At 72.0% G+C, this 103,617-nt stretch carries 91 protein-coding genes and 1 pseudogene (1 of these 92 cut by a window edge); 60 read left to right on the top strand and 32 right to left on the bottom strand.

Annotation, left to right across the window (positions count from 1 at the left end; all coding sequences use genetic code 11):
* Both PV682_RS25665 and PV682_RS25670 read right to left on the bottom strand, forming a co-directional pair.
* Positions 1 to 1,001 carry the 5' portion of an ABC transporter substrate-binding protein gene (locus PV682_RS25665; RefSeq protein WP_319733788.1) on the bottom strand. Its footprint begins 790 nt before the window's first position, so 1,001 of the gene's 1,791 nt are visible here — the first part of the coding sequence; its start codon is at positions 999 to 1,001; its stop codon lies beyond the left edge, outside the window.
* A 232-nt stretch (positions 1,002 to 1,233) separates the two neighbouring features.
* Complete coding sequence (locus tag PV682_RS25670) at positions 1,234 to 1,773, bottom strand: hypothetical protein (protein WP_319733790.1); 540 nt, start codon at positions 1,771 to 1,773, stop codon at positions 1,234 to 1,236.
* A gap of 423 nt (positions 1,774 to 2,196) precedes the next feature.
* Between PV682_RS25670 and PV682_RS25675 the strand changes: the two genes are divergently transcribed.
* The 6 genes from PV682_RS25675 to PV682_RS25700 all read left to right on the top strand — a co-directional run bounded on the left by PV682_RS25675 (position 2,197) and on the right by PV682_RS25700 (position 10,158).
* Positions 2,197 to 2,550, top strand: coding sequence for a helix-turn-helix domain-containing protein (locus PV682_RS25675; protein WP_319733792.1), 354 nt, complete (start codon positions 2,197 to 2,199; stop codon positions 2,548 to 2,550).
* Positions 2,551 to 3,301: 751 nt separating this feature from the next.
* The gene (locus PV682_RS25680) at positions 3,302 to 4,936 is read left to right on the top strand and encodes a peptide ABC transporter substrate-binding protein (RefSeq protein WP_319733794.1); all 1,635 of its coding nucleotides are present in this window, start codon (positions 3,302 to 3,304) and stop codon (positions 4,934 to 4,936) included.
* Between the two features lie 6 nt (positions 4,937 to 4,942).
* Positions 4,943 to 5,866 (top strand): ABC transporter permease, encoded by a 924-nt coding sequence (locus tag PV682_RS25685; RefSeq protein WP_109361288.1) that lies wholly within the window; start codon positions 4,943 to 4,945, stop codon positions 5,864 to 5,866.
* The gene (locus PV682_RS25690) at positions 5,859 to 6,827 is read left to right on the top strand and encodes an ABC transporter permease (protein ID WP_319733797.1); all 969 of its coding nucleotides are present in this window, start codon (positions 5,859 to 5,861) and stop codon (positions 6,825 to 6,827) included. Before PV682_RS25685 ends, PV682_RS25690 begins: the two co-directional genes overlap by 8 nt.
* Positions 6,828 to 8,129: 1,302 nt before the next feature.
* A complete protein-coding gene (locus PV682_RS25695) occupies positions 8,130 to 9,104 on the top strand; it encodes an ABC transporter ATP-binding protein (RefSeq protein ID WP_319733799.1) in 975 nt (324 codons plus the stop codon).
* A complete protein-coding gene (locus PV682_RS25700; protein WP_319733801.1) occupies positions 9,097 to 10,158 on the top strand; it encodes an ABC transporter ATP-binding protein in 1,062 nt (353 codons plus the stop codon). The genes PV682_RS25695 and PV682_RS25700 overlap by 8 nt, the downstream gene beginning before the upstream one ends.
* A 158-nt stretch (positions 10,159 to 10,316) precedes the next feature.
* Here the strand turns inward: PV682_RS25700 and PV682_RS25705 are convergent, their stop codons facing one another.
* Positions 10,317 to 12,455 carry a S9 family peptidase gene (locus PV682_RS25705; RefSeq protein WP_319733803.1) on the bottom strand — a complete coding sequence of 713 codons (2,139 nt, stop codon included), beginning with the start codon at positions 12,453 to 12,455 and terminating at the stop codon, positions 10,317 to 10,319.
* A 184-nt stretch (positions 12,456 to 12,639) separates the two neighbouring features.
* Here PV682_RS25705 and PV682_RS25710 point away from each other — a divergent pair, with 184 nt between their 5' ends.
* From PV682_RS25710 to PV682_RS25745, 8 genes and pseudogenes are all read left to right on the top strand, one after another.
* Complete coding sequence (locus tag PV682_RS25710) at positions 12,640 to 12,834, top strand: hypothetical protein (protein WP_010350549.1); 195 nt, start codon at positions 12,640 to 12,642, stop codon at positions 12,832 to 12,834.
* Between the two features lie 89 nt (positions 12,835 to 12,923).
* Positions 12,924 to 13,799, top strand: coding sequence for an N-acetyl-1-D-myo-inositol-2-amino-2-deoxy-alpha-D-glucopyranoside deacetylase (gene mshB, locus PV682_RS25715; RefSeq protein WP_319733806.1), 876 nt, complete (start codon positions 12,924 to 12,926; stop codon positions 13,797 to 13,799).
* Positions 13,799 to 14,200: a DUF6113 family protein gene (locus tag PV682_RS25720; RefSeq protein ID WP_112476553.1), complete on the top strand. Its 402-nt coding sequence runs from the start codon at positions 13,799 to 13,801 to the stop codon at positions 14,198 to 14,200. The genes mshB and PV682_RS25720 overlap by 1 nt, the downstream gene beginning before the upstream one ends.
* 155 nt (positions 14,201 to 14,355) lie before the next feature.
* On the top strand, positions 14,356 to 16,497 hold the full coding sequence (locus PV682_RS25725) for a hypothetical protein (RefSeq protein ID WP_319733810.1): 2,142 nt from the start codon (positions 14,356 to 14,358) through the stop codon (positions 16,495 to 16,497).
* A gap of 166 nt (positions 16,498 to 16,663) precedes the next feature.
* Positions 16,664 to 17,533: pseudogene (locus PV682_RS25730) on the top strand (ABC transporter ATP-binding protein); the annotation flags it as partial.
* Positions 17,530 to 18,270 (top strand): ABC transporter permease, encoded by a 741-nt coding sequence (locus PV682_RS25735; protein WP_319733814.1) that lies wholly within the window; start codon positions 17,530 to 17,532, stop codon positions 18,268 to 18,270. The pseudogene PV682_RS25730 and the gene PV682_RS25735, both read left to right, overlap by 4 nt.
* Entirely contained in the window at positions 18,267 to 19,409 is a 1,143-nt protein-coding gene (locus PV682_RS25740) for a sensor histidine kinase (protein WP_319733816.1), read from the top strand. Before PV682_RS25735 ends, PV682_RS25740 begins: the two co-directional genes overlap by 4 nt.
* Positions 19,406 to 20,023 carry a response regulator transcription factor gene (locus PV682_RS25745; RefSeq protein ID WP_319733818.1) on the top strand — a complete coding sequence of 206 codons (618 nt, stop codon included), beginning with the start codon at positions 19,406 to 19,408 and terminating at the stop codon, positions 20,021 to 20,023. The genes PV682_RS25740 and PV682_RS25745 overlap by 4 nt, the downstream gene beginning before the upstream one ends.
* Before the next feature lies 1 nt (position 20,024).
* On the opposite strand, the gene PV682_RS25750 is transcribed toward PV682_RS25745, so the two are convergent.
* The 3 genes from PV682_RS25750 to PV682_RS25760 all read right to left on the bottom strand — a co-directional run bounded on the left by PV682_RS25750 (position 20,025) and on the right by PV682_RS25760 (position 22,773).
* The gene (locus PV682_RS25750; protein WP_319733820.1) at positions 20,025 to 20,852 is read right to left on the bottom strand and encodes an isocitrate lyase/PEP mutase family protein; all 828 of its coding nucleotides are present in this window, start codon (positions 20,850 to 20,852) and stop codon (positions 20,025 to 20,027) included.
* An 89-nt stretch (positions 20,853 to 20,941) separates the two neighbouring features.
* A complete protein-coding gene (locus PV682_RS25755) occupies positions 20,942 to 21,739 on the bottom strand; it encodes a transglutaminase-like domain-containing protein (RefSeq protein ID WP_319733822.1) in 798 nt (265 codons plus the stop codon).
* Entirely contained in the window at positions 21,736 to 22,773 is a 1,038-nt protein-coding gene (locus tag PV682_RS25760; protein WP_319733952.1) for a GNAT family N-acetyltransferase, read from the bottom strand. The genes PV682_RS25755 and PV682_RS25760 overlap by 4 nt, the downstream gene beginning before the upstream one ends.
* Positions 22,774 to 22,914: 141 nt before the next feature.
* Between PV682_RS25760 and fdxA the strand changes: the two genes are divergently transcribed.
* Entirely contained in the window at positions 22,915 to 23,232 is a 318-nt protein-coding gene (gene fdxA, locus PV682_RS25765; protein WP_010350536.1) for a ferredoxin, read from the top strand.
* 78 nt (positions 23,233 to 23,310) lie between these two features.
* Positions 23,311 to 24,414 carry a bifunctional succinyldiaminopimelate transaminase/glutamate-prephenate aminotransferase gene (locus tag PV682_RS25770; RefSeq protein ID WP_319733954.1) on the top strand — a complete coding sequence of 368 codons (1,104 nt, stop codon included), beginning with the start codon at positions 23,311 to 23,313 and terminating at the stop codon, positions 24,412 to 24,414.
* Positions 24,415 to 24,468: 54 nt separating this feature from the next.
* Here PV682_RS25770 and PV682_RS25775 read toward each other — a convergent pair whose 3' ends face one another.
* Together PV682_RS25775 and PV682_RS25780 are read right to left on the bottom strand one after the other, a co-directional pair.
* A complete protein-coding gene (locus PV682_RS25775) occupies positions 24,469 to 24,909 on the bottom strand; it encodes an ATP-binding protein (RefSeq protein WP_319733826.1) in 441 nt (146 codons plus the stop codon).
* A gap of 141 nt (positions 24,910 to 25,050) precedes the next feature.
* Positions 25,051 to 26,007: a heavy metal transporter gene (locus PV682_RS25780; RefSeq protein ID WP_319733828.1), complete on the bottom strand. Its 957-nt coding sequence runs from the start codon at positions 26,005 to 26,007 to the stop codon at positions 25,051 to 25,053.
* A gap of 84 nt (positions 26,008 to 26,091) precedes the next feature.
* Here PV682_RS25780 and dapE point away from each other — a divergent pair, with 84 nt between their 5' ends.
* Together dapE and PV682_RS25790 are read left to right on the top strand one after the other, a co-directional pair.
* Positions 26,092 to 27,168, top strand: coding sequence for a succinyl-diaminopimelate desuccinylase (gene dapE, locus PV682_RS25785; RefSeq protein WP_319733830.1), 1,077 nt, complete (start codon positions 26,092 to 26,094; stop codon positions 27,166 to 27,168).
* A gap of 76 nt (positions 27,169 to 27,244) precedes the next feature.
* Positions 27,245 to 27,991 (top strand): LOG family protein, encoded by a 747-nt coding sequence (locus tag PV682_RS25790; protein WP_319733832.1) that lies wholly within the window; start codon positions 27,245 to 27,247, stop codon positions 27,989 to 27,991.
* Positions 27,992 to 28,309: 318 nt separating this feature from the next.
* On the opposite strand, the gene folP is transcribed toward PV682_RS25790, so the two are convergent.
* Positions 28,310 to 29,170 (bottom strand): dihydropteroate synthase, encoded by an 861-nt coding sequence (gene folP, locus PV682_RS25795; RefSeq protein WP_319733834.1) that lies wholly within the window; start codon positions 29,168 to 29,170, stop codon positions 28,310 to 28,312.
* A 121-nt stretch (positions 29,171 to 29,291) separates the two neighbouring features.
* Between folP and PV682_RS25800 the strand changes: the two genes are divergently transcribed.
* Together PV682_RS25800 and PV682_RS25805 are read left to right on the top strand one after the other, a co-directional pair.
* Entirely contained in the window at positions 29,292 to 29,627 is a 336-nt protein-coding gene (locus PV682_RS25800; protein WP_319733956.1) for a DivIVA domain-containing protein, read from the top strand.
* A complete protein-coding gene (locus PV682_RS25805; RefSeq protein WP_319733836.1) occupies positions 29,624 to 30,196 on the top strand; it encodes a DNA-3-methyladenine glycosylase I in 573 nt (190 codons plus the stop codon). The genes PV682_RS25800 and PV682_RS25805 overlap by 4 nt, the downstream gene beginning before the upstream one ends.
* Here the strand turns inward: PV682_RS25805 and chcB are convergent.
* Positions 30,193 to 30,984: a 2-cyclohexenylcarbonyl CoA isomerase gene (gene chcB, locus PV682_RS25810; protein ID WP_319733838.1), complete on the bottom strand. Its 792-nt coding sequence runs from the start codon at positions 30,982 to 30,984 to the stop codon at positions 30,193 to 30,195. The two genes, PV682_RS25805 and chcB, sit on opposite strands and share 4 nt — an antisense overlap.
* Before the next feature lie 357 nt (positions 30,985 to 31,341).
* Here chcB and PV682_RS25815 point away from each other — a divergent pair, with 357 nt between their 5' ends.
* Positions 31,342 to 31,509 (top strand): DUF3117 domain-containing protein, encoded by a 168-nt coding sequence (locus PV682_RS25815; RefSeq protein ID WP_010350523.1) that lies wholly within the window; start codon positions 31,342 to 31,344, stop codon positions 31,507 to 31,509.
* Positions 31,510 to 31,592: 83 nt separating this feature from the next.
* Here the strand turns inward: PV682_RS25815 and PV682_RS25820 are convergent, their stop codons facing one another.
* Entirely contained in the window at positions 31,593 to 32,291 is a 699-nt protein-coding gene (locus PV682_RS25820) for an O-methyltransferase (RefSeq protein WP_319733958.1), read from the bottom strand.
* Between the two features lie 237 nt (positions 32,292 to 32,528).
* Here PV682_RS25820 and sigE point away from each other — a divergent pair, with 237 nt between their 5' ends.
* The 5 genes from sigE to PV682_RS25845 all read left to right on the top strand — a co-directional run bounded on the left by sigE (position 32,529) and on the right by PV682_RS25845 (position 38,096).
* A complete protein-coding gene (gene sigE, locus PV682_RS25825) occupies positions 32,529 to 33,233 on the top strand; it encodes an RNA polymerase sigma factor SigE (protein ID WP_079057115.1) in 705 nt (234 codons plus the stop codon).
* Positions 33,234 to 33,265: 32 nt separating this feature from the next.
* Positions 33,266 to 34,483, top strand: a complete 1,218-nt coding sequence (locus tag PV682_RS25830; RefSeq protein ID WP_319733842.1) for an anti-sigma factor family protein — start codon at positions 33,266 to 33,268, stop codon at positions 34,481 to 34,483.
* Between the two features lie 365 nt (positions 34,484 to 34,848).
* Entirely contained in the window at positions 34,849 to 36,624 is a 1,776-nt protein-coding gene (locus PV682_RS25835; protein ID WP_319733845.1) for a S1C family serine protease, read from the top strand.
* Positions 36,625 to 36,849: 225 nt separating this feature from the next.
* On the top strand, positions 36,850 to 37,314 hold the full coding sequence (locus PV682_RS25840; RefSeq protein WP_319733847.1) for a sec-independent translocase: 465 nt from the start codon (positions 36,850 to 36,852) through the stop codon (positions 37,312 to 37,314).
* A 122-nt stretch (positions 37,315 to 37,436) separates the two neighbouring features.
* On the top strand, positions 37,437 to 38,096 hold the full coding sequence (locus PV682_RS25845; protein WP_319733849.1) for a hypothetical protein: 660 nt from the start codon (positions 37,437 to 37,439) through the stop codon (positions 38,094 to 38,096).
* Positions 38,097 to 38,194: 98 nt separating this feature from the next.
* Here the strand turns inward: PV682_RS25845 and PV682_RS25850 are convergent, their stop codons facing one another.
* From PV682_RS25850 to PV682_RS25860, 3 genes are read right to left on the bottom strand one after another with little or no spacing between them, the layout of a single operon-like run.
* Positions 38,195 to 39,328, bottom strand: coding sequence for an Mrp/NBP35 family ATP-binding protein (locus PV682_RS25850; protein ID WP_319733851.1), 1,134 nt, complete (start codon positions 39,326 to 39,328; stop codon positions 38,195 to 38,197).
* Positions 39,329 to 39,371: 43 nt separating this feature from the next.
* Positions 39,372 to 39,905: a DUF1003 domain-containing protein gene (locus tag PV682_RS25855; RefSeq protein ID WP_319733853.1), complete on the bottom strand. Its 534-nt coding sequence runs from the start codon at positions 39,903 to 39,905 to the stop codon at positions 39,372 to 39,374.
* Positions 39,895 to 41,178: a magnesium transporter MgtE N-terminal domain-containing protein gene (locus PV682_RS25860; RefSeq protein ID WP_055718854.1), complete on the bottom strand. Its 1,284-nt coding sequence runs from the start codon at positions 41,176 to 41,178 to the stop codon at positions 39,895 to 39,897. The genes PV682_RS25855 and PV682_RS25860 overlap by 11 nt, the downstream gene beginning before the upstream one ends.
* Before the next feature lie 177 nt (positions 41,179 to 41,355).
* Here PV682_RS25860 and PV682_RS25865 point away from each other — a divergent pair, with 177 nt between their 5' ends.
* Positions 41,356 to 42,081, top strand: coding sequence for a hypothetical protein (locus tag PV682_RS25865; RefSeq protein WP_055718853.1), 726 nt, complete (start codon positions 41,356 to 41,358; stop codon positions 42,079 to 42,081).
* Here the strand turns inward: PV682_RS25865 and PV682_RS25870 are convergent.
* Positions 42,078 to 42,605, bottom strand: coding sequence for a hypothetical protein (locus PV682_RS25870; RefSeq protein WP_319733856.1), 528 nt, complete (start codon positions 42,603 to 42,605; stop codon positions 42,078 to 42,080). The genes PV682_RS25865 and PV682_RS25870 overlap by 4 nt on opposite strands.
* Before the next feature lie 9 nt (positions 42,606 to 42,614).
* Positions 42,615 to 43,733: a magnesium and cobalt transport protein CorA gene (locus PV682_RS25875; RefSeq protein WP_055718851.1), complete on the bottom strand. Its 1,119-nt coding sequence runs from the start codon at positions 43,731 to 43,733 to the stop codon at positions 42,615 to 42,617.
* 413 nt (positions 43,734 to 44,146) lie between these two features.
* On the opposite strand from PV682_RS25875, the gene PV682_RS25880 reads away from it, so the two are divergent.
* Positions 44,147 to 44,734, top strand: coding sequence for a suppressor of fused domain protein (locus tag PV682_RS25880; protein WP_319733859.1), 588 nt, complete (start codon positions 44,147 to 44,149; stop codon positions 44,732 to 44,734).
* A gap of 24 nt (positions 44,735 to 44,758) precedes the next feature.
* Here PV682_RS25880 and PV682_RS25885 read toward each other — a convergent pair whose 3' ends face one another.
* A complete protein-coding gene (locus tag PV682_RS25885; protein WP_319733861.1) occupies positions 44,759 to 45,997 on the bottom strand; it encodes an MFS transporter in 1,239 nt (412 codons plus the stop codon).
* Between the two features lie 155 nt (positions 45,998 to 46,152).
* Between PV682_RS25885 and PV682_RS25890 the strand changes: the two genes are divergently transcribed.
* The 3 genes from PV682_RS25890 (at position 46,153) to PV682_RS25900 (ending at position 48,612) form a co-directional block, all read left to right on the top strand.
* Entirely contained in the window at positions 46,153 to 46,794 is a 642-nt protein-coding gene (locus tag PV682_RS25890; protein WP_319733863.1) for a DUF6758 family protein, read from the top strand.
* Positions 46,795 to 46,961: 167 nt separating this feature from the next.
* Positions 46,962 to 47,819 carry a PHP domain-containing protein gene (locus PV682_RS25895; RefSeq protein ID WP_319733865.1) on the top strand — a complete coding sequence of 286 codons (858 nt, stop codon included), beginning with the start codon at positions 46,962 to 46,964 and terminating at the stop codon, positions 47,817 to 47,819.
* A gap of 187 nt (positions 47,820 to 48,006) precedes the next feature.
* Entirely contained in the window at positions 48,007 to 48,612 is a 606-nt protein-coding gene (locus PV682_RS25900) for a MarC family protein (protein WP_055720197.1), read from the top strand.
* Between the two features lie 74 nt (positions 48,613 to 48,686).
* On the opposite strand, the gene PV682_RS25905 is transcribed toward PV682_RS25900, so the two are convergent.
* Positions 48,687 to 48,839 carry a hypothetical protein gene (locus tag PV682_RS25905; RefSeq protein ID WP_010350503.1) on the bottom strand — a complete coding sequence of 51 codons (153 nt, stop codon included), beginning with the start codon at positions 48,837 to 48,839 and terminating at the stop codon, positions 48,687 to 48,689.
* Positions 48,840 to 49,022: 183 nt separating this feature from the next.
* Here PV682_RS25905 and PV682_RS25910 point away from each other — a divergent pair, with 183 nt between their 5' ends.
* A complete protein-coding gene (locus tag PV682_RS25910) occupies positions 49,023 to 49,919 on the top strand; it encodes an NYN domain-containing protein (protein WP_319733868.1) in 897 nt (298 codons plus the stop codon).
* A gap of 17 nt (positions 49,920 to 49,936) precedes the next feature.
* On the opposite strand, the gene PV682_RS25915 is transcribed toward PV682_RS25910, so the two are convergent.
* Positions 49,937 to 50,911, bottom strand: a complete 975-nt coding sequence (locus PV682_RS25915) for an alpha/beta fold hydrolase (RefSeq protein ID WP_319733870.1) — start codon at positions 50,909 to 50,911, stop codon at positions 49,937 to 49,939.
* Between the two features lie 121 nt (positions 50,912 to 51,032).
* On the bottom strand, positions 51,033 to 53,837 hold the full coding sequence (locus PV682_RS25920; protein WP_319733872.1) for a DEAD/DEAH box helicase: 2,805 nt from the start codon (positions 53,835 to 53,837) through the stop codon (positions 51,033 to 51,035).
* A gap of 512 nt (positions 53,838 to 54,349) precedes the next feature.
* Here PV682_RS25920 and PV682_RS25925 point away from each other — a divergent pair.
* A complete protein-coding gene (locus tag PV682_RS25925; RefSeq protein ID WP_055721229.1) occupies positions 54,350 to 55,102 on the top strand; it encodes a ferritin-like fold-containing protein in 753 nt (250 codons plus the stop codon).
* 69 nt (positions 55,103 to 55,171) lie between these two features.
* Here the strand turns inward: PV682_RS25925 and PV682_RS25930 are convergent, their stop codons facing one another.
* From PV682_RS25930 to PV682_RS25945, 4 genes are all read right to left on the bottom strand, one after another.
* The gene (locus PV682_RS25930) at positions 55,172 to 55,441 is read right to left on the bottom strand and encodes a hypothetical protein (protein ID WP_319733875.1); all 270 of its coding nucleotides are present in this window, start codon (positions 55,439 to 55,441) and stop codon (positions 55,172 to 55,174) included.
* A 165-nt stretch (positions 55,442 to 55,606) separates the two neighbouring features.
* Complete coding sequence (locus PV682_RS25935; protein ID WP_010350493.1) at positions 55,607 to 55,831, bottom strand: DUF3107 domain-containing protein; 225 nt, start codon at positions 55,829 to 55,831, stop codon at positions 55,607 to 55,609.
* A 178-nt stretch (positions 55,832 to 56,009) separates the two neighbouring features.
* Entirely contained in the window at positions 56,010 to 56,687 is a 678-nt protein-coding gene (locus PV682_RS25940; RefSeq protein ID WP_319733876.1) for a TetR/AcrR family transcriptional regulator, read from the bottom strand.
* A gap of 213 nt (positions 56,688 to 56,900) precedes the next feature.
* Positions 56,901 to 57,131, bottom strand: a complete 231-nt coding sequence (locus PV682_RS25945) for a hypothetical protein (RefSeq protein ID WP_319733878.1) — start codon at positions 57,129 to 57,131, stop codon at positions 56,901 to 56,903.
* A 323-nt stretch (positions 57,132 to 57,454) separates the two neighbouring features.
* On the opposite strand from PV682_RS25945, the gene PV682_RS25950 reads away from it, so the two are divergent.
* The 13 genes from PV682_RS25950 (at position 57,455) to moeZ (ending at position 72,382) form a co-directional block, all read left to right on the top strand.
* A complete protein-coding gene (locus PV682_RS25950; RefSeq protein ID WP_319733880.1) occupies positions 57,455 to 58,426 on the top strand; it encodes an alpha/beta fold hydrolase in 972 nt (323 codons plus the stop codon).
* A gap of 5 nt (positions 58,427 to 58,431) precedes the next feature.
* Positions 58,432 to 59,937: a DUF3152 domain-containing protein gene (locus tag PV682_RS44375; RefSeq protein WP_407705742.1), complete on the top strand. Its 1,506-nt coding sequence runs from the start codon at positions 58,432 to 58,434 to the stop codon at positions 59,935 to 59,937.
* Between the two features lie 57 nt (positions 59,938 to 59,994).
* Positions 59,995 to 60,087: an Ms4533A family Cys-rich leader peptide gene (locus PV682_RS25960; RefSeq protein ID WP_316685627.1), complete on the top strand. Its 93-nt coding sequence runs from the start codon at positions 59,995 to 59,997 to the stop codon at positions 60,085 to 60,087.
* Between the two features lie 255 nt (positions 60,088 to 60,342).
* On the top strand, positions 60,343 to 62,064 hold the full coding sequence (locus PV682_RS25965) for an ABC transporter substrate-binding protein (protein ID WP_319733886.1): 1,722 nt from the start codon (positions 60,343 to 60,345) through the stop codon (positions 62,062 to 62,064).
* Between the two features lie 36 nt (positions 62,065 to 62,100).
* Positions 62,101 to 63,117: an ABC transporter permease gene (locus tag PV682_RS25970; protein ID WP_319733888.1), complete on the top strand. Its 1,017-nt coding sequence runs from the start codon at positions 62,101 to 62,103 to the stop codon at positions 63,115 to 63,117.
* The gene (locus tag PV682_RS25975; protein WP_050372408.1) at positions 63,114 to 64,112 is read left to right on the top strand and encodes an ABC transporter permease; all 999 of its coding nucleotides are present in this window, start codon (positions 63,114 to 63,116) and stop codon (positions 64,110 to 64,112) included. Before PV682_RS25970 ends, PV682_RS25975 begins: the two co-directional genes overlap by 4 nt.
* Entirely contained in the window at positions 64,109 to 65,701 is a 1,593-nt protein-coding gene (locus tag PV682_RS25980) for an ABC transporter ATP-binding protein (RefSeq protein WP_319733892.1), read from the top strand. Before PV682_RS25975 ends, PV682_RS25980 begins: the two co-directional genes overlap by 4 nt.
* 248 nt (positions 65,702 to 65,949) lie before the next feature.
* Entirely contained in the window at positions 65,950 to 67,890 is a 1,941-nt protein-coding gene (locus tag PV682_RS25985) for a glycosyltransferase (protein ID WP_319733894.1), read from the top strand.
* Entirely contained in the window at positions 67,887 to 69,131 is a 1,245-nt protein-coding gene (locus PV682_RS25990; protein WP_319733895.1) for a hypothetical protein, read from the top strand. Before PV682_RS25985 ends, PV682_RS25990 begins: the two co-directional genes overlap by 4 nt.
* Positions 69,125 to 69,406, top strand: coding sequence for a hypothetical protein (locus PV682_RS25995; protein ID WP_319733897.1), 282 nt, complete (start codon positions 69,125 to 69,127; stop codon positions 69,404 to 69,406). Before PV682_RS25990 ends, PV682_RS25995 begins: the two co-directional genes overlap by 7 nt.
* A gap of 52 nt (positions 69,407 to 69,458) precedes the next feature.
* Entirely contained in the window at positions 69,459 to 70,418 is a 960-nt protein-coding gene (locus PV682_RS26000) for an NAD-dependent epimerase/dehydratase family protein (RefSeq protein ID WP_319733899.1), read from the top strand.
* Positions 70,406 to 71,140: a spherulation-specific family 4 protein gene (locus PV682_RS26005; protein ID WP_319733901.1), complete on the top strand. Its 735-nt coding sequence runs from the start codon at positions 70,406 to 70,408 to the stop codon at positions 71,138 to 71,140. Before PV682_RS26000 ends, PV682_RS26005 begins: the two co-directional genes overlap by 13 nt.
* Before the next feature lie 63 nt (positions 71,141 to 71,203).
* Complete coding sequence (moeZ, locus tag PV682_RS26010) at positions 71,204 to 72,382, top strand: adenylyltransferase/sulfurtransferase MoeZ (protein WP_055718174.1); 1,179 nt, start codon at positions 71,204 to 71,206, stop codon at positions 72,380 to 72,382.
* Positions 72,383 to 72,447: 65 nt separating this feature from the next.
* Here moeZ and PV682_RS26015 read toward each other — a convergent pair whose 3' ends face one another.
* From PV682_RS26015 to PV682_RS26025, 3 genes are all read right to left on the bottom strand, one after another.
* Complete coding sequence (locus PV682_RS26015) at positions 72,448 to 73,977, bottom strand: alpha/beta hydrolase (RefSeq protein ID WP_319733904.1); 1,530 nt, start codon at positions 73,975 to 73,977, stop codon at positions 72,448 to 72,450.
* A gap of 116 nt (positions 73,978 to 74,093) precedes the next feature.
* The gene (locus PV682_RS26020) at positions 74,094 to 75,638 is read right to left on the bottom strand and encodes an alpha/beta hydrolase (protein ID WP_319733906.1); all 1,545 of its coding nucleotides are present in this window, start codon (positions 75,636 to 75,638) and stop codon (positions 74,094 to 74,096) included.
* A gap of 625 nt (positions 75,639 to 76,263) precedes the next feature.
* On the bottom strand, positions 76,264 to 78,972 hold the full coding sequence (locus tag PV682_RS26025; RefSeq protein WP_319733908.1) for a lysylphosphatidylglycerol synthase domain-containing protein: 2,709 nt from the start codon (positions 78,970 to 78,972) through the stop codon (positions 76,264 to 76,266).
* A 185-nt stretch (positions 78,973 to 79,157) separates the two neighbouring features.
* Between PV682_RS26025 and PV682_RS26030 the strand changes: the two genes are divergently transcribed.
* From PV682_RS26030 to nudC, 5 genes are all read left to right on the top strand, one after another.
* On the top strand, positions 79,158 to 79,541 hold the full coding sequence (locus PV682_RS26030; protein WP_319733910.1) for an MGMT family protein: 384 nt from the start codon (positions 79,158 to 79,160) through the stop codon (positions 79,539 to 79,541).
* A 257-nt stretch (positions 79,542 to 79,798) separates the two neighbouring features.
* Positions 79,799 to 83,119 carry an ATP-dependent helicase gene (locus tag PV682_RS26035; protein ID WP_319733912.1) on the top strand — a complete coding sequence of 1,107 codons (3,321 nt, stop codon included), beginning with the start codon at positions 79,799 to 79,801 and terminating at the stop codon, positions 83,117 to 83,119.
* A 105-nt stretch (positions 83,120 to 83,224) separates the two neighbouring features.
* Positions 83,225 to 86,704, top strand: coding sequence for a UvrD-helicase domain-containing protein (locus tag PV682_RS26040; protein ID WP_319733914.1), 3,480 nt, complete (start codon positions 83,225 to 83,227; stop codon positions 86,702 to 86,704).
* A 10-nt stretch (positions 86,705 to 86,714) separates the two neighbouring features.
* A complete protein-coding gene (locus tag PV682_RS26045) occupies positions 86,715 to 88,145 on the top strand; it encodes a dipeptidase (protein ID WP_319733916.1) in 1,431 nt (476 codons plus the stop codon).
* A gap of 72 nt (positions 88,146 to 88,217) precedes the next feature.
* On the top strand, positions 88,218 to 89,162 hold the full coding sequence (nudC, locus tag PV682_RS26050; RefSeq protein ID WP_319733918.1) for an NAD(+) diphosphatase: 945 nt from the start codon (positions 88,218 to 88,220) through the stop codon (positions 89,160 to 89,162).
* A 68-nt stretch (positions 89,163 to 89,230) separates the two neighbouring features.
* Here the strand turns inward: nudC and PV682_RS26055 are convergent, their stop codons facing one another.
* Positions 89,231 to 89,473: a mycoredoxin gene (locus PV682_RS26055; protein ID WP_055723826.1), complete on the bottom strand. Its 243-nt coding sequence runs from the start codon at positions 89,471 to 89,473 to the stop codon at positions 89,231 to 89,233.
* 183 nt (positions 89,474 to 89,656) lie between these two features.
* Here PV682_RS26055 and PV682_RS26060 point away from each other — a divergent pair, with 183 nt between their 5' ends.
* From PV682_RS26060 to PV682_RS26075, 4 genes are all read left to right on the top strand, one after another.
* Positions 89,657 to 91,873 (top strand): ATP-dependent DNA helicase UvrD2, encoded by a 2,217-nt coding sequence (locus PV682_RS26060; protein ID WP_319733921.1) that lies wholly within the window; start codon positions 89,657 to 89,659, stop codon positions 91,871 to 91,873.
* A gap of 166 nt (positions 91,874 to 92,039) precedes the next feature.
* Positions 92,040 to 92,357 (top strand): hypothetical protein, encoded by a 318-nt coding sequence (locus tag PV682_RS26065; protein ID WP_112477105.1) that lies wholly within the window; start codon positions 92,040 to 92,042, stop codon positions 92,355 to 92,357.
* A 161-nt stretch (positions 92,358 to 92,518) separates the two neighbouring features.
* Positions 92,519 to 92,887, top strand: a complete 369-nt coding sequence (locus PV682_RS26070) for a WhiB family transcriptional regulator (RefSeq protein ID WP_319733924.1) — start codon at positions 92,519 to 92,521, stop codon at positions 92,885 to 92,887.
* On the top strand, positions 92,884 to 93,207 hold the full coding sequence (locus PV682_RS26075) for a hypothetical protein (RefSeq protein ID WP_319733926.1): 324 nt from the start codon (positions 92,884 to 92,886) through the stop codon (positions 93,205 to 93,207). The genes PV682_RS26070 and PV682_RS26075 overlap by 4 nt, the downstream gene beginning before the upstream one ends.
* A 93-nt stretch (positions 93,208 to 93,300) precedes the next feature.
* Here PV682_RS26075 and PV682_RS26080 read toward each other — a convergent pair whose 3' ends face one another.
* Positions 93,301 to 94,644, bottom strand: a complete 1,344-nt coding sequence (locus PV682_RS26080; RefSeq protein ID WP_319733927.1) for an ABC1 kinase family protein — start codon at positions 94,642 to 94,644, stop codon at positions 93,301 to 93,303.
* On the bottom strand, positions 94,637 to 95,884 hold the full coding sequence (locus PV682_RS26085) for a TOMM precursor leader peptide-binding protein (RefSeq protein WP_319733960.1): 1,248 nt from the start codon (positions 95,882 to 95,884) through the stop codon (positions 94,637 to 94,639). The genes PV682_RS26080 and PV682_RS26085 overlap by 8 nt, the downstream gene beginning before the upstream one ends.
* Before the next feature lie 350 nt (positions 95,885 to 96,234).
* Here PV682_RS26085 and PV682_RS26090 point away from each other — a divergent pair, with 350 nt between their 5' ends.
* From PV682_RS26090 to PV682_RS26105, 4 genes are all read left to right on the top strand, one after another.
* Positions 96,235 to 96,828 carry a M48 metallopeptidase family protein gene (locus PV682_RS26090; protein ID WP_319733929.1) on the top strand — a complete coding sequence of 198 codons (594 nt, stop codon included), beginning with the start codon at positions 96,235 to 96,237 and terminating at the stop codon, positions 96,826 to 96,828.
* A 111-nt stretch (positions 96,829 to 96,939) separates the two neighbouring features.
* Complete coding sequence (locus tag PV682_RS26095; RefSeq protein ID WP_319733931.1) at positions 96,940 to 98,697, top strand: TerD family protein; 1,758 nt, start codon at positions 96,940 to 96,942, stop codon at positions 98,695 to 98,697.
* 7 nt (positions 98,698 to 98,704) lie between these two features.
* Positions 98,705 to 99,382: an AIM24 family protein gene (locus PV682_RS26100; protein ID WP_319733933.1), complete on the top strand. Its 678-nt coding sequence runs from the start codon at positions 98,705 to 98,707 to the stop codon at positions 99,380 to 99,382.
* Between the two features lie 17 nt (positions 99,383 to 99,399).
* On the top strand, positions 99,400 to 100,152 hold the full coding sequence (locus PV682_RS26105; protein ID WP_319733935.1) for an AIM24 family protein: 753 nt from the start codon (positions 99,400 to 99,402) through the stop codon (positions 100,150 to 100,152).
* Between the two features lie 110 nt (positions 100,153 to 100,262).
* On the opposite strand, the gene PV682_RS26110 is transcribed toward PV682_RS26105, so the two are convergent.
* On the bottom strand, positions 100,263 to 100,784 hold the full coding sequence (locus tag PV682_RS26110) for an NUDIX hydrolase (protein ID WP_319733937.1): 522 nt from the start codon (positions 100,782 to 100,784) through the stop codon (positions 100,263 to 100,265).
* Positions 100,781 to 102,187: a zinc-dependent metalloprotease gene (locus PV682_RS26115; RefSeq protein WP_319733940.1), complete on the bottom strand. Its 1,407-nt coding sequence runs from the start codon at positions 102,185 to 102,187 to the stop codon at positions 100,781 to 100,783. Before PV682_RS26115 ends, PV682_RS26110 begins: the two co-directional genes overlap by 4 nt.
* Before the next feature lie 194 nt (positions 102,188 to 102,381).
* On the opposite strand from PV682_RS26115, the gene PV682_RS26120 reads away from it, so the two are divergent.
* On the top strand, positions 102,382 to 103,494 hold the full coding sequence (locus PV682_RS26120; protein ID WP_319733942.1) for an SDR family oxidoreductase: 1,113 nt from the start codon (positions 102,382 to 102,384) through the stop codon (positions 103,492 to 103,494).
* The last annotated feature ends 123 nt before the right edge of the window (positions 103,495 to 103,617 follow it).

Below are 103,617 nucleotides of genomic sequence, written 5' to 3' on the forward strand. Positions count from 1 at the left end.
GGGATGTAGCCCTCGCCTTCCACGGCCTGGCCCTGGAAGACCTTGTCGATCAGCGTGGTGCGGTCCACGGCGCGGAACAGGGCCTGGCGGACGCGCTGGTCGAGGAGGGAGGGGTGGCCGTCGCCGAAGCGGGTGCCGTCCTTCGCGCGGGCGCCGGGGTTGACAGCGAGGGCGTAGAAGCGGCGGCCCGGGGCGTTGTTGACCTTGATGTCCGGCCTGCTCCCGAGCGCTGTCGCCTGGGCCGGGGTGAGGTTGTTGACGAAGGAGACCTCGCCCTTCTGGAGGGCCGCGACCGCCGCGTCACCGTCCTTGTAGTACTTGAGGAGGAGCTCGTCGAACTGGGGGGCGCCCCGCCAGAAGTCCTTGTTGGCCTTGAGGCGGACGTAGCTGTCGGGTTTGTAGTCCGTGATGAGGAACGGTCCGTTGCCGACGATCGGGAACGACTTGTCGTTGTTGAACTTCGAGAAGTCGCCGACCTTCTCCCACACGTGCTTGGGCACGATCGGCATGTCCAGGGCGGTCATCGTCGACTGCGGGCTCTTCAGCCTGACGACCAGCCGCGTCGGCGTCGGGGCCGTCACCTGCGCGAAGTTCGTGACGTAACTCCCGTTCGCGGTGGCCGCCCCCGGGTCCGTCATCATCTTCGTGAACGTCCACGCCGCGTCCTCGGCGGTGACCCGCTCGCCGTCCGACCACTTCGCGTCCGAGCGGATCGTGTACGTCCAGGTCAGCTTGTCGGGGGAGGAGGACCACTTGGTCGCCAGGCCCGGGATCGCGTGCGCGTCGGCGGGGTCGTAGTCCGTCAGGTACTGGTACGTGAGACGCAGGAGGCTGGTGCTCACGAGGCGGTAGGCGAGGAAGGGGCTCAGGGAGTCGACACTCTGGGCGACGGCGATGGTGAGGACTTTCGGCTCGTCCTTCGCGTACGCCTGAGGTAGGGCCGGGAGCAGGAGGGACGACGTGAGGGCGGTGGCCGTCAGGAGGCGCCCGGGTCGGTTCATCGCACATGACCTCGCTTCACACGACTCGCACAGGGACCGGTTGTCGGACGGTGTACCAGGGCGCCGAAGCCGTCGTCAACGATGCGTGCACCCCGTGTGGCCTGCGGAAACGCGGCGTTGATCGGATAGTCGTACGGCATTGGTCGAGACCGGTGAAGCGTGGCTGGTGAAACGGTGACGGCCCGCCGGTGACCTCACCGGCGGGCCGTCTCGTCTCACTGCCTGGTCAGGACTACTTCCACTCCAGGCCCCAGACGTTGCTGTCCTTCTTCACCGGGGCGGTGACCCACTTCGCCCAGACCTTCTTCTCGACGTACTTGCAGCGCGCGTCGTAGTGGTACGCGTACTTCGTCGCGAGGAACTTCTTCGACTCGTGGAACATCGTCATGCGGACCTTGGTCTTGCCCGCCTTGTTCTTCGCCGGGATCGTGTACGACCAACTGCTCGACTTCGTCCAGGTCTTGCCGACCGTGACGCTGAACGAGGCGCTCGCCTTGGCGAAGATGACACCGGCCTCGGTGCCGAGGGTCGCGGTGCCGCTCGCGTTGACGGCGGCCGTCGTCGTCTTGTTGTACGTGAGGGTGCCGCCGAGGTCGTCGTACATCCAGTCGCTGTGCAGGTTCGTGGACTGGCGGACCGTCGACTTGTTCGTGATCGTGTAGCGGGTGCCCGGGTCGGGCGGGCAGGCGGCGGAGGCGGGGCCCGCCGAGACGGCCACGGCGCCGCCGGCGAGGATGGCGGAGGCGAGGACGGAACTGGCGATTTTCCGCACGGAACGGTTCCCTTCGATGAGCGGTTCACCTGCGGCGGTGGTCCGGGTCGCAGGTCCCGGCGCCGTGGCGAGGTGAAGGGTGGCCGCGGGCCGGCCGGGGTGACAACCGGGTTGTGCGGGAGGGGAGTTGGGGGAGGGGTTGACACGGGGGCGGGGATGATCGGCAAAACGCCCATAGCGTCGCCGAGGGTGCCGGTACTGGGTGCTTTGCTGGCGATTCGCCCCTATGTCTGAGCCGAATAATGTGACCTGGTTCACATTCGCGGGGTCTATGCCTTCCTCGGTATGAAACCCCTCCGGAACGATTCCTTCCGGTGAAGCTCAAAAGTTGCCCAAGCGAGGAACCGGCCCCCCTGTCACGGGTGTCCCCTGGGCATCGGCGCTCACCGCTTCGGCGCCGTCACCACGGGGAGATGAAGAAACATGGTCGCACCGACCGAAGAACCGCCTGTCGTCCCGCACGCCTCCCGCGCCGGCTCCGGCTGGGCCTGCCTCGGCACACCGCTCGGCGCCGCGGTCAAGGCCCGCCGCGTAGAACTCGGCCTCACCCAGGAACGCCTCGCCGCCCAGGCCGGCATGAGCCAGGGCGCCCTCTCCCGCCTCGAACGAGGCAAGGCCGTCCCCACCCTCCCGCTCCTCGAACGCCTCGCCTCCGCCATGTCCGCCAACCTCCTCATCGCCCTCTCCCCGACGGGGGCGGTCCAGGTGACGTTCCGGGTACCCGGCACGCAGGCGCGCCGCACGTTGCCGACGGGGCGGCTGGCCGGGGTGCGCTGACCGCTGCGCGGGGCGGGGCGGGTCTCGGCGGTCGCGCAGGGGAGACGGCACGGCGTCGTCGCGCCCGTACTGCGCCTTCCGGGCTGCGGCAGTCGCGTGGGGGAGCCCCCGTGCGGCTGCCACCCCCGCCCCGCCCTCGCGCCCGGGGCGGGCGGCACTCGCCTCGACTGCAACCGGGGGCACCGGCTTCGCGCCTGGGGTGAAGGGCACCCGGGCCCGCTGAAATCGGGGGCGCCGGTTTTGTGCCTGAGGCGGGTGGTACTCGGGCTCGCTGTGGCTGGGGGTACTGGCTTCGTCGCTGTCTCCCCGCCGCCACACCCGGTGTCGCCCCCTCCCGGGCCTGCCGGTTGATGCTGCCCGCTGACGCCGCTCGTTCCCGTTCCCGCCGCACTCCTGGGCCTGACGTCGCCCCTGTGCGTCCTGCAACAGGCGCCGCCCTCACACCGAGCGGAACCCGGCTCCCTCTCCTCGGCCCGCCCGTTCGGGGCGAGGTCTGGTCCCGGAGGCAGTGCGGGGGCGGCACCCCGTGTGGCTGCCGGCGGCTGCCTCGCGCTCGCCTCCGACGCCGCCCGCCCCCGACGTGCCCCGAGCCTCCCCCCGTACCGCGCCCACCCCCCGTACCCCCCCGTCCCGCGAACGGACGCCCTAAATGTGCCGTATGTCCGACCCCTGGCGATAGTGGCCCGTAACGGACAGTGCCCGTCGCCCCCGACAAGGCGCGGACAGACGCAGTGCACAGAGGGAGGCATCCATGCGTGGAGCCACGCACGCCAAGTGGGTCGTAGGGGCGGCGGCGGTCGCCCTGGTGGCGACGGGATGTGGCGGGGACGACGGCGGCAGCGGTGGCGGCGGGGGCGCGGGCGTGCTGACCGCGTCCTGGGGTGATCCGCAGAACCCGCTGGAGCCCGCCAACACCAACGAGGTGCAGGGCGGGAAGGTCCTCGACATGACCTTCCGGGGGCTCAAGCGGTACGACCCCGAGACCGGCAAGGCCAACGACATGCTGGCCGACAAGATCGAGACGACGGACTCGCAGAACTTCACGGTCACCGTCAAGGACGGGTGGACGTTCAGCAACGGCGAGAAGGTCACCGCCAAGTCGTTCGTCGACGCCTGGAACTACGCGGCGAGCCTGAAGAACAACCAGAAGAACGCCTACTTCTTCTCGTACATCGACGGCTTCGCCAAGGCGCACCCCGAGGACGGCAGCGCGCAGACCGCCGACACCCTGTCAGGGCTCAAGGTCACCGGCCCGCTGACCTTCACCATCAAGCTGTCGCAGAAGTTCTCGACGTTCCCGGACACGCTCGGCTACCCCGCGTTCGCCCCGCTCCCGCAGACCTTCTTCACCGACCACGCCGGCTGGCTGAGCAAGCCGGTCGGCAACGGCCCGTACACGATCGACTCGTACACCAAGGGCTCCCAGATGGCCCTGAAGAAGTGGGACGCCTACCCCGGCCCCGACAAGGCCCAGAACGGCGGCGTCACCCTCAAGGTCTACACCGACAACAACACGGCGTACACGGACCTGATGGCCGGCAACCTCGACCTCGTCGACGACGTACCCGCCTCGCAGCTCAAGAACGTCAAGAGCGACCTCGGCGACCGCTACCTGAACACGCCCGCCGGGATCATCCAGACCCTCGCGTTCCCGTTCTACGACAAGAACTGGAACAAGGCGGGCGGCGAGAAACTCCGGCAGGGCCTGTCGATGGCGATCAACCGTGAACAGATCACGGACACGATCTTCCAGAAGACCCGGACCCCCGCCACCGACTGGACCTCACCGGTGCTCGGCGAGACCGGCGGCTACAAGGCGGGCCTGTGCGGCGACGCCTGCGAATACAACCCCACCGAGGCGAAGAAGCTGATCCAGGAGGCCGGCGGCCTGCCGAACGGCCAGGTCAAGATCAGCTACAACGCGGACACCGGCTCCCACAAGCAGTGGGTGGACGCCGTCTGCAACTCCATCAACAACGCGCTCGGCAACGACAAGGCGTGCGTCGGCAACCCCATCGGCACCTTCGCCGACTTCCGCAACCAGATCACCCAGCACAAGATGAGCGGCCCCTTCCGCGCCGGCTGGCAGATGGACTACCCGCTCATCCAGAACTTCCTCCAGCCGCTGTACTACACCGACGCCTCCTCCAACGACGGCCAGTGGTCCAACAAGGACTTCGACAAGCTCGTCGACCAGGCGAACGCCGCGACCGACACCGGCAAGGCCGTCGAGGACTTCCAGAAGGCCGAAGAGGTCCTGCGCGACAACATGGGCGCCATCCCCCTCTGGTACCAGAACGGCAGCGCCGGCTACTCGGAACGCCTCTCCGACGTCAAGCTCAACCCGTTCTCCGTACCGGTCTACAACGAGATCAAGGTCGGCTGACCCGTCATGGGACGCTACGTCGTCCGGCGCCTGCTCCAGATGGTCCCCGTCTTCGTGGGCGCGACCCTGCTGATCTTCCTCATGGTCAACGTGATGGGCGACCCCATCGCTGGCCTGTGCGGCGACCGGCAGTGCGACCCCGCGACCGCGGCCCAGCTCAAGAAGGAGTTCGGCCTCGACAAGCCGGTCTGGCAGCAGTACCTGACCTACATGGGGAACGTCTTCACCGGAGACTTCGGTACGGCGTTCAACGGCCAGAAGGTCACCGAGCTGATGTCGACCGCGTTCCCCGTCACGATCCGCCTCACGATCGTCGCCATCCTCATCGAGATCGTCGCCGGCATCGCGCTCGGCGTCGTCACGGGACTGCGGCGCGGCAAGCCGGTCGACACGGCCGTCCTGCTCGTCACCCTCGTCGTCATCTCCGTCCCCACCTTCGTCACCGGTCTGCTGCTCCAGCTGCTGCTCGGCGTCGAGTGGGGGTGGATCAAACCGTCCGTCTCCACGGACGCGGAGTTCGGCGAACTCTTCGTCCCCGGGCTGGTGCTGGCGTCCGTGTCACTGGCGTACGTCACCCGGCTGACCCGGACGTCCATCGCGGAGAACCGGCGCGCCGACTACGTCCGTACGGCCATCGCCAAGGGGCTGCCCCGGCGGCGGGTCGTCGTCCGGCATCTGCTGCGCAACTCCCTCATCCCCGTCGTCACGTTCATCGGCACGGACGTCGGGGCGCTCATGGGCGGCGCGATCGTCACCGAGCGGATCTTCAACATCCACGGCGTCGGATACCAGCTCTACCAGGGCATCCTGCGCCAGAACACGCAGACCGTCGTCGGGTTCGTGACCGTGCTGGTGCTCGTCTTCCTGGTCGCGAACCTGCTCGTCGACCTCCTGTACGCCGTACTCGACCCGAGGATCCGCTATGCCTGAACCCCAGGAACCCGAGGGGGTGATCGCCGGGACCGGGATGGGTGCGGCGATGGACCTCGCGGTGAGCGAGGGCAGCAGCCTGGAGGGGGCCGGCGGCCCTCAAGGACCTTCCGAGAAACCCCGCTCCCTGTGGTCCGACGCGTGGCGCGACCTGCGCCGCAACCCCGTCTTCCTGCTTTCCGCGCTCGTCATCCTCTTCCTGATCTTCATCTCCCTGTGGCCGTCGGCCATCGCGTCCGGCTCCCCCCTCAAGTGCGACCTCGGCAAGGCCCAGCAGGGCTCCTCCGCCGGGCATCCCTTCGGGTACGACGGACAGGGCTGCGACGTCTACACGCGTACGGTGTACGGCGCGCGTACGTCCGTCGCCGTCGGCGTCCTCGCCACGCTCGGCGTCGCCCTCTTCGGCAGCGTCCTCGGCGGACTCGCCGGGTTCTTCGGCGGCATCTGGGACTCGATCCTCTCCCGCATCACCGACATCTTCTTCGCGATCCCGGTCGTCCTCGGCGGGCTGGTCCTGCTGTCCGTCGTCACCAGCAACACGATCTGGCCGGTCATCGGCTTCATGGTCCTGCTCGGCTGGCCCCAGATCTCCCGCATCGCGCGCGGCTCGGTCATCACGGCCAAACAGAACGACTACGTCCAGGCGGCCCGCGCGCTCGGCGCCTCCAACTCCCGCATGCTGCTGCGCCACATCGCCCCCAACGCGGTCGCCCCGGTGATCGTGGTCGCGACGATCGCCCTCGGCACGTACATCGCCCTGGAAGCGACCCTGTCCTACCTGGGCGTCGGCCTGAAACCCCCCAGCGTCTCCTGGGGCATCGACATCTCCGCCGCCTCCCCCTACGTCCGCAACGCCCCCCACGCCCTCCTGTGGCCCTCCGGCGCCCTCGCCATCACCGTCCTCGCCTTCATCATGCTGGGCGACGCGGTCCGCGACGCCCTCGACCCGAAGCTGAGGTGAGGGGCGGTGAGCTGGGATGGGGCACGGGGCGGTGACACGGCCTGCATTGCGGGGCCGGGGGTTCGTCGCGGGGCTGGGTGGGGCGGTGCTGCGGCCCGCATTGTGGGGCCGGAGGTCCGTCGCGGGGCTGGGTGGGGTGGCTCGGCCGGGTGCGGTGGTGCGGACGATCTGGGAGCGCTGTCCGAGTGGCGTTTGCGCACGCCGGAAGCCCTTTCGGGGGCCGGGCGGGGCGGGGACGCCTACGACGCCGGCGCGGCCTGTGACGTGCGGTTCCGCGTGGCGGGGGTGGGCGGTGACGCCGGGGTTGGGCGGGGTGGCTCGGCTGGGGGTGGCGGTGCGGATGTTCCGGGGACGCTGTCCGAGCGGTGTTTGCGCATGCCGGAAGCTCTTTCGGGGGCCGGGCGGGGCGGCGCTGCGGCCCGCACTCGGGGGCCGGGGGTTCGTCGCGGGGTTGGGTGGGGTGGCTCGGCTGGGGGTGGCGGTGCGGATGCTCCGGGGACGTTGTCCGGCCGGTGTTTGCGCATGCCGGAAGCCTTTTCCGGGGCCGGGTGGGGCGGGGACGCCTACGACGCCGGGGCGGCCTGTGACGTGCGGTTCTGCGTGGCAAGGGCGGGCGGTGACGCCGGGGTTGTGTGCGGGGGTGGCGCGGCCTGTGGCGAGGGGTTTCGCGAGGCCGGGGCGGCGGGGCCCGCCGGGGTGGTTCGCGGGGACGTGTACGGGGGTGGCGCGGCCTGCGTTCGCGGTCGCCGTGCGGTGCGGCTCGGGGGCGGGCGGCTCCGGGGTGGGCGTGGAGGGTCGGGCGCGGCCGGGGTGCCCTACGTCCGGTGGCGCCGGATGCCGGAAGCGCGTACGGGGAGGAGGGTCGGCGGGGTCCGCGTTCGGGGGTGCTGTGCGGCGAGGGCGGGTGGCGACGCCGGGTTTCGGCTGGGCGGCGACGCGTGCGGGGGTGGCGTGGGCCGGGTTCGGGGGTGCTGGGCGGTGCCGGGTGGGGCTGCGGGGGGCGGGGCGGGTGACGCGTACGCGGGTCGCGTTCGCGGAGTGCGTGCGGTGGGGGCGCGGGCGGGCGGGACGGCGCGTACGGGGCTGGGGCGCCGCGAGCCCGGTGGCCGTCGAAGGCCGCGTGCTTGCCCCGGGGCCGGTGCGAGGGGGGCGTGTACCGCTGGTGGTGTCGCCCGGGTTCGGCGGTGCCGCGTGTGCGGCGGCTTCGTACCCCGTTCGCTTCCCGGTGCCGTTTCGTCTGCTCGGTCCCATCCCTTGTCCCTGTTCTGTCCGTTCCCGTCCGGAGTGAGGTGAAGCGGCGTCATGTTGCTCGAAGTGCGTGATCTGCATGTGGAGTTCCGTACGCGGGACGGGGTCGCCAAGGCCGTCAACGGGGTTTCCTACGGGGTCGATGCCGGGGAGACGCTGGCCGTGCTGGGGGAGTCGGGGTCGGGGAAATCCGTCACCGCTCAGGCGATCATGGGGATTCTGGACATGCCGCCGGGACGGATCAGCGGGGGCGAGATCCTGTTCCAGGGGCAGGATCTGCTGACGCTGAAAGAGGAGGAGCGGCGGAAGATCCGGGGCGCGCGGATGGCGATGATCTTCCAGGACGCGCTGTCCTCGCTCAATCCCGTGCTGACCGTGGGGGATCAGCTGGGGGAGATGTTCGAGGTGCACCGGGGAATGTCCCGGAAAGACGCACGCGCCAAGGCGGTCGAGCTCATGGACCGGGTGCGGATTCCGGCCGCCAAGGAACGTGTACGGCAGTATCCCCACCAGTTCTCCGGCGGCATGCGTCAACGCATCATGATCGCCATGGCGATGGCCCTCGAACCCGCCCTGATCATCGCCGACGAACCCACCACCGCCCTCGACGTCACCGTCCAGGCCCAGGTCATGGACCTGCTCGCGGAGTTGCAGCGCGAGTTCAACATGGGCCTCATCCTCATCACCCACGACCTGGGGGTCGTCGCGGACGTCGCCGACCGGATCGCCGTCATGTACGCGGGCCGGATCGTCGAGCAGGCACCGGTGCACGACATCTACAAAGCACCGGCTCATCCCTATACACGCGGACTGCTTGATTCCATCCCCCGTCTTGATCAGAAGGGCCAGGAACTGTACGCGATCAAGGGATTGCCGCCGAACTTGATGAACATCCCTACGGGTTGCGCGTTCAACCCTCGCTGCCCGATGGCTCAGGACATCTGCCGGACGGATGTACCGCCCCTGTACGACGCCGGCGAACACCGCACCAGTGCCTGCCACTTCTGGAGGGAGTGCCTCAATGGTTGATTCAACAGTTGAGCCGATCCTCGAAGTGAGTGGACTGGTCAAGCATTACCCGTTGACTCAAGGAATCCTGTTCAAGAAACAGGTCGGTGCGGTCAAAGCGGTTGATGGTGTTGATTTCACCGTCAACAGTGGAGAGACCCTCGGGATCGTAGGGGAATCGGGCTGCGGCAAATCAACTGTTGCCAAGATGCTGGTCAATCTTGAGCGCCCCACCGAAGGGTCGATCAAGTACAAGGGCGAGGACATCACCCAGCTCTCCGGCAAGGCGCTCAAGTCGGTGCGCAGGAACATCCAGATGGTGTTCCAGGACCCGTACACGTCGCTCAACCCCCGTATGACCGTCGGCGACATCATCGGCGAGCCGTACGAGATCCACCCCGAGGTGGCTCCGAAGGGCGACCGGCGCAGACGGGTCCAGGACCTCCTGGACGTGGTCGGCCTGAACCCGGAGTACATCAACCGCTACCCGCACCAGTTCTCCGGCGGCCAGCGCCAGCGCATCGGCATCGCGAGGGGCCTGGCGCTGCGCCCGGAGGTGATCGTCGCGGACGAACCGGTCTCGGCGCTGGACGTCTCCGTGCAGGCGCAGGTGATCAACCTGCTGGAGCGCCTCCAGAGCGAGTTCGACCTGTCGTACGTGTTCATTGCGCACGACCTGTCGATCGTCCGGCACATCTCGGACCGGGTCGGCGTGATGTACCTGGGCAGGATCGTGGAGATCGGCAGGGACGCGGAGATCTACGACCACCCGACGCACCCGTACACGCAGGCGCTGCTGTCGGCGGTCCCGGTCCCGGACCCGGCGGCGAGGGAGCACAGGGAGCGGATCATCCTCGCGGGAGACGTGCCGTCCCCCACGAACGTTCCGTCGGGCTGCCGCTTCCGCACGCGCTGCTGGAAGGCGCGGGAGAGATGCGCGCTGGAGGTCCCGCTGCTGGCGGTCCCGGCGGAGTTCAGGGATGTCAGCGGCCCGGCGGCACACGACTCGGCCTGCCACTTCGCGGAGGAGAAGCAAGTGGTCCCGCCAGAAGACGATCAAGGAAATGCACCCTGAAATCAACCCAAACGCACAGTAACCGCGTTAACACGCAGGCAACTTTCCCGACCCGGTTCCGATATACGGACGCGCGAGGCTGAACAGCGTACGGCCGTGCGGGTGCCGTAAACGGGCCGGAGCGCGCCATGTCGCTCCGGCCCGTTGCCGTACCCGCCTCAGCCCTGGGCCAACCCCAGCGACCGCCGCAGGAAGTCCAGTTGGAGCCGCAGCAGGTTCTCGGCGACCTCCTCCTGGGGCGTCATGTGGGTCACGCCCGACAGCGGCAGCACCTCGTGCGGGCGCCCGTCGGCGAGGAGGGCGGACGACAGCCGCAGGGAGTGCGCGACGACCACGTTGTCGTCCGCGAGGCCGTGGATGATCATCATCGGCCGGTGGGTGGCAGCCGCGTCGACCAAGCCGGCGTCGTCCACGAGGGAGTTGCGCCGGTAGACGTCGGGCTGCTCGGCGGGGTGGCCGAGGTAGCGCTCCTGGTAGTGGGTGTCGTACAGGCGCAGGTCGGTGACGGGCGCGCCGACGACGGCCGCGTGGAAGACGTCGGGACGGCGCAGGACGGCGAGCGCGGCCAGGTAGCCGCCGAAGGACCAGCCCCGGATGCCGACCCGGCCCAGGTCGAGCGGGAACTCCCCGGCGAGCGCGTGCAGGGCGTCGACCTGGTCCTCCAGGACGACGGCGGCGAGCTCGTCACGGACGGCCTTCTCCCAGGCCGGCGACCGCCCCGGCGTCCCGCGCCCGTCGGCGACGACGACCGCGAACCCCTGGTCGGCGAACCACTGCGAGGTGAGGTGCGGATTGTGCGCGGAGACGACGCGCTGGCCGTGCGGACCGCCGTACGGGTCGAGGAGGACCGGCAGGGGAGTGCCACCGTCGTAGTCCCGGGGCATGAGCACGGCGCACGGAATCCGGCGTGCGCCCCCCTGTGTGAGCCGGACGCGCGGGGACAGACCGGGATCTTCGGCGTACGAGGCGACGGTCGCGACGGGCTTGCCGTCCCGCAGGACGCGCGCGACGGACCCGGGGCGCTCCAGGGTCGCCGAGACGAGGACCGTGACGTCGCCGGAGCGCACCGCCGAGTGGACGCCGGGCTCCTGCGAAAGGCGCTCCACGCCCAGCTCGTTGACGCGGTAGACGTGCACCTCGCCGGTCTCGGGGTCGGCCGCCTCCTCCCCGGCGGAGGCCGATACGAGCACGTCGTCGCCGGAGACGTCCAGGACCGCTCGCACATGCAACTGCGCCGTCGTCAGCGGACGTTCCCCGACGGCCAGCACGCGCGCGCCGCCCTCGTCGGCGATGCGCACGAGCTGTCCGGAAGGGCTCCAGCAGGGCACGCCGGGGAAAAGATCCAGCCAAATCCGATCTTCGTCCGCGTGCACCATCCGGGTCGCCCCGGAGTCGGTGTCGACGGCCAGGTACAGCTGGCTGCGCTGGTCGCGCGCCTGGACGAGCAGCAGCGGCGCACCCGCCGCTGACCAGTGCACACGCGCCAGGTACGGGAAGCGCGCACGGTCCCAGACGATCTCCGTGCGGGACCCGTCGAGGCCCAGCGCGAACAGGCGTACGATCGCGTTCTCGGTGCCCGCCTGGGCGTACGGAATGTGCTGTGGCTCACGTTCCGGATGGGCCGGGTCCGAGATCCACCACCGCTTCACCGGCGTGTCGTCCACGCGCGCCACGAGCAGCCGGTCCGACTCCGGCGACCACCAGAACCCCCGGTGCCGGTCCATCTCCTCGGCGGCGATGAATTCGGCCAATCCGTAGGTGACGGACGCCGATTCGGGTTCGGCGAGCGCGCGATCACCGTCGCCCTCCGCGCCGACGACCCGCAGGGCGCCCCCGGCGACGTACGCGACGTGCCTCCCGTCGGGTGCCGGACGGGGGTCGATCACCGGTCCGGCGACGGGGAGTTCGCGTGCTGTGCCGGCCCGCAGTTCGGCCGTGAAAAGCCGCCCTGACAAGGCGAAAGAGGCCAGCTCGACGGCCGCGTCGGTGGCGTAGCCGACGATGCCGGCGCCGCCCTCGCGGGTGCGTTCGCGGCGGGCGCGCTCCTCGGGCGGCAGGTCCTCGCCGGCGCCCCCGAGAAGGGCGACGGGGTCGGCGGCGAGGCGCTCGGAGCCGTCCGCCGGGTCGAGGACCCACAGGGCGTTCGCGCGGTCCGTGCCGGAGGACGAGCGCAGGAACGCGACACGTTCTCCGCCCGGCGCGGCGCAGAACGAACGCGGCGCGCCGAGGGTGAATCGCTGGGTACGGGCGTGTCGCCGGGGGAAGGAGCCGGCGGGAGAACCGCTCTCGATGGTCATGTCCCGACCCTACGAGGCATGTTGGCCGCGCGCCCCCTTGCGCGTCCGTGCGCCGAAGGATGCGCGCATATCCGTAGCTATGATCACTACCGCTGCGTGGGTATGAACCTGCTGGCTGTTGTATGGATTTACACGTTCTCCCGCTCTGTTCCCCTGGTACCCGGGTTCTTGGAGGTGAGCCGCCGTGGCACTCTCGATATCGGCGGTGGTGCTGCTGGCGATCGTCGTCTTCTTGCTGGTCAAGAAGTCGGGCTTGAAGGGCGGTCACGCCGTCGTGTGCATCCTGCTCGGCTTCTACCTGGCGTCTTCCACGATCGCTCCGACGATCAGCGATCTGACGACGAGTGTGGCGAGCATGATCGGCGACCTCAAGTTCTGATGTTCGCCTGCCCGGATCGGCGCTGATCAGTCCTGTCCGTTTCGAGAGCCTCTGAGGGATCACGTTCCGGTCCCTCGTAGGCTGACCCCATGACGGATCTCCCCTCCCGCCGGCTCCTCCTGGTGCACGCGCACCCGGACGACGAGTCGATCAACAACGGCGCGACGATGGCCCGGTACGCGGCCGACGGCGCGCGCGTGACGCTGGTCACCTGCACGCTGGGGGAGCGCGGCGAGGTCATCCCGCCCGAGCTGGCCCACCTCTCCGGCGCGGCCCTCGGCGCGCACCGCCGCCGGGAGCTGGCCGAGGCGATGCGCGCGCTCGGCGTCGACGACGTACGCCTGCTCGGCGGCGCCGGGCGCTACGGCGACTCCGGGATGATGGGGACCGCCGACAACGGCGACCCCGCGTGCTTCTGGCAGGCGGACGTCGAGACGGCCGCCAGGCAGCTCCTCGACGTCATCCGCGAGGTACGGCCCCAGGTCCTCGTCACGTACGACGAGAACGGCGGCTACGGCCATCCCGACCACATCCAGGCGCACCGCGTCGCCATGCGCGCGGCCGAACTCGCCGACGCCGAGGGCGTACCCGTCGCGAAGGTCTACGTCAACCGCGTCCCGCGCGCGGTCGCCGAGGACGCCTTCGCGCGGCTGGAAGAGGACCTCCCGGCGCTGCCGTTCGACAAGGCGGGCGAGATCGCCGACGTCCCCGGAGTCGTCGCCGACGAACTGATCACCACGGCGATCGACGGCGGACCGTACGCGGACGCAAAGGCGACCGCCATGCGCGCGCACGCGACGCAGCTCGAAGTGGAGCCCGGGGGGCGCTACTTCGTCCTGTCGAACCACCTCGCCCAGCCCCTGTTCACGACGGAGTACTACCAACTCGTGCGCGGAGACAGCGGGGAGCGCGGCGAGAGCGCCGACGCCCGTGAGACCGACCTCTTCGCCGGGCTGGAGGTCTGATGTCGATCGACCTCGCCCAGCCCCTCAAACCCCCGTCGGCGGCCCGCGCCGCGGCCTACGTCGGCCTCCTCCTGCTCGGCGCGGCGACCGGTGCCGCCGGTTCCCTCGTGCAGGCGGGCTGGTTCCCCGGCGGGCTCCTGCTCGCGCTCGCCGGAGCCGCGGGACTCTTCCTCGGCGGCGCGCGGGCGACCGGCACGCGCGCGGGGGCCGTCGCGCCCGCCGCCGGGTGGATGATCGCCGTCGTGCTGTTGACGGCCGGCCGGCCCGAGGGCGACTTCCTGTTCGCGGCGGGCGGCGGCTCGTACCTGTTCCTGCTCGGCGGCATGGCAACGGCTGTGATCTGCGCCACCCTTGGCGCGGGGAGGCAACCGATCGGCGCCGACGCCCGACTTGGGAAGTGACGTACCACTTCGCCGTGGCGTGAGCGTGCGTATCCCGTGTGGGTTTCCCCGGCGCTCGTGGGATCGGTGGCAGAAGTGGCCAGTATGGTGGTGCGCGCCGCCGAGCTGCCCGTGAGGTCGTGGCGGGCGGCGGAGCCAACCTGGAGAAGCCTGCCTTGAGTCGTGAAACTGACACTCCGTCCTCCGGGCCCACCAACGGGCGCGGGGGAGCCGCGTACCCGTCGGGTACCCCGCCGTACGGGACGCCGATGGTGTCCGACGGCGGTGCGGACGCGGGCCGTTCGGCCGCCCAGCCGGAGGAACGCAAGACCGAGACGACGGTGACGACCCGGATCCGCATCAACATCCCCGGGTCCCGGCCCATTCCGCCGGTCGTCGTGCGCAAGCCCGTCGGCGAGGGAGAGGGCGACGAGCCGGCCGCCGAGCCGCAGCCGTCCGTGCCCGCGCAGGCCACCGAGGCGCCCGCGCCCGAGCCCGCCGCCGAGAAGAACGACTGGTTCGCGCCGCGCAGACCGTCAGGCCCGAAGACCAACGGCGCGGGCATGCCCGGCGCTTCGTCCGGTACGAACGGCGGACAGCCGTCCGCGCCGGGTACGGCTCCCGGTACGGCGGGCGCACGACCCGCCGGGAGTGCCATAGGCGGCGCCCGCCCCGGCGGCGTGGTCGGCTCGATGTCCGCCCCCGGCAAGCGCCCCGGCTCCACCAACGGCTCCGGCCTGCCCGGCGGTGCGACCGGCGGCCCCGTCGCGCCCGGCCACGGCGGCGGCACCGGCTCCTTCGACGTGACCGAGGTCCTCGCGGCGACCACCCCGCGCGCGAGCGCGCCGGAGCCGACCCGCGACGACCTGCCGTACTTCGCGGAGCCCGAGAGCAGCACGACGGCCCAGCACGACTTCTCCGACCAGCACAACTTCTCCGCCCCCAACGGCGGTTACCCGGACCCGAACGTGCCCACGGGACCCACCGCGGGCCCCGTGACGGGCGGCGCGGCCGTCCCCCAGGCGGGACCCGGCGCCCCCGGCACGGCCCCGGGACCCGGCGGCCCCGGCCTGATGAACGGCCTGGCCACACCCGGCGCGAAGCCCGGCCCGGGCGCTCCCGGCCTCGGCACCCCCCGCCCCGGCGCTCCCGGCACCGGCCGGCTCCCCGGCGGCGGACTGAGCGACGACACGGCGATCCTGACGCCGCAGAAGCTTGCCCCGAACCCCGGCCAAGGCGGCTTCCGCCCCGGCGGCCCCGGCCCCGAGGGACCCTCCGGGCAGACGCTGACCAGCGGCATCCCGGTCGTCCCCCCGGCGACCCAGAGCGCCCCGCCGAAGCAGACGGCGCCCGCGAAGGGCAAGAAGCAGAAGAAGGGCCGCAGCAAGCTCGGCCTCCTCGTCGGCCTGGTCGTCGTCGGCGGCGCGGGCGTGTACGGCGCCGGCCTGCTGCTGAACCACTCCGACGTCCCCAAGGGCACCACCGTCCTCGGCGTCGACATCGGCGGCTCCACGCGCGACCAGGCCGTCAAGAAGCTCGACGACGCCTTCGGCACGCGTGCGCTGAACGCGAAGCTCCAGCTCAAGGTCGGCGACAAGCAGGTCACGCTCCAACCCGACCAGGCGGGCCTCCAGTTCGACATCCCGGCGACCGTCGACTCCGTCGCCAAGAGCGACTACAACCCGGTCTCCGTGGTCGGCGCGCTCTTCGGGCAGCAGCGGGTCGTCGAGCCCGACATGCCGGTCGACGAGGAGAAGCTCCAGGCGGCCCTGGAGAGCGCGTCCGGCGGCGCGGCGTCCTCGGACGGCACGATCAAGTTCGAGGACGGCAAGGCCGTCGCCGTCTACGGCAAGCCCGGCGAGGGCATCGACACCGCCAAGGCGCTGCCCGCCGTCGAGGAGGCCTACCGCAAGCAGGTCGAGACCGGCGTCGCGGCCCCGGTGACCGTCCCGACGACGACCAAGCAGCCGACGGTCTCCAACGCCGAGGTCGACCGGATGATGAAGGAGTTCGCCGAGCCGGCGATGTCCTCCATCGTCGTGATCCAGACGCCGGGCGGGGCGCAGAGCATCAAGTTCGGCGCCAAGTCCCTGCCGGAGATCATCGGTTTCAAGGCGGTCGACGGCAAGCTCGTCGACACGTACAACCTCGAGGTCCTCAAGGAGAAGTACGGCCAGACCTTCGACGGCGTCAAGGTCACCACGGCCACCGGCAAGCGCGACGTCCTCCCGCAGGACGTGGTGAACGCCCTGCGCAAGGCCCTCGTCGGCAAGACGACCGCGGAGCGCACCGTGGCCATCGAGACCGACCCGAGCTGACCTGCGAGGACATTCGTACCGGGGTGCCGCATGACAGAAGTCATGCGGCATTCCGTACGTTCCACACTGTGCGTGACCAGGTCCGCGAGGCGACCATGGACGCATGACAACGACAGCTTCGGTGGTCGCGTTCGACCAGGTCAGCAAGGTGTACGGCGAGGTACGCGCCGTCGACGCCCTGACCTTGGACCTGCGCCCGGGGGAGACCGTGGCGCTGCTCGGACCCAACGGCGCGGGAAAGTCCACGACTCTGGACCTCCTGCTCGGCCTGAAGACCCCGGACAGCGGCAGCGTCCGCCTGTTCGGCGCCACGCCGCGTGAGGCGATCGTCGCCGGCAAGGTCGGCGCGATGCTCCAGAGCGGCGGCCTGATGGACGAGGTGACGGTCGCCGAACTCGTCCGCCTCGCCTGCGCCCTGCACCCCCGCCCCTACCGCCCGGCCGACGTGATGGCCCGCGCCGGCATCACCGCCATCGCCGACCGCAAGATGAACAAGCTCTCCGGCGGCCAGGCCCAGCGCGTCCGCTTCGCCTTCGCCACGGCCGGCGACAGCGACCTGATCGTCCTGGACGAACCGACGACGGGCATGGACGTCACGACCAGGCAGGGCTTCTGGGCGACCATGCGCGAACAGGCCGACCAGGGCCGCACGGTCCTGTTCGCCACGCACTACCTGGAGGAGGCCGACGCGATCGCCGACCGCGTCCTCGTCCTGCACCGGGGCCGCCTCCTCGCCGACGGCACGGCCGCCGAGATCAAGGCCAAGGCGGGCGCCCGCCGCATCTCCTTCGACCTGGCGGGCGAGATCCCGCAGACCCTGCGCGACCTGCCCTTCCTCACCGCGCTCACCGTGTCCAACAGCGGCTCCGCCGCGGGATCGGGCCGCACGGTCCGCATCCAGTCCACCGACGCCGACGCGACCGTCCACGCCCTGTACGGCACCGGCCTCTACCCCAGGAACCTCGAAGTCACCGGCCTCGGCCTGGAGCAGGCGTTCGTGGCGATCACCGAAGCCGAGGAGGCACGCACCCGATGAGCAGCCTGATCCGGCTCGAACTGTCCCGCGCCCTGCGCAACCGCAAGTTCCTCTTCTTCTCGGTGATCTACCCCGCCGCCCTGTTCCTGCTGATCGCGGGCAGCGCGGACTCCAAGGACAAGATCGACGGCACGGGTCTCACCCTCCCGACCTACATGATGGTCTCCATGGCCTCCTTCGGCGCCCTCACCGCCGCCCTCACCGGCAACAGCGAGCGCATCGCCAAGGAGCGGGAGAACGGCTGGACCCGGCAACTGAGGCTCACCACGCTCCCCGGCCGGGGCTACGTCCTCGCCAAGACCGCCAGCGCGGCCGTCGTGAGCCTCCCCTCGATCGTCGTCGTGTTCGCCGTCGCCGCGCTCGTGAAGGACGTACGGCTCGACGCCTGGCAGTGGATCCTCCTCACCGCCGCGATCTGGGCCGGCAGCCTCGTCTTCGCCGCGCTCGGCGTCGCCCTCGGCTATGTCGCGACCGGCGACGCGGTCCGGCCGATCACGATGATCACCTACTTCGGCCTGTCCATCCTGGGCGGGCTGTGGATGCCGACGACGACGTTCCCCGGCTGGCTCCAGGACATCGCGAAGTGGGTCCCCACGCACGCGTACGCCGCGCTCGGCCGCTCCATCGAACAGAGCGAGATGCCGCACGCGACGGACGTCGTCACCCTCGCCGTGTTCTTCGCCCTCTTCACGGGCGGCGCGGCGTGGCTGTACCGGAAGGACACGCTGAAGGCGTGAGCAGCGTCGGCATCGGGCAGCGCCCGCAGACCAGGAGACAGAAGGCCGTCAAGTTCCTCTGGATGAGCATCTGGCTCGCCTACCTGAGCGCGCCGATCAACGACCTCCTGCACGGCGGCCACGGTCCCGGTGTCCGGATCCTCGGCGCGATCGGCCTGACCGCGTTCGTCGCCTGGTACTTCACCCTGATCTTCCGCACCGGCCGGGGCGAGACCAACGCGCTGGTCCTCGGCTCGCTGGCGGTCCTGGCCACCCAGTCGGCGGTCCTCGCGCTCACGCTGGGCCGGGAGTGGCTCGTCCTGTTCGTGTACGTGTCGATCTCCTCCGGCGCCGCGCTCCCGTTCCGGCTGGCCCGCTGGACCATTCCGGCGGCCTCCGCGCTCCTGACCGGGGTCGCCCTCACGGTCCCCGGCGGAAAGGCCTACCTCGCCGGTCTGCTCTTCCCGGCGCTGCTCGGCGGCTTCTCGATGACCGGCATCCGCCAGCTCATCCGGACCACGGTGGAACTGCGCGAGGCCCGCGCGGCCGTCGCCCACCTCGCCGCCAACGAGGAACGCCTGCGCCTCGCGAGGGACCTGCACGACCTGCTCGGCCACTCCCTCTCCCTGATCACCCTCAAGAGCGAGCTGGCCGGGCGGATGCTGCCCGGGCACCCCGACAAGGCCGCCCAGCAGATCGCCGACATCGAGCAGGTCAGCCGGCAGGCCCTCGTCGACGTCCGGGAGGCCGTCACCGGCTACCGCAGGCCCCGGCTCGCCGCCGAACTCGCGGGCACGCGCGTCGCGTTGACGGCCGCCGGGGTCGAGGTGCGGCTCCCGGCGGACGTCCCGCTCGACGGGGTGTGCGAGGACAGCGAGTCCGCGCTCGCGTGGGCGCTGCGCGAGGCGATCACCAACGTCGTCCGGCACAGCGGGGCGGGCCGGTGCGCCGTCGACCTCGTCCGGCGCCAGACCCTCGACGGGCCCGTCCTCGAACTCGCCGTCGAGGACAACGGCTCCGGCGGCTCCCCGGGCACGCCAGGCAACGGGCTCACGGGGCTCACCGAACGCCTGGAGAAAGCGGGCGGCACCCTGGAGACGACCTGCACGAAACACGGCTTCCGGCTCGTCGCCCGCGTCCCCGTAGGATCCGCCCCATGACCCGCACGATCAAGATTCTCCTCGCCGAGGACCAGTCGATGGTCCGTGAGGCCCTCGCCGCGCTCCTCGGTCTGGAGGACGACATCGAGGTGGTCGCCCAGGCGGCGCGCGGCGACGAGGTCCTGGCGGCGGCCCGCGCGCACCCCGGCCTCGACGTCGCCCTCCTCGACATCGAGATGCCCGGCGCGACCGGCATCGAGGCGGCGGCGCAACTGCGCGGCGAGTTCCCGGAGTTGAAGCTGGTCATCCTCACGACCTTCGGCCGCCCCGGCTACCTGCGCAGCGCGATGGAGGCGGGCGCGGACGCGTTCCTCGTCAAGGACGCCCCCGCGGCCCAGCTCGCGCGGGCCATCCGCACGGTCCTCGCGGGCGAGCGCGTCATCGACCCCACCCTCGCGGCAGCCGCCCTCGCCGACGGCGCCAACCCCCTCACCGACCGCGAACGCGAGGTGCTCCGCGCGGCGGCCGACGGCAGCACGAACGCCGAACTCGCCGCGGAACTGCGCCTGTCCCAAGGGACGGTCCGCAACTACCTCTCGATGGCGATCCAGAAACTGGCGGCACGCAACCGGACGGAGGCGGTGCGGATAGCACGGGAGAAGGGGTGGCTGTGAATCAGCGCAGGTTGCGGTTGAGCAGCTCGATCGACTCCGGTACCCCCACGGCGCCGCCCGCCACAGCCGGGAGCCGCCCCTCCGAACGCTCCAGCTCCGCCAGCGCCCCGTCGATCGCGGCGTGCGCGGCGAACAGGCACGGCGTGCTGTAGATCGCGACGTCCACGCCGAGTTCCGCCAGCTCCGGCAGCGACAGCCGGGGCGAGCGGCCCCCGGCGATCTGGTTGAACAGCAGCGGCTTGTCGCCGACGGACGAACGGATCCGGCGGATCGCGTCGGCGTCCCGCACCCCGTCCACCAGCACGACGTCCGCGCCGGTCGCGGCGAGCGCCTTGGCCCGGACGAGGATCTCCGCCTCGTCGGTGGCGTCGGTACGGGCGACGACCACGAGGTCCGTCCGGCACGCCAGCACCCGCTCCAGCTTGTCGAGGTACTCGTCGAGGGGCAGCACCTGCTTCCCCGCGACATGCCCGCACCGCCGGGGCCGCTTCTGGTCCTCCAGGATCACCCCGGAGGCCCCGGCCCGCTCCAGCCGCCGTACGACCTGGGCGGCGACCTCGGGATCGCCGTGCCCGTCGTCGATGTCCACGAGCAGGTGGTGCCGGGGGAAGGCGGAGCGCAGCCGCTCCGTGAAGGCGACGATGTCCGGCCAGGCGATGAACCCGATGTCCGGCAGCCCGTAGTGGGACGCGGCGAAGCCGAACCCCGAGACGAACAGGCCGTCGTAGCGGGCGGCGGCGATCGACGCGGAGTACATGTCGTACACGCCGATCAGGGGAGTGGTTCCGGGGGCGGTGATCGCTGAGCGCAGCGCACTTCCGTACGGCATCTGGACGGCCTTCCAGCGTTGCTCCGAGTCGTCTGTCGCGCGCCTAACGATCGGTACGATCCGCTGGTCACGAGCGTGGGGCCGCACACTCAGTTCAACAGCGCCCGCGCCCCCAACGCCTCCCCCCGCACCTTCTCCGCCGCCCCCTCGTCGACCGCGCCCACGACCTCCGCGTACCCCTCCAACTCCTCGGCCCCGCCCAGGTAGTCCCCGCGCTGCACCAGCAACTTGCCCCGCTCGTACCGCAGTTGCGCCGGATGCGACGGCAGCAGCAACCCCAGCTCCACCGCCCACAGCGCGTCGGCGCTGCGCTCCAGCTGGCCGCCCGCCCAGGCCCGTACGTTGTTGAGGATGCGCGCTACGACGGCGAGCGGATCGGCGGCGCCCACCTCGCGCGAGGGGGACCGGGGCCCGCCCTCCATGACGCGCCCCCCGTCGAAGGGGTCGGCGACGACCCGCTCGGCGCGGTTGCCGAAGCCCACGACGAAGTGGCCCGGCGCGGCGATGCCGTACACGGGAGCCCCCGCGCGCCGGGCGACCTCGATCCAGACGACCGACAGCAGGATCGGCAACCCCCGCCGGCGTTCCAGGACGTGGGGGAGGAGGGAGGAGTCGAGGCGCTGGTAGTCGGACGCGTCGCCCCGGAAGCCGTACCGCTCGCCCAGCAGCACCCGTACGGCCTCGGCCCATGCGCGGGCGCCGCCGGGACGGTACGGCAACTCCCCGGCGAGCCGGTCGAGTTCGACCTGGAGGGCGTCCAGGTCGGCGGGCCCGAGCGACGGGTCCGCCGCCGCGCCGATCAGGAAGCACAGGGTCGCGAGGTCGGGCCGCTCGGCACGCGCCTCCTCGGCGAAGAGCCGCCGTACCTCGCCGGGCGGATAGCTCACGCCGGCTCCCGGTAGTGGTGGTAGGAGTGATGGACGGCGAACCCGAGCCCCTCGTACAGCGCGAGCGCCCCCGCGTTGTCGGCCTCCACCTGGAGCCAGGCGGCCGACGCCCCCTCCGCCAGCGCCCGCCCCGCGAGCACGGCCATGACATCCGTCCCGAGCCCCTCCCGCCGCCGCCCGGGATCGACCTCCACGGCGGAGAACCCGGCCCACCGCCCGTCGACGACACACCGCCCGATGGCGACGACGCTCTCCCCACCACGTCGCGAGGCACCTCCGGCGGCGCTCCCCGGGACATCCGCCCCGGCACCCCCGACACCGCCCCCCACCGCCGCGAACCACACCGAAGCCCCGCTCCCCAGCACCCGCAACGCCACGTCGCTCACCCCCTTGCGCTGATACCGCCCCAGCCAAGCGGCCCCGGCCTCGCGCGACAGCGTGACCTCCGCCCGCACCTCCCGGTCCGCCAGCGCCGCCAGCCCCCCGACCATCACCCGCGCGGTCACCTCCCGCACCCACCCCCGCGCCTCCAACTCCCCGCACAGCGCGTCCCCGTCCCCGGCCTGGACGTACGCCGGCAGCCCCCGCACCCCGTACCACTCCCGCACCACCCGCAGCGCCTCGTCCAGCGGCAGCCCGGGACTCCCCAGCGGCAGCACGGAGTTGGCCCGGCGGGTGAAGCCGGCGGCGGCCCGCAGCTCCCACTCCCCGAGCGGCGCGCTCTCGACCGGCAGCCAGGAACGCGCGGCGACCCGCGAGAGTTCCTCGTACGAAGCCGCGGGCACCCGGCGCCGGGCGGGAGCCGGGGGGACGACCTTGCCCGCGACGAGGGAGGTTGTGGGGATCCGCACCGCGACGCCGTCCCGGCGAGTGATGACGACCACATCGTCGTCCCATGATGTGAGAACACCCACCGTGTCGGTGAATTTCCCCTCCGTCACGGCGGGGTCGGAAATTCGCCGTACGGAGACGCGTTTGCCCACATCAGCAGCCGTAATGCGAACTTTGAGCCGACCTGCGCCACGGATTTCCACGAGTCCGTCCACCCCTCCTGTTCGGATCATGCCCAAGAACGGAGATACTAGGTGGCGGGCATCGACGACGCCGCGCTCCCGCGCGCCAGGCGGCGGAGCCTGAGGAGGCCCGCCAGCGCCCTATCGAGGAGGAACGACAGCGTGACCTACGTCATCGCGCAGCCTTGTGTCGACGTGAAGGACAAGGCGTGCATCGAGGAGTGCCCGGTCGACTGTATTTACGAGGGCTCACGGTCCTTGTACATCCACCCGGACGAATGCGTCGACTGCGGTGCCTGTGAGCCGGTCTGCCCGGTCGAGGCGATCTTCTACGAGGACGACACTCCGGAGGAGTGGAAGGACTACTACAAGGCGAACGTGGAGTTCTTCGACGAGCTGGGCTCCCCGGGCGGCGCCAGCAAGTTGGGCCTGATCGAGCGGGACCACCCGTTCGTGGCCGCGCTGCCGCCGCAGGCCTGACCCTACGGGCCTCAGCACCGTCGCCTCGGTCCCCTCCAGGGGCCGAGGCGTTTGCCGTACCAGAAAGTGAGCGTCCCGTTGTCTCTCGCCGACCTTCTCCCCACGTTCCCCTGGGACAAGCTGGCCCCCTACAAGCAGACGGCCGCCGCGCACCCCGACGGCATCGTCGACCTCTCCGTGGGCACGCCGGTCGACCCCGTCCCGGAGCTGATCCAGCAGGCCCTGACCGCCGCCGCCGACTCCCCGGGCTACCCCACGGTCTGGGGCACCCCCGCGCTGCGCGACGCGATCACCGCCTGGCTGGAGACCCGCCTCGGCGCACGCGACGTCACCCACCACCACGTCCTGCCGATCGTCGGCTCCAAGGAACTGGTGGCCTGGCTCCCGACCCAGCTCGGCCTGGGCCCCGGCGACAAGGTCGCCTACCCGCGCCTCGCGTACCCCACCTACGAGGTAGGCGCCCGCCTGGCTCGCGCGGACTACGAGGTGTACGACGACCCCACGGCCCTCGACCCCGCGAACCTCAGGCTCCTCTGGCTCAACTCCCCCTCGAACCCGACCGGCAAGGTCCTCACCAAGGAGGAGCTGGCCCGCACGGTCGCCTGGGCCCGCGAGCACGGCGTCCTGGTCTTCTCGGACGAGTGCTACCTCGAACTCGGCTGGGAGGCGGACCCGGTCTCGGTCCTCCACCCGGACGTCAACGGCGGTTCGTACGAGGGCATCGTGTCCGTCCACTCCCTGTCCAAGCGGTCCAACCTGGCGGGCTACCGGGCGGCGTTCCTCGCGGGCGACCCCGCGGTCCTGGGCCCGCTCCTGGAGATCCGCAAGCACGGCGGCATGATGACGTCGGCCCCGACCCAGGCGGCGGTCATCGCGGCGCTGGGCGACGACAAGCACGTACAGGAACAGCGCGAGCGGTACGCGGCGCGGCGTACGGCGCTGCGGGACGCGCTGGTCGCGCACGGCTTCCGCATCGAACACAGCGAGGCGAGCCTCTACCTGTGGGCGACGAGGGACGAGTCGTGCTGGGAAACGGTGGCGCACCTCGCGGAGTTGGGCATCCTGGTGGCGCCGGGTGACTTCTACGGCGAGGCCGGGGCCACCTACGTACGCGTGGCCCTCACCGCGACGGACGAGCGTGTCGAGTCCGCGGTGGCAAGGCTTGTCCGAACGACAGCCTGAAGGACGACGGGGCCCGGAGGTGATCACCCTCCGGGCCCCGCGGCGCGAGAAGTCTCAGCCCCCCAGCGGAAGCCCCTTCAGCGGCAGCGTCTGCGCGCCCTTCGTGAGGGAGTCCGTCGGCAGCCCGCCCTTGGTGGCGGACTTGGCGGTGTCGCCGACGAGGTCGCCCGAGGCGCCCGCCGTGGCCCCCGCGGCCTTGGACGCCGGAGGCGTCACCTTCTTCACGGCCTGGCCCCCGCTCTTGCCGACGGCGGGCACCGCCTGCTCGGTGACCTTCGCCCCGTTCTGGCCGGCGGTCTCCGTCGCCGCCTGCGTCGTGCTGTCGAGCGTGTTGGAGACACCGGCCGTGTCGAGGGAGGTCAGCCCGCCGAGGCCGGAGAGGGGAGCCGCCGGCGCCGCGCTGGCCGTGCCGGCCACACCGACCCCGGCAGCCGCCCCAGCGGCGACGAGCAGCGCGGCACGGGCGATCCGACGGGTCAGGGGAAGGGAGGACATGTCGCTCCTACGAGCTGGTTCGGACTCTGACGCCGTGAGAACAGCCGCAGGCCCCGGGAAGGTTGCGGATCAGCAACGTAAAGACTTGGCAATGCGTCGCATTATCGGGCTGTGAACACCCCGGTCGGCGTACCCCTCGCACTACTGACCGGTGGTGATCCGCACCGACTTCTCCCGGTCGGCGCGCGTCTCGCCGGCCGGCTCCCACCGGCTGTCGCTGTTCCCGGCGACCCAGGTCCGGCCCGCGTAGGTGACGCGCTGGATGTGCAGCGCCGAGGAGTTGGCGACGGCCCAGTGCGCGAGTTGCCACCCCCGCTCGGGCACGGACCGCCCGGCGGAGGCCGTGTCGCCGACGACGGGGAGCGAGACGGTCTGGCCGCCGCTTGTCGCCGTCGGCCCCTCCTCGCGCGTACTCGCCGTGGACGCCGCCGCCGTCCCCTGGACCGCGTCGCGCCCGAAGTCCCGTACGAGCGCGGCCCGTACGGCGCTCTCGCCGGTCGCGGTGACGGTCGCGTCCGGCCGCCCCGTACACGTCAGGGTCGCGGCGGACCGCCCGGTGAGGGCGGCGGCGAGGACGGTCGCGTCGGGCTCGTGCTTGGCGTACGCGTCCGGGTAGCCGCTGCGCTGGACGCGCTGCGCGGCGACCGTGAGGGGGAGGTCCTCGTAGCCGCGGACCTTCTTGAGGTGCTTGTAGAACTCGCCCGCCGAATACGCCGGGTCCTGCACCTGCGCCTCGGTGCCCCAGCCCTGCGAGGGCCGCTGCTGGAAGAGGCCGAGCGAATCCCGGTCGCCGTGCGCGAGGTTGCGCAGCCCGGACTCCTGGAGCGCGGTCGCCAGCGCGATCGTCACCGCCCGCTGCGGCATCCCGAGGTTCGTGCCGACCGCCGTGATCGTCGCCGCGTTGACGGCCTGCTCCGGCGTGAACTCGTAACTCTTCCCGCCCTGCTGGGCGGCGGACACTTTGCAGCCCGGGTCACCGGTCCCGCCGGTGATGTACTGCACCACCACATAGCCCGCGACGGCGAGCAGGACGACGACCGCGGCCAGCGAACGCAGCAGGCGGCCAGGGCGCTTGGAGGAGGGGGACGGGGCTGACACGCGTACAAGGTACTGGAGAGTACGGTCGCGTACGGGCCAGGTGCGAACACTGGTCCGACTCCTTGGCGCGTTAGGGTCGGCACCATGGCCGACACCCCGCTTGACCTCACTCTGGATGCCGCCGCGCTCACCGCGCGTCTCGTCGACTTCCCTTCGGAGAGCGGCACGGAGGAGCCCCTCGCCGACGCGATCGAGGCCGCCCTGCGCACGCTGCCCCACCTGACGGTCGACCGCCACGGCAACAACGTCGTCGCCCGTACGGGGCTGGGGCTGCCGGAGCGCGTCATCCTCGCCGGCCACATCGACACGGTCCCGATCGCCGGCAACGTCCCCTCCCGCCTCGACCCCGACGGGACCCTCTGGGGCTGCGGCACCTGCGACATGAAGTCCGGGGTGGCGGTCCAGCTCCGCATCGCCGCGACGGTGCCGGCGCCCAACCGGGACCTCACCTTCATCTTCTACGACAACGAGGAGGTCGAGGCCAGCCGCAACGGCCTCGGCCACGTCGCCCGCGCCCACCCCGAGTGGCTCGCCGGCGACTTCGCCGTCCTCCTGGAGCCGTCCGACGGCCAGGTCGAGGGCGGCTGCCAGGGCACCTTGCGCGTCCAGCTCCGCACCAAGGGCGAGCGCGCCCACTCCGCCCGCTCCTGGATGGGCGCCAACGCGATCCACGCCGCCGCCCCCATCCTGGCCCGCCTCGCCGCGTACGAACCCCGGCGCCCCGTCATCGACGGGCTCGAGTACCGCGAGGGGCTCAACGCGGTCGGGATCGGCGGGGGAGTGGCCGGGAACGTCATCCCCGACGAGTGCGTGGTGACCGTCAACTTCCGCTACGCGCCCGACCGCAGTGAGGGCGAGGCGATCGCGCACGTCCGCGAGGTCTTCGCGGGCTGCTACGACGACCTCGTGGTCACCGACCACAGCCCCGGCGCCCTCCCCGGCCTCTCCCACCCCGCGGCGGCGGCCTTCGTCGAGGCGGTCGGCGGCACCCCGATGCCGAAGTTCGGCTGGACCGACGTGAGCCGCTTCTCCTCCCTCGGCGTCCCGGCCGTCAACTACGGCCCCGGCAACCCCCTGTTGGCCCACAAGCGCGACGAACGCGTCGACACGGCCGCGATCCTGCACGCCGAGGAACGCCTGCGGACCTGGCTGACACGCTGACGTCCCCCGTCCGTAACCCCCGCGGATCTAGGCTGAGGTACGGAACCACCAGCAAGTGCAAGTGAAGGGAGCGCACATGACGGTCGAGGGAAACCCCCAGCCGGAAGAACAGCGTCTGGGGCCGGTCCTGCGCAGGCGCTCCCAAGTCACGGCGAGCACCACGGACCAGCGCCTCCTCGACGCCGGCGGCCCCTCGGACTGGGTCCACACCGACCCCTGGCGCGTCCTGCGCATCCAGTCCGAGTTCATCGAGGGCTTCGGCACCCTCGCCGAACTCCCGCCCGCGATCAGCGTCTTCGGCTCCGCCCGCACCAAGCCCGACTCCCCCGAGTACGAGGCGGGCGTCCGCCTCGGCCACGCCCTCGTCGACGCGGGCTGGGCGGTCATCACGGGCGGCGGCCCCGGCGCCATGGAAGCCGCCAACAAGGGCGCCTGCGAGGCGGGCGGCATCTCGGTCGGCCTCGGCATCGAGCTGCCCTTCGAACAGGGCCTCAACCCCTACGTCGACATCGGCCTCAACTTCCGCTACTTCTTCGTCCGCAAGATGATGTTCGTCAAGTACGCCCAGGGTTTCGTGGTCCTCCCCGGCGGCCTCGGCACCCTCGACGAACTCTTCGAGGCGCTGACCCTCGTCCAGACCCAGAAGGTCACCCGCTTCCCCATCGTCCTCTTCGGCACGGAGTACTGGGGCGGCCTCATCGACTGGATCAAGAACACCCTCGTCGCGGAGGGCAAGGCGTCCGAGAAGGACCTGCTCCTGTTCCACGTCACGGACGACGTGGACGAGGCGGTCGCGCTGGTGTCGAAGGAAGCGGCTCGCTGAGCCGCCGGCCGGCCCCCGGCTCACAGCGCCGGGGGCCGGCCCAGCCGGGCCATCCGCCACACGGTCCGCCACCGCATGGGACGCCGCTCTGCACACGGAATCCGAGTATGCGGCCTACACGCAGGGCGTCCAAGCAGGCCAACCCGGCCTGGTCGCCAAGGCCTGAACGCTTGCCCGCCGGGCCGCCCAGCACGAACGCATCACCCTGACCGACCGTGACATGGCGACCGCGGTTCTCATCTCGCCAGCGGAACTGGAGGACGTGGAGGACGCGCGGGCCTTGGTGTGCCCGGAGGGCGCACGCTGGAGTAAGAGCCGTTACGCCAGCCCCCGCCGAGCCACCGCCGGTTCCCGGTGACCGGCGATCGACGCCACCATGTCGAGTACCTGCCGCGTCTCCGCGACCTCGTGGACGCGGTACACCTGCGCCCCCAGCCAGGCGGAGACGGCGGTGGTCGCCAGCGTCCCGATCAACCGCTCCTTGACCGGCCGGTCCAGCGTCTCGCCGACGAAGTCCTTGTTGGACAGTGACACGAGTACGGGCCAGCCGGTGGCGGCCATCTCGCCGAGGCGCCGCGTCGCCTCCAGGCTGTGCCGCGTGTTCTTGCCGAAGTCGTGCCCGGGGTCGATGAGGATCGACTCGCGGGGGACGCCCAAGGATGCGGCGCGTTCCGCGAGGCCGAGGGTGACGTCCAGGATGTCGGTCATGACGTCGTCGTAGGCGACCCGGTGCGGACGGGTACGCGGCTCCGAGCGCCCCGCGTGCGTGCAGACCAGCCCGGCGCCGTACCGCGCCGCGACCTCCGCCAGACCCGGGTCGACGCCTCCCCACGCGTCGTTCAGGAGGTCCGCGCCGGCCTCGCAGACGGCCTCGCCGACGGACGCGCGCCACGTGTCGACGCTGATGATCACATCGGGGAACCGGCGGCGGACCTCCGCGACGAAACCGACCGTCCGGCGGGCCTCCTCCTCGGCGGTGACCTCCTCGCCGGGGCCGGCTTTGACGCCGCCGATGTCGACGATCGCGGCACCCTCGGAGACGGCCTGCGCCACGCGCGCGAGCGCGGGCTCGTCGGCGAAGGTGGCGCCCTGGTCGTAGAAGGAGTCGGGCGTCCGGTTGACGATCGCCATGATCACCGGTTCGTGCGGACCGAATTCACGCCTGCCCAGCCTGAGCATCCCCTGTGACCTCTCCTAGTGCATGCGGGACATCCGCCGCCTGAGACCCTAACTGTCCGACTCGCATGGCACGATCAGGGGCAAGACACGTCCGACGTTCGAGCGGGGCCCGCCGATGGTTATGTTCTTGTTCCTGGTCATCGCGCTCGCCGTGGTGGTCGCCGCGGTGACGCTCGCCGTGGTGGGCGGCGGCGAGGGTACGGGCCCGCTGCCGGAGGAGTCGCCGCAGCGGCTGCACGACCCGCTGCCGTGGGACCGCCCGGTCACGCGCGCGGACGTCGACAGCCTCCGCTTCCCGCTGGCCGCGCGCGGCTACCGCATGTCGGACGTCGACGACGCGCTCGGCAGACTCGCCGCGGAACTCGCGGAGCGCGACGTGCGGATCGCCGACCTGGAGGCCGCGCTGACGGCCCCGCGCGTGTCGGTGGAGAAGACCGCACCGGAGGACGACCGGTGACCGACGCCCTCGCCGGTCCGGACGGCGTCCTGCGCTGCCCCTGGGCCCTGTCCACGCCGGACTACGTGACGTACCACGACGACGAGTGGGGCCGCCCCGTCCACGGCGACGACGCCCTCTTCGAGCGCCTCAGCCTGGAGGCGTTCCAGTCGGGCCTCTCCTGGATCACGATCCTGCGCCGCCGCCCCACCTTCCGTACGGCGTTCAGCGACTTCCGGATCGTCAAGGTGGCCGCGTTCACCGACGCCGACCGTACGCGCCTGCTGGCCGACCCCGGGATCATCCGCAACCGCGCGAAGGTCGACGCGACGCTGGCCAACGCGCGCGTGCTGGCCGACTGGACACCGGGTGAGCTGGACGAGCTGATCTGGTCCCACGCCCCGAAGAAGCCCCGCACAGCGCCCAGGACCCTCGCCGACGTACCCGCCGTGACGGACGAGTCGAAGGCGCTGGCCAAGGAGCTGAAGAAGCGGGGCCTGAGGTTCGTGGGACCGACGACGGCGTACGCGCTCATGCAGGCGTGCGGGCTGGTCGACGACCACCTGAAGGACTGCGGCGCGCGCGGCTAGCGCCCCACGTACTTCGGCTTCTCCTTGTTGACGAACGCCGTCACCGCGATCCGGTGGTCCTCCGCCGCGCCCGCGCGGGACTGCAACTCGTCCTCCTTGTCGAGCGTCTCCGTCAACGAGTGCGTCAACCCGAACGCGACCGACTCCTTGAGCGCGGCGTACGCGACGGTCGGCCCCTCGGCGAGCGCGCGGGCCACCTTCAGCGCCTCCTCCCGCAGGGAGGCCGCCGGGACGACACGGTTCGCGATGCCCCAGTCCAGCGCGTCCTGCGCGGTGATGCTGCGCGGGAACAGCAGCAGGTCGGTCGCCCGGGACGGGCCCACCACACGCGGGAGGGTCCACGAGATCCCGGAGTCGGCGGTGAGCGCGACACCGGCGAAGGACGTGTTGAACGAGGCCGTGTCGGCGACGATCCGGTAATCCGCGGCGAGCGCGAACCCGAACCCGGCCCCCGCGGCGACCCCGTTGACGGCGGCGACGACCGGCTTCGCGGCACCCGTCAGCGCGCGCGTGATGGGGTTGTAGTGCTCCCCGACGGTGCTCATCACGGCGTCCGAGCCCTCGGCCAGCAGCCCGATGTGCTCCTTGAGGTCCTGGCCCACGCAGAACGCCCGCTCCCCGGCGGCGGTCAGCAGGATCGCGCGTACGGCGGGGTCGCCGGCGGCGGACTCGGCGGCCTCCCGCAGCGCGACCTTCGTCGCGACGTTCAGCGCGTTCATCGCCTCCGGACGGTTCAAGGTGATGACCGCGAGCCCGTCGGTCACCTCGTACAGCACGCTGTCGGCCATGGAGTGTCCCCTCCGCATCGAAAAGTAACGTCGCCGGCACACAGCATGGCGGAGTTCGACGTCCGAGGACCGGACGGAGCGTGTGACCTGCGTCAAAGAATGCGGCCCCGTTCTCGGACGGCCTAACGGGGTGAGGCGGAGCAGTATCGCAGTCACACCGCCGAATTGGGTGGTTTTGCTCGCGCGCGTTGCCCAAGCGATGCCGTCCGAAGTTGGTCATCGGGTCCTGAGATGCGGGATAATGGCTTGGAAGCAATGTGTTCGATGCCGGTGTCGCGTGTCCCACGCAGGACCGCGCGTGCCCTCCCAGGGGCCGTCGGCTTTGACGGTGAGCTGGTTTCAGGAAGGGGAACGAGCATGGCGGCCATGAAGCCGCGGACGGGCGACGGCCCGCTTGAGGTGACCAAAGAGGGGCGGGGCATCGTCATGCGCGTTCCGCTCGAAGGCGGCGGGCGGCTCGTCGTCGAGCTGACCCCAGACGAGGCCACGGCGCTCGGCGAGGCCCTCAACAAGGTCGTCAGCTGACGCAAGAAAGTGCCCCTTACGACAGTCCCGGCATCGCGTGCGGCGCCGGGGCTGTCGTTTTCACCGACCAGGTACGTCGCCGCTCAGCGCTTGACCGCGCACAGCAGCCCGTCCCCCACCGGCAGCAGCGACGGCACCAGCTCGGTGCTCTCGCGGACCGTACGCAGCAGCTCGCGCACGCGCACGACCTCCGTCGGCTGGGGCCCGGAGTCGACGGTACGGCCGTTGGCGAAGACGCCCTCGAAGACCACCAGCCCGCCCGGCCGCAGCAGGCGCAACGATTCAGCTAGGTAGTCCAGCAGTTCGAGCCGGTCGCCGTCGCAGAAGACGAGGTCGTAGCCGGAGTCGGCGAGCCGCGGCAGGACGTCCAGCGCGCGCCCGGGGATGAACCGCGCCCGGTTGCTGGCGAACCCGCACGCGCGAAACGCCTGCCGGGCGAACTGCTGGTGCTCCGGCTCGGGGTCGACGGTCGTCAGGACGCCGTCCGTACGCATGCCGTGCAGGAGATGGAGACCGGAGACGCCGGTGCCGGTGCCGATCTCGGCGACCGCCTTCGCGTCGACCGTCGCGGCCAGCAACCGCAGCGCGGCGCCCGTGCTGGGCGACACCGAGCGCAGCCCTGCCTCACGGGCCCGGTCGCGGGCCCAGCGCAGCGCGTCGTCCTCGGCGGCGTAGGCGTCGGCGAACGCCCAGCTTGCCTGCCGGTTGCCGGTAATGACCCTCTCCTGTTCCCCATGATGTGCCTCGGCGTGACTGTATCCGTTGCGGGCGGGAACCCGCAGATGGGACCGCGCGTTTGAAGGGGTGGGAACGGTGATGGGGGGACACAGTTGGATCACGGAGACGGGTGGCGCGGCAAGTCCGGGCGGACGCAGCCGTATGAGCCGTATCAGCCCAGATCAAATTCAGGTAAAACCGCTTATCCGGAGCTAACGGGCGAGGTGGCTATGGTAGGGGCTCCACTGGACACCACCAGAGCCGACAGGGGAGGTGCGGCCCAGTCTGTGGATCGGGGAGGAGTGCTCCGGCGCTTTCTCGGATCGGCGGGCAGGCCGAAATCCGTGAACGACACCGCTGACCGCAACCACGCCGGCGACTACGCCCAGACCGCGACCTTCTCCACCGACGCGGACGGGCAGGCGTGGACTCCGCCCACGTGGGAGGAGATCGTCAGCACGCACAGCGGACGCGTCTACCGCCTGGCCTACCGCCTGACGGGCAACCAGCACGACGCCGAGGACCTCACGCAGGAGGTCTTCGTCCGCGTCTTCCGCTCCCTGTCGACCTACACGCCGGGCACCTTCGAGGGCTGGCTGCACCGCATCACCACCAACCTCTTCCTCGACATGGTCCGCCGCAAGCAGCGCATCCGCTTCGACTCCCTCGGGGAGGACGCGGCGGAGCGCCTCGCCAGCAAGGAGCCGACCCCGCAGCAGCTCTTCAACGACGCCCACTTCGACGCGGACGTCCAGCAGGCGCTGGACACCCTCGCGCCCGAGTTCCGCGCGGCCGTCGTGCTGTGCGACATCGAGGGGCTGTCGTACGAGGAGATCGCGGCGACCCTCGGCGTCAAGCTCGGGACCGTCCGCTCCCGCATCCACCGGGGCCGCTCCCAGCTCCGCAAGGCCCTCGCGCACCGCTCGCCGCAGGCGCGCGAGGCCGAGCGGCGGCGGACGTTCATGGCCCGCGTCCCCGTCCTGGGGGGAGGGGGCGCGACCGCGTGAGTGGACTCGGTGGCTCCAGGCCCAAACCTTCCGTGAACCACGCGGAACAGCATCTCGGTGACCGGCTCTCCGCCCTGGTGGACGGAGAGCTGGGCCATGACGCGCGCGAGCGCGTCCTCGCGCATGTCGCGACCTGCGCGCAGTGCAAGGCGGAGGTCGACGCGCAGCGCCGGCTCAAGGGTGTCTTCTCCGAAGTGGCTCCTCCGACGCCGTCCGAGAGTTTCCTCGCGCGGCTCCAGGGGCTGCCCGGGGGTGATGACTCCGCCGGCGGAAGTCCCCTCGGCGCCGGGCTCCTCGGCGGTGAGCGGGGAGCCAGATTCGGGTCCAGAGGCTTCGCGGGGCTCGGCGGGGGCTCCGGTGCCCTCGGTGGCGGCAGGGGTTCCGGCGGGTTCGGCGGATCCTCGGGCGCCGGGGTCTTCGGGGGCTCCGGGGCGCTCGGTCGAGGTGGGGTCCTCGGGGGTCCCGTCTTCGGGGCGCGGGCCGGGGAGCCGTTCGAGTTCGGGTATCTGCCGGACGACGGGCACGGGGGGCGCGGCGAGGGCACTGGCGCTGACGCGGGGGCCGGGGAGGTTGCCGGTTCCGTACGGGATGCTGCGGCTTCGGCGCGGGGTGCCGGGGATGCTTCCGGGCCGGGGAGGGCGTCCGGTGACGCCGCTGCGGCGGTGCGGATCTCCGGGGATGCCGCCGCCTCTGTGCGGGCCTCCGGTGGTGCCGTTTCCCTCTCCGCCGGTGACACCGCCGCCGCGTTCTCCGCTTCCGTCGCCGAGAAGGGGTTCCGGGTCCATTCCGTCGGGCGGCACGAGGAGCGGTCGCGGAGTCTGCGGTTCGCGTTCGTCGCCGCCGGGGCCGTGTCGCTCGCCGCCATCGCGCTGGGCGGGGTGACCGGTTCGGCGCCGATCGACCAGACGACCGAGGCGCGGGGCGGGGCGGGGAGCAATGTGACGCCGTCCAGGGCTGCCGGGGCGGCCGTTCCCGAGGGTTCCCCTCGCCGCCGGTCGGCCGGGCCGCTTCTCTCGCAGGGGGGCCAGGGTGTTCTGCGGGACACGCCCGCCGCGCCCACCGAGGTGACCGCGCCGCTGCTGCCGGGGATTCCCACGCCGGTGTCCGCGCGCCACGAAGAGACGCTGCGGGCGTTGACCGCGCCGGTCGTCGCCGGGGCGGCTGCGATGTCGCCGCTGATACGCCCACTGTCCGCGTCCTGGCCCACCACCCCGGGGCTGCTGTCCCCCGGCACCACGGTCATGCCCTAGCCCCGACGTGCCTTCGAGGGCGATCAGGGTGGTCCCGGGTGAGTCGGTGCGGCCGGTTCGGACGTACGGGAAGCCGGGAAAGCCCGGGGGAGTGTCCGGCCGGCCGGACGCGACGACGAGGTCCGGGCCGACCTGGTTGAATCCCAGCGAGAACCCGTGTCCATGCCATCCCGGCCGGACGCGCAGACAACGTCCGACCAGCCGCCCCACGCGTCCGGCTCCGGTCGGCTGGTGGGGAGAGCATGGACGGGAAGCCGAGTGAACGCCGGGCTGGGGAGCCTGTCGAAGGGGCGGCGGCTTTTGGAGAGACGGGAGTTGAGGGGCCCGGCGGGCCGGGAGGCGCTGTGAGGGCCGGGGAGTCGGGGGTGGCGCGAGAGGTGGTGCCCGGCGGAGCGGTCGGCGGAGAAGGGGAGGCCCGGCTTGGCGGCGATTCCGAGGTGCCGTCCGTCGATGGGGGCCGTGGTGAGGCTCCCGGCCGTTCGGGGCTCGGCGTGCGGGAGCCCGGCGAGGTCGGGCACGGCGGCGACTTCGAGCTTGCTCAGCCTGAGGAGGGGCACGGTGATTACCCGTTGCGGGAGCCCGAGCGGGGGAAGCGGCCGGTGGTGTCGTTGCTGAAGGGGCAGAGCGGCGAACCGGAAACCGAGGCCACGCCGGACGCCCGCGCAGCCTCCGTACCCGAAGCGGTCCTCACGGCAGCGCCGGACGCCCCCGTGGCCGTCGCCCAGGAGCCCACCCTCGAAGCCACGCCGGACGCGCCTGTCACCCCCGTACCCGAGCCGTCCCTCGAAGCCGCGCCCGGCGTCCAAGGCACCCCCGTACCCGAGCCGTCCCCCGATGCCGCGCCCGGCGTCCAAGACGCCCCCCAGCCCCTCCACGCCCCCGACGCCTACAGCACGCCCCCTTACGGCCGGCCCGGCCCCTGGGCTCCCGCTCCTCCTGTGCAGCATCCCGGGGGCGCGCAGGGTGATCCCTGGGCGCGGTACGACCCCTGGGCCGCCTCGCCGCTTCAGCAGACCGGGGAGGGGGTGCCGAGTGAGCGGCAGCGGAAGAGGGAGTGGCGGAAGGGGATTGTCGCCGGGGCGCTGTTGCTGGCGCTGGTGTCCGGCGGGGTCGGCGGGGTTGTCGGGGTGCAGTTGGAGCGGCACGGGATCGGGGGGATCGAGTTGCCGCAGGCCCCGCCGGAGCCCGGCGCGCGGGACGCCGGCAGTGTCGCCGGGATCGCCGCGCGGGCGTTGCCGAGTGTGGTGACGTTGCATGTGAAGGGGGGTTCGGAGTCCGGGACGGGGACCGGGTTCGTACTGGATGATCTCGGGCACATCCTGACCAATAATCATGTGGTGCAGCCCGCGGGGAGCGGCGGCGACATAACCGTTGTCTTCAACAGCGGGCAGGCGGTGAAGGGGGAGATCGTCGGACGGGACGCCGGATACGATCTCGCTGTCGTGAGAGTCAAAGGCGTACGGAATCTGACGCCCCTCCCGCTCGGTAATTCCGACGGAGTGAAAGTCGGCGATCCCGTCGTCGCCATCGGCGCACCCTTCGACCTCTCCGGCACCGTCACCTCCGGCATCATCAGTGCGACGGAACGGCCGATCACCGCAGGTGGGGACGGGAGCGACGTGTCGTACGTGGACGCGTTGCAGACGGACGCGCCGATAAATCCGGGGAATTCCGGAGGGCCTCTGCTGGATGCGCGAGGGCGGGTCATCGGGATCAATTCGGCGATTCGGTCGGCGGGGGGTTCGGATACCGGTACGGGACAGTCGGGTTCCGTCGGACTCGGATTCGCCATTCCCGTCAACCAGGGAAAACGCATCGCCGAGGAACTCATCAACAACGGCCGGGCGACGCATCCGATCATCGGCATCATCCTGGACACCGCGTACACGGGCGACGGCGCGCGCGTACGGACGGACAGCGGTGAGGCCGGTCCGCCGGTGACCGTCGGCGGCCCCGGGGCCCTCGCCGGGATCGAACCCGGGGACGTCATCACGGAGGTCGACGGCAAGCCCGTGCACTCCGGCGACGAGCTGATCGTCAAGGTCAGGGCGCACCGGCCCGGCGACGAACTGCGGCTGACCGTCGTGCGCGGAGGCAAGACGATGAGCCTGTCGCTGGTGCTGGGGAGTGCCGGCGGGTGAGAAAAGGGTGCGTGCGGGAACTGACGGAAACCTCACAGGGGACCGCCGTACGCCCTTCCCGCCAGGCAAACATCCCGGAAAACGTCCCGGCCGAGGCGGTTCGGAATGCTCCGGGCGGTACCGGTTCGCCAGGTGTGACAGGTACCGTGGACGCGGCCCGGGCCACGGAAGAACCCGCAGGCACCGCGGAGGGCCACCGGCCGCGGACATCGCAAGGAGCTTCAGGTGTTCAATGACATAGGACCGCTTGAGCTGGTGACCCTCGCAGTCCTGGCCGTGCTCATCTTCGGTCCGGACAAGCTCCCCAAGGTCATCCAGGACGTGACGCGGACGATCCGCAAGATCCGCGAGTTCTCGGAGAGCGCCAAGCAGGACATCCGTACGGAGCTGGGCCCCGAGTTCAAGGACTTCGAGTTCGAGGACCTCAACCCCAAGACGTTCATCCGCAAGCAGCTGGACAACGACGACCTGGGGCTGAAGGAGATCCGCAACGGGTTCGACCTGAAGAAGGAGATGGCGGAGGTCGCCGACGCGGTCCACACGACGGCCGAGTCCGCGTCGACGCCGCTGCCCCCCGGCAAGGTCGACATGAGCAAGCCGGACACCGCCACGCCGGACGCGCCCAGGGCCGACCTCACGAAGAAGCCGGACACCGACGAGCGGCCCCCCTTCGACTACGACGCCACCTGAGCCGTACGCCCGGGCACTCACCCGGGTGGATATGCTGCCGAGTTGTTGTGCGGACCTGACGTGTGCGCCCGAAGGGGGGCGGGCCGTACGGGTCCGCCGAGAGCGAGGAGGCGTCCGGGCACATGGAGACGACGAGTCGAGCGGTCGCGCAGGCGCCGGTCGCGGAGGGCGGACAACCCGCCCCCGCCGCCCGGCGCGCCGTGGACGGCTTCCTGGAGGCGCCCTTCCCCTGGTACGGCCTCGACGAGGCGTACACGGGGCGCCGGTGGCTGATGCAGGTCGGGACGGCCGCGGACGGCGCGGTCGAGCACGGGTCCATCGGACACGGCGACGAGCCGTCCGTCCGGCACGAGACCGCCGGTGAGGACCGGGGGAAGTTCGCGGTCGTCGTCACGGTCGCCGCGAACCCGTCCCGGCGCAGCGCCGACGGCACGGGCCTCCTGGAGGCCACGTCGGTCTCCTCCGCCGCCTGGCTCGCCGGCGTCGGCCTGCTGTCCTTCACCTGGCCCGGCCAGATGGACCACAGCCTGCGCGACGACTGGCTGGAGCAGCAGACGGAGACGGCCTGGGTCCTCGCCGACGACCTCTCCGGCGAGGACTGGTCCACCCTCACCCTCCCCGTGGACGGGGTGCCCACCCCGTTCCACTACCGCGAGTCGGAGTTCGGCTGGGTCCTCGCCGGGTCCACCCAGCAGGGGGTGCACCTCGGGGCGTACGGGCGGGGGATGAGCGCGTACGGGCTCGGGTTCTCGATCATCAAGGACGTCGGCGAGTACGCCTAGTCGCCGTGGGGCGCTGGGGGTTGTGCGCGAGTGCCGGTTCGAGGTGGCTGGTCGCGCAGTTCCCCGCGCCCCTGAAAGATTCGCTCCCGTGGAGCCGACTAGAACTTGTTTCGTGGTGTGATCCCGAGGGACAAGCCCGAAAGGCCCCTCTGCCTGCCCCCCAGCTTCCCCGCGATCCCCCGCAGCGCGGTGCCCGCCGGGCTGTCCGGGTCGGTCAGGACGACCGGCTTGCCCTCGTCGCCGCCCTCGCGGAGGCGGACGTCGATCGGGATGGAGCCGAGGACGGGGACCGTCGCGCCGGTCGTGCGGGTCAGGCCGTCCGCGACCAGCTGGCCGCCGCCCGTGCCGAAGATGTCGACCATCTCGTCGCAGTGCGGGCAGGGCAGGCCGGACATGTTCTCGACGACGCCGACGATCTTCTGGTGGGTCTGTACGGCGATGGCGCCCGCGCGCTCGGCGACCTCGGCGGCGGCCTGCTGAGGCGTCGTCACGACCAGGATCTCGGCGTTGGGGACGAGCTGGGCGACGGAGATGGCGATGTCGCCGGTGCCCGGCGGCAGGTCGAGGAGGAGGACGTCCAGGTCACCCCAGTACACGTCCGCCAGGAACTGCTGGAGCGCCCGGTGCAGCATCGGCCCCCGCCACACGACGGGCGCGTTGCCCGGCGTGAACATGCCGATGGAGATGACCTTCACGCCGTGCGCGGAGGGCGGCATGATCATGTTCTCGACCTGGGTGGGCAGCCCGTCCGCGCCGAGCATGCGGGGCACGGAGTGGCCGTAGATGTCCGCGTCGACGACCCCGACCTTCAGCCCGTCGGCGGCCATCGCGGCGGCGAGGTTGACCGTCACCGAGGACTTGCCGACGCCGCCCTTGCCGGAGGCGACCGCGTACACGCGCGTCAGGGAGCCCGGTTTCGCGAACGGCACCTCCCGCTCGGTCTGCCCGCCGCGCAGCGCCGTCGCCAGCTCCTTGCGCTGCTCGTCGCTCATCACGTCGAGCGTGACGTCGACCCGGGTGACGCCCTCGACCGCCGCGACCGCGTCCGTCACGCGCTGCGTGATCGTGTCGCGCATCGGGCAGCCGGAGACGGTCAGGTAGACGGCCACCGCGACCGCGCCGTCCGCGCCGATCTCCACCGATTTGACCATCCCCAGCTCGGTGATGGGCCGGTTGATCTCGGGGTCGTTCACCGTCGCCAGTGCCTCGCGCACCGCGTCTTCGCTAGCCATACCAACGATGGTACGGCGCCGCACAGGCCGCCCCGCACGCCCCTCAACGGTCGTCTACGTCACGCGCGGGTGACCGTTCCGCCGGGAATACGCCCTGTGCGTCCAGCTCCTTGACGAGGTCCTGGAGCTCCGACCTGATCCAGTCCCGGGTCGCGACCTCCCCGAGCCCGATCCGCAGCGCGGCGATCTCCCGGGTCAGGTACTCGGTGTCCGCGATCGACCGCTCGTTCTGCTTGCGGTCGAGTTCGAGGTCGACCCGCGCGCGGTCGTCCTGCCGGTTCTGCGCGAGCAGGATCAGCGGAGCGGCGTACGACGCCTGCAACGACAGCATCAGCGTCAGGAAGATGAACGGATAGTTGTCGAACCGCAGGTCCTTGGGCGCGAAGATGTTCCACAGCACCCACAGGACGATGACGACGGTCATCCAGACGATGAACCGCCCGGTCCCCAGGAACCGCGCGATCCGCTCCGACAGCCGCCCGAACGCCTCCGGGTCCCACTCCGGCAGGAACCGCCGCCGCTGCGGGCGGGGCTGGTCGAGGCGCACCCTCGGCCTGGTCGTCTTCTCAGGCGCCATCGCTGACCGCCCCCTCCCCGGAGTCGAACTCCGTCTCCCGCCAGTCCTCGGGCAGCATGTGGTCCAGCACGTCGTCCACGGTCACCGCGCCGAGCAGCGACCCCGACTCGTCGACGACGGGCGCCGCGACCATGTCGTACGTCGCGAAGAACCCGGCGACGACCGGCAGCGCGGCGTCCGGGTCCAGGGGCCGCAGGTCGTCGTCGATGATCGAGCCGACCAGCGTGTACGGGGGGTCGCGCAGCAGGCGCTGGAAGTGGACCGTGCCCAGGTACTTGCCGGTCGGCGTCTCGTCGGGCGGGCGGCAGACGTACACCTGCGCGGCAAGCGCGGGGGAGAGGTCCGGTTCGCGGATGCGGGCCAGCGCGTCGGCGACGGTCGCGTCCGGCCGCAGGACGATCGGCTCGGTCGTCATCAGGCCGCCCGCCGTGTGCTCCTCGTACGTCAGCAGGCGCCGCATGTCCGCCGCGTCGTCCGGCTCCATCAGCGACAGCAGCCGCTCCTGGTCCGCCTCCGGCAGCTCCGCGAGGAGGTCCGCCGCGTCGTCCGGGTCCATCGCCTCCAGGACGTCCGCCGCGCGCTCCTCCTTCAGTTTCCCGAGGATCTCGATCTGGTCGTCCTCCGGCAGCTCTTCGAGGACGTCCGCGAGGCGGTCGTCGTCGAGGGCCGCCGCGACCTCGCCGCGCCGCTTCGCGGAGAGGTGGTGCAGGACGTTCGCCAGGTCCGCCGGGCGCAGCTGCTCGAACGTCGCGAGGAGGTTCTCGGCGCCCTGCCCCTCCTCCTCCAGCGAGAGGCCGTCGATCGCCGCCCACTCGACGGTCACCGCCTCGCCCTTCGCCCGGCGGAACGCGCTCGCGGGCTTCCCCTTGCGCAGGAAGACGCGGCTCACCTCCCACTCGCGGCGGGACGGCAGCTGGTGCACCGACAGGTCGAGGACGGTCGCCTCCTCGCCGGTCTCCGCGAGCGTGACCCGGCGGTCGAGGAGCTCGCCGAAGACGAGGCGCTCGGTGGGGCGCTGCTCGAAGCGGCGGACGTTCAGGACGCCGGTCGTCAGGACCTGGCCCGACTGCACGCCGGTCACCCTCGTCATCGGCAGGAAGATACGGCGGCGCGTCGACAGCTCCACGACCAGGCCCAGCAGCCTCGGCGCCCTGCGGTTCGTGCGCAGCATCACGACCAGGTCGCGGACGCGGCCGACCTGGTCGCCGTTCGGGTCGAAGACGGCGACACCGGAGAGGTGCGAGACGAAGATCCGGGGGGCGCCGGCTGCCATGACTGGGGTTCCTTCACTTGGTCCGGAATGTCGGCTCGGGAGGGCTTAAGGCTAGCCCGTCCCGATCGGATACGCGCTGGTGAGGGGTACGGAAGGACCGCGTCCGCCGGGTCTTCGCGACCCCGGTACGCTGCCGTACGCCGTCCCACGCGTCCCCTTCGAAAGCGAGCGTCTTTCGTGACCGCAACCTCTTCGGCCCGTACCCGCACCGCGCTGCTCGGGGCGGTGTGCGCGATCGCCCTCGGCGTGAGCGGGTGCGGCGGCGAGGATCCCGACGCGGGGACCAACGGGGTCGGCAAGCTCGGCGCGGACAAGATCCAGGACCGGGCCAAGGCGGCGGCGTCCGGGGTCGACGCGGTGCGGCTCGCCGGGACCGTCGTGACCAGTGGGCGGACGTACCGTCTCGACATGCGGCTGAAGAAGGACGGGGGCACGGGGTCCGTCTCCGCCGAGGGGACGACCTTCCAGCTCCTGCGCGTCGGCGACGCGCTGTTCCTCAAGGCCGACGCCGAGTTCTGGAAGCGGGACGGCGACGCGACGGCAGCGGCCGGCAAGCTGGACGGCAAGTACGTGAAGGTCCCGGCCGGGGACCCCTCGTACACGAAATTCAGCGGCTTCACGGACAAGAACCTCCTCCTCGACGGGCTGCTCACCCTGCACGGCTCCCTCTCCAAGGACGGCCACCACGAACAAGCGGGTACCCGCACGATCAGAATCACGGGCGACAAGGGCTCGGGCGGCACGCTCGACGTCTCCCTGACCGGCGAGCCGTACCCCCTGCTGCTCCAACGGGCGGGCAGCGCCGGTTCGCTGGCGTTCTCGGCATGGGGGCAGGACTTCACCCTCGCCGAGCCGTCCGAGGACGAAACAGTGGACTACGGGAAGCAACTACCGGCTTCTTAGCGGGGGTTGTTCCGCTTCCGCTTCCTGAACAGCAGCTTCGGTACGCCCGCCGGGACCGGCTGTCGCGTCGTCGCCGGGGTCGGGACCGGGCTCGCCGCCAGGTCGCCCTCCGGCATCGGGAGGGTCTCGCCCGTCGGTTCCAGGCGGAGCAGCCTGCACTCCCTCGCCCAGCGGTCCACCATGGCCTCGCCGTCCGGGGCGTTGAGGCGTTTGGTCTTCAACTCCGCCACCGCCGCGGCGTATTCGTCCGTGCCCGGCTCCACGCGGGCGACCCTCGCCGTCCACGTCACCAGGCGGCCCCCCTTGTCCTTGCTGCGGACCGTCACCTCCGCCGTGCCCCCGGCCTCCAGCCCTGTCAGGGGCTGTTCGCCGGGGCCGTCGCCCAGGACGTGGGCCGCGCCCTCGTGCCAGGCGTGCCAGAGCGGGCGGGCGGGAGCGCCCTGGCCCTCGACCCAGATGAGACCCGACTTCTTCGTGGCCTCTTCGACGAGGGCCCGCTCCAAGCGCTCCAGGGGGGACGTCATGACGTCACCTTAGAGCCAGCCGTTGCGTTTGAGGGTGCGGTGGATGCCGAAGCACATGGTCACGATGACCGCCATGACCATGGGGTAGCCGTACTTCCAGCGCAGTTCCGGCATGTGGTCGAAGTTCATGCCGTAGACGCCGCAGACCATGGTGGGGACGGCGATGATCGCGGCCCAGGAGGTGATCTTGCGCATGTCCTCGTTCTGGGCGACGGACGCCTGCGCGAGGTTGGCCTGGAGGATGGAGTTCAACAGCTCGTCGAAGCCGAGGACTTGCTCCTGGACGCGGGCCAAGTGGTCGGCGACGTCACGGAAGTACTTCTGGATGTCGGGGTCGATCAACCGCATCGGGCGCTCGCTCAGCAGCTGCATCGGACGCAGCAGCGGAGACACCGCCCGCTTGAACTCCAGCACCTCGCGCTTGAGTTGGTAGATCCGGCTCGGGTCGGTCCCGCGCGGCGAGCCGTTGCGGCCCGGCGAGAAGACGTCCGTCTCGACCTCGTCGATGTCGTCCTGGACGGCGTCGGCGACGGCGACGTACCCGTCGACGACGTGGTCGGCGATGGCGTGCAGGACGGCCGAGGGCCCCTTCGCGAGCAGCTCCGGGTCGTCCTGGAGCCGGTGGCGCAGGGCGCGCAGGGAACCCTGCCCGCCGTGCCGGACGGTGATGACGAAGTCCTTGCCGGTGAAGCACATGACCTCGCCGGTCTCCACGACCTCGCTGTTCGCGTCGAGCTGCTCGTGCTCGACGTAGTGGATCGTCTTGAAGACGGTGAACAGGGAGTCGTCGTACCGCTCCAGCTTCGGCCGCTGATGCGCCTGGACCGCGTCCTCGACGGCGAGCGGGTGGAGCCCGAACTCCCCGGCGATACCCGAGAATTCGGCCTCGGTCGGCTCGTGCAGCCCGATCCACACGAACCCGCCGTCGCGCCGCACCTCACGCATCGCCTCGTGCGGGGTGAGGGACCGGTCGTACGGGACGCGCGCGCCGTCGCGGTAGACCGCGCAGTCGACGACGGCGGACGGCGTCGCGGGGTCGCGGGTCGTGTCGTACGGGCCGGTCAGGGGGGCGGCCTTGCGGTCCTTGCGCAGGGACGTCGCGGCGCGCAGGTTGTGGATCATGGACATGGCAGGGCTCCTTCGCATCGGTGACGCATTCGGTGACGAATGGCCACACCGACGGGTGGAACTGCCCGGAATGAGGACGTCCTGAGCGTGGAATGTTTGGCACGTCCACAAAGCGGGGAGCACCGCACCGTCGCGGTGGCTTGCTAACGAAGTGCTCTTCCGCAGAAGGCGAGAGAAAGAAAAGAAGGACGCTGTCGCGTCAGCGGCGGGAAGAGCGAGTGGTACTGCACGGGTGACTTCGATCCATGACAGCCCCACCTCCTCCGGCCGGTCCCTCGTAAGGGAGATCCAGGTCGTCCGGGCTCGATACGCGTGCTTCTGCAAGCTGCCCAGAACGACTCGGCAAGACTATCAGCAGACAGAAGTGTCAAGGTGCTGCTTTGCCCCGTACTGACGAGTTCTATGCTCGCGACATGGTTGATGTTCTCCCTCTGGTCGAGGCCCGGTTGCGTACCGCGCTGGGCGAGCCGGACGCGCGCGCGGCGGTCACCTTCCTCGGCACCGACCGCGTCGAGGTCCTCCGCTTCCGCCAGGAGGACGGCATCGTCCGCTACGCCACGCTCGGCATGTCCGCCGGCCCCATGACCGACCCCACGAGCATGCTCGCCGACCCCCTCAAGGGCCCCCGCGCGGAGCTGGTCCTCTCGGTGCGCGGAGGGCTCGCCGACACCGACAAGGTGCTCCGCCCGCTCGCCGTCCTCGCCGCGTCCCCGCAGGTCGAGGGCGTCGTCGTCGCCCCCGGCGCCTCGCTGGACGTCGGCGAGCCCCTGTGGCCGGACGCCCCCTTCACCTCCGTACTCGTCGCCGAACCCGGCGGTCTCGTCGAGGACCTCGAACTCGACGCCCCGCTCGACCCCGTGCACTTCCTCCCCCTCCTGCCGATGACCCCCAACGAGGCCGCGTGGAAACGCGTGCACGGCGCGCAGGCGCTCCAGGAACGGTGGCTGACGAACGGGACGGACCTCCGGGACCCGGCCCGGAGATCCGTCCCGCTGGACTGACGTGGTACGTGATTCAACTCACCGTCAGTTCGCGAAGACCGTGACGGAGTCCTGCGTCGCGTGCGCGGTCTCCTGCTCCTCCGCGTCGTGCGTGAGCGCCTTCCGCCGTACGACCACGACCCCCGCCCCGATCACGGCCGTCACCGCCGCCACCACGAACGGCATGTGGATGTCCGACCACTCCTCGATCTTCGGCGCGAAGTACGGCGCCGCCGCTGCCGCGAACCAGCGGACGAAGTTGTAGCCCGCGCTCGCCACCGGGCGCGGCGCGTCCGAGACGCCGAGCGCCAGCTCCGTGTAGACGGTGTTGTTGACGCCGATGAACGCGCCGGACAGGACGGTGCAGACGATCGCGGTGACGTGGTCGCCGTACCCGAGGACCAGGACGTCCGCCGCGAGCAGCACCAGCGAACCGCCGAGCACCTTCAGCGAGCCGTACCGGGCCTGGAGGCGCGGGGCGACGACGACCGAGAACAGGGCCAGCAGCAGGCCCCAGGCGAAGAACACGGCACCCGACTTGTACGGCGTCATGTCGAGGACGAACGGCGTGAAGGCCAGGACCGTGAAGAACGTGTAGTTGTAGAAGAACGCCGAGACCGCCGCCGAGGCGAGGCCGCCGTGGCCGAGCGCCTTCAGGGGGTCCAGGACCGAGGTCTTCGTCGCCGGCTTCGGCTGCTCCTTCAGGAACACCGAGACGCACAGGAAGCCGACGGCCATCAGGAACGCCGTGCCGAAGAAGGGGTAGCGCCAGCTCGCGTCGCCCAGGAGCGCGCCGAGCAGCGGGCCGCAGGCCATGCCGAGGCCGAGCGCCGACTCGTACAGCAGGATCGCCGCCGCGCTGCCGCCCGCCGCCGCGCCGACGATGACCGCGAGGGCCGTCGAGACGAACAGGGCGTTGCCCAGGCCCCAGCCCGCGCGGAAGCCGACCAGTTCGGCGACCGATCCCGAGGTGCCGGCCAGCGCCGCGAACAGGACGACCAGGGCGAGGCCGAGCAGCAGCGTCTTCTTGCCGCCGATCCGGCTGGAGACGAAGCCGGTGATCAGCATCGCGAACGCCGTGATCAGGAAGTACGACGTGAACAGGAGGGAGACCTGACTCGGCGTCGCCTCCAGGCCCTTGGCGATCGACGGGAGGATCGGGTCGACCAGTCCGATGCCCATGAACGCGACGACCGAGGCGCCCGCCGTCGCCCACACGGCCTTCGGCTGCTTCAGGAGGCCGCCCGCGCCCGCGTCGAACGGGTCTGTGCTGTCGTCCTTCATCTCCTGTGTCCCTCCCGGCGTGGATGGTTGGTGTTTACACATAGTAAGTTAGGTCGACTAATTAATGCAAGCTACATCTACTTGGGCGGGCCCGGGTTCCCGGATGGGTGATCGCCGCTTGACGGGGACCGGTGAGGGTAGGACCGTTGGGCCCTATGAGGGGCGAACCCAGTTGCCCGAAGTGTGGTGGCCGGGTCAGGGCTCCCGGTCTCTTCGCCGATTCCTGGCAGTGCGCTGACCATGGCACGGTGCATCCGGTCCAGCCTGTGATCCCGCCCAGCGTCGAGGCGCTCGGCGTGGTGGTGCACCGCACCCAGGTGCCCGTGTGGATGCCGTGGCCGCTGCCCGTGGGGTGGCTGTTCACGGGGGTCGCGTGCGCCGGCGACGACCGCAGCGGGGGGCGCGCCACGGCCGTCGCCTGCACGGGGCCCGGGCCCCTCGGCGGGCTCGGCGAGCTGATCCTCGTCGCGGAGGAGCTGGGGGTGGGGCTGGGGGCGCGCTACGCCGGCATCGACGGGCCCGACCCCGGTCCGCGCCTGGACGTCGAGAAACCACCGCAGGCCAAGGTCCTCGCCGCGGGGCGGCCCACGCCGTTGTGGCATGTCACCGGGGCGCCGGACGACCGGGCCGTGTTCGCGGGGGAGGCGCTGGGGATGTGGCTCTGGGCCGTGGTGTGGCCCGAGCAGTCGGGGATGCTGATGTACGACGAGCTGGTGCTGACGGATCTGCGGGATGCGGGGGCGGAGGTGGAGATGGTGCCTTGCGGGGCGCTGTCGCCGCGGTTGTTGGGGCCGTGAGGGGGGTGGGGGCGGGGTGGTGTGTGTACGCGGTGGTTGTGGGTCGGAGGAGCCTGTGTGAGGGTCGGTAAGGGGTGCCCTCCGAGTTGAGGTGTGACAATCGCACTCTTCGGGACGGTTATTCTTAGGTCACCCTCGTCCCGTCAGTCACCCGTCTGGAGTCGTCCGTGCGCATCGACCTGCACTGCCACTCCACCGCCTCCGACGGTACGGACACCCCCGCCGAGCTGGTCCGCAACGCCGCTGCCGCCGGGCTCGACGTCGTCGCCCTCACCGATCACGACACGACCCGCGGGTACGCCGAGGCCGTCGCCGCGCTCCCCGAGGGGCTGACCCTCGTCACCGGCGCCGAGCTGTCCTGCCGTATCGACGGCGTCTCCCTGCACATGCTCGCCTACCTCTTCGACCCCGAGGAGCCCGCGCTCCTCGCCGAGCGCGAACTGGTCCGCGACGACCGGGTGCCCCGCGCGAAGGCCATGGTCACGCGGCTGCGGGAACTCGGCGTCGACGTCACCTGGGAGCAGGTCGCCCGCATCGCCGGGGACGGGTCCGTCGGGCGTCCCCACGTCGCCGCCGCCCTCGTCGAGGCCGGCGTCGTGGCCTCCGTCGACGACGCCTTCACCGAGCAGTGGCTCTCCGACGGGGGCCGCGCGCATGTCGCCAAGCACGAGACCGACCCCTTCGAGGCGATCCGGTTGGTGAAGGCGGCCGGCGGGGTGACGGTCTTCGCCCATCCCGGCGCCAGCAAGCGGGGGCTCACCGTCCCGGACACCGCCATCGCCGAGATGGCCTCCGCCGGGCTCGACGGCATCGAGGTCGACCACATGGACCACGACGCCGAGACCCGGGTACGGCTGCGGGGGCTCGCCCGCGAACTGGGGCTCCTCGTGACCGGTTCCAGCGACTACCACGGCAGCCGCAAGACGTGCGTGCTGGGGGAGTACACGACCGACCCCGAGGTGTACGGGGAGATCACGCGGCGGGCGTGGGGGGCATTTCCGGTGCCGGGGGCCGGGGGAGCCTGAGGTCGACCGGGGTTCGGTCTCGCCGGGCGGGGGCTGATTCCGCCGGGGCGGCGGGGTCGGGGCTGCGGCTCGGGCCGGCTGGTCCGTGGGTTCGGGGCGCTCGGGGTCCGTCGTCGGCGCGTTGCCGTCGCCCTCCCCTTCTGTCCTCCCTCCTCTTTCCGTCAACTCTCTCAAGGCTGCTCCATCCATGTTCGACGTCGCTGTCTTCGGCTCTCTCTTCCTCACCCTTTTTGTCATCATGGATCCCCCCGGGATCACGCCGATCTTCCTCGCGCTCACCTCCGGCCGGGCCGCGAAGGTGCAGAAGCGGATGGCGTTCCAGGCCGTGTGTGTCGCCGGTGGGGTGATCACGGTGTTCGGCCTGCTGGGCCACCAGATACTTGACTATCTGCATGTCTCGGTGCCCGCATTGATGATCGCGGGCGGTCTGTTGCTTCTGTTGATCGCGCTGGATCTGTTGACGGGCAAGAGCGACGAACCGAAGCAGACCAAGGACGTCAATGTGGCCCTCGTCCCGCTGGGCATGCCGCTGCTGGCCGGCCCGGGGGCGATCGTGTCGGTCATCCTCGCCGTGCAGAAGGCGGACAGCGTCGCGACGCAGGTGTCCGTGTGGTGCGCGATCCTCGCGATCCACGCCGTGCTGTGGCTGGTGATGAGGTACTCGCTGCTCATCATCAGGTTGATCAAGGATGGAGGCGTCGTGCTGGTGACGCGCCTCGCCGGGATGATGCTGTCGGCGATCGCGGTGCAGCAGATCATCAATGGAGTGGTACAGGTGGTCAATGCATCGTGAAGTTGGTGCATACACAGAGCCCCCGTACGGTGTCGGCACCGTACGGGGGCTCTGAAGTGTGGTGTGCTCGCGCGTTACGACGCCGAGCGGTCTGCCGGGCGGATCCAGAGCCGCTGCCCGATGGCGGCGGCGTCCTGCACGATCCGGTTGACGGAGGCGGCGTCCACGACAGTGCAGTCCACGGGCGTGCCGTCGACGTCGTCGAGTCGCAGAATTTCGAAGCGCATGGCTTCTCCCTTCGTCGGTTGTCCTCCTGAGGAGAATCGCTGTTACGTATGGAGTCAACGGGACTCGTGTTACGAACATTCCCTACGCTAAGGAAATTTTTCGAACAACTAACTACCAAGCAGTAGGGAAGACTGAACGGGATCGGTTGTGTTCGCTGCGTGACCGGCGGGACAATGGGGAGGATGAGTGACGACCTCGGGCCCCTCGTGGACCGCCTCGACCGTACGAACGACCTGCTCAGACGGGTGCTCGCCGAAGTTGCGAAGACGCCCTCCACACACGCGATCTTCGTCGACGCGGGGTATCTCTACGCCGCGGCGGGCCGCCTGATCGCCGGCACGGAAGACCGCAGGTCCTTCGACCTCGACGCGGAGGGCCTCCTGGAGGCGCTCATCGACCGCGCGCGCCAGGTCTTCGCGGACAGCCGACTCCTCAGGGTCTACTGGTACGACGGCGCCAGACGCCGCATCCACACCGCCGAACAGCAGTCGATCGCGGAGCTTCCCGACGTCAAGGTTCGCTTGGGCAACCTCAACGCGAACAATCAACAGAAGGGCGTCGATTCATTGATCCGTACAGATCTCGAATCCCTCGCCCGGCACCGCGCGATCAGCGACGCGGTCCTCCTCGGGGGCGACGAGGACCTCGTCTCGGCGGTCGAGGCCGCGCAGGGCTACGGCGCGCGCGTGCACCTGTGGGGGATCGAGGCGCCGGAGGGCCGCAACCAGGCGGAGCCGCTGCTGTGGGAGGTCGACAGCCAGCGCACCCTGGACCTCGAATTCTTCAAACCGTACGTGTCGCGGCGCACCGCCGTCTCGTACGAGGGGCCGGCGGCGAACCGGCCCACGCGCGAGGACGTCCGGTTCGTGGGGGCGCAGATCGCGGCGAAGTGGCTCGTGGAGCGCGGGCGGGAGAGCCTCGCCGAACTCCTGCCGGGGCACCCGTACCTGCCGGGGTCCGTCGACCAGGATCTACTGGTCGAGGCGGAGGGGATCCTCCAGTACTCGCTGCGCGGGCAGGCGGATCTGCGGCGGGCGCTGCGGGACGGGTTCTGGGAGCACGTCCAGACGCAGTACTGATTCCTCGGCGGCCAGGGTTAGTTGGGCTCGCGCGCGAGGTCGTCCGCTCGTTCGTCCGCCGGTCCGGTCGTCCGCCGGTCCGCGCGCTCGTCCGTCTGCCCGTCCGTCCGCGGCTCGGTCTGCGTGTCCGTCTGTGTGGCCGTCTGCGTGTCCCAGAAATCCGCCAGCGCCTGGGCGGTTGAGGCCGGCTGGTCCATGTTCGGCGAGTGGTCCGCGCCCTCGATCACCGTCCGGCGCGCGGAGAGCCGTACCGCCATCTCGTCCAGCAGAGGCACCGGCCACGTGTCGTCGGTCGAACCCGACAGGACGTGGAACGGCAGGGGCAGTGCGGCGAGTTCGTCCACGCGGTCCGGTTCCGTGCACAACTGGCGTCCCGTGGCGCGGAGTTGGGCGGGCCGGTGTCCGGTCCAGCGGTTCCTCATCGACTCCGGTGTGCCGAAGCCCTTCGCCGGTCCGCCGACGTCCTCCGGCGGCCCCATCGCCACGATCACCTCCCACACCTCCGCCATGCTCATCACGGCCAGCGCCTCGTGCAGCATCGCGACGCGCTGCTTCTGCGAGTCGGAGATCTCCGCCGGGCCCGACGACATCAACGTCAGGCTGCGGAACGGGACTCGGTCGAGCAACACCGCCGCCCGCGCGACCTGCCCGCCCATCGAGTGCCCCAACAAGTGCACCGGCCCGCCGAGGAACCGCGCCTGCGCAAGGACGTCCCTCGCCAACTCGCCCTGCGCGTACGGAGCTTCGTCCGCCTCGGGCCCGTACGACTGATACTGCCCCCGGCCGTCCACAGCGACCGTCCGATACCCCCGTGCCGCCAACGGCCCCTGGAGGAAGTGGAAGTCCTCCTTGCTGCCGGTGAACCCGGGAAGCAGCAGGGCGACACCCCGGTAGGGCACGCTCGCGCGCGCGGGCGTGTCGATCGCCGCGAAGTCGCCGCGCGGGGTGCGGAGCGTGAGGGGGCGGGCTGCGGGGGGCAGGGGGAAGGTCACTCGGGGAGGGTATCCGGGGGGTCAGGGCCGCGGGGGCGCGGGGTGAGGGCCGGGGGAGCTTCGGAAACGCCGACGGCCCGGCCCCGTGAGAGGGGGCCGGGCCGTCGGCGTTCGTCGCTGCTCAGCCGTCCGTCGGCTCCACGGCGGCGGCCTTCCGCGTGCGGCGCGGCTTCACGACCGGCTCCTCCGTCGCCTGCGCCGGGATCTCGGCGGCGGTGGCCGCCTTCCGGGTCGTACGGCGGCGCGGCTTGGCCTCCTCGGCGGCCTCGACCGGCGCGGCCGGGGCCTCGGAGGGGGCGGCCGTCTTGCGGGTCCGACGCGGCTTGGGAGCCTCGGCGACACCCTCAGCCGCGTCGACAGCGGCCTCGGCGGCCTTCGTCGCGGCCGTCTTGCGCGTACGACGGGGCTTGGCCTCGACGGCGTCGTCCGCAGCCGTCTCCACGGCGGCGGCGGTCTTCCGCGTACGGCGCGGCTTGGCTGCTGCCTCGACGACAGCCTCAGCGGCCTCCACAGCGGCCTCGGCGGCCTTGGCGGCGGCGGTCTTGCGGGTCCGACGCGGCTTCGCCTCGACGGCCTCGGCTGTGTCGACGGCGGCTTCGGCGGCCTTCGCGGCGGCCGTCTTGCGAGTCCGGCGCGGCGCGGCTTCGGCGACCTCGGCGGGGGCCTCGGCAACGGGCACGGCTTCGGCGGCCTTGGCCGCAGCCGTCTTCCGGGTCCGACGGGGCTTGGCCTCGACGGTGTCGACGACAGCCTCAGCGGCCTCCACAGCGGCCTCGGCGGCCTTGGCGGCGGCGGTCTTGCGGGTCCGACGCGGCGTGGGAGCCTCGACAGCGCCCTCAGCGGCCTCCACAGCGGCCTCGGCAGCCTTGGCGGCGGCCGTCTTGCGCGTACGGCGCGGCGCGGCCTCAGCGGCGGCCTCAGCGACCGGCGCGGCCTCGGCGGTCTTGCGCGTACGACGGGGCTTGGCCTCGACCGCGTCGACCACCGCTTCAGCGGCCTCCACCGGAGCGGCGGCGGTCTTCCGCGTACGGCGCGGCTTGGCTGCTGCCTCGACGACACCCTCAGCGGCCTCCACGACGGCCTCGGCGGCCTTGGTGGCGGCCGTCTTGCGCGTACGGCGCGGCTTCGCCTCGACGGCCTCCACGACAGCGGCGGCCTCAGCCGCCACCTCGGCGACCACAGGAGCCTCGACAGTCTGCGTCGACTCCTTACGCGTGCGCGTACGGCGACGCGGTGCCGCCTCGGCCGTCTCCACGGCGACCTCGGCAGCGGCCGGCGCCGACGGCGTCGTACCAGCGGCCGACTCGGTCTCCACCACGGACGCGACGGGCGCCTGGCCCTGCTCGTCACCCCTGCGCGTGCGCGTACGGCGACGCGGCTTGCCCTCGGCGGTGTCGACAGCGGCCTCGGCAGCCGGCGTCTCCTCGACGGGCGGCGTCACCGGCGTCGTGACGGCCGACTCCTCCTGCGCCCCACCGCGCGTACGGCGCCGACGGCGCGGCGTACGCGCGGCCGGGGCGGTCTCCTCGACGGCGGACGGCTGCTGCTGCACGGCAGGCGCGGCGCCCTGCTCCAACGGCGAGCCGTTGCGCGTACGGCGACGGCGGCGCGGCGTACGGGACGGGCGCTCGGAACCGGCCTCGGCGGGCGCGGACTCGCCCCGGCCGCCACGGCGGTCACGGTCATCGGAGCCACGACGGCGGTCCCGGTCGCCACGGCCACGACCGCGGCCACCCGGCTCGCCCAGGTCCTCCAGCTCCTCCGCGTCGAGACCCGCGCGCGTGCGCTCGGAACGCGGCAGGACACCCTTCGTGCCCGCCGGGATGTTCAGGTCCTCGAAGAGGTGCGGGGACGTGGAGTACGTCTCCGGCGGGTCGTTGAAGTCGAGCTCCAGCGCCTTGTTGATGAGCTGCCAGCGCGGGATGTCGTCCCAGTCGACGAGGGTGATCGCCGTACCCGACGCGCCCGCGCGACCGGTGCGGCCGATGCGGTGCAGGTACGTCTTCTCGTCCTCGGGGGACTGGTAGTTGATGACGTGGGTGACGTTCTCGACGTCGATCCCGCGCGCGGCGACGTCGGTGCACACCAGCACGTCGACCTTGCCGTTGCGGAACGCGCGCAGCGCCTGCTCGCGCGCGCCCTGGCCGAGGTCGCCGTGGACCGCGCCGGAGGCGAACCCGCGGCGCTCCAGCTGCTCGGCGATGTCGGCGGCCGTGCGCTTGGTGCGGCAGAAGACCATCGCGAGCGCGCGGCCCTCGGCCTGGAGGATGCGGGCGACCATCTCGGGCTTGTCCATCGAGTGCGCGCGGTAGACGTGCTGCGCGATGTTCGCGACGGTCGCGCCCTCGTCGTCCGGCGCGGTCGCGCGGATGTGCGTCGGCTGCGACATGTACCGGCGCGCGAGGCCGATGACGGCGCCCGGCATGGTGGCCGAGAACAGCATCGTCTGACGCCGCGCCGGCAGCATGTCCATGATCTTCTCGACGTCGGGCAGGAAGCCCAGGTCGAGCATCTCGTCGGCCTCGTCGAGGACCAGGCACCGGACGTGCTTGAGGTCGAGCTTCTTCTGGCCCGCGAGGTCGAGCAGGCGCCCGGGGGTGCCGACGACGACGTCGACGCCCTTCCTGAGGGCCTCGACCTGCGGTTCGTACGCGCGACCGCCGTAGATCGCCGTCACGCGTACGTTGCGGACCTTGCCGGCCGTCAGCAGGTCGTTGGTCACCTGCGTGCACAGCTCGCGCGTGGGGACGACGACGAGGGCCTGCGGAGCGTCTGTGAGCGCCTCAGGGGCGGCGCGGCCGGCCTCGACGTCCGCGGGGACGGTGACGCGCTCCAGGAGCGGCAGACCGAAGCCCAGCGTCTTTCCGGTGCCCGTCTTGGCCTGGCCGATGATGTCCGTGCCGCTGAGGGCGACGGGGAGGGTCATCTCCTGGATGGGGAAGGGGTTGATGATGCCGACGGCTTCGAGGGCCTCGGCGGTCTCGGAAAGGATTCCGAGATCTCTGAACGTCGTAGTCAGGGTGCTGCCTCTTCTGTGTACGCGGTGCGAGGCGAGCGCGGGGGTCTTTGACGGACCGTGCCGGGGGACGTCGGCGGCCTTACGGACCAGCCGTAGGGCACGGGACCTCTGCCGACGCTCTAGCGCTCGTACCGCTGAGGGTCCCTCCGGACGCCGTACGCGATGTGCCGTACGGACCAGGAGGGCTGTCGGGTCGGAGCCGATCGGGCCAGCGACCGGGCATCCTCATACATGGGCCTGCGAAGTACACGAGGTACCAGCAGGCGCATTACCACCATACCCCGGAATCGTGCACATGTGATGGCCGATTCGGTCACGTCATCGTTCTCACAGGATCCGGCCGGGGTTCGGCCCCCGCGACCGTACGGCTGCGACCCCGCTCGGCGGCGGGGCTCACGGCCTCTCGTCGGCGGACTATTGTGCGTTTCATGACGACGTCTGACCACGCCAACGAGTCCGCCGAAACCCCCGAGCACACCGGCATCGCCGCCCAGGACTGGGACCGGGCGGCGACCGAGCCGCAGTACCGGGCCGCCGTCGTGGACCTCCTCGGTGCGCTGGCCTACGGCGAGCTCGCGGCGTTCGAACGGCTCGCGGAGGACGCGAAGCTGGCGCCCACCCTCGCGGACAAGGCCGAGCTGGCGAAGATGGCGTCCGCCGAGTTCCACCACTTCGAGCGGCTGCGGGACCGGATCACCGAGATCGGCGCGGAGCCCACCGAGGCCATGGAGCCGTTCGTCGCGGCCCTCGACGGCTTCCACCGCCAGACGGCGCCCTCCGACTGGCTGGAGGGGCTCGTGAAGGCGTACGTCGGTGACTCCATCGCCAGCGACTTCTACCGGGAGGTCGCCGCGCGGCTCGACTCCGACACGCGCGCGCTGGTGCTCGCCGTCCTCGACGACACCGGTCACGCCGGGTTCGCCGTCGAGCGCGTGCGCGCGGCCATCGACGCCGACCCGCGCGTGGGCGGGCGGCTTGCACTGTGGGCGCGGCGGCTGATGGGGGAGGCGCTGTCGCAGTCCCAGCGGGTGGTCGCCGAGCGGGACGCGCTGTCGACCATGCTGGTCGGCGGGGTGGCCGACGGGTTCGACCTCGCGGAGGTGGGGCGGATGTTCTCGCGGATCACCGAGGCGCACACGAAGCGGATGGCGGCGCTGGGGCTGGCTGCTTGACAGCGGCGGCCTGAAAGGGCGTCAGGGGCGCGGGGAGTCGTCCGCGCCCGCCCGGGTGTCCCGGCCCCGTCACGCCGGGATCGATCGCTCCCGCAGGCGCCCCGCCGACGGGCGCAGCAGCAGCGACAGGGACGCCGTCGCCACCACCACCGCGCCCAGCAGGCTCGGCAGCAGGCCCGAGGCGAACGCCGTGTGCGTGACGAAGTCGCCGAACAGGGCTCCGGCCGTGCCGGTCGTCAGGACCAGGGAGGCGGCCGGGAGACGGTGCGGGAGGCGGCGGACCGCTGCCCACGCGAGCACCAGACCGAGCAGCGCGGAGGCGAGCGCTTCGAAGATCATGTGGGTCCCTCCCGTACGGCCGTCCGGTGCACCAAGGTCGTAGCCGTCATACCCGTGACCTGCGGAATGCAATCCTCCCCTGTGCGGGAGATGTGCTCCGTCCGTGAAGAAACGATCAAGGGCCCGGCGACTGTGACAGTCGCCGGGCCCTCGTGTGCCTGTGCCTTACGCGCCGAAGCCCACCTTGCGCGGAGCCGGCTCGCCGAGCTCCACGTAGGCCAGACGGTCCGCCGGGACCAGGACCTTGCGCCCGTGGTCGTCCACGAGGCTGAGCAGCGACGACTGGCCCGCCAGTGCCTCGGCCACCGCCCGCTCGACCTCCTCCGCGCTCTGACCGCTCTCCAGAACGATCTCGCGGGGCGCGTGCTGCACGCCGATCTTGACCTCCACGGCTATGTCCCTCCGACGGTCAGTGAGTGCGCGGGCGTCCGCGCCGTACGCTGCACACATTAGCCCGGCGGGGCGACGGACACGGCGCGGGCCACCCACGCCAGGAGCGAACACCGTCCGGGAACAAAAACGCGAACTGTGGCGTCGGTGGGCTGCCGTGGCGCCGGTGACGTCCGCGTCAGGCGCCGTTCTGGTCCGCCCCGTGCTGTTCGGCTCCGTGCTGTTCCGCCCCGTGCAGTGGGAACCCGGCGATGCCGCGCCAGGCGAGTGAGGCCAGCAGCTGGACGGCCTGGTCGCGCGGGACGCTGCGGTCGCTGTGCAGCCACGAGCGGGCGACGACCTGGGCGAGCCCGCCGAGCCCGGAGGCCAGCAGCATCGACTCCGCGCGCGAGAGGCCCGTGTCCTCGGCGATGACGTCGCAGATCGCCTCGGCGCACTCGTTCGTCACCTTGTCGACGCGCTCGCGCACGGCCGGCTCGTTCGTCAGGTCCGACTCGAAGACCAGCCGGAAGGCGCCGCCCTCGTCCTCCACGTACGCGAAGTACGCGTCCATCGTCGCGCGCACGCGCTGCTTGTTGTCGGTCGTCGACGCCAGTGCCGTGCGCACCGCCTGGATCAGTGCCTCGCAGTGCTGGTCGAGGAGCGCCAGGTACAGGTCGAGCTTGCCCGGAAAGTGCTGGTAGAGCACCGGCTTGCTGACACCCGCGCGTTCGGCGATGTCGTCCATGGCGGCCGAGTGGTAGCCCTGTGCCACGAACACTTCCTGGGCGGCGCCCAGCAACTGGTTCCGCCGGGCACGGCGCGGCAAGCGCGTGCCTCGCGGGCGCGTAGCCTCAGTCTGCTCGATGGCTGTCACGCCGCCTCCCAAAGTCGTCCACATGCGGTGTGCTGTGCTGGCCGCGCCGCCATCGTACTTTTCGGTAACCGTGGTGTGCGCGGTGCGAGCGCAGAATTTCACGGACCGGGGCGGCGGGAAAAGCCGCACAGAAGTGACGCGAGGGGTTTCGGCCCGGCACGTTCCGGGCATACGAGGCGCTCTCGACGGCCCTCCCGGAGGCGGCCGGCCGGATCAGCGGTAGTCGTCCTCGTCCTGTGCGACCACTCGGGACTGCTCCAGCAGGTCCCCCTCGGCGGCGCGGGTCGGGTCCGCGTCCTCCAGGGAGTCGTCCTGGTGCGGGGTCAGCTCCGCGCGCTGTTCGGCGGCGTCGTTCTCGGGGGCCTCGACGTCGGTCTGTCCGTCGCGCTGTGCGTCGTGCTCGAAGGTGTCGGGATCCGTGGGGTCGACGGGTTCGGTGGCCATGACGGGTCTCCCTTCCGCTGGGGTTCGCGTCCACCGGGGGCCGGTGTGGAGCCGAGGGGTTCCGGGCGGTGCCGATGGGGTCCGGCTGATGCCGATGGGTCCGGGTGGTGCCGAATGGGTCCGGGTGGTGCGGAGTCGCTTTCGAGCCTAGGAGACGTCCCGCGCGGGTGCCATGTCGCGTCAGCCCGCGCGTGTGCGCGGGACGTCCACCGACCGATCGTGTTCCCGTGTGATCGGTTCCGTTCTCCTCTTGTGCGTTCTGTCACGCCTTCTGTGGCGGCGATCGCATGTAAGGGGGTGTGATCGTCTCGTAACATTGCCGCATGTCTTCGACCGAGGTGCCAACTCCGCCGCCCGTCAACGTCTTTCCCAAGGCGTTGCCCGTCCGGGTCGCGGAAGGCGAGCGCCTGAGGTCGGTGCGGCTGCCGGGGGCGACGCTCACAGTCCGTTCCCGGCCCCCCGCGCGCGAGGGGCTGCCTCCGGCGCTGTACGTCCACGGCCTGGGCGGTTCCTCGCAGAACTGGTCGGAGCTGATGCGGTGCCTGGAAGGTGACGTCGACAGCGAGGCCGTCGACCTGCCGGGCTTCGGTGACTCCCCGCCGCCGGACGACAGCAACTACTCGGTCTCCTCGCACGCGCGCGCGGTCATCCACCTCCTCGACTCCTCGGGGCGCGGCCCGGTCCACCTGTTCGGCAACTCCCTGGGCGGCGCGGTCTCCACGCGCGTCGCGGCCGTCCGCCCCGACCTGGTCCGCACGCTCACCCTGGTCGCGCCGGCCCTCCCCGAGATCCGCGTCCAGCGCACCGCCCTCCCGACGGGACTGCTCGCCGTTCCCGGTGTGACCGCCCTGTTCACCCGCCTCAGCCGCGACTGGACGCCGGAAGACCGCGTCCGGGGCGTCACGGCGCTCTGCTACGGCGACCCCGCGCGCGTGACGCCGGAGGGCTTCCAGGCCGCCGTCGAGGAGATGGAGCGGCGGCTGCGGCTGCCGTACTTCTGGGACGCGATGACGCGCTCCGCGCGCGGGCTCGTCAACTCCTACACCCTCGGCGGCCAGCACAACATGTGGCGCCAGGCCGCCCGCGTCCTCGCCCCCACGCTGCTGGTCTACGGTGCCCGCGACCAGCTCGTCGGCTACCGCATGGCCCGCAAGGCCGAGCGCACCTTCCGCGACTCCCGGCTGCTGTCCCTGCCCGACGCCGGGCACGTCGCGATGATGGAGTACCCGGAGGCTGTCGCCGCCGCCTTCAGAGACCTCCTCGCCCAGACCGCCGACGCCGACACCGGGAGCTGAGGCGCGTGGGACGGCACAGCCGACGGGGACCCGCGCCGAAACCGGCGAAGAAGGGGACCGGGGCCACGCAGGGCGGGGCTCCCGTCGAGGGCGCTGCTTCCTCGCGGGGCGGATTCCCCTCGCCTGGCGGTTCCGGCGAGCGGCCTCCGCTGCCCACGCGCAACTCCGAGGCGTCCTGGCACGAGAGCGGGGCGCCCTCCGTGGGGCCCTATCGCGGGAACGGCGCGCCCCAGGGGGGTGTTCCTCAGGGGACGCCTCCTTATGGGTTTCCCCCGCTCGACGGGGCGCCCGCGCGCGGGTACCCCTCGGTGCGCGGGGGGCATCCCGAGCAGCGGGAGGCCGGGGGCGGCTGGGGTGCGCTGGGGGAGGGCGGCGTGGGGCGGCCGTCCGTCGTGCCGAGGCCGCGGGTGGGAGGTGGACCGCGGCAGGAGTATGTGGACGCGTTCGGGGACGGGGCTGGTCAGGTGGACGGCGGCGGTCGTGCCGTCAATGCGGTCAACGCAGTCAATACCGTCAATGTGGTCAACGGGTCCGGTCGTGCGGACACGGCTGTCCATGCTGCCCATGCCGTCCATATGGACGTCGAACTCATTGACCAACTTGATCGACGTGACCATGTTGATCGAGGTATCGACCATCCATCGACACCTCTCAACCCCGTCGACCCGGTCAACCCCGACGTTGACGCCGAAGCCCCGGCCCCGGCGAAGAGCGCCAAGGGCCGCGCCTTCACCGGCATCGCCGCGGCGGCCGTCACCACCGTCCTCGCCGTGGTCGTCGCCGGGCAGGTCGCCGACGACGGCGGCGACGACACGGCGGCCCGCACCGAGTCGCAGAGCGAACGGTCCACGCAGACGGGCGGCGCGGTCGGCGTCCTCCCGAGCCCGTCCGCGCCGGCGGGCGTGAAGCCGCTGTCGTACGACGAGAAGATGGCCGTGAAGTACCCGCTGGCCGCGGACCTCAAGGGGTCGGGGAAGTTCGACGCGGTGCCGGGCGTCGACAAGGCGCCGGGGAAGGGCCGGAAGTACACGTACCGGGTCGACGTCGAGCAGGGGATAGGGCTGGACGGCGGACTGTTCGCGCAGGCCGTGCAGAAGACCCTGAACGACAACCGGAGTTGGGCGCACAACGGGGCCCGGACCTTCGAGCGGATCTACAGCGGACGGCCGGATTTCGTCATCACGCTCGCGAGTCCCGGCACCACCGCGTTCTGGTGCGACAAGTCCGGCCTGGACACCACGCAGGACAACGTGTCCTGCAACTCCACCGCCACCGAGCGCGTGATGATCAACGCGTACCGCTGGGCGCAGGGTTCGCCGACGTACGGCGACCAGATGTACCTGTACCGGCAGATGCTGATCAACCACGAGGTGGGGCACCGGCTCGGGTACGGACATGAGACGTGCGACAAGGAGGGCGACCTGGCTCCCGTCATGCAGCAGCAGACGAAGTTCCTGGTCTTCAAGGGGATCCGCTGCCGGCCCAACCCCTGGGCGTACCCGGGCAGTTGACAAACGGCTCATAAGTCACGTTGACATGCGCACCGATTTTCGTTCATATTTCTGCCCATGTGGTCTAGTCATGCCGTCGCCAGCGCAGCCATCGAGCTCGCGCTCATCGGCGTGACCGCGCTCTGTGTAGCCGACATCCACTGTTGCTGACGCCCCGCCCTCATGCGTGCGCGCGTCGGATCCCCAGCCTTATGTCGTGACCAGGGTCACTTTTCTTCGACTCTCCGCCGCCGGGGCAGACGCCTGTCCGCGATCGTCTCACTCCTCGTCAATCTGTCTCGAATACCGGGACGACTGTCGAGATGGGGTGCGATCCGGTCAAGTCAGTCCACTGAATCAACCTCACAGTCAACACAATCAGCCCGGTCAACCCGACCGGTCCGGTCAATCGAGAGGCCCCCACCGATGCGTCAACCGTCCGTCATAGCCCGCCGCGTGGCCGCGGCGTCCGTCAGCCTGGTCGTGGCAGCGGGTGTCGCCGCCTGCGGGCCGGATGACAACGACGCCAAGGGCTCCTCCGGCGCCGACGCCACGCCCCACAAGGGCGGCACCCTCTCGGTGCTCAACGCCAACCCCCAGAAGAACCTGGACCCGGCGCGCCTCTACACCTCCGGCGGCGGCAACGTGCCGTCCCTCCTCTTCCGCACGCTCACAACCCGCAACCGTGAGAACGGCGCCGAGGGCACGAAGGTCGTCCCCGACCTCGCCACCGACACCGGCCGCCCCAACAAGGACGCGACCGTGTGGACGTACACCCTCAAGGAGGGACTCAAGTACGAGGACGGGACCGCGATCACGACCGCCGACATCAAGTACGGCATCGAGCGCTCCTTCGCGCCCGAGCTGTCCGGCGGCGCCCCCTATCTGCGGGACTGGCTGGTCGGCGCCGCCGACTACCAGGGCCCCTACAAGGACCCCAAGGGCCTCGCGGCGATCGAGACGCCGGACGCGCGGACCATCGTCTTCCACCTGAACAAGCCCGAGGGCGAGTTCCCCTTCCTGGCGACGCAGACGCAGTTCGCGCCGGTCCCCAAGGCCAAGGACACCGGCACCAAGTACATCGAGCACCCCGTCTCGTCCGGCCCCTACAAGGTCGTCACGAACGAGAACAACGGCGAGCACGTCGTCCTGGACCGCAACCCCAACTGGTCGGCCGCGACGGACGCCGAGCGCAAGGCGTACCCGGACAAGATCGACGTACGCTCCGGCCTCGACTCCGCGGTGATCAACCAGCGGCTGTCCGCGTCCCAAGGGGCGGACGCCGCCGCGGTCACCACGGACACCAACCTCGGCCCGGCCGAGCTGGCGAAGGTGACCGGCGACAAGAACCTCGCCGCGCGCGTGGGCACCGGTCACTTCGGCTACACGAACTACATCGCCTTCAACCCGAAGGTGAAGCCGTTCGACGACCCGAAGGTGCGCCAGGCGATCTCCTACGCCGTCGACCGCTCCTCCGTGGTCAACGCGGCCGGCGGCTCCGCGCTCGCCGAGCCCGCCACCACCTACCTGCCGAACCAGAAGTCCTTCGGCTACACCCCGTACGACCTCTTCCCGGCCGGGGCGACGGGCAACGCCGCCAAGGCGAAGGAACTGCTGAAGGAGGCGGGCCACCCGAACGGGCTGACCGTCACGCTGACGCACTCCAACGACAAGAACTTCGAGACCAGCCCCGAGATCGCGACCGCGATCCAGGACGCGCTCAAGAAGGCCGGCATCACCGTCAAGCTCCAGGGGCTCGAGGACAACGACTACTCCGACACGGTCCAGAGCGTGAAGACCGAGCCGGGCTTCTTCCTCGCCCACTGGGGTGCCGACTGGCCCTCCGGCGGTCCCTTCCTCGCTCCGATCTTCGACGGCCGCCAGATCGTGAAGGACGGCGCGAACTTCAACTCCGCCCAGCTGAACGACAAGTCGGTCAACGACGAGATCGACGCGATCAACAAGCTGACCGACCTGGACGCCGCCGCCAAGCGCTGGGGCGCCCTCGACAAGAAGATCGGCGAGCAGGCGCTGACCGTCCCGCTGTTCCACCCCGTCTACAAGCGGCTCTACGGCAAGGACATCAGGAACGTCGTGATCAGTGACTGGACGGGTGTCCTGGACATCTCGCAGGTCGCGGTCAAGTAGTCGATACACACACTCAATGACGATCAAGCAATCAACATGAGTCAGGCACTCCACGCCACCCAGGCCCCCGGGACGGACACCGCCGCCCCGGGGGTTTCGGGTGCCCGTCAGTTCTGGCGGCGGCTGCGCGCGCAGCGTGCCGCCATGGTCGCGGCGTCCGTCGTCGCCCTGCTGGTCCTGGTCGCGCTCGCCGCGCCCCTCCTCACCGCCCTGGAGGGCCAGGACCCCACCACCTACCACCCCGACCTGGTCGACTCGGCGCGCGGCGGCGTGCCCATCGGCTCCTTCGGCGGCGTCAGCGCCGACCACTGGTTCGGCGTCGAACCGCAGACCGGCCGCGACCTGTTCGCCCGCCTCGTCTACGGCGCCCGCGTCTCCCTCGGCGTCGCGCTCGCGGCGACCGTCGTCCAGGTCGTCCTCGGTGTCGTCGTCGGCGTCACGGCCGCACTCGGCAACCGATGGGTTGATCAACTGTTGAGCCGGATCACGGACATCATCGTCGCGATGCCGCTGATCATCATGGCGCTGGCGCTGCTGGCCGTCGTCCCCGAAAGCTTCCCGCGCCCGGTGCTCGTCTCGCTCGTCATCGGGTTCGTCGCCTGGGGCACGATCGGGAAGATCGCCCGCGCGCAGACGCTCAGCCTGAAGGAGCGCGACTACGTCGCCGCCGCCCGGCTCAGCGGCTGGAGCACCTGGCGCATCGCGCACCGCGAACTCCTCCCCGGGCTCGCCGCGCCGGTCATCACGTACGCCGCGCTGATGGCGCCCGCCAACATCGCCATCGAGGCCGCCCTGTCGTTCCTCGGCGTCGGCGTCAAGCCGCCCACCCCCTCCTGGGGACAGATGCTCACCTCCGCCAACGTCTGGTACCAGACCGCCCCGCAGTACCTGCTGCTGCCCGCGGGCGCCCTGTTCGTCACGGTGCTGGTCCTCATGGTCCTCGCCGACGGCGTCCGCACCGCCCTCGACCCGCGCGCGGCATCGCGCCTGCGCGTCGGGACGGGCCGCAAGCAGGAGGCGAAGGCCGAGAGTGCCGAGGGGGCCGCGCAGTGAACGGTCTCATCGGATTCCTCCTGCGCCGCGCGGTCGGCGTCGTCCTCACGCTGATCGCCCTCTCGGCGGTCATCTACGTGGTCTTCTACGTCACCCCCGGCAACGTCGCCCAGATCACCTGCGGCCCGCGCTGCTCGCCGGAACAGGTCCGCCAGGTCGCCGAGCAGCTCAAGCTCGACGACCCGCTGTACCTGCGCTACTGGGACTTCCTCCAGGGCATCGTCGTCGGCCACGACTACTCGACCGGCACCTCCGTCGAGCACTGCTCGGCGCCCTGCCTCGGCATGTCGTACCAGACCGGCCAGCAGGTCACCGAGACGATCCTCGGCAAGCTCCCGGTCAGCCTGTCGCTGGTGTTCGGCGCGATGGTGCTGTGGCTGATCCTGGGCGTCGGCACGGGCGTGCTGTCGGTGTGGCGGCGCGGCCGGTTCACCGAGCGCGCGCTGACCGGCGTCACCCTCGCCGGGATCGCCATGCCGGTCTTCGTCATCGGCCTCCTGCTGATGATCGTCGTCTGCGGACAGCTCGAACTGCTGCCGTTCCCGCAGTACGTCAACTTCTCCGACGACCCCGAACAGTGGGCCTGGAACCTCCTCCTGCCGTGGCTCACCCTCGCGCTCGCGGAGGCCGCCTACTTCGCGCGCCTGACGCGTACGTCGATGCTGGAGACGCTCGCCGAGGACCACATCCGCACGTTCCGCGCGTACGGCGTCGGTGAGCGGGCGATCATCGGACGGCACGCCCTGCGCGGCGCGCTCGCGCCGGTCATCGCCCTCAACGCCAACGACTTCGGCAGCGCGGTGGGCGGCGCGGTGCTCATCGAGACGCTGTTCGGGCTGCCCGGCATCGGCCAGGAGCTGGTCCACGCGGTCAGCGTCGTCGACCTCCCGGTCGTCGTCGGCATGGTCCTGGTCATCGGGTTCTTCGTGGTCCTCGCCAACGCCGTCGCGGACGTCCTGTACGCGGTGGCCGACCGACGGGTGGTGCTCGCGTGAGCCTCGTGGAAGTCAGCGACCTCACGGTCGAGTTCGGTGCCCTGAAGGCCGTCGACGGCCTCTCCTTCACCCTCCAGGAGGGCGCTGCGCTCGCTCTGGTCGGCGAATCGGGCTCCGGCAAGTCCACGGTCGCCTCGGCGCTCCTGGGCCTGCACAGGGGCACTGGAGCGCGTGTGGGCGGCTCTGTGACCGTCGCCGGGACGGCCGTCCAGGACGCCTCGGACGACGAGCTGCGCCGGCTGCGCGGCGGGAAGGCGGCGATGGTCTTCCAGGACCCGCTGTCGTCCCTGGACCCGTACTACGCGATCGGCGACCAGATCGCCGAGGTCTACCGCGTGCACACGCGTGCGACGAAGCGTGCCGCACGCGCGCGGGCGGTCGAGGTCCTCGAACACGTCGGCATCCCCGACGCAGCCCGCCGGTCGCGGTCGCGCCCGCACGAGTTCAGCGGCGGCATGCGCCAGCGCGCGCTCATCGCGATGGCCCTCGCCTGCGAACCGGACCTGCTGATCGCCGACGAGCCCACCACGGCCCTCGACGTCACCGTCCAGGCCCAGATCCTCGATCTGCTGCACACGCTGCGCGAGGAGACCGGCATGGGCCTCCTGCTGGTCACCCACGACGTCGGCGTGGCCGCCGAGAGCGTCGACGACGTCCTCGTCATGCGCCACGGCAGGCTCGTCGAACGCGGCACGATCGGCGACGTCCTCGGCGCCCCGAAGGACGCGTACACGCGCGAGCTGCTCGGCGCCGTCCCGCGCGTGGACGCGCGCCGCACGGTCTCCGGGGCGACCGACGACGTCGTCCTCGAAGCCACCGGCCTCAGGCGCGAGTTCGGTCGCGGCAAGAAGGCGTTCACCGCCGTCGACGACGTCTCCCTGACCGTCCGCCGGGGCGAGACCCTCGGCGTCGTCGGCGAGAGCGGCAGTGGCAAGACCACCTTGGGACGCATGCTGGTGGGTCTCCTGAAGCCCACGGCCGGCGAGATCCGTTTCGACGGACACGCGCACACGCGCGTGGACCCCGTCGTCCAGATGGTCTTCCAGGACCCCGTCTCCTCCCTCAACCCCCGCCGTACCGTGGGCGAGTCGATCGCCGACCCCCTGCGCGCGCGAGGCGAGAAGGATGAGAAGGCCATCCGCGCGCGGGTGACGGAACTCCTGGAACGCGTCGGCCTCGAAGCGGGCCACTACGACCGCTACCCGCACGAGTTCAGCGGCGGCCAGCGCCAGCGCGTCGGCATCGCCCGCGCGCTGGCCGCCGACCCGCGCGTGATCGTCTGCGACGAACCCGTGTCGGCGCTCGACGTCACCACACAGGCGCAGGTCGTCGCCCTCCTGGGCGAGCTCCAGCGCGAACTGGGCCTCGCGCTCGTCTTCGTCGCCCACGACCTCGCCGTCGTCCGCCAGGTCAGCGACCGGGTGGCCGTCATGCGGCAGGGCCGGATCGTCGAGGAGGGGCCCGCCGACGAGGTGTACGACTCGCCGCGCGAGGACTACACGAAACAGCTCCTGGCGGCCGTACCGGCGCTCGATCCGGGCGTCGCCGCGCGCAGGCGCGCCGAACGGCGGGAGCTGGCGGCGGCCTGAACCGACAAAGCGCCCCAGGGTGTCCCCCTGGGGCGCTTTCATGTGATTTTCGGCCCGCCGGTTGGTGACCGTGTGATCCCTTAGCGCGACAGAACGCGACCCGCACGGGAAAGTTACGACCGTTCACCCCTTTTGGTGGTGCGACGGACAACCGTCCGCCGCACCACCACCTTGTCCGCATACGTTCTTCCCGCTGTGAGCCGTCGGGTCAACGACGGCTCCCTGAACGGGAGATCGGGGGTGCGCTCGTGCGCATCGGACTGCTGACGGAGGGTGGCCGGCCGCATCTGGGCGGTGACACCGGACTCTGGTGCGACCGGCTCGTGCGCGGGCTCGGGCAGCACGAGTTCGCCGTCTACACGCTCCACCCCGACGACCCCCGCGACGACGGCGTCCTCCACGGCCGCCGCGCACGCGGGCGCTTCCTGGACGCGTACGGCGAACTGGCCGCGGCCATCTGCTCCGCGTCCCCCTCCACCGCTGAGGCGGACCGTTTCGGCAACGCGCTGTACACACTCGCCGGACTCGCCCGCGACGAGGGCGGCCTGCCCGGCGCGCTCCGCTCCGAACAGGCCGTGCGCACCCTGGAACGCGCCTGTCGCGCGCCGGGCGCCCGCCCCGCCGCCCACGCGGCCCGCGTCCCCGACCTGCTCGCCGTCACGGACGGCCTGGAACGGGCCCTGAGGCCCCTGTCGCTGCCCTGGTACGACGAGGACGCCCTCGGGGCCGTCGACCTCTGCCACGCGACCTCAGGCGGCCTCGTGGCCCTTCCCGGCCTCCTCGCCGGGCACTTCCACGGGGTGCCGCTCGTTGTGACGGAGTACGGGGTGCGGTTGCGGACGCAGTATCTGGAGAACACCGGGAGCGCGGGGAGCCCGGCGGGGAACGGGGGTTTCGAGGGCGGCGCGTACGGCGACGGCGCGCGCGGTGGGGGCGACGCGGGCGCCGGAGACACGGCCGGCCGCGGGGGTGCCGCCCCCGTACGGGCCCTGCTCGCGGCCTTCCACGGGCGGCTCGCCGCCGAGGTGTACCGGGGGGCGGCGCGGATCACGCCCGGCAACGCGCACGCGCGCCGCTGGCAGGAGCGGTGCGGCGCCGACCCGGCCAAGCTGCGCACCGTCCACCCCGGGCTCGACGCCCGCCCCTTCGCCGAGGTCGGCGAGGCGCCGGACACCGCCGACCCGCGCACCCTCGTATGGGTCGGCCGGATCGAGCCCGCCAAGGACCTGGTCTCCCTCCTGCACGCCTTCGCCGAGATCCGCAGGCAGGAGCCCGGCACCCGGCTGCGCGTCGTCGGCACGCCCGCCGACGCCGAGGGCGCCGCCTACCTCGGCCACTGCCGCGCGCTGGCCGCCCAGCTCTTCCCCGACGAGGCCCCCGGCTCCTACGCCGTCGGCGACAACCCCGTCTCCTTCGAGGAACCCGGCGGACCCGAACTCCCCGGCGCCGCCGAGGCGTACGCGGCGGGCTCCGTCGTCGTCCTCTCCAGCGTCGTCGAAGGGTTCCCCGACGGGCTCGTCGAGGCCATGCTCTGCGGGCGCGCCACCGTCTCCACCGACGTCGGCGCCGTCGTCGAGGCGATAGGCGGCACCGGGCTCGTCGTCCCGCCGCGCAATCCACGGGCGCTCGCGCAGGCGTGCGTGGCGCTCCTGCGCGACCCCGAGCGCCGTGCGCGCCTGGGTGCGGCGGCGCGGGCCCGCGCGCTGGAGCTGTTCACCGTCGAGCAGAACGTCGCCGCGTTCGACGCGATCTATCTGGACGTCGTGTCCCGGTGCCCCGTCCGGCGTGTCGTGGTCGGTGAGGACGGGGACCCGATGCCGTTCGGGGTGCCCGCGGAGGCGCATCTGGCGGGGCGCTGGGCGGGGCGCCGGGCGCCGGGGTGGGCGGTCGCGGAGGGACCGGAGAGGGGCGAGGTGTTCGAGGCGGCCGGGATTGCCGGTGGGGGCGCGGAGGGCGGCGGTGGTGCGGTTCTTGGAGGCGTCTTCGAGGAGGCCGGCGCTGTGGTCGGTGCCCGCGAGGGCGCGCGGTCCGGGGCGCGTGCGGCTGTTCGGGGAAGCGCGGTGCCGGAGGCCGGCGCTGCCTCGCGGGGCGACAGGGGCTGTGGGGCGTTCGGCGTGTCCGCCGCGCCCGTGGGGGTGGGTCCGGGGCCCGTGTGTACGGCGGTTTCGGTGGTGGAGGGGGTCCTGTGAGCGGGCTGGAGGGGCTCGACCGGGCCGGGACGCCGGGGAGTCCGGGGGCGTGGGACGAGCCGTCGCCGGAGTGGCACGGGCCGGTGCCGGGGGAGACGGGGCGTACGGCGCCCGGCTCCCCGGCGACGCGCGACACCGCCGCAGGGCCCCGCCGTACCGGCGTCGACCCCGTCAAGGCCCTGCTGCACCGCCACCGGGAACTGTGTGAGCGCGCGGTCGACCCCCTGGAGATCGCCGCCGGCCTGGAGGCGCAGGGCCTCACCGACCGGGACGCCGCGCGGCTGCGCCACCGGGACGTCTTCTCGCTCGCCGAGGAGATGTACGCGCGCGTGCCGAGAGAGAACTCCGCGACGCAGCAGGCGCCCCCCGAACCCTCACCCGCCCGCCCCGCGTGGGCGCTGCTCGGCCTCCTCCCCGGCGCCCTGTGCGCCGCGACGGTCGCCGGGCTCCACCACACCTCCGGCGCCGAGCGGCAGGCCGTCCTCGGCGCGGGCGTCCTCGCCGTCGCCGTCGCGCTGCGCGCCGTCCTGCGCCACGGCCCGCTGAGCCCGCGCCGGCGCCCCCGCCCGGTCCCGCACCGGACCACCTCGGCGACCTGCTGGCTCCTGCTGTACGCCGCCGTCGGCGACGGCTTCCTCGCCGCGACCGTCACCGGCGGCCCCGACGGCCCGCCCGGACTCACCCCGGACGCCCCCTGGCCGCTGACCGCGGCGCCCCTGCTGACCCTGGCCCTCGCCTGCGCGCCTGCCGCGTACTGCGCCCACCTCCTCGCCGTCCGCGCGGGCCGCAGACTGTGCCGCAGCCGCGGCCTGGACGAGTTCGCCAGAGCCGTACGCCCGCTGCTGCTCGGCACGGTCGCCCTGTACACGGCCGCCCTCACGGGCCTCACGGCGCTGTGCGGCGCGGTCCTGGGCGAACCCGCCGAGTACGCGCGCGTCGTCCCCCTCGGCCTGCTCCTGTTCCTCGCCCGCCTCCTCACGGTCCACGGCTTCACGCACGCCCCCGCGGTCGTCCTGTCCGCCGCTGCCGCCGCCCTGGCCCTCGCGCCGGCCACCGTCCTCGCGGGCCGCCTCCCCGGCTGCGACGCCCTGTCCGTCCCGGTCGACACCCTGGTCACCGCCTGGGGCCCCGCCGCGCTCCCCGCCCTCACCGCCACGGCCGCCGCCGCGACCCTCCTGATCCACACGGCCCGCACCCTCACGAAGGCGTCGGCCCACGCGCGGACGGACCGGCCGTGCTGAGCGCGCACCCGACGGCCGTACCGCGCTCCGGCGCTCGCCTCCCCGGCTTCCCGCAGGCCCGCGCCGAACACGTACCGGACGAGCCGCTCCCCGACGCCCCGCGCCAGTGTCCCGCCCCCCTGTACGGCCGCGCCGGTGTCGGCCGTGTCATGGCGGCCGGACGGCGCCTCGCCCCCGTGCACGGCCCCCGTCGGCCACCCCCCACGCGCGTGGCGAGCGCGCCCCACCACCCCGCCGCGGGCAACCGCACCACCCCCGAAGGAGAGACCAGATGACCACGCCTCGACCCGGAGCGACCCGCGCCCTGCACTTCCTGGGGGCGGCGCGATGAGGGTTCTGCTGATCGGAGCCAACGGATACCTCGGCCGGTTCGTCGCGGACCGGCTCCTCGCCGACCCGGCGGCGCAGCTCACCGCGCTCGGACGCGGGGACGACGCCGACGTGCGGTTCGACCTCGCGTCCGGCAGCCCGGGAGCGCTGACGCGCTTCCTGGACGCGGTCCACCCCCAGGTCGTCATCAACTGCGCGGGCGCCACCCGCGGCGGCGCGAAGGAGCTGATCCGGCACAACACGGTCGCCGTCGCCACCGTCTGCGAGGCGCTGCGGCGCAGCGGCTGCGGCGCGCGCCTGGTGCAGATCGGCTGCGGCGCCGAGTACGGCCCGAGCCAGCCCGGCTCGTCCACGGCGGAGGACGCCGTCCCGCGCCCCGGCGGCCCGTACGGCGTGAGCAAGCTCGCCGCGACGGAACTCGTCCTCGGCTCCGGCCTCGACGCGGTCGTGCTGCGGGTGTTCTCCCCGGCGGGACCCGGCACGCCCGCGGGGAGCCCGCTGGGCCGCCTCGCGGAGGCGATGCGCCGCGCGATGCAGTCCGGCGACGGCGAGCTGAAGCTCGCGGGCCTCGGCGCGCAGCGCGACTTCGTCGACGTCCGGGACGTCGCCCGCGCGGTGCACGCCGCCGCGCTGTCCGCCGCGCAGGGTGTCATCAACATCGGCTCCGGCCGCGCCGTACGCCTGCGGGACGCCGCCGCGACCCTCGCGCGGGTGGCCGGGTACGGGGGCGCGCTGCACGAACTCGACGTCCCCCCGGGCCCGATGCGGGCGGCCATCGGCCACCCCCGGCACGAGCACGACCCCGTCGCGCCGGTCGCGTACCCGTACCCGGACGGCTGCGGGAGCTGGCAGCAGGCCGACGTGCGCACCGCGCGCGACCGGCTCGGCTGGCGGCCGAGGATCAACCTGGAGGAGTCCCTCGCGGACATCTGGATGGAGGCCGCGTGCCGCATGTGACCGGCGCGAGCACCGGGGTGCGCACCGGCTTCGGTGTCCCCGGGCTCGCGCATCCCCTGCTGGCGCCGGGCGAGTGGGGCGAACTCGCCCGCCCGGGCACGCCGTTGCACTGGGCCGTCCTGGACGTCGCCGGCGGCCCCGGGACGCGCCCCGACCCGCACTGCCTGGAGGCCGCCGGGCGGCTGCGCAACGCGGGCGTGCGCGTCCTGGGCCGCCTCGACGCCGTACACGGCGCCCGCGCGCGGGGTGAACTCCTCGACGACGCGGGCCGCTACGCGAGCTGGTACCGGGTCGACGGCTTCCTCCTGGACCGCTGCCCCGCCGAGCGCGCCGGCCTCGCGGGCACGGGCCTGCTGGCCGCCGCGCTGCGGGAGTTCGCCGACGACGCCCACCTGGTCCTCGGCCACGGCACCCACCCGCACCCCGGATACGCCGAGCACGGCGACCAGCTGGTGACCTTCTCCGGGGCCTGGAGCGACTACCGCTGGTCGCAGGTGGCGGAGTGGACGGCGGAGCATCCCCCGGAGCGCTTCTGCCACTTCGTGCACGGGGTGCCCCGTACGCATCTCGACGAGGCCCTCAGGGTCGCCCGCTGGCAGGGCGCGGCGACCATCTGGTTCACCGACCGTTCCGACCGGGGCGGCCGGGACGACCCCTGGGAGACCCTGCCCGGCTACTGGGACGAGATCGTCTCGCGGATCGGAACAGGTGTCTCGGAATGAAGAAGCGCGTGGCAGTGTTGCAGGGAGAACAACTGTAGTGATTGACCGACCAACGGAGTCCCCGTGTCGCTGCCACCCCTGGTCGAGCCGGCCGCCGAGCTCACCGTAGACGAGGTCCGCAGGTACTCCCGCCACCTGATCATCCCCGACGTGGGGATGGCCGGGCAGAAGCGGCTGAAGAACGCGAAGGTGCTCTGTGTCGGCGCCGGCGGCCTGGGCTCGCCGGCGCTGATGTACCTGGCCGCGGCGGGTGTCGGCACCCTGGGCATCGTCGAGTTCGACGAGGTCGACGAGTCCAACCTCCAGCGGCAGATCATCCACAGTCAGGCCGACATCGGCCGCTCCAAGGCGGAGTCCGCGCGCGACTCCGTCCTCGGCATCAACCCGTACGTGAACGTGATCCTCCACGAGGAACGGCTCGAAGCCGAGAACGTGATGGACATCTTCAGCCAGTACGACCTGATCGTCGATGGCACGGACAACTTCGCAACCCGCTACCTGGTCAACGACGCGTGCGTGCTGCTCAACAAGCCGTACGTGTGGGGCTCGATCTACCGCTTCGACGGCCAGGCGTCGGTCTTCTGGTCCGAGTACGGCCCCTGCTACCGCTGCCTCTACCCGGAGCCCCCGCCGCCGGGCATGGTCCCCTCCTGCGCCGAGGGCGGCGTCCTGGGCGTGCTGTGCGCGTCCATCGGCTCCATCCAGGTCACCGAGGCCATCAAGGTCCTCACCGGCACCGGTGAGCCCCTCGTCGGCCGCCTGATGATCTACGACGCCCTGGAGATGCAGTACCGCCAGGTCAAGGTCCGCAAGGACCCGAACTGCGCGGTGTGCGGCGAGAACCCGACGGTCACCGAACTCATCGACTACGAGGCGTTCTGCGGCGTCGTCTCCGAGGAGGCCCAGGAGGCCGCCCTCGGCTCGACGATCACCGCGAAGCAGCTCAAGGAGTGGATCGACGAGGGCGAGAACATCGAGATCATCGACGTCCGCGAGCAGAACGAGTACGAGATCGTCTCCATCCCGGGCGCGAAGCTGATCCCGAAGAACGAGTTCCTCCTCGGCACCGCCCTGGAGTCGCTGCCCCAGGACAAGAAGATCGTCTTGCACTGCAAGACGGGTGTCCGCAGTGCGGAAGTCCTCGCCGTCCTGAAGTCGGCCGGCTTCTCCGACGCCGTGCACGTCGGCGGCGGCGTCATCGGTTGGGTCAACCAGATCGAACCGCACAAGCCGGTCTACTGAGACGGCTCCCGCTCCCGGACGGCGGGGGCCTCGCCCACCACGCGTGGGGGAGGCCCCCGCCGCCGTCATGAGCAGACCTTTCCGTCCCGCGGCACCGTGCCGTCCAGCAGGTAGGCGTCCACCGCCGAGTCGACGCAGTCGCTGCCGCTGCCGTACGCGCCGTGTCCCTCGCCCTTCCAGGTGAGCAGTACGCCGACGTCCTTGCCGAGTTCGCCGGCCATCCTGCGGGCCCCCTCGTACGGGGTCGCCGGGTCGCCGGTGTTGCCGACCAGCAGGATCGGGGCCGCGCCCGGCGCGCTGACCTCCGGGGTCTCGTACTGGCCGGCCACTGGCCAGTCGTGGCACCAGCCGGCCGTGTCCCAGGCGAGGAAGGGGCCGAAGACCGGGGAGATCTTCTCGAACTCCGGGAGGATCTTCCGCGTCTCGTCCGCCGTCGGGCGCTGCTTGTCGTCCAGGCACGAGATGACCCGCTGGGAGTGCGTCGCCGTGCTGTAGTGGCCCGAGGCGTCGCGCTCGTTGTAGGCGTCCGCGAGCGCCAGCAGGCCCGTGCCGTCGCCGTCCTCGGCCTCCTCCAGCGCGCTGGTCAGGCTCGGCCAGGCGGACTCGGAGTACAGCGGGGTGACGATGCCGGTGACCGCCAGGGCCTGCGTGAGCTCGCGGTCGGACGATGTCGGAAGGGGATCCGCGTCCAGTCTCTCCAGCAGGTCCGCGATCTTCCGGGTGCCCGCCTTCGGGTCCTGGCCGGTCGACTTCAGGTAGTTGTCCAGCGCCCGTTGGAAGCCCTGGGCCTGGTTGCGGCCGTGGCCCACCGCGTCGGCGGTCGGGTCGACCACCGCGTCCAGGACCAGGCGGCCGACGTTCTTCGGGAACAGGTGGGCGTAGACGCCGCCGAGTTCGGTGCCGTAGGAGGTGCCGAAGTAGTGCAGCTTGTCGTCGCCCAGGACCTGGCGCATCAGGTCCATGTCGCGGGCCGTGTCGGTCGTCGACACGTGGGACAACAGCTCACCGGCCGCCTTCTTACAGCCCTGGCCGAAGCTGTCGGCGTCCTGGAGGAACGCCCGCTCCTCGGCCGGCGTGTCCGGAGTGGCGTCCACGCTCTCGGCGGCGGCGATCTCCTTGTCGCTGCGGCAGCGCACGCCCTCGCTGCGACCCACCCCGCGCGGGTCGAAACTCACCAGGTCGTAGCGCTCGCGCAGCGTGGTGTAGTCCGGTTCGAACGACGGCAGAGTGTCGACTCCCGAACCGCCGGGACCGCCGAAGTTGAACAGCAGCGAGCCGATCCGCTCGCCCTCCGAACCGCTCGACTTCGTCCGCAGCAGCGCGACGTCGATCGTCCGCCCCTCCGGCTTCGACCAGTCGAGCGGCGCCTTCATCGTCGCGCACTGCCAGGCGCTGCCCGGCGCCGAACTCCCCGTGCAGCGCCGCCAGTCGAGCTTCTGTCCGGTCAGTGAGACGGGCAGTCCGGACGCCGCGGGAGCGTCCGACGCCGGCGCCTTCGCGCCGTCGTCCGCCTTCTCCTTCGACCCGCCGCCGCAGCCGGCCACCACCAGCGCCGCGATCGCCCCCAACGCGGCCCACCGTACGAATCGCGCCATCGCGCACCCCCCCGCTTTCGTGCCGTCCGCTCCGTGCGTCGAACGGCTGTGCAGCCATCGTAGGTGGAGCGAGCTGACGCCGTGCGAGCCTGTGGATAACCCTGTGACCTGAGGTTTCAGTGGGGGCAGACGGTTCCCGCCGCCGGGACCTTCCCGTTCAGCAGGTAGGTGTTCACCGCTGCCTGGACGCACTTGTCCTTGCTGTCGTAGGCGCCGTGTCCCTGGCCCTTGTACGTCAGCTCGACCCCGACGCCCTTGCCCAGCGCCTCCACCATCCTGCGGGCACCTTCGTACGGCGTCGCCGGGTCGCCGGTGTTGCCGACGACGAGGACCGGAGCCGCGCCGGGCGCGCTCACGTCGGGGTGGTCGGCGGCGCCGGGGACGGCCCAGCCGGTGCAGCTGACCATGCCCCAGGCGAGGAAGTCGCCGAAGACGGGGGAGGCGGAGCGGAACGCGGGGAGCCGGCGCTCGACGTCCGCCGGGGTGTAGCGGGGCTTGTCGTCGGCGCAGTTGATGGCGATGTTGGCGGCGGTCGTGTTGCTGTACTCGCCGTTCGGGCTGCGGCCGTTCATCAGGTCCGACAGCAGCATCAGGACCTTGCCGTCGCCCTCGTACGCCTGCTCCAGCCCCTCGGTCAGGTACTCCCAGAAGTCCTTCGAGTACAGGGCCTGGGCGATGCCGTTCGTGGCGGCGGTCTGGGTCAGCACGCGCGGGAAGTTCCCCGGCAGAGGCTTCGCGTCGAGGCTCTTGAGCAGCCCCGCGATCCGGTCCTTCACGCCCTGCGCGGTGTCGCCGACGGGGCAGTCCTCGGTCTGGGAGACGCAGTTCTCGGCGTAGTTGTCCAGGGCGAGCTGGAAGCCCTTCGCCTGTCCCAGGGCGCCCTGTTCGGAGGTCTGCGTGGGGTCGACGACCGCGTCCAGGACCGCGCGGCCGACGTTCTTCGGGAACAGGTGCGCGTAGACGCCGCCCAGTTCGGTGCCGTACGAGATGCCGAAGTAGTACAGTTTGTCGTCGCCCAGGACCTGGCGCATGAGGTCCATGTCCCGGGCCGCGTCGGTGGTGCGCACGTGCGGGAGCATCTTCCGGGAGTTCTTCTCGCAGGCCGCGTTGAACTCCTTGGTGGCGGCCAGGAATCCGGCGCGTTCGGTGGCGTCGTCGGGGGTCATGTCCTGCTGGAAGTAGGCGTCCAGCTGCCGGTCGTTCTCGCACTTCACGCCGGCGCTGCGGCCGACCCCGCGCGGGTCGAAGCTCACCAGGTCGTACCGGGTGCGGAGCTTGTCGTAGTCCGCGCCGAACGACGGCAGGGTGGTCACGCCCGAGCCGCCCGGGCCGCCGAAGTTGAACACCAGCGAGCCGATTCGCTCGCCCGCGTCACCACTCGCCCGCGCGCGGATCAGCGCGATGCCGATCGTGTCCCCGTGCGGCTTCGACCAGTCCCGTGGCGCCCGCATCGTCGCGCACTGCCACGTCCCGCCGTCCGGCAGCGGAGACGGCGCGTTCCCTCCGCCCTCCGCCTGCGAAGGCGCCGGACAGTCCTTCCACCCCAGCGTCTGCCCCGCCGGGCCCTCCTCCCCGGAACCACCCCCGCAGGCCGCCGTCAGGGACGACAGCAGCACGACACCGGAGACCCATGCGACGGAACGTTTCGCCATGGTTCCCATCCTGGGGGCGGGGGATTTCCTGCGCGCGTGGCGGGAGCCGTACGAGGGACCGGGACAGGGCCTCGCGGGGCGGCGGCTGGACACGGCGGGGTGCGGCCCTCCGCGCGCGGGGGAGAGGGGCTCGTGTGCTGGCAGGCGCGTGCGCGTGTGCTGGGCGTCGGCAACGAGGTCATGGACGCGGGGGCGCGGCCATCAGCTGCGTGCGCATGTGTGGGTCGGCGGCGTGGATTGCGGCTCTGCCCGCGCGCGAGGTGAGCAGTCGGCCGCCGCAGGGCACGGCTTGTTCGCGCGGCGGGGCGGCGCTGGCGCGGGCGGTTCGGGGGAGCCGGCCGAGTGCTTCAGGCCGCCGTACGAGGGGGTCGGGTTGGCCCTGGCCCTTGGCACGGGCCGGTCGTGGCCGTGTCCTGTGGTGGCGTGAGAGGCACGGGCCCACGCCGTCCCACGGGACGCCGCCGTCGTCGGATCGCGTTCGCACGTGCCGGTCGGCATCCATGCGGGCGCCGGCGACACGTGCTCTCCCGCGCGCGTGCCTGGTCGTCCGGCTTGCGGTGGCGCCACCAGCGCGCCCGCGCGTAGCGGTGCACCGGTACGGCGTCTCCGTGCCGCTGTACCCGCCCGCGCAGCCCTACAGCGCGCCCTTGCGGGACAGGTGGTTGAAGGCGATCCAGCCGGGGAGGACGGGGAGCCAGAGGGTGAGGAGGCGGAAGAGGAGGACCGCGGGGGCGGCCACCTCCTTGGGGAGGCCCACGGCGATCAGGCCGACCGTGAGGGTGGCTTCCACCGCGCCCACGCCGCCCGGGGTGGGCGCGGCGGAGCCCAGCGCGTTGCCGGCGAGGAAGACGACCGCGACGCTGGCGAGGCTGATCGACGTCGACTCGTCACCGAACGCGCGGATCGAGGCGTCGAGGCACATCACGAAGCAGGCGGTCAGCAGGAGCATGCCGCCGATGCCGGTGACGAGCTTCTGGGGCCGCTGGAGGATGTCCAGCATGCGCGGGACGACGCCCGCGAACAGCGAGCGCACGCGCGTGGCGACGAACTTCCGCAGGAACGGCACGGACGTCACCACGAGGACGAGCACCGCGACCGTCAGCAGCCCGGCGATGACCGTACGGGACGGCGTCAGCGACGGAGTCTTCTCGATGCCCGTCAGATAGCCGAAGGACAGCAGCATGACGATGTGGCAGCCGAGCCCGAAGAGCTGCGAGGCGCCCACGCTGGCCACCGCGAGCCCCGGCCGCACCCCCTGCCGCTGGAGGAACCGCGTGTTCAGGGCGACCCCGCCGACCGCGGCCGGCGCGACGATCTTCACGAAGGACCCGGCGACCTGCGCGGCGACGGTCCGCGGGAACGGCACCCGCTCCGGGACGAACCCCAGCAGGCTCATCGCCGCGGCGACGTAGCTGAGCGCGGAGAACGCCACCGCGGCGGCCACCCAGCCCCACTCGGCGTTGGAGATCAGCGGTCCGAACTCGATGTGGGTGAGCTGCGTCAGCAGGAAGTACGCGCCCAGGGCGCCCGCCATGAAGCTCAGCAGCGTGCGCGGGCGCACCCGCTCCAGGCGGGCCGGTTCGACCGGTGCCTGCGGGCGGATGAGCAGCACCTCGTGCCGGATCTGGGTGAGGAGGTCGTCCTCGCGGGCCTCCTCCAGCGCCTCGTCTATGGCCCGCTTCTCGGCCCGCGCCTCGGCCTTCAGCGTCTTTTTGGCGGCCTTTCCGGAGGAGACCGCCTTCGGGTCCTCCGCGTCCTCCGGACGGGCCTGCTTGGCCTGCTTGGACGCCTCCAGGACGGCGTCCCGCTCGCGCTGGGCCCGTTCCCGGGCCAGCCGGCGCAGCGTGGAGCGCGTGGAGCGGGTCAGCGCGATCGGCTGGAGCATCGGCAGGCAGTCGGCGACCGCGTCCGGACCGAGCACGCTCACCGCCGAGGCCACCGCCCGCTCCGCGCCCACGCGCAGCCCGAGGGTCGTCACCAGCTGGGCGACGTCCATGAACAGCAGCAGCGCACTCGCCGCGATCTCGCCGCCGCGCAGGTCGGTGAGGATCACCGTGCCGGAACGATCCACCAGGATCGCGTCCCCCGCGAGCCTGCGGTGCGCGATACGCCGCGACTGGAGCGCGCGCACCTGGTGCCACGCGTTGTGCAGCACCTCGTCGGTGATCTCCGCGTCCGCCAGCGAGTCCAGCGTGCGCCCGCCGGTGTGCTCGTAGACCAGCATCACGGCGTCCGGGCCCAGCTCGGACATCGCGATCAGCTTGGGCGCGTTGGCACCCGCGGCGATCGCCGCGTACGCCAGCAGGGCCTCCTGCTCCAGCGCCTGCCGCAGCGACTGGAGGCTGGAGCGGGTCGCGAAACCGCGCAGCGCCAGATTGCGCCACGCGCGGTAGAAGAACCCCTGCGCCTGCTGCTCCCGGTCGACGACCGTGACGTCCAGGGGCGCGCCGTCCTCCAGGGTGACGAAGTAGCGCCGCCCGCGGTCGCTGTCCCCGGACTCCGACGCCTCCACGCGCGCGGCGCTCACCGGGCGGAAACCGACCGTCCTGAGGCCCGCCATCAGCGTGCGCCCGGTGGGCCGGACGTTCGGCGAGCCGACCGCGTACAGCGTGCCGTAGGCGACGCTCCAGCCGATCAGCACCGTGAGGATGATCGAGAAGGGGGTCGTGTAGCCGGTGACGAGCATCGACAGCGCGTCGAGCAGCAGCACGATCCACAGCACCGCGCGCCAGCGCGGGCGGCGTGACATGCCCACGGCCGACATATAGGCGATGACCGGTGCGAGATAGCCGTGCACCGGGTCCGTGAGGGCGTGGATGTCACCGGGGGAGGGCTGGGTGAGCGCGTCCCGGATGGAGTCCGGGGCGCCCTTGGCGACCCACAGGTCCGTGGCGAGCGTCACCCCGTGCGCGAGTACGGCCGCCAGGACGCCGTCGGCGATCCGCAGCCCGTCGCGCTTGATCAGCCGTTCGATCGCGAACGCGACCGGCACCAGGAGGATCGCGATGCTGGACGCAAGACCCGCAATCTTGATCAGCAGGTCGGGCGCCTGGCCGGTGCCCTTGTTGATGTCCTGCTCCAGGCCGGAGGTCGTGCCGTGCGCGAACGCGGCGATCGCCAGGAGCACCACGACCGCGAGGACGCCCACCAGGAGCCGCATGAGGTCCGAGGGACGGTGCACGCGCGCGGGGAGCAGCGGTTCGTCGCCCTCCACCTCGTCCACGTGCGCCACGTCCGCGTACTCCTTCGAGCCCCCGCGCGTGGGCGGTTCGTCTGTGTCCGGGCGCGATGCGCCGTCAGAGGTGCCCTCCGCGTCGTCGGAATGCACACCCTGCTGCTTCATCGTCTCTTCTTGATCTCGTATCACCGGTCACCGCCCGCACGATGGTGGCATGCCCGACCGACATCCGGTGATGTCAGGGTGCGAACGCGGGGCGCACAGTCTGCCCGAAGCGTCCTCCCGGGGCGACGTCCACCGAGCGTCACGGGCCCGTCGCATTGTCGGTGCGGTGCGGCAGGATGGGGCGGATGAGCGAGCAGAGCCTTCCCGACGACGCCCGCGCGGAGTACACGGACGCGCTGCCCGAGTACGCCGAGCGGGTCCTCGACGTCGCCGAGCTGATCCCGCCGGGCCGGGTCATGACGTACGGGGACGTCGCCGAGTGGCTCCAGGAGGGCGGCCCACGCCAGGTGGGCCGGGTGATGGCCCTCTACGGGGGCGCCGTGCCGTGGTGGCGCGTCGTGCGCGCGGACGGCGCCCTGCTGCCCGGACACGAACTGCGGGCCCTGGACCAGTACCGCGCGGAGGGCACCCCGCTCAAAGCGGCGAACGCCGCCGCCCAGGGCCATCTGCCGCGCCTCGACATGAAGCGGGCGCGCTGGGACGGCGGCGGCACGGACGGTCACACCTGACAGCTTCCGCCATCGCGTGAGCCCCCGGAGAACCTGTGCGCCGTCCGGGTGAACCGGGGCACGCCCGGGACATGACGTACGTTCGAGGGGCAAGGGGCGTGCGAGCCGTACGAGGCGCACGGGACCGACCGGAAGACCCGCACCGGAGCCGGTCCCCGGCGTAGCGTCGGCCGCACACGTCCCCCTCATCCCGAGACCACCGCCCGGCACGGACGGACGGCGGCGAACCAGCACACCCACCAGGACCGGCGAACCACGTGAGCACCTCTCCCTCCACCGGGCGCCTGCCGCACCCCCAGGTACGGCAGGGGACCCGTGGCGCCTACCGACTGGTGCGTACCCCTCCGGCCCGCGAGGCTCCCCCTCGTCTGGACGCCGAGCAGCGCGCCGTGGTTGACCACACCACCGGCCCCCTGCTGGTTCTCGCGGGCCCCGGCACCGGCAAGACCACCACCCTCGTCGAGTCCGTCGCCGCCCGCGTCGCGCGCGGCGGCGACCCCGCGCGGATCCTCGTCCTGACGTTCAGCCGCAAGGCCGCCGTCGAACTGCGCGACCGCATGGCCCTGCGCATGGGCGCCTCGCGCGCACCCCAGGCGACCACCTTCCACTCGTTCTGCTACGCCCTCGTGCGCGCCCACCAGGACAGCGAACTGTTCGTGGAGCCCCTGCGGCTGCTCTCCGGCCCCGAGCAGGACGTCACCGTCCGGGAACTGCTCGCCGGCCAGCTCGACCTCCAGCGCCTCGGCCTCGCCCACGTGAGCTGGCCCGACGAACTGCGCGCCTGCCTCACCACGCGCGGGTTCGCCGACGAGGTCCGCGCGGTCCTCGCCCGCAGCCGCGAACTCGGCCTCGGCCCCGAGGCCCTGCGCGCCTTCGCCGACCGCATCGGACGCCCCGACTGGCGCGCCGCCGCCGTCTTCCTCGCCGAGTACCTCGACGTCCTCGACCTCCAAGGGGTCCTCGACTATGCCGAACTCGTCCACCGCGCGGTCCTCCTCGCCCAGCGCCCCGAGGCAGCCGCCCACCTCGCGGCGCGCTACGACGCCGTCTACGTCGACGAGTACCAGGACACCGACCCCGCGCAGGTACGGCTGCTGCGCGCGCTCGCGGGGGACGGCCGCACCCTCGTCGCCCTCGGCGACCCCGACCAGTCGATCTACGCCTTCCGGGGCGCCGACGTGAACGGCATCCTCGACTTCCCGCACACCTTCCCGCGCGCGGACGGCACCCCCGCCCCCGTCGAGGTCCTGCGCACCTCGCGCCGCTCCGCCGCGCACCTCCTGACCGCCACCCGCCTGCTCGCCCAGCGCATGCCCCTCACCCGCCTCCCCGCCGACAAGGCCCGCGCCCACCGCGCCCTCGCCCCCGTGCGTGACGGCGGCGGCGTCGAGGTGTACACGTACCCGACGACCGGCACCGAACTCGACAACATCGCCGACATCCTGCGCCGCGCCCACCTGGAGGACGGCGTCCCCTGGCGCGACATGGCCGTCCTCGTGCGCGCGGGCACCCGCTCGGTACCCGCCCTGCGCCGTGCCCTCAGCACAGCCGGCGTCCCCCTGCACACCGACGGCGCCGACGTCCCGCTGCGCCACGAACCGGCGGTCGCCCCCCTGCTGACGGCCCTGCGCGCGGTCGCGACGGCGGAGGCGACGAGCCGCACGGACGTGGCCAGCGGGGGCGACGAGCCCGACGAGCCCGCCGTCTGGCTCGACACCGAGACCGCCCTCACCCTCCTCGCCTCGCCCCTCGCCGCCATGGACGCCGCCGACGTCCGCCGCCTCGGGCGCGCGCTGCGCGACGAGGAACGGGCCGGCGGCAACCCGCTGCCGCCACCCTCCGACGACCTGCTCGCGCGCGCGGTCGCCGAACCCGAACGGCTCGCCGCACACGACCCCGCGTACGCGCGCGGGGCGCAGCGCCTCGGCGAACTCCTCGCCGCGGCACGCGCGCGCCTCGCGGACGGCGGCACCGCCGAGGAAGCGCTCTGGGAGCTGTGGGCGCCCACCTCCTGGCCCGGCCGGCTCGCCAAGGCCGCCCTGCGCGGCGGCGCGGCGGGACGCAACGCCGACCGCGACCTCGACGCCGTGTGCGCGCTGTTCGCGACGGCCGCCCGCGCGGAGGCCCGCACCGGCGGCCGGGGCGCCCTGAACTTCCTGGAGGAACTGGAGGCCGAGGACATCGCGGCCGACACCCTCACGCGCCGCGTCGTACGGCCGGACGCCGTGCGCCTGATGACCGCGCACCGCGCCAAGGGCCTCCAGTGGCGCCTGGTCGTCGTCGCCGGGGTCCAGGAGGGGCTCTGGCCCGACCTGCGCCGGCGCGGCTCCCTGCTGGAGGCCGACCGCATCGGCCGCGACGGACTCGCCGAACCGCTCACCCCGGGCGCGCTGCTCGCCGAGGAGCGCCGCCTGTTCTACGTCGCCGCCACCCGCGCGCGCGAGCGCCTCGTCGTCACCGCCGTGAAGGCGCCCGCCGACGACGGCGACCAGCCCTCCCGCTTCCTCACCGAACTCGGCGTCGAACCCAAGGACGTCACCGGCCGCCCCCGCCGCCCTCTGTCGGTCCCCGCGCTCGTCGCCGAACTGCGCGCCACGACGGTCGACCCGCGCGCCTCCGACGCTCTCCGGGAGGCCGCCGCGCGCCGCCTCGCCCGCCTGGCCGCGCTCGCCGACGAGGACGGCCGCCCGCTGGTCCCCGCCGCCCACCCGTACCGCTGGTGGGGCATGTGGGACCGCACCGAGAGCAAGGTCCCGCTGCGCGACCGCGACCAGCCCGTCGTCCTGTCCGGCAGCGCCCTCGACCAGCTCGCCAACACCTGTGCCCTCCAGTGGTTCCTGGGCCGCGAGGTGAAGGCCGACGCGCCCGCGACCGCCGCCCAGGGCTTCGGCAACGTCGTCCACGTCCTCGCCGACGAGGTCGCCTCCGGGCGGACCCCCGCCGACCTCGACGTCCTCATGGAGCGCCTCGACTCCGTGTGGAACGCGCTCGCCTTCGACGCGCCCTGGAAGTCCGACCAGGAGAAGCACAACGCGCGCGTGGCGCTCGAACGCTTCCTGAAGTGGCATGTGCTCGACCGCGCGGGACGCACGCCCGTGGCGAGCGAGCACGACTTCGACGTCACCCTCGAAGCGGGCGAGTACGAGGTGCGCATCCGCGGCCAGATGGACCGCGTCGAGGCCGACACCGACGGGCGCGCGTACGTCGTCGACTTCAAGACCGGCAAGCAGGCGCCCACCTCCGCCGAGGTCGCCCGCCACCCCCAGCTCGCCGTCTACCAGCTCGCCGTGCGCGAGGGCGCCGTCGACGAGGTCTTCGACGGCGTACGGCCCGAGGCGGGCGGCGCGGAACTCGTCCAGCTCCGCCAGGGCGCCGCCCGGCGCGACGGCGGCGACACGCTGCCCAAGGTGCAGGCGCAGGAACCGCTGTCCGGCGAGTGGGTCGGCGACCTGCTCGCCACGGCCGCCGGCAAGGTCCTCGACGAACGCTTCACCCCCGACGCCGGCCAGCACTGCACGCACTGCGCGTTCCGCGCGTCGTGCAGCGCACGGCCGGAAGGCAGGCACGTGGTGGAGTGAGGACGCCCCCTGTGACCGACCCCACCACCCCTCCCACCTGCGCATCTCCCGCCCCACCCGCCGATTTGTCCCCCGTTGTCAGTGCCGCCCACTAGCCTTCCCCGCATGGCCTCCCGCATCACCGACCCCGAGCAGCTCAAAGAGCTCCTCGGCATCCCCTTCACCCCGGAGCAGACGGCCTGCATCACGGCGCCGCCCGCCCCGCAGGTGATCGTGGCCGGAGCGGGGTCGGGCAAGACGACCGTCATGGCCGCGCGCGTGGTGTGGCTGGTCGGCACCGGGCAGGTCGCCCCGGAACAGGTCCTCGGCCTGACGTTCACCAACAAGGCGGCCGGCGAACTCGCCGAACGCGTCCGCAAGGCACTGATCGCGGCGGGCGTCACCGACCCCGACCCCGTCGACCCGGACAACCCCCCGGGCGAGCCGGTCATCTCGACGTACCACTCCTTCGCGGGCCGCCTGCTCACCGACCACGGCCTGCGCCTCGGCCTGGAGCCGACGTCCCGCCTGCTCGCCGACGCGACCCGCTTCCAGCTCGCCGCGCGCGTCCTGCGCGAGGCCCCGGGCCCCTACCCGGCGCTCACCCGGTCCTTCGCAGACCTGACCGCCGACCTCCTCGCGCTCGACGCCGAACTCGCCGAACACCTGGTGGACCCCGACGACCTGCGCGCGTGGGACGCCGACCTGCTGACAACCCTGGACGGCGCGAAACTCAGCAACGCCGACCTGCGCAAAGTCCCCGAGACGGCCGCCGCCCGCCGCGACCTCGCCGGACTGGTCCGCCGCTACCGCACTGCCAAACGCGACCGCGACCTCCTCGACTTCGGCGACCAGATCGCCCTCTCCGCGCGCCTCGCCGGCATCCCCGAGGTCGGCCGCATCCTGCGCGAGGAGTTCAAAGTGGTCCTCCTGGACGAGTACCAGGACACCTCCGTCGCCCAGCGCATCCTCCTCGCGGGCCTCTTCGGCGGCGGCACCGGCCACCCCGTCACCGCCGTCGGCGACCCCTGCCAGGCCATCTACGGCTGGCGCGGCGCCTCCGTCGCCAACCTGGACGACTTCCCCGAGCACTTCGCGCACGCCGACGGCCGCCCCGCCACCCGCCAGGCACTCAGCGAGAACCGCCGCAGCGGCGGCCGGCTCCTCGACCTCGCCAACGGCCTCGCCGAGCCCCTGCGCGCCATGCACGCGGGCGTGGAGGCCCTGCGCCCGGCCCCCGGCGCCGAACGCGACGGCACGGTCCGCTGCGCCCTCCTGCGCACCCACGCCGAGGAGATCGACTGGATCGCCGACTCCATCGCCCACCTCGTCAACACCGGCAGAGCACCCGGCGAGATCGCCGTCCTGTGCCGCACGGCGACCGACTTCGCCGAGATCCAGGGCGCCCTGGTCGCGCGGGACGTCCCCGTCGAGGTCGTCGGCCTCTCGGGACTGCTGCACCTCCCCGAGGTCGCCGACCTCGTCGCCGTCTGCGAGGTCCTCCAGGACCCCGGCGCCAACGCCTCCCTGGTCCGCCTCCTCACCGGCCCCCGCTGGCGCGTCGGCGCCCGCGACCTCGCCCTCCTGGGCCGCCGCGCCCGACGGCTCGTCACCCACGCGCGCGCGGACGACGACGGCGACCCCGACCGCCGCCTCGCCGCCGCCGTCGAGGGCACCGACCCGGCCGAGGTGATATCGCTCGCGGACGCCCTGGACACGTTCCTGGAGGGCACCGGGGACGACGACGGCCTGCCGTTCTCGCCGGACGCGCGCGTGCGCTTCGCCTACCTCGCCACCGAACTGCGCGACCTGCGCCGCTCCCTGTCCGACCCGCTGATGGACGTCCTGCACCGCGTCCTCGCCGTCACCGGCCTGGAGGTCGAACTCTCGGCGTCCCCGCACGCCCTGGCCGCCCGCCGCCGCGAGACCCTGTCGAACTTCCTCGACGTCGCCGCCTCCTTCACCGCCCACGACGGCCAGGCCACCCTCCTCGCCTTCCTCGCCTTCCTGCGCACCGCCGCCCAGTACGAGAAGGGCCTCGACAACGCCCTCCCCGGCGGCGAGAACACCGTCAAGGTGCTCACCGCCCACAAGTCCAAGGGCCTGGAGTGGGACGTCGTCGCCGTCCCCGGGCTCGTCGACGGCACCTTCCCCAGCGCCAAGGGCCGCGAGAAGTGGACCGCCCAGGCCAAGGTCCTGCCACACGCCCTGCGCGGGGACGCCGACACCCTCCCGGACGTCACCGGCTGGGACGCCAAGGGCATGAAGGCGTTCCACGAGGACATGAAGGACCACCAGCACACCGAGGAACTCCGCCTCGGCTACGTCACCTTCACGCGCCCGCGCAGCCTCCTGCTCGGCTCCGGCCACTGGTGGGGCCCCACCCAGAAGAAGCCCCGCGGCCCCTCCGGCTTCCTCACCGCCCTGTACGACCACTGCGCCGCCGGACACGGCGAGATCGAGGCGTGGGCCGACGCCCCCGAGGACGGCGAGGACAACCCCACCCTCCAGGACACCACCGCCGACCACGCCTGGCCGCTCCCCCTCGACGACACCGCCCTGCGCCGCCGCCGCGCCGCCGCCGACACGGTCCTCGCCCACCTGGACGACCCCACCGCGGTCCACACCCCCCACGCCCACGAGGACCCCGACTGGCCCCCGCCCCCGGACGACGACCCCTACGACGACCCGGCTCCGTACGACGACCCGGACCCGTACGACGAGACGATCCCGTACGACGAAACGGCTCCGTACGACGAAACGCCGCCGTACGACGCAACGGACCCCTACGACGCCCCGGCCCGCACGCGCACCCCCCACCCCGCCCCCACCGTCCCCCACCAGGCCACCCCCCTCACCCCGGAGGACGCCCGCACCATCGCCTCCTGGGACCGCGACCTCGACGCCCTCACCGGCGAACTCCTGCGCGCGCGCAGGACCGTCACCGACGTCCCCCTCCCGGCCGTCCTCACCGCCTCCCAGGTCATGCGCCTCGCCGAGGACCCCGACGGCCTCGCGCAGGAACTGGCCCGCCCCATGCCCCAGCCGCCGAAACCGGCCGCCCGCAGGGGAACGCGCTTCCACGCCTGGGTGGAGGCCCGCTGGGAGGCGCTCACCCTGCCCCTGCTGGAGCCTGAGGAACTGCCCGGCACCGAGGACGCGGAGATCGACGACGAACGCGACCTGGAGGAGCTGAAGGAGGCGTTCGAGCGCACCGAGTACGCACGCCGCACGCCCTACCGTGTCGAGGCCCCCTTCCAGCTCTCCCTCGCGGGCCGCGTCGTACGGGGCCGTATCGACGCCGTCTACAAGGAGGGCGACGGTGCGACGGCGTCGTACGAGATCGTCGACTGGAAGACCCACCGGGAGCGGACCGCCGACCCCCTGCAACTCGCGCTGTACCGGCTCGCGTGGGCCGAGCAGGAGGGCGTTCCCGTGGAATCCGTCACAGCGGCGTTCCTCTACGTGAGGACCGGAGACGTCGTCCGGCCCCCGCAGCTGCCCGGAAGGGCCGCGCTGGAGCGGATTCTGCGGGGTGGGGAGGCCCCCGGACAGCCCCCGGCGGGGGTCCGGGCGCCCGGCGACGATGTCGGTGCGGCCGGATAGGCTCGTGGACATGAGCCAGCCCATTGACAACGCCGTCAGTGACGTCAGCGCCGTCCGCGTCGTCCGTGCGTACATCGAGGAGCACCGGGCCGCCTTCCTCGGCGACCTCGCCGAGTGGCTGCGCATCCCCTCGGTCTCCGCCCAGCCGGAGCACGCCCCCGACGTCCGCCGCAGCGCCGACTGGCTCGCAGCGCAGCTCACCGCGACCGGCTTCCCCGTCGTCGAGGTCTGGCCCACCCCCGGCGCCCCCGCCGTCTACGCGGAGTGGCCCGCGGGCGACCCCCAGGCCCCCACCGTCCTGGTCTACGGCCACCACGACGTGCAGCCCGCCGCCCGCGAGGACGGCTGGGACACCGACCCGTTCGACCCCGTCGTCCGCGACAACCGCCTCTACGCGCGCGGGGCGGCCGACGACAAGGGCCAGGTCTTCTTCCACACCCTGGGCGTGCGAGCCCACCTCGCCGCCACCGGCCGCACCGCCCCCGCCGTCCACCTGAAGCTGCTGATCGAGGGCGAGGAGGAGTCCAGCTCCCCGAACTTCCGCGCCCTCGTCGAGGCCAACGCCGGCCGCCTCGCCGCCGACGCGGTGATCGTCTCCGACACCGGCATGTGGGCCGAGGACACCCCCACGGTCTGCACCGGCATGCGCGGCCTCACCGACTGCGAGATCCGCCTGCACGGCCCCGACCAGGACATCCACTCCGGCTCCTTCGGCGGCGCCGTCCCCAACCCGGCCACCGAGGTCGCCCGCCTCGTCGCCGCCCTGCACGACGAGCACGCGCGCGTGGCGATCCCCGGCTTCTACGACGGCGTCGTCGACCTCACCGCCCAGGAGCGCGCCCTCTTCGCCGAACTGCCCTTCGACGAGGAGCGCTGGCTGCGCACCGCGCACTCGTACGCCGCTCAGGGCGAGGCCGGCTACAGCACCCTGGAGCGCGTCTGGGCGCGGCCCACCGCCGAGGTCAACGGCATCGGCGGCGGCTACCAGGGCGCCGGCAGCAAGACGATCGTCCCCGCCTCCGCGTTCGTGAAGCTGTCGTTCCGGCTCGTCGCCGGACAGGACCCCGACACCGTCGAGAAGGCCGTCCGCGCGTGGGTGGCCGCACAGGTGCCTGCCGGGATCCGCTGCGAGATCGACTTCAGCCCCGCCACGCGCCCGTGCCTGACCCCGCTCGACCACCCCGCGCTCCAGTCCGTCGTCCGCGCGATGGGGCTCGCCTTCGAGCAGCCCGTCCGCTTCACGCGTGAGGGCGGCTCCGGGCCCGCCGCCGACCTCCAGGAGGTCCTCGGCGCCCCGGTGCTGTTCCTGGGCATCTCCGTCCCCTCCGACGGCTGGCACGCGCCGAACGAGAAGGTCGAACTCGACCTGCTCCTCAAGGGCGTCGAGACCACCGCCCACCTGTGGGACGACCTCGCGCGCACCTGGCGCCATGCGCCCTGACACCCGACCGCACCCGCCCCTGCCGTACGTCCCGCCGAACCAACCGCCGCACCGGGGGAGTTGGAAGTACCCGTGACCACCTGGACCGACCCGAACGCCGACCGGCCCGTGTCGCTCACCGCACCCAGCGGCATCGACCGCGCCGCCCACCACCGGCTCGACGAGGCGTGGCTCGCCGCGGCGTGGAGCCACCCCACCACCCGCTGTTTCGTGGTCTCCGGCGGACAGGTCCTCATCGACGAGACGCCCGACGGCCGGACCGAACTCGTCATGACGCCCTCCTTCGAGGCGCCGCTCACCGAGGCGCACCGCTACTTCCTGGGCACCGACGAGGACGGCGTCAGCTACTTCGCCCTCCAGAAGGACGCCCTGCCCGGCCGCATCGACCAGTCCGCGCGCCCCGCGGGCCTGCGCGAGGCCGGCCTGCTGCTGTCCGCGCGCGACGTCGGCCTGATGGTCCACGCCGTCGGCCTGGAGAACTGGCAGCGCACCCACCGTTTCTGCTCCCGCTGCGGCGAACGCACCGTCATCGCCGCCGCGGGCCACATCCGCCGCTGCCCGGCCTGCGGCGCTGAGCACTACCCGCGCACCGACCCGGCCGTGATCATGGCCGTCACGGACGACGAGGACCGCCTCCTGCTGGGCCGCCAGGTCCACTGGCCGGAAGGGCGCTTCTCGACGCTCGCCGGGTTCGTCGAGCCCGGCGAGTCCATCGAGACCTCCGTGCGCCGCGAGGTCTTCGAGGAGGTCGGCGTCACCGTCGGCCGCGTCGAGTACGTCGCCAGCCAGCCCTGGCCCTTCCCGTCCAGCCTGATGCTCGGCTTCCTCGCGCACGCCACGTCCACCGATATCGACGTCGACGGCGACGAGATCCACGAGGCCCGCTGGTTCTCCCGCGACGAACTGGGCGCCGCCTTCGAGTCCGGCGAGGTCCTGCCGCCCTACGGCATCTCCATCGCGGCCCGCCTGATCGAACTCTGGTACGGCAAGCCCCTGCCGACCCGCAGCTTCATCTGAGCGCGGGAGAACACGCGGAAAAGGGGCGGCCCCGGTGAACCGGGACCGCCCCTCTCGCGCGTCCGCGCCTACGCGCCGACCTTTTGCTTGACCTGCGCCAGCGACGGGTTCGTCAGCGTCGAGCCGTCAGGGAACAGCACGGTCGGCACGGTCTGGTTCCCGCCGTTCGCCTTCTCGACGAAGGCCGCGGAATCCGGGTCCTGCTCGATGTTGATCTCGGTGTACGCGATGCCCTCGCGGTCCATCTGGCTCTTCAGCCGACGGCAGTAGCCGCACCACGTGGTGCTGTACATCGTCACAGTGCCCGGCATGTCTCTCGCGCTCCTTCGGCGGGTCAGGGATGTGTCCTCGCAGCAGGGGAACGTACGGGAATCCTCCGGCATTCCCCTCCCCGGAGCCGTACGGGCGTGATGCCTGCCGCAGTGGTACGACAATCGGGCCACGCCTGTGGATAACTTTCCCGCCCGTCTCCGCAGACCTGGCAGCATGGCGGTGTGACAGCAGCAACGCACTCCCCTCTCTTCCCGCAGGCACCGGACTCTGCCGACGCGGTGCTCGAAGGGCTCGACCCCGAGCAGCGCGAGGTGGCGACCACCCTGCGCGGCCCGGTGTGCGTGCTGGCCGGCGCCGGTACGGGCAAGACCAGGGCGATCACCCACCGCATCGCCTACGGGGTCCGCGCGGGCGTCCTCCAGCCCTCCAGCGTCCTCGCCGTCACGTTCACCAACCGCGCGGCCGGCGAGATGCGCGGCCGGCTGCGCCAGCTCGGCGCCCAGGGCGTCCAGGCGCGGACGTTCCACTCCGCCGCCCTGCGCCAGCTCCAGTACTTCTGGCCGAAGGCGGTCGGCGGCCCCCTGCCCCGCCTCGTCGACCGCAAGTTCCAGCTCGTCGCCGACGCCGCCGCCTCCTGCGGACTGCGCCTCGACCGCGGCGAACTGCGGGACGCCACGGCCGAGATCGAGTGGTCCAAGGTCACCCAGACCGTCCCCGCCGACTACGCGCCGGCCGTCGCCAAGGCGGGCCGCGACGCCCCCCGCGACCCCGCCGAACTCGCCCAGGTGTACGCCGCCTACGAGAACCTCAAACGCGAGCGCGGCGTCATCGACTTCGAGGACGTCCTGCTGCTGACCGTCGCCGTCCTCCAGGACCGCCGGGACATCGCCGACCAGGTCCGCGCCCAGTACCAGCACTTCGTGGTCGACGAGTACCAGGACGTCAGCCCCCTGCAACAGCGCCTCCTGGAGCTGTGGCTCGGCGACCGCGACGACCTGTGCGTGGTCGGCGACGCCAGCCAGACCATCTACTCCTTCACCGGTGCCACCCCCGACCACCTCCTCGACTTCCGCACCCGCCACCCCGGCGCGACCGTCGTCAAACTGGTCCGCGACTACCGCTCCACCCCCCAGGTCGTCCGCCTCGCCAACAGCCTCCTCGCCCAGGCCGGCGGCCGGGCCGCCGACCACCGGCTCGAACTCGTCTCCCAGCGCGCGCCGGGACCCGAGCCCGCCTACACCGAGTACTCCGACGAACCCGACGAGGCCGAGGGCGCCGCCCGCCGCATCCGCGACCTGCTCACGGCCGGCGTCCCCGCCGCCGAGATCGCGATCCTCTTCCGCACCAACTCCCAGTCCGAGACGTACGAACAGGCCCTCGCCGACGCCGGCATCCCCTACCAGCTGCGCGGCGCCGAGCGGTTCTTCGACCGGCCCGAGGTCCGCAAGGCGACCGCCTCCCTGCGCGCCGCCGCCCGCTTCGGGAACAACGACTCCGCGCTGGACGACGCCGTGGACCTGCCCTCGCAGGTGCGTGCCGTCCTCTCCGGCGAGGGATGGACGACAACGCCCCCGGCGGGCTCCGGGGCCGTCAGGGAGCGCTGGGAGTCCCTCGCCGCCCTGGTCCACCTCGCCCGCGACTTCACCGCCGCCAAAGCGGACGCCACGCTCGCCGACCTCGTCGCCGAACTCGACGAGCGCATGAACGCCCAGCACGCCCCGACCGTCCAGGGCGTCACCCTCGCCTCCCTGCACTCCGCCAAGGGCCTGGAGTGGGACGTCGTCTTCCTGGTCGGCGTCGCCGAGGGCATGATGCCGATCACCTACGCCCGCACCGACGAGCAGGTCGAGGAGGAACGGCGGCTGCTCTACGTCGGCGTCACCCGCGCGCGCGAACGGCTCCACGTCTCCTGGGCGCTCGCCCGCTCGCCCGGAGGCCGCGCCAGCCGCCGCCCCTCCCGCTTCCTCGACGGCCTGCGCCCCGGCTCCGGCAGCGCGGCGGGCCGTACGGCGGCCTCGGGCGCCTCAGGGGGCGTCGAGCGCGGCACCCTGCGGGCCACGGCGGGCCGTGCGGGCGCCCTCGGCCCGTCCCCCCGGCGCCAGCGCACGCCGGCGCGCTGCCGGATCTGCGGGCGCACATTGACCGACGGCGGCGAGCTGAAACTCCTGCGGTGCGACGACTGCCCCTCCGACATGGACGAGGGCCTCTACGAACGCCTCCGCGCCTGGCGAGAGGTCCAGGCCAAGCGCACCGGACAGCCCGCTTTCTGCGTCTTCACCGACAAGACGCTGGTCGCCATCGCCGAGGCCGCCCCCGAGGAACCGGGCGACCTCGCGCGCATCCCCGGCGTCGGCCAGCGCAAGCTCAACCGGTACGGCACCGATGTCCTGGCCATCTGCGCAGGTCAGGACCGTGCGGAGGAGGAAGGGGATGGCTGATGGGAAATCGTCGAAAAAATAGTTTGCGCATGCCCCGGCAATCCCCATAGGTTCTTAGACACCGGAACGGCGGCCTTCTCGAAGGGCCCTGATCCGTGTTGTACTTGCATATCCGCCGGATCGGGTTCACCCCCGGTCCACGAGACGCCGAGAGGAGGCGATTCCAGTGATCATCAACAAGACCCGCTTCACCAGCACCGTCAAACTGACCGATCCCTCGGTCGTCTCCGTGTGCATCCTCGGCGCCTCGAACCCGGGCACCGGTCTGTCCGGCCTCCGCGCCGGCCGGTCCGAGTCGCTCTCCGTCGCCCCCGCGAGCGTTCCCGCCCGCGACGAGCGACCGATGAAGGCACTGGAAGCAGTAGAGGCAAAGGCCCTGTCCTATGTCTTTACGGCAGCCGGTGCCGGAAACCCGAAGCAGACGACGCAGCACCACCAGATGTGGGCCTTCCGCGGGCCAGATCCCTGGAGTGATCCAGCCTGATCGTCGATCAGGCCGGCGCCTTCAGGGCCGCGGAACCCCATCCGGGATCCGCGGCCCTTCTGTTTGTCCCCCCACCGGGGACAGGCAGCAGAGGGAGCCTCGGGACGACAAGCCGACACCGGCCCAACAGGGCCGGTCCGACAGACGAGGAAGACGAAACCGTGCAACTCGAAGCGCACGAAACGTCCGTACCGCCTTCCGAAACGATCCCCCCGCCCGGTCTCCAGGAGGACCCCGCCTTGACTCCCCTCACCGCGCTCACCGCGCTCGACGACGCCATCGAGAACCTCGGCGTACCCGTTCCCTGCCGCTCCTACGACCCGGAGGTCTTCTTCGCCGAGTCGCCCGCGGACGTGGAGTACGCGAAGTCCCTCTGCCGTACCTGCCCCCTGATCGAGGCGTGCCTCGCCGGGGCGAAGGAGCGGCGTGAGCCCTGGGGTGTCTGGGGCGGCGAGCTGTTCGTGCAGGGTGTCGTGGTCGCCCGCAAGCGGCCGCGTGGCCGTCCGCGCAAGAACCCGGTCTCGGCATGAACATCACCGGAACCATCGACCGCCCCCTCACGCACGACCCCCAGAAGCAGGCCCCGATGAAGCCGTCCGCCAGTGAGCCCGTGGGCTCCGCGAACACAGACGTCACCACCAGCGGCGCGAACGACTCGCGTCAGAACAGGAACCGAGAGATGCAACTCATCCCAGAAGCCTTGGCTCGTGCGCATATGCGCGAGCGCATGCAGGAGGCCGAGCAGGAGCGGCTGGCCGCTCGTGTGGTCGCCGCGCGGCGGATGCAGCGGCGTGCGGAGCGGGCCTCGCGGCGCGCCCGGCGCGCGCTGGCCATGGCCGTCATGCAGTAAGGCGTACGCACCGTACGACTGAGGTTGTTCGTGGGGCCGGTCCGGTTTCGGGCCGGCCCCTTGTGGCTGCTCGCGCCCGCGCGGCGGAGGGGGCTAGTGAAGGGCGGTCGGGTCCGGCTCGGTGGCGAAGCCCGGAAGCCACTCCTCCAGTTCCTCGCGCAGGCGGACCGTCGCGTTCAGCTGGCACAGGACGCCGATCGTGCTGAGGGTGACGCGGTGGATCAGGAGGTACGACGGGGGCAGGTTCAGCTGCTTGCCCAGCTGGTGCGCGGGGGAGCGGGGGTCGGCGATGCGGGCCGCCTGGGTGCGGATCCAGGAGCGGGTGAACGCGAACTCCTCGGCCTGGACCGGCTCGATGATGGGGAGCAGGTAGTCGAGGATCGCGCCGGGGTCCAGGTCGATGGAATCCTTGACGAAGCCCTCCGCGCGCAGCTGCTCGTAGACCGCGCCCGCGTCGCCCGCCAGGGTCATGCGCAGCGCCTCGCCTATCGGCCGGGGCAGCCCCCCGGGCAGCCGGTCGACCGTGCCGAAGTCCAGGACGCCCAGCCGCCAGCCGTCGCCGTCCGGGACCAGGCGGAAGTTGCCGGGATGCGGATCGGCGTGCAGCAGGCCCGTGCGCGCGGGGCCCGAGAAGAAGAAGCGCGCGAGCAGCTGACCGGCCCGGTCGCGCTGCTCCGCCGTACCCTCCGCGATCACCTCGGACAGCGGCACGCCCTCGATCCACTCGGTGATCAGGACCTGGTCGGACTGGTGGACCACGGCGGGTACGACGATGTCGGGGTCGTCGGTGAACTCCTGCGCGTGCGCGCGCTGGGCGGTCGCCTCCAGGGCGTAGTCCAGCTCCTCGGAGACGCGGTCGCGCAACTCGGTGATCAGCGGCTTGACGTCCATGCCCGGGACCAGCGGGCCGAGCAGCCGGGCGAAGCGGCTGAGCTGGTTCAGGTCGGACAGCAGGGCCTCGCCCGCCCCCGGGTACTGGACCTTGACCGCGACGTCCCGGCCGTCCCGCCACACCGCGCGGTGGACCTGGCCGATCGACGCGGCAGCCGCCGGCTTGTCGTCGAACTCCAGGAACAGGTCCTGCCAGTCCGCGCCGAGGCGCTCCGCGAGGACCGCGTGCACCGTGCGGACCGGCATCGGCGGGGCCGCCTCCTGAAGCTTCGTCAGGGCCGCGCGGTAGGGGCCCGCGACATCCTCCGGGAGCGCCGACTCGAAGACCGACAGGGCCTGGCCGAACTTCATCGCGCCGCCCTTCAGCTCGCCGAGGACCTTGAAGAGCTGGTCCGCCGTGCGCTGTTGCAGCTCGCGGCCGACGATCTCCGCCGACTCGCCCACGATCCTCTTGCCCAGGCCCCAGGTGGCCCGGCCGGCGATGCCGAGCGGGAGCGCGGCGAGCTTGGCGGTGCGGGTGACCGCCTTGCGGGGAAGATCAGACATGCGCCCTCCAAGTACCCACCGGCCGCGCCGCGTTCGCCGGACGGAGTGACTCCATCGAATGTCGTTGCCCTGCCATTGTCTCGTGCGCCCTCGAGTCCTCCACGGGGTGTTCCTCAACATCGGGAGAAGCTTCGGCAAGAAGGACCCGGTAGGGCCCTTCGGGGTTCCCGGTGACGGCCGCCCCGCACGCGCACGCCGGGTGCGCCTCGACCGTCCGCGCCCGCCACTGGAGCGCCGGGGCCGAGATCTCCCAGCGCGTGCTGTGCGCCGGTGCGGTCCGGCCGTCCAGGAACGCCAGGGCGTGGCCGGCGGCGAGGCCCGCGACCGTGGTGGCCAGGGCGAGATCGCAGGGGAGGGTGGGACGGCGGTGCCCCGAGCGCCACTGGGCGAGCAGGCGCAGCCAGGCCGGGTCGGCGTCGCGGCGGGACCGCTGGAGGCAGCCCGCGCAGGCCGTCTCGCCGGGGAGGACGAGAGGGCCGACCACGCCGGTCGCCTCCACCACTCCGGCGTACAGGTGCGGGGTGCCCGAGGCGATCAGGGGGTCGGCGGCGGCCGGGTCCGGCGCGTACACGCCGACGTCGTCGCGCGGGGTGAGGATCACCAGGCCGAAGCCCGGCTCGGGACCGGGTTCGCGGGACGGCGGACGGCCGGGGGAGGCCGCGCGCACCGCACGCCGGGCCGCGTCGCGGCGGGGCTCGCCGATCGCGTCCGCCGACAGGCCGCCCGGCGCCACGTCACCCGGCTCCACCCGGCCCTCGTCGGCCACCTCGACCGTGCCGACGCCCGCCCCCGACAGCAGCGCGGCCAGCAGGGCGCCGACCCGGCCCGCGCCCTGCACCCGGACCCGCGCGCGGCGCCGGGCCGCCAGCAGCCGCATCGCCTCGCCGGGCTCCGGGGCGAGCAGCGACAGCGCGGCCAGGTCGGGGCCCAGCCGCTCCACGACCTCGCCCCGGCGCCGCAGCGCGTCCGCCTCCGTCCCGCCCCCGCGCGCGTCGTCCAGCAGCCCCGCCCCGGCCAGCCCCCGCACCAGCCCGTCCACATAGCCCTCCGGCAGGTCCCGCCGCCGCGCCTCCTCCCGCAGCAGCGGCAGCCCCCGCGTGCCGTCCAGCAGATCCAGGAACCCCTGGGTGGCGCTGTCCAGCGGACCCAGCGTCAGCGCCTGTGCCGGGGTCATCCCGAACTGCACGGTGCTCAGATCCCGCCACCCGCGCCGCAACGCCGGCTTCACCCTCGGATGCACAGCCACCACCCCCGTCGTCGTCATGAAACCTGGGCCGTACGTTTCGGAGACCCCCGGGGCACGCACCCCCGGGCACACGCCCCGGCGCACCACCCCGGGCCGCGCACCCCGGACCCTCGGAACCACGGCCCCGGAGCCCGGCCCGCACAGGCCCCGGCCCTTCGCCGGAACCCTCGTCCCGGCCGTCACCCTCAGCATGCCCACCCTCGCGGAAACCCGCCGAAAGTTATCCACAGGTATCGGCATCAGTCGTACAAGTCGGCCGCTCGGAGCACCCGGACGCCACGGGAACGACACCGAACCGTCCCGGAGTCAAGACTTCTCCCGTGTGCAGCGGGTAACGTCAGGGCGTGTCCGCCGACCCACTGCACGCCGGAACATCACAGCGCAGCACGACGAACGCGCCGCAGAGCGGCTCGAAGGCGAGTGCGATCGAGGTCCGCAGGAGCGCCCGGCGCCGCCGGACGGTCTCCGCGTACCGTGAGGGCGACCGCACCGTCGTGCTCATCCCTGCCCGGATGTCCGAGGCCGAGGAGAAGCGCTGGGTGAGCGTCATGCTCGACAAGCTGGCCGCCCAGGAGAGCAAACGGGTCCCCGGCGACGCCGAGCTCTCCGAGCGGGCGCAGCGGCTGTCCGCGCAGTACTTCGCGGGGCGCGCGCGGCCCAGCTCGGTGCGGTGGGTGACCAACCAGAACACCCGCTGGGGCTCCTGCACGCCCGCGGAGGGCAGCATCCGGCTCTCGCACCGGCTGAAGGGCATGCCGGAGTACGTCATCGACTACGTCCTCCTGCACGAGCTGGCGCATCTCCTCGTACCCGGTCACGGGCCCGACTTCTGGCGGCTGCTGGAGGCCTACCCGCGCACCGAACGCGCGCGCGGGTACCTGGAGGGCGTCGTCTCCGCCGACCGGCTCCCGCACCTGCCGGGCGCGCGCGGGGAGTGACGCCGGGCGCGTGTCGTGTACCGGGTCTGTACCGACTTCCTGCGATGTCAGAGCCAGCGGATAGCCTGGCGTGAACGAACTCGCAGTCGGAGTGGGGGACGGTCGTTGCACATGCCCAGGGAATTCCAACGCGGCCACAAGGCCAAGGTCGCCGATCTGACGGCGGGCACGGATCTGTACGTGGGGGTACGGATCTCGGCGCCGGGACTGGCCTTCGACATCAGCTGCTTCGGACTGGACGCCGACGAACGCCTCTCGGACGACCGGTACTTCGTCTTCTTCAACCAGCCGAAGTCCCCCGAGGAGTCCATCCAGCTCCTCGGTGAGCAGGCCGGGGACACGGAATCCTTCCGGGTGACCCTGGACCGTGTCCCGCCGCAGATCCAGAAGCTGTCCTTCACCGCGACGATCGACGGCGACGGCCAGATGTCGCAGATCGCCCCCGGCTACCTGCGGATCGTCGCCGGCGGCGAGGAGGTCGCGCGGTACGCCTTCGACGGCTCGGAGTTCTCCACCGAGCGCGCGGTGATGCTCGGCGACTTCTACCTCAAGGACGTCTGGCGGTTCGCGGCGGTCGGCCAGGGCTTCGACGGCGGCCTCGAAGCGCTGCTGAAGAACTTCGGCGGCGAGGTCGCGGAGGAGGAACCGCCCCCGGCACCCGAGCCCCCGGCCCCCGCCTTCGCCCCACCCGCCTTCGCACCCCCGACGGCCCCCGCGGCAGCGCCGACACCTCCGACGACAGCCGTCGTACCGCCCCAGGCCCAGGCGTCTACGGCCCAGCCCTCCTACGGCGCCCCGGTGCCCACCGCACCCCACGCGGCCCCACCGGCCCCGACGCCCGCGCCCTCCTTCGGCGCCCCTGCCCCCGCCCCCGCCTTCGCCCCCCACGCCGCCCCCACCATCGCCGCCGGCCTCCACACCCCACCCGCCGGCACGGTCCCGCCCCCGCCCACCCCCACGGCCCCCGCACCCCAGGGCGGCCCCTTCACCCCACCGGGCACGACACCCCCGGGCCCGCCTTCCGGAGCCCCCTTCGGCACCCCGGGCACGACACCGCCAGGTGCCCCCTTCGGCACCCCCGGTACGACGCCTCCCGGCGCCCCCTTCGGCACCCCCGGAACCACACCCCCCGGAACCACACCCCCGGGCACCACCCCACCCCCCGGCGCCCCCTTCGGCGCCACCGCCTCCCTCGCCCCCGTACCCCCCGAAGCCGGCCTCCGCGCGGTGCTCACCAAGTACGCCGAGGCCCCCGTGGGCGACCGCTGGACCGAGCAGAACCCGGAGCTTGTGCGGGCGACGCTCACCAAGGGCGCGAACATCCTCGCCAAGCAGGGCAGCATGGTCGCCTACCAGGGCGACGTCGACTTCGCCCACAAGGGCTCGGGACTCCTCGGCAAGCTGACGGGACAGCTCACCGGCCAGGGCATGAGCCTCATGCGCTGCTCGGGCGACGGCGAGGTCTTCCTCGCGGACGAGGCGAGCCGCCTCTTCGTGATCCGCCTCCAGGGCGAGCAGCTCTACACGTCCGCGCGCGGGGTGCTCGCCTTCGACGAGGCCCTCGACACGGAGGTCCGCCGGATCGAGGGCGCGGGCCTGCCCGGCGGCGGCCTGTTCAGCATGCTGTTCTCCGGCACGGGCGCGGTCGTCGTCAAGACCCGCGGCGTCCCCGTCGTCCTCCCGGTCGGCCCCGCCACGTACGTCGACGGCAACGCCGTCATCGCCTGGTCCGCGGGCGCGCAGGCGGTCACCACGACCTCGCTGCGCCTGCGCCGCTCCGGGTACGCCCGGCAGACCGCGGAGGCCGTCAACCTCCAGTTCCGGGGCGCCCCCGGCAACTTCGTCGTCGTCCAGCCCTTCGAGGTGTGAGGCAGCCATGGACCTCCAGACACTGAACGCGCAGCAGCCCGCGACGGCCGGCGTACGGATGAGCGTGCACAGCTCCAAGACGCTCAAGGTCACCATGGTCACCGGCCAGGACCTGTACGCGAAGGCCGGCTCGATGATCGCCTACGACGGGTACGTCCAGTTCGACGGCGCCCCCGCGAGCCTGCGGCGCAGCGCCGAGGAGATGGTCACCGGCGAGGGCGGCCGGCTGATGATGTGCCGCGGCGACGGCGAGCTGTATCTCGCCGACTACGGCGGCGACGTACTCGTCCTGCACCTGAACAACGAGGCGATCTCCGTCAACGGGCCCACCCTGCTCGCCTGCGACGCCTCGCTGGAGCTGAAGATCGAGCCCGTCAAAGGGCTCGCGAAGCTCTCCGGGTCCGGGCTCACGAACCTCGTCGTGCGGGGGACCGGGTGGGTCGCGCTGGTCAGCCGGGGAATGCCGATCTCCCTCGACTGCGCGGAGCGCGAGACGTACGTCGACCCCGACGCGCTCATCGCCTGGACCGACGGGCTCGACATGAAGGCCAAGCGCTCGATCAAGGCGGGCGCGCTGATCGGGCGGGGCAGCGGGGAAGCCTTCCAGGTCGGCTTCAAGGGGCAGGGGTTCGTCGTCGTCCAGCCCAGCGAGGACACCGGCGACCGATTCAAGATCCGGGGCTGAGGGGAGCCACGAACGACATGCACAGCACACTCTTCGCGCACATTCCGGTGGAGTCCACCGAGCGCTACACCCTCCAGAACCCGCAGCTCCTCAAGACGGACGTCTCGCGCGGGCGCGGGGCGATCCTCGCGCGGCAGGGGGCCATGGTCGCCTTCGAGGGCGACGTCCAGTTCGACAGCCAGTACCGGGACCGGGGGTGGCGCAACGTCGAGCGGATGACCGGGGAGCGGCTCGAACTCATGCGGTGCAAGGGGAGCGGGGTCGTGTATCTCGCGAACTTCGCGCAGCACCTGCACATCATGGAGGTCGGGCGGGGGATCACCGTCGACTCGTCGTCCGTGCTCGCGTTCGACGGGTCCCTCAACGTCGGGATCGTCGCGATCGACAGTGCCGTCGAGGTGGCTTCCGCCGGGGCGTACAACCTGGAGCTCTCCGGGGACGGGCAGGTCGTCGTGATGACGTCCGGGGAGCCGTTGGTGCTGGAGGTCGGGCCCGGGAAGAACGTCTGCTGCGACTCCGATGCGGTGATCGCCTGGTCGACCTCGCTGCGTACGCAGTTGCAGGCGCCGACGTCCACGTCCGCCGTGTGGCGGCGGCGGGGGTCCTCGGGGGAGGGGTGGGAGATGCAGTTCTCCGGGACCGGGCATGTGCTGGTGCAGCCGAGTGAGCTGTTGCCGCCGCAGCATTTGAGGGCGTCCGGGGTGCTGGGGCAGTTTGGGATGGGGAGTGGGGGGCTCAGCGGGAATTCGTTGGGGGGTAGTCGGAACTAGCGCCTACGGGGGTGCCTCGGAGGGGTGTGGGGCGGGTGCGGGTGCGTTGTGGCTGGTCGCGCAGTTCCCCGCGCCCCTGAAAAGCAAAAAGCAACACAACGCACCCCCGATCACACAGCCAGCCTTCTCCTTGTCTCCTCCAGCAGGCGTATCACCGAGTCGTCCGCCACTCTCGCCACCTCGTCGTACGCGAACCAGCGCAGGTCCAGTGACTCGTCGCTGATCTTCTCCACCGCGCCCTCCGGGGGTACGGCCGCGTACTGCACGTCCAAGTGCCACGCGCACGGCGTCAAGTGGCGGTCCAAGCGGATCGGCCCACCAGGAACCAACGTCAGCCCCTCGATGCCCGATTCCTCCGTGCCCTCGCGCAGAGCCGACGCGGACAGGGAGGCATCTCCCGGCTCGCAGTGGCCCCCCATCTGGAGCCACATGCGGAGTTTCTTGTGCAGGGTCAGCAGGACCCGGCCGCGCGCCGGGTCGATGACCAGCGCACTGGCCGTGATGTGGCCATCCGCGCACGCCTTCCACATGCCGTCCGGGTGGGAGGCGAGGTGGGCGAGGTAGGTGTCGCGCAGGTCCGGCTGGGCCTCGTATCCCTTGAGGACCGAGGCCGCGTCGTCGTGCAGGGTCACTCGGTGTCGTCGTCCTTCTTCTTGAGGTCGGGGCCGCCCTCGGCCGCCTCCCCGAGGAGCTTGTCCAGCTCCGAGAAGTCGAGCTGCTCGCGGTGGACGAAGCCGTCCGGGTCGTCGAGGTCGGTGGCTGTGGGCAGCATGTCGGGGTGGGCCCACAGGGCGTCGCGGCCGTCGACGCCGCGCGCGTCCGTGAGGGACGCCCACAGGCGGGACGCGTCGCGCAGGCGGCGGGGGCGCAGCTCCAGGCCGATCAGCGTGGCGAACGTCTGCTCGGCGGGGCCACCGGAGGCACGGCGGCGGCGCAGGGTCTCACGCAGCGCGTCCGCCGAGGTCAGCCGGGGTTTCGCCGCCGCGTGCACCACCGCGTCCACCCAGCCCTCGACCAGAGCGAGCGCCGTCTCCAGGCGGGCCAGGGCCGCCTTCTGCTCCGGCGTGTCCTCCGGCTGGAACATGCCCTGCTGGAGGGCGTCCTGGAGCTGCTCGGGGTTCTGCGGGTCGAACTGGCCGACCACGTCCTCCAGCTTGGCCGTGTCGACCTTGATGCCGCGCGCGTAGCCGTCGACCGCGCCGAACAGGTGCGAGCGCAGCCACGGCACGTGCGCGAACAGCCGCTGGTGGGCCGCCTCGCGCAGCGCCAGATACAGCCGGACCTCGTCCTTCGCGACGCCCAGGTCCTTGCCGAACGTCTCGATGTTCACCGGCAGCAGCGCGGCCTTCCCGGCCGGGCCCAGCGGCAGCCCGATGTCCGTCGAGCCGACGACCTCGCCCGCGAGCACGCCCACGGCCTGCCCGATCTGCGTGCCGAACATGGCGCCGCCCATCGAGCGCATCATGCCGATCAGCGGGCCCGCCATGGCCTGCATCTCCTCCGGCAGGACGTCACCCATCGCCGCGCCGACCCGCTCGGCGACCGGGTCCACCAGCTCCTTCCACGCGGGCAGCGTCGCCTCGACCCACTCCGCGCGCGACCACGCCACCGCCGTACCCGCGCCGGACGGCAGGGACGTCGCGTCGTCCAGCCAGAGGTCCGCCAGGCGCACCGCCTCCTCGACCGCCGTGCGCTCCGCCGCGCCCACGCTCGCGTCCTTCACGCCGTCCTGCGTGCCCTGCGCGACCTGCTGGCGGGCGATCTGCTTCGCCATGTCCCAGTTCACCGGGCCGCCCTCGTACGACAGCATCTGCCCGAGCTGCTGGAACGCCGCGCCCAGGTCGGTGGGGTTCATGGAGCCGAACATCGCGGCGAACGGGTTGTCCGCGCCGGGGGCTCCGAAGCCGCCGGCACCGGGCAGCCCGCCGAAACCGAACGGGTTCTGACCACCACCGCTCTGCTGGTCCTTCTTCTTGCCGTCGCCGTCCTCCGGCTCCTCCGGCGGAAGGCCGAATCCGAATGGGGTGTCACTCACGGGGTTCCTCGGCTGGTAAGGCCACCGGTCCGACGACCGGCGGCGCGGCTGCCCTGCAACACCACCCAGCGTAGACACCCGGGCCCGATCGGGCCTCGGTGCTCCGCCGACTCGCGGCCTGCGGCAGGATGGAGCCACCTGGTACGTACGCGTCATCCGCGCCCGTATGCCATGACAACCGCTGGAGACACCTGGTGAGTTCCCCAGATCCGCAGGTTCGCGCAGCGCGAAACCGCTCAACCGGCGCGGGCTCGCGCGGGCCCGTCGTCGCCGTCACCGGCGCGGCGCACGGGGTGGGCGCGCTGCTGACCGAGCGGCTCGCCGCGTCCGACGAGATCAAGCAGGTCGTCGCCATCGACGAGCGGCGGGGGGAGTGCGACGACGTGACGTGGCACGTCCTCGACGTGCGTGATCCGGCGATCGCGGAGAAGCTGCGGGGGGCCGATGTCGTCGTCCATCTCGCGCTGGATCTCGATCTCGGGTCCGACGCGGGGGCCCGTACGGCGTACAACGTGCGGGGGACGCAGACCGTGCTCACCGCTGCCGCCGCTGCCGGGGTGCGGCGGGTCGTCCTGTGCACCTCCGCGATGGTGTACGGGGCTCTCGACGACAACGAGCTGCCGCTGTCCGAGGACGCGGAGCTGCGGGCCACCGCCGAGGCGACCGGGGTCGGGGATCTGCTGGAGATCGAGCGGCTCGCTCGGCGGGCGCCGCGTGCGCATCCCGGGCTCAATGTCACCGTCGTGCGGCCCGCCACGCTCGTCGGGGGCACCGACACCGCCCTCACCCGGTACTTCGAGTCGCCCCGGCTCCTCGTCGTCGCCGGGTCCCGGCCCGCCTGGCAGTTCTGCCACGTCGACGATCTGTGCTCGGCTCTGGAGTACGCCGTGCTGGAGAAGGTCGAGGGGGAGCTCGCCGTCGGGTGTGACGGGTGGCTCGAACAGGAGGAGGTCGAGGAGCTGAGCGGGATCCGGCGGATGGAGTTGCCGTCCGCGGTTGCTCTCGGGGCCGCGGCCCGTCTGCATCGGATCGGGCTGACGCCGTCGCCTGCTGGGGATCTCGCGTACACGATGTACCCGTGGGTGGTCAGTGGCAGCCGGCTGCACGCGGCCGGGTGGCGGCCTCGGTGGACCAACGAGGAGGTTCTGGCGGAGCTGCTGGAGGAGGTTGCCGGGCGGCATACCGTTGCCGGGCGGCGGCTTGGGCGTAAGGACGCGACTGCGGCGGGGGCCGCGGGGGCGACGGTTGCGCTGCTGGGTGCGGCTGCTGTGGTGCGGCGGGCTCGGAAGGCTCGGCGGCGGGTGTAGTACGCCGGGTGCGGGCCCGGAGTCTCCTCGCCCCCGCCGCCCCTACCCGTCCCATCCTGAAGGGGCGCTGCCCCTTCAACGACCCCGCCAGGGGCTCCGCCCCTGGACCCCGGGTGGGTGGGG

It is taken from the genome of Streptomyces niveiscabiei (assembly GCF_033794345.1).
GTDB lineage: Bacteria > Actinomycetota > Actinomycetes > Streptomycetales > Streptomycetaceae > Streptomyces > Streptomyces niveiscabiei.

Coding starts and splice junctions, on each gene's coding strand:
- PV682_RS25675 (WP_319733792.1), top strand. CDS start 2,197: ATGGTCGCACCGACCGAAGAACCGCCTGTCGTCCCGCACGCCTCCCGC.
- PV682_RS25680 (WP_319733794.1), top strand. CDS start 3,302: ATGCGTGGAGCCACGCACGCCAAGTGGGTCGTAGGGGCGGCGGCGGTC.
- PV682_RS25685 (WP_109361288.1), top strand. CDS start 4,943: ATGGGACGCTACGTCGTCCGGCGCCTGCTCCAGATGGTCCCCGTCTTC.
- PV682_RS25690 (WP_319733797.1), top strand. CDS start 5,859: ATGCCTGAACCCCAGGAACCCGAGGGGGTGATCGCCGGGACCGGGATG.
- PV682_RS25695 (WP_319733799.1), top strand. CDS start 8,130: ATGTTGCTCGAAGTGCGTGATCTGCATGTGGAGTTCCGTACGCGGGAC.
- PV682_RS25700 (WP_319733801.1), top strand. CDS start 9,097: ATGGTTGATTCAACAGTTGAGCCGATCCTCGAAGTGAGTGGACTGGTC.
- PV682_RS25705 (WP_319733803.1), bottom strand. CDS start 12,455: ATGACCATCGAGAGCGGTTCTCCCGCCGGCTCCTTCCCCCGGCGACAC.
- mshB (WP_319733806.1), top strand. CDS start 12,924: ATGACGGATCTCCCCTCCCGCCGGCTCCTCCTGGTGCACGCGCACCCG.
- PV682_RS25720 (WP_112476553.1), top strand. CDS start 13,799: ATGTCGATCGACCTCGCCCAGCCCCTCAAACCCCCGTCGGCGGCCCGC.
- PV682_RS25735 (WP_319733814.1), top strand. CDS start 17,530: ATGAGCAGCCTGATCCGGCTCGAACTGTCCCGCGCCCTGCGCAACCGC.
- PV682_RS25745 (WP_319733818.1), top strand. CDS start 19,406: ATGACCCGCACGATCAAGATTCTCCTCGCCGAGGACCAGTCGATGGTC.
- PV682_RS25750 (WP_319733820.1), bottom strand. CDS start 20,852: ATGCCGTACGGAAGTGCGCTGCGCTCAGCGATCACCGCCCCCGGAACC.
- PV682_RS25775 (WP_319733826.1), bottom strand. CDS start 24,909: ATGTCCTCCCTTCCCCTGACCCGTCGGATCGCCCGTGCCGCGCTGCTC.
- dapE (WP_319733830.1), top strand. CDS start 26,092: ATGGCCGACACCCCGCTTGACCTCACTCTGGATGCCGCCGCGCTCACC.
- PV682_RS25790 (WP_319733832.1), top strand. CDS start 27,245: ATGACGGTCGAGGGAAACCCCCAGCCGGAAGAACAGCGTCTGGGGCCG.
- folP (WP_319733834.1), bottom strand. CDS start 29,170: ATGCTCAGGCTGGGCAGGCGTGAATTCGGTCCGCACGAACCGGTGATC.
- PV682_RS25800 (WP_319733956.1), top strand. CDS start 29,292: ATGTTCTTGTTCCTGGTCATCGCGCTCGCCGTGGTGGTCGCCGCGGTG.
- chcB (WP_319733838.1), bottom strand. CDS start 30,984: ATGGCCGACAGCGTGCTGTACGAGGTGACCGACGGGCTCGCGGTCATC.
- PV682_RS25815 (WP_010350523.1), top strand. CDS start 31,342: ATGGCGGCCATGAAGCCGCGGACGGGCGACGGCCCGCTTGAGGTGACC.
- PV682_RS25845 (WP_319733849.1), top strand. CDS start 37,437: ATGGAGACGACGAGTCGAGCGGTCGCGCAGGCGCCGGTCGCGGAGGGC.
- PV682_RS25850 (WP_319733851.1), bottom strand. CDS start 39,328: ATGGCTAGCGAAGACGCGGTGCGCGAGGCACTGGCGACGGTGAACGAC.
- PV682_RS25855 (WP_319733853.1), bottom strand. CDS start 39,905: ATGGCGCCTGAGAAGACGACCAGGCCGAGGGTGCGCCTCGACCAGCCC.
- PV682_RS25860 (WP_055718854.1), bottom strand. CDS start 41,178: ATGGCAGCCGGCGCCCCCCGGATCTTCGTCTCGCACCTCTCCGGTGTC.
- PV682_RS25870 (WP_319733856.1), bottom strand. CDS start 42,605: ATGACGTCCCCCCTGGAGCGCTTGGAGCGGGCCCTCGTCGAAGAGGCC.
- PV682_RS25875 (WP_055718851.1), bottom strand. CDS start 43,733: ATGTCCATGATCCACAACCTGCGCGCCGCGACGTCCCTGCGCAAGGAC.
- PV682_RS25880 (WP_319733859.1), top strand. CDS start 44,147: ATGGTTGATGTTCTCCCTCTGGTCGAGGCCCGGTTGCGTACCGCGCTG.
- PV682_RS25885 (WP_319733861.1), bottom strand. CDS start 45,997: ATGAAGGACGACAGCACAGACCCGTTCGACGCGGGCGCGGGCGGCCTC.
- PV682_RS25890 (WP_319733863.1), top strand. CDS start 46,153: ATGAGGGGCGAACCCAGTTGCCCGAAGTGTGGTGGCCGGGTCAGGGCT.
- PV682_RS25900 (WP_055720197.1), top strand. CDS start 48,007: ATGTTCGACGTCGCTGTCTTCGGCTCTCTCTTCCTCACCCTTTTTGTC.
- PV682_RS25905 (WP_010350503.1), bottom strand. CDS start 48,839: ATGCGCTTCGAAATTCTGCGACTCGACGACGTCGACGGCACGCCCGTG.
- PV682_RS25910 (WP_319733868.1), top strand. CDS start 49,023: ATGAGTGACGACCTCGGGCCCCTCGTGGACCGCCTCGACCGTACGAAC.
- PV682_RS25920 (WP_319733872.1), bottom strand. CDS start 53,837: ATGACCCTCCCCGTCGCCCTCAGCGGCACGGACATCATCGGCCAGGCC.
- PV682_RS25930 (WP_319733875.1), bottom strand. CDS start 55,441: ATGATCTTCGAAGCGCTCGCCTCCGCGCTGCTCGGTCTGGTGCTCGCG.
- PV682_RS25945 (WP_319733878.1), bottom strand. CDS start 57,131: ATGGCCACCGAACCCGTCGACCCCACGGATCCCGACACCTTCGAGCAC.
- PV682_RS25950 (WP_319733880.1), top strand. CDS start 57,455: ATGTCTTCGACCGAGGTGCCAACTCCGCCGCCCGTCAACGTCTTTCCC.
- PV682_RS25960 (WP_316685627.1), top strand. CDS start 59,995: ATGTGGTCTAGTCATGCCGTCGCCAGCGCAGCCATCGAGCTCGCGCTC.
- PV682_RS25965 (WP_319733886.1), top strand. CDS start 60,343: ATGCGTCAACCGTCCGTCATAGCCCGCCGCGTGGCCGCGGCGTCCGTC.
- PV682_RS25970 (WP_319733888.1), top strand. CDS start 62,101: ATGAGTCAGGCACTCCACGCCACCCAGGCCCCCGGGACGGACACCGCC.
- PV682_RS26000 (WP_319733899.1), top strand. CDS start 69,459: ATGAGGGTTCTGCTGATCGGAGCCAACGGATACCTCGGCCGGTTCGTC.
- PV682_RS26015 (WP_319733904.1), bottom strand. CDS start 73,977: ATGGCGCGATTCGTACGGTGGGCCGCGTTGGGGGCGATCGCGGCGCTG.
- PV682_RS26020 (WP_319733906.1), bottom strand. CDS start 75,638: ATGGGAACCATGGCGAAACGTTCCGTCGCATGGGTCTCCGGTGTCGTG.
- PV682_RS26025 (WP_319733908.1), bottom strand. CDS start 78,972: ATGAAGCAGCAGGGTGTGCATTCCGACGACGCGGAGGGCACCTCTGAC.
- PV682_RS26030 (WP_319733910.1), top strand. CDS start 79,158: ATGAGCGAGCAGAGCCTTCCCGACGACGCCCGCGCGGAGTACACGGAC.
- PV682_RS26040 (WP_319733914.1), top strand. CDS start 83,225: ATGGCCTCCCGCATCACCGACCCCGAGCAGCTCAAAGAGCTCCTCGGC.
- PV682_RS26045 (WP_319733916.1), top strand. CDS start 86,715: ATGAGCCAGCCCATTGACAACGCCGTCAGTGACGTCAGCGCCGTCCGC.
- PV682_RS26055 (WP_055723826.1), bottom strand. CDS start 89,473: ATGCCGGGCACTGTGACGATGTACAGCACCACGTGGTGCGGCTACTGC.
- PV682_RS26075 (WP_319733926.1), top strand. CDS start 92,884: ATGAACATCACCGGAACCATCGACCGCCCCCTCACGCACGACCCCCAG.
- PV682_RS26080 (WP_319733927.1), bottom strand. CDS start 94,644: ATGTCTGATCTTCCCCGCAAGGCGGTCACCCGCACCGCCAAGCTCGCC.
- PV682_RS26095 (WP_319733931.1), top strand. CDS start 96,940: ATGCCCAGGGAATTCCAACGCGGCCACAAGGCCAAGGTCGCCGATCTG.
- PV682_RS26100 (WP_319733933.1), top strand. CDS start 98,705: ATGGACCTCCAGACACTGAACGCGCAGCAGCCCGCGACGGCCGGCGTA.
- PV682_RS26105 (WP_319733935.1), top strand. CDS start 99,400: ATGCACAGCACACTCTTCGCGCACATTCCGGTGGAGTCCACCGAGCGC.